The organism is Microbacterium sp. BK668 (assembly GCF_004362195.1).
GTDB lineage: Bacteria > Actinomycetota > Actinomycetes > Actinomycetales > Microbacteriaceae > Microbacterium.
This window is the reverse complement of the sequence record NZ_SNWG01000001.1, coordinates 913,351-1,027,787: the sequence shown is the minus strand read 5'-3', so window position 1 is coordinate 1,027,787 and position 114,437 is coordinate 913,351. Positions and strand designations below refer to the sequence as shown.

The 114,437-nt window shown below is 71.6% G+C and carries 102 protein-coding genes and 1 riboswitch (2 of these 103 only partly in view); of the genes, 44 read left to right on the top strand and 58 right to left on the bottom strand.

The annotated features are described in order from the left end of the window. The 7 genes from rocD to EV279_RS04490 all read right to left on the bottom strand — a co-directional run. A protein-coding gene (gene rocD, locus EV279_RS04525; RefSeq protein WP_133541708.1) for an ornithine--oxo-acid transaminase crosses the window boundary here: on the bottom strand, positions 1–985 show its 5' portion. The gene continues 245 nt to the left of window position 1, outside the view; only the first 985 of its 1,230 coding nucleotides appear in the window; its start codon is at positions 983–985; its stop codon lies beyond the left edge, outside the window. A gap of 11 nt (positions 986–996) precedes the next feature. Beyond that, entirely contained in the window at positions 997–1,869 is an 873-nt protein-coding gene (gene ddaH / locus EV279_RS04520; RefSeq protein ID WP_208109465.1) for a dimethylargininase, read from the bottom strand. A 138-nt stretch (positions 1,870–2,007) separates the two neighbouring features. Then, positions 2,008–3,030 carry an NAD(P)-dependent alcohol dehydrogenase gene (locus tag EV279_RS04515; protein WP_133541707.1) on the bottom strand — a complete coding sequence of 341 codons (1,023 nt, stop codon included), beginning with the start codon at positions 3,028–3,030 and terminating at the stop codon, positions 2,008–2,010. Further along, complete coding sequence (locus EV279_RS04510; RefSeq protein ID WP_133541706.1) at positions 3,027–3,248, bottom strand: helix-turn-helix transcriptional regulator; 222 nt, start codon at positions 3,246–3,248, stop codon at positions 3,027–3,029. Before EV279_RS04510 ends, EV279_RS04515 begins: the two co-directional genes overlap by 4 nt. After that, a complete protein-coding gene (locus tag EV279_RS04505; RefSeq protein WP_243728437.1) occupies positions 3,248–3,739 on the bottom strand; it encodes a hypothetical protein in 492 nt (163 codons plus the stop codon). Before EV279_RS04505 ends, EV279_RS04510 begins: the two co-directional genes overlap by 1 nt. A gap of 523 nt (positions 3,740–4,262) precedes the next feature. Beyond that, a complete protein-coding gene (locus EV279_RS04500) occupies positions 4,263–4,718 on the bottom strand; it encodes a DUF4262 domain-containing protein (RefSeq protein ID WP_133541705.1) in 456 nt (151 codons plus the stop codon). Positions 4,719–5,178: 460 nt separating this feature from the next. Continuing rightward, a complete protein-coding gene (locus tag EV279_RS04490; protein ID WP_166644439.1) occupies positions 5,179–5,682 on the bottom strand; it encodes a GNAT family N-acetyltransferase in 504 nt (167 codons plus the stop codon). A gap of 250 nt (positions 5,683–5,932) precedes the next feature. Here EV279_RS04490 and EV279_RS04485 point away from each other — a divergent pair, with 250 nt between their 5' ends. Continuing rightward, positions 5,933–6,253, top strand: a complete 321-nt coding sequence (locus EV279_RS04485; RefSeq protein ID WP_133541702.1) for a hypothetical protein — start codon at positions 5,933–5,935, stop codon at positions 6,251–6,253. A gap of 63 nt (positions 6,254–6,316) precedes the next feature. On the opposite strand, the gene EV279_RS04480 is transcribed toward EV279_RS04485, so the two are convergent. The 3 genes from EV279_RS04480 to EV279_RS04470 form a co-directional block, all read right to left on the bottom strand. Next, the gene (locus tag EV279_RS04480) at positions 6,317–6,646 is read right to left on the bottom strand and encodes a hypothetical protein (protein WP_133541701.1); all 330 of its coding nucleotides are present in this window, start codon (positions 6,644–6,646) and stop codon (positions 6,317–6,319) included. Continuing rightward, the gene (locus EV279_RS04475; protein WP_133541700.1) at positions 6,643–10,419 is read right to left on the bottom strand and encodes a bifunctional proline dehydrogenase/L-glutamate gamma-semialdehyde dehydrogenase; all 3,777 of its coding nucleotides are present in this window, start codon (positions 10,417–10,419) and stop codon (positions 6,643–6,645) included. Before EV279_RS04475 ends, EV279_RS04480 begins: the two co-directional genes overlap by 4 nt. 106 nt (positions 10,420–10,525) lie before the next feature. Continuing rightward, positions 10,526–11,149: a hypothetical protein gene (locus EV279_RS04470; RefSeq protein WP_208109464.1), complete on the bottom strand. Its 624-nt coding sequence runs from the start codon at positions 11,147–11,149 to the stop codon at positions 10,526–10,528. A 263-nt stretch (positions 11,150–11,412) separates the two neighbouring features. On the opposite strand from EV279_RS04470, the gene EV279_RS04465 reads away from it, so the two are divergent. Then, on the top strand, positions 11,413–13,362 hold the full coding sequence (locus EV279_RS04465; RefSeq protein WP_133541699.1) for a sensor domain-containing diguanylate cyclase: 1,950 nt from the start codon (positions 11,413–11,415) through the stop codon (positions 13,360–13,362). A 57-nt stretch (positions 13,363–13,419) separates the two neighbouring features. On the opposite strand, the gene EV279_RS04460 is transcribed toward EV279_RS04465, so the two are convergent. After that, a complete protein-coding gene (locus EV279_RS04460) occupies positions 13,420–13,716 on the bottom strand; it encodes a hypothetical protein (RefSeq protein WP_133541698.1) in 297 nt (98 codons plus the stop codon). Positions 13,717–13,764: 48 nt separating this feature from the next. Here EV279_RS04460 and EV279_RS04455 point away from each other — a divergent pair, with 48 nt between their 5' ends. Next, the gene (locus EV279_RS04455; RefSeq protein ID WP_243728436.1) at positions 13,765–14,037 is read left to right on the top strand and encodes a hypothetical protein; all 273 of its coding nucleotides are present in this window, start codon (positions 13,765–13,767) and stop codon (positions 14,035–14,037) included. A 7-nt stretch (positions 14,038–14,044) separates the two neighbouring features. Here the strand turns inward: EV279_RS04455 and EV279_RS04450 are convergent, their stop codons facing one another. Then, positions 14,045–14,818 carry an EAL domain-containing protein gene (locus EV279_RS04450; protein WP_133541697.1) on the bottom strand — a complete coding sequence of 258 codons (774 nt, stop codon included), beginning with the start codon at positions 14,816–14,818 and terminating at the stop codon, positions 14,045–14,047. A gap of 167 nt (positions 14,819–14,985) precedes the next feature. On the opposite strand from EV279_RS04450, the gene EV279_RS04445 reads away from it, so the two are divergent. Together EV279_RS04445 and EV279_RS04440 are read left to right on the top strand one after the other, a co-directional pair. Then, entirely contained in the window at positions 14,986–15,297 is a 312-nt protein-coding gene (locus EV279_RS04445; protein WP_133541696.1) for an ATP-dependent DNA ligase, read from the top strand. Between the two features lie 151 nt (positions 15,298–15,448). After that, positions 15,449–15,754, top strand: coding sequence for a hypothetical protein (locus tag EV279_RS04440; protein ID WP_133541695.1), 306 nt, complete (start codon positions 15,449–15,451; stop codon positions 15,752–15,754). A gap of 10 nt (positions 15,755–15,764) precedes the next feature. Here the strand turns inward: EV279_RS04440 and EV279_RS04435 are convergent, their stop codons facing one another. Beyond that, a complete protein-coding gene (locus EV279_RS04435; RefSeq protein ID WP_243728435.1) occupies positions 15,765–16,325 on the bottom strand; it encodes a thioesterase family protein in 561 nt (186 codons plus the stop codon). A gap of 177 nt (positions 16,326–16,502) precedes the next feature. Then, on the bottom strand, positions 16,503–17,927 hold the full coding sequence (locus EV279_RS04430; RefSeq protein ID WP_133541693.1) for an HNH endonuclease signature motif containing protein: 1,425 nt from the start codon (positions 17,925–17,927) through the stop codon (positions 16,503–16,505). Between the two features lie 279 nt (positions 17,928–18,206). Between EV279_RS04430 and EV279_RS04425 the strand changes: the two genes are divergently transcribed. Next, positions 18,207–18,713 carry a GNAT family N-acetyltransferase gene (locus tag EV279_RS04425; protein ID WP_133541692.1) on the top strand — a complete coding sequence of 169 codons (507 nt, stop codon included), beginning with the start codon at positions 18,207–18,209 and terminating at the stop codon, positions 18,711–18,713. Positions 18,714–18,800: 87 nt separating this feature from the next. On the opposite strand, the gene EV279_RS04420 is transcribed toward EV279_RS04425, so the two are convergent. The 6 genes from EV279_RS04420 to EV279_RS04395 all read right to left on the bottom strand — a co-directional run bounded on the left by EV279_RS04420 (position 18,801) and on the right by EV279_RS04395 (position 25,428). Beyond that, positions 18,801–19,670 carry a DUF4097 family beta strand repeat-containing protein gene (locus EV279_RS04420; protein ID WP_133541691.1) on the bottom strand — a complete coding sequence of 290 codons (870 nt, stop codon included), beginning with the start codon at positions 19,668–19,670 and terminating at the stop codon, positions 18,801–18,803. Continuing rightward, a complete protein-coding gene (locus EV279_RS04415; RefSeq protein WP_133541690.1) occupies positions 19,667–20,371 on the bottom strand; it encodes a response regulator transcription factor in 705 nt (234 codons plus the stop codon). The genes EV279_RS04420 and EV279_RS04415 overlap by 4 nt, the downstream gene beginning before the upstream one ends. Further along, complete coding sequence (locus EV279_RS04410; protein ID WP_133541689.1) at positions 20,359–21,624, bottom strand: histidine kinase; 1,266 nt, start codon at positions 21,622–21,624, stop codon at positions 20,359–20,361. Before EV279_RS04410 ends, EV279_RS04415 begins: the two co-directional genes overlap by 13 nt. Positions 21,625–21,734: 110 nt before the next feature. Then, complete coding sequence (locus EV279_RS04405; RefSeq protein WP_347876861.1) at positions 21,735–23,126, bottom strand: cytochrome b/b6 domain-containing protein; 1,392 nt, start codon at positions 23,124–23,126, stop codon at positions 21,735–21,737. A gap of 540 nt (positions 23,127–23,666) precedes the next feature. Further along, positions 23,667–24,641 carry an electron transfer flavoprotein subunit alpha/FixB family protein gene (locus tag EV279_RS04400; protein WP_133541687.1) on the bottom strand — a complete coding sequence of 325 codons (975 nt, stop codon included), beginning with the start codon at positions 24,639–24,641 and terminating at the stop codon, positions 23,667–23,669. Between the two features lie 10 nt (positions 24,642–24,651). Then, positions 24,652–25,428 (bottom strand): electron transfer flavoprotein subunit beta/FixA family protein, encoded by a 777-nt coding sequence (locus EV279_RS04395; RefSeq protein WP_133541686.1) that lies wholly within the window; start codon positions 25,426–25,428, stop codon positions 24,652–24,654. Between the two features lie 123 nt (positions 25,429–25,551). Between EV279_RS04395 and EV279_RS04390 the strand changes: the two genes are divergently transcribed. Then, positions 25,552–26,088 carry a MarR family transcriptional regulator gene (locus tag EV279_RS04390; RefSeq protein WP_133541685.1) on the top strand — a complete coding sequence of 179 codons (537 nt, stop codon included), beginning with the start codon at positions 25,552–25,554 and terminating at the stop codon, positions 26,086–26,088. A 94-nt stretch (positions 26,089–26,182) separates the two neighbouring features. On the opposite strand, the gene EV279_RS04385 is transcribed toward EV279_RS04390, so the two are convergent. Then, a complete protein-coding gene (locus EV279_RS04385; protein WP_133541684.1) occupies positions 26,183–26,959 on the bottom strand; it encodes an enoyl-CoA hydratase in 777 nt (258 codons plus the stop codon). Positions 26,960–27,078: 119 nt separating this feature from the next. Further along, entirely contained in the window at positions 27,079–28,248 is a 1,170-nt protein-coding gene (locus tag EV279_RS04380) for an acyl-CoA dehydrogenase family protein (RefSeq protein WP_243728434.1), read from the bottom strand. A 180-nt stretch (positions 28,249–28,428) separates the two neighbouring features. Here EV279_RS04380 and EV279_RS04375 point away from each other — a divergent pair, with 180 nt between their 5' ends. Further along, on the top strand, positions 28,429–30,039 hold the full coding sequence (locus EV279_RS04375; RefSeq protein WP_133541683.1) for a choice-of-anchor I family protein: 1,611 nt from the start codon (positions 28,429–28,431) through the stop codon (positions 30,037–30,039). A gap of 59 nt (positions 30,040–30,098) precedes the next feature. Here EV279_RS04375 and pulA read toward each other — a convergent pair whose 3' ends face one another. Both pulA and EV279_RS04365 read right to left on the bottom strand, forming a co-directional pair. Next, positions 30,099–36,203 (bottom strand): pullulanase-type alpha-1,6-glucosidase, encoded by a 6,105-nt coding sequence (pulA, locus tag EV279_RS04370; protein WP_133541682.1) that lies wholly within the window; start codon positions 36,201–36,203, stop codon positions 30,099–30,101. Between the two features lie 246 nt (positions 36,204–36,449). Next, on the bottom strand, positions 36,450–37,880 hold the full coding sequence (locus EV279_RS04365) for an HNH endonuclease signature motif containing protein (RefSeq protein WP_133541681.1): 1,431 nt from the start codon (positions 37,878–37,880) through the stop codon (positions 36,450–36,452). A gap of 618 nt (positions 37,881–38,498) precedes the next feature. Here EV279_RS04365 and EV279_RS04360 point away from each other — a divergent pair. Both EV279_RS04360 and EV279_RS04355 read left to right on the top strand, forming a co-directional pair. Further along, entirely contained in the window at positions 38,499–38,963 is a 465-nt protein-coding gene (locus EV279_RS04360) for a hypothetical protein (RefSeq protein ID WP_133541680.1), read from the top strand. Position 38,964: 1 nt separating this feature from the next. After that, positions 38,965–39,294: a TraR/DksA C4-type zinc finger protein gene (locus EV279_RS04355; RefSeq protein ID WP_133541679.1), complete on the top strand. Its 330-nt coding sequence runs from the start codon at positions 38,965–38,967 to the stop codon at positions 39,292–39,294. Positions 39,295–39,315: 21 nt separating this feature from the next. On the opposite strand, the gene EV279_RS04350 is transcribed toward EV279_RS04355, so the two are convergent. Next, on the bottom strand, positions 39,316–40,497 hold the full coding sequence (locus tag EV279_RS04350) for a thiolase family protein (protein ID WP_133541678.1): 1,182 nt from the start codon (positions 40,495–40,497) through the stop codon (positions 39,316–39,318). Positions 40,498–40,625: 128 nt separating this feature from the next. Between EV279_RS04350 and EV279_RS04345 the strand changes: the two genes are divergently transcribed. Beyond that, on the top strand, positions 40,626–41,108 hold the full coding sequence (locus EV279_RS04345) for a type VI secretion system tube protein Hcp (RefSeq protein ID WP_166644438.1): 483 nt from the start codon (positions 40,626–40,628) through the stop codon (positions 41,106–41,108). A gap of 13 nt (positions 41,109–41,121) precedes the next feature. Here the strand turns inward: EV279_RS04345 and EV279_RS04340 are convergent, their stop codons facing one another. The 5 genes from EV279_RS04340 to EV279_RS04320 all read right to left on the bottom strand — a co-directional run bounded on the left by EV279_RS04340 (position 41,122) and on the right by EV279_RS04320 (position 45,977). Then, the gene (locus EV279_RS04340) at positions 41,122–41,583 is read right to left on the bottom strand and encodes a hotdog fold thioesterase (RefSeq protein ID WP_133541676.1); all 462 of its coding nucleotides are present in this window, start codon (positions 41,581–41,583) and stop codon (positions 41,122–41,124) included. Beyond that, positions 41,580–42,755 carry a bifunctional 2-methylcitrate synthase/citrate synthase gene (locus EV279_RS04335; RefSeq protein ID WP_133541675.1) on the bottom strand — a complete coding sequence of 392 codons (1,176 nt, stop codon included), beginning with the start codon at positions 42,753–42,755 and terminating at the stop codon, positions 41,580–41,582. Before EV279_RS04335 ends, EV279_RS04340 begins: the two co-directional genes overlap by 4 nt. Before the next feature lie 21 nt (positions 42,756–42,776). Then, positions 42,777–43,676 (bottom strand): methylisocitrate lyase, encoded by a 900-nt coding sequence (prpB, locus tag EV279_RS04330; RefSeq protein ID WP_133541674.1) that lies wholly within the window; start codon positions 43,674–43,676, stop codon positions 42,777–42,779. 121 nt (positions 43,677–43,797) lie between these two features. Then, complete coding sequence (locus EV279_RS04325) at positions 43,798–45,324, bottom strand: MmgE/PrpD family protein (protein ID WP_133541673.1); 1,527 nt, start codon at positions 45,322–45,324, stop codon at positions 43,798–43,800. Then, positions 45,321–45,977 carry a GntR family transcriptional regulator gene (locus EV279_RS04320; RefSeq protein ID WP_133541672.1) on the bottom strand — a complete coding sequence of 219 codons (657 nt, stop codon included), beginning with the start codon at positions 45,975–45,977 and terminating at the stop codon, positions 45,321–45,323. Before EV279_RS04320 ends, EV279_RS04325 begins: the two co-directional genes overlap by 4 nt. Before the next feature lie 185 nt (positions 45,978–46,162). Here EV279_RS04320 and EV279_RS04315 point away from each other — a divergent pair, with 185 nt between their 5' ends. The 5 genes from EV279_RS04315 to EV279_RS04295 are packed head-to-tail and all read left to right on the top strand — an operon-like array spanning position 46,163 to position 50,686. Beyond that, positions 46,163–47,086, top strand: coding sequence for an ABC transporter ATP-binding protein (locus EV279_RS04315; RefSeq protein WP_133541671.1), 924 nt, complete (start codon positions 46,163–46,165; stop codon positions 47,084–47,086). Further along, positions 47,083–48,702 carry a polyketide antibiotic transporter gene (locus EV279_RS04310; protein WP_133541670.1) on the top strand — a complete coding sequence of 540 codons (1,620 nt, stop codon included), beginning with the start codon at positions 47,083–47,085 and terminating at the stop codon, positions 48,700–48,702. The genes EV279_RS04315 and EV279_RS04310 overlap by 4 nt, the downstream gene beginning before the upstream one ends. Before the next feature lie 5 nt (positions 48,703–48,707). Then, the gene (locus tag EV279_RS04305; protein WP_243728433.1) at positions 48,708–49,184 is read left to right on the top strand and encodes a helix-turn-helix domain-containing protein; all 477 of its coding nucleotides are present in this window, start codon (positions 48,708–48,710) and stop codon (positions 49,182–49,184) included. Positions 49,185–49,194: 10 nt separating this feature from the next. Next, positions 49,195–49,725, top strand: a complete 531-nt coding sequence (locus tag EV279_RS04300; protein WP_133541669.1) for a ribonuclease H — start codon at positions 49,195–49,197, stop codon at positions 49,723–49,725. 28 nt (positions 49,726–49,753) lie between these two features. Continuing rightward, positions 49,754–50,686 (top strand): hypothetical protein, encoded by a 933-nt coding sequence (locus EV279_RS04295; protein WP_133541668.1) that lies wholly within the window; start codon positions 49,754–49,756, stop codon positions 50,684–50,686. Between the two features lies 1 nt (position 50,687). Here EV279_RS04295 and EV279_RS04290 read toward each other — a convergent pair whose 3' ends face one another. The 4 genes from EV279_RS04290 to rlmN all read right to left on the bottom strand — a co-directional run bounded on the left by EV279_RS04290 (position 50,688) and on the right by rlmN (position 55,483). After that, positions 50,688–51,161: an NUDIX domain-containing protein gene (locus EV279_RS04290; RefSeq protein ID WP_133541667.1), complete on the bottom strand. Its 474-nt coding sequence runs from the start codon at positions 51,159–51,161 to the stop codon at positions 50,688–50,690. A 100-nt stretch (positions 51,162–51,261) separates the two neighbouring features. Then, the gene (locus tag EV279_RS04285) at positions 51,262–52,275 is read right to left on the bottom strand and encodes an aldo/keto reductase family protein (protein WP_133541666.1); all 1,014 of its coding nucleotides are present in this window, start codon (positions 52,273–52,275) and stop codon (positions 51,262–51,264) included. 181 nt (positions 52,276–52,456) lie between these two features. Beyond that, positions 52,457–54,088, bottom strand: a complete 1,632-nt coding sequence (locus EV279_RS04280) for a DUF4407 domain-containing protein (RefSeq protein WP_133541665.1) — start codon at positions 54,086–54,088, stop codon at positions 52,457–52,459. Between the two features lie 126 nt (positions 54,089–54,214). Beyond that, positions 54,215–55,483, bottom strand: coding sequence for a 23S rRNA (adenine(2503)-C(2))-methyltransferase RlmN (gene rlmN, locus EV279_RS04275; RefSeq protein WP_243728432.1), 1,269 nt, complete (start codon positions 55,481–55,483; stop codon positions 54,215–54,217). Between the two features lie 299 nt (positions 55,484–55,782). Between rlmN and EV279_RS04270 the strand changes: the two genes are divergently transcribed. From EV279_RS04270 to EV279_RS04255, 4 genes are read left to right on the top strand one after another with little or no spacing between them, the layout of a single operon-like run. Further along, entirely contained in the window at positions 55,783–62,907 is a 7,125-nt protein-coding gene (locus tag EV279_RS04270; protein ID WP_133541664.1) for a PD40 domain-containing protein, read from the top strand. 55 nt (positions 62,908–62,962) lie between these two features. After that, positions 62,963–63,442, top strand: a complete 480-nt coding sequence (locus tag EV279_RS04265; protein WP_166644394.1) for a GNAT family N-acetyltransferase — start codon at positions 62,963–62,965, stop codon at positions 63,440–63,442. A 13-nt stretch (positions 63,443–63,455) separates the two neighbouring features. Beyond that, complete coding sequence (locus EV279_RS04260; RefSeq protein WP_133541662.1) at positions 63,456–64,352, top strand: hypothetical protein; 897 nt, start codon at positions 63,456–63,458, stop codon at positions 64,350–64,352. A gap of 31 nt (positions 64,353–64,383) precedes the next feature. Beyond that, positions 64,384–65,022: a LysE family translocator gene (locus tag EV279_RS04255; RefSeq protein WP_133541661.1), complete on the top strand. Its 639-nt coding sequence runs from the start codon at positions 64,384–64,386 to the stop codon at positions 65,020–65,022. Positions 65,023–65,130: 108 nt separating this feature from the next. Here the strand turns inward: EV279_RS04255 and EV279_RS04250 are convergent, their stop codons facing one another. The 4 genes from EV279_RS04250 to EV279_RS04235 form a co-directional block, all read right to left on the bottom strand. Beyond that, the gene (locus EV279_RS04250; RefSeq protein WP_133541660.1) at positions 65,131–65,496 is read right to left on the bottom strand and encodes a VOC family protein; all 366 of its coding nucleotides are present in this window, start codon (positions 65,494–65,496) and stop codon (positions 65,131–65,133) included. A gap of 32 nt (positions 65,497–65,528) precedes the next feature. Beyond that, the gene (locus EV279_RS04245; protein ID WP_133541659.1) at positions 65,529–66,383 is read right to left on the bottom strand and encodes an NAD(P)-dependent oxidoreductase; all 855 of its coding nucleotides are present in this window, start codon (positions 66,381–66,383) and stop codon (positions 65,529–65,531) included. Between the two features lie 115 nt (positions 66,384–66,498). Continuing rightward, a complete protein-coding gene (locus EV279_RS04240) occupies positions 66,499–67,275 on the bottom strand; it encodes an enoyl-CoA hydratase-related protein (RefSeq protein WP_133541658.1) in 777 nt (258 codons plus the stop codon). A 43-nt stretch (positions 67,276–67,318) separates the two neighbouring features. Next, on the bottom strand, positions 67,319–68,080 hold the full coding sequence (locus EV279_RS04235; RefSeq protein WP_133541657.1) for an SDR family NAD(P)-dependent oxidoreductase: 762 nt from the start codon (positions 68,078–68,080) through the stop codon (positions 67,319–67,321). A gap of 249 nt (positions 68,081–68,329) precedes the next feature. Here EV279_RS04235 and EV279_RS04230 point away from each other — a divergent pair, with 249 nt between their 5' ends. Further along, positions 68,330–69,055 carry an aminoglycoside 3'-phosphotransferase gene (locus tag EV279_RS04230; RefSeq protein ID WP_133541656.1) on the top strand — a complete coding sequence of 242 codons (726 nt, stop codon included), beginning with the start codon at positions 68,330–68,332 and terminating at the stop codon, positions 69,053–69,055. Further along, on the top strand, positions 69,052–69,558 hold the full coding sequence (locus EV279_RS04225; RefSeq protein ID WP_133541655.1) for an SRPBCC domain-containing protein: 507 nt from the start codon (positions 69,052–69,054) through the stop codon (positions 69,556–69,558). The genes EV279_RS04230 and EV279_RS04225 overlap by 4 nt, the downstream gene beginning before the upstream one ends. A 29-nt stretch (positions 69,559–69,587) precedes the next feature. On the opposite strand, the gene EV279_RS04220 is transcribed toward EV279_RS04225, so the two are convergent. From EV279_RS04220 to EV279_RS04210, 3 genes are all read right to left on the bottom strand, one after another. Then, positions 69,588–70,388 (bottom strand): energy-coupling factor transporter transmembrane component T, encoded by an 801-nt coding sequence (locus tag EV279_RS04220; RefSeq protein ID WP_133541654.1) that lies wholly within the window; start codon positions 70,386–70,388, stop codon positions 69,588–69,590. Positions 70,389–70,524: 136 nt separating this feature from the next. Further along, a complete protein-coding gene (locus tag EV279_RS04215; RefSeq protein ID WP_243728431.1) occupies positions 70,525–71,997 on the bottom strand; it encodes an ATP-binding cassette domain-containing protein in 1,473 nt (490 codons plus the stop codon). A gap of 1 nt (position 71,998) precedes the next feature. Further along, positions 71,999–72,628 carry an ECF transporter S component gene (locus tag EV279_RS04210; RefSeq protein WP_133541653.1) on the bottom strand — a complete coding sequence of 210 codons (630 nt, stop codon included), beginning with the start codon at positions 72,626–72,628 and terminating at the stop codon, positions 71,999–72,001. Beyond that, a riboswitch (TPP riboswitch) is annotated at positions 72,619–72,728 on the bottom strand. Its footprint overlaps the gene before it by 10 nt. A gap of 39 nt (positions 72,729–72,767) precedes the next feature. On the opposite strand from EV279_RS04210, the gene EV279_RS04205 reads away from it, so the two are divergent. Next, a complete protein-coding gene (locus EV279_RS04205) occupies positions 72,768–74,249 on the top strand; it encodes a D-alanyl-D-alanine carboxypeptidase (protein ID WP_133541652.1) in 1,482 nt (493 codons plus the stop codon). Between the two features lie 134 nt (positions 74,250–74,383). Here EV279_RS04205 and EV279_RS04200 read toward each other — a convergent pair whose 3' ends face one another. Genes EV279_RS04200 through EV279_RS04185 form a run of 4 tightly spaced genes read right to left on the bottom strand, consistent with a single transcriptional unit; the run spans position 74,384 to position 77,769 of the window. Then, positions 74,384–75,313 carry a J domain-containing protein gene (locus EV279_RS04200; RefSeq protein ID WP_133541651.1) on the bottom strand — a complete coding sequence of 310 codons (930 nt, stop codon included), beginning with the start codon at positions 75,311–75,313 and terminating at the stop codon, positions 74,384–74,386. An 11-nt stretch (positions 75,314–75,324) separates the two neighbouring features. Beyond that, the gene (locus EV279_RS04195) at positions 75,325–75,834 is read right to left on the bottom strand and encodes a hypothetical protein (protein WP_133541650.1); all 510 of its coding nucleotides are present in this window, start codon (positions 75,832–75,834) and stop codon (positions 75,325–75,327) included. Next, positions 75,831–76,706, bottom strand: coding sequence for an LssY C-terminal domain-containing protein (locus EV279_RS04190; protein WP_133541649.1), 876 nt, complete (start codon positions 76,704–76,706; stop codon positions 75,831–75,833). The genes EV279_RS04195 and EV279_RS04190 overlap by 4 nt, the downstream gene beginning before the upstream one ends. Before the next feature lie 4 nt (positions 76,707–76,710). Further along, positions 76,711–77,769 (bottom strand): enoyl-CoA hydratase/isomerase family protein, encoded by a 1,059-nt coding sequence (locus EV279_RS04185; RefSeq protein WP_133544590.1) that lies wholly within the window; start codon positions 77,767–77,769, stop codon positions 76,711–76,713. Positions 77,770–77,922: 153 nt separating this feature from the next. Here EV279_RS04185 and EV279_RS04180 point away from each other — a divergent pair, with 153 nt between their 5' ends. Both EV279_RS04180 and EV279_RS04175 read left to right on the top strand, forming a co-directional pair. Further along, positions 77,923–79,860, top strand: coding sequence for an ABC transporter ATP-binding protein (locus tag EV279_RS04180; protein WP_133541648.1), 1,938 nt, complete (start codon positions 77,923–77,925; stop codon positions 79,858–79,860). Further along, positions 79,857–80,684 carry an ABC transporter permease gene (locus EV279_RS04175; RefSeq protein WP_133541647.1) on the top strand — a complete coding sequence of 276 codons (828 nt, stop codon included), beginning with the start codon at positions 79,857–79,859 and terminating at the stop codon, positions 80,682–80,684. The genes EV279_RS04180 and EV279_RS04175 overlap by 4 nt, the downstream gene beginning before the upstream one ends. On the opposite strand, the gene EV279_RS04170 is transcribed toward EV279_RS04175, so the two are convergent. From EV279_RS04170 to EV279_RS04160, 3 genes are read right to left on the bottom strand one after another with little or no spacing between them, the layout of a single operon-like run. Continuing rightward, the gene (locus tag EV279_RS04170) at positions 80,677–81,279 is read right to left on the bottom strand and encodes a response regulator transcription factor (protein ID WP_243728430.1); all 603 of its coding nucleotides are present in this window, start codon (positions 81,277–81,279) and stop codon (positions 80,677–80,679) included. The genes EV279_RS04175 and EV279_RS04170 overlap by 8 nt on opposite strands. A gap of 44 nt (positions 81,280–81,323) precedes the next feature. Next, entirely contained in the window at positions 81,324–83,048 is a 1,725-nt protein-coding gene (locus EV279_RS04165) for a histidine kinase (RefSeq protein ID WP_133541645.1), read from the bottom strand. Beyond that, positions 83,045–84,595: a hypothetical protein gene (locus EV279_RS04160; RefSeq protein ID WP_133541644.1), complete on the bottom strand. Its 1,551-nt coding sequence runs from the start codon at positions 84,593–84,595 to the stop codon at positions 83,045–83,047. Before EV279_RS04160 ends, EV279_RS04165 begins: the two co-directional genes overlap by 4 nt. A gap of 95 nt (positions 84,596–84,690) precedes the next feature. Here EV279_RS04160 and EV279_RS04155 point away from each other — a divergent pair, with 95 nt between their 5' ends. Further along, complete coding sequence (locus EV279_RS04155) at positions 84,691–86,190, top strand: hypothetical protein (protein ID WP_133541643.1); 1,500 nt, start codon at positions 84,691–84,693, stop codon at positions 86,188–86,190. Between the two features lie 154 nt (positions 86,191–86,344). Continuing rightward, positions 86,345–87,817 (top strand): hypothetical protein, encoded by a 1,473-nt coding sequence (locus EV279_RS04150; protein WP_133541642.1) that lies wholly within the window; start codon positions 86,345–86,347, stop codon positions 87,815–87,817. Between the two features lie 6 nt (positions 87,818–87,823). On the opposite strand, the gene EV279_RS04145 is transcribed toward EV279_RS04150, so the two are convergent. The 6 genes from EV279_RS04145 to EV279_RS04120 form a co-directional block, all read right to left on the bottom strand. Beyond that, on the bottom strand, positions 87,824–88,282 hold the full coding sequence (locus EV279_RS04145) for a hypothetical protein (RefSeq protein WP_133541641.1): 459 nt from the start codon (positions 88,280–88,282) through the stop codon (positions 87,824–87,826). A gap of 86 nt (positions 88,283–88,368) precedes the next feature. Next, positions 88,369–89,166 carry a uroporphyrinogen-III synthase gene (locus EV279_RS04140; RefSeq protein ID WP_133541640.1) on the bottom strand — a complete coding sequence of 266 codons (798 nt, stop codon included), beginning with the start codon at positions 89,164–89,166 and terminating at the stop codon, positions 88,369–88,371. Positions 89,167–89,374: 208 nt separating this feature from the next. After that, the gene (locus tag EV279_RS04135; RefSeq protein WP_133541639.1) at positions 89,375–89,647 is read right to left on the bottom strand and encodes a hypothetical protein; all 273 of its coding nucleotides are present in this window, start codon (positions 89,645–89,647) and stop codon (positions 89,375–89,377) included. Further along, complete coding sequence (locus EV279_RS04130; protein WP_133541638.1) at positions 89,637–90,038, bottom strand: phage holin family protein; 402 nt, start codon at positions 90,036–90,038, stop codon at positions 89,637–89,639. Before EV279_RS04130 ends, EV279_RS04135 begins: the two co-directional genes overlap by 11 nt. A 1-nt stretch (position 90,039) precedes the next feature. Continuing rightward, on the bottom strand, positions 90,040–90,429 hold the full coding sequence (locus tag EV279_RS04125) for a hypothetical protein (protein ID WP_133541637.1): 390 nt from the start codon (positions 90,427–90,429) through the stop codon (positions 90,040–90,042). A gap of 103 nt (positions 90,430–90,532) precedes the next feature. After that, positions 90,533–91,996 (bottom strand): FAD-dependent oxidoreductase, encoded by a 1,464-nt coding sequence (locus EV279_RS04120; RefSeq protein WP_133541636.1) that lies wholly within the window; start codon positions 91,994–91,996, stop codon positions 90,533–90,535. A 133-nt stretch (positions 91,997–92,129) separates the two neighbouring features. On the opposite strand from EV279_RS04120, the gene EV279_RS04115 reads away from it, so the two are divergent. The 16 genes from EV279_RS04115 to EV279_RS04050 all read left to right on the top strand — a co-directional run bounded on the left by EV279_RS04115 (position 92,130) and on the right by EV279_RS04050 (position 108,256). Next, a complete protein-coding gene (locus EV279_RS04115; protein ID WP_133541635.1) occupies positions 92,130–92,705 on the top strand; it encodes an HhH-GPD-type base excision DNA repair protein in 576 nt (191 codons plus the stop codon). After that, positions 92,702–93,127, top strand: a complete 426-nt coding sequence (locus EV279_RS04110; RefSeq protein WP_133541634.1) for a DUF1801 domain-containing protein — start codon at positions 92,702–92,704, stop codon at positions 93,125–93,127. Before EV279_RS04115 ends, EV279_RS04110 begins: the two co-directional genes overlap by 4 nt. 184 nt (positions 93,128–93,311) lie before the next feature. Next, a complete protein-coding gene (locus tag EV279_RS04105; RefSeq protein ID WP_133541633.1) occupies positions 93,312–94,079 on the top strand; it encodes an FHA domain-containing protein in 768 nt (255 codons plus the stop codon). After that, complete coding sequence (locus tag EV279_RS16800; RefSeq protein WP_166644437.1) at positions 94,076–95,179, top strand: DUF6177 family protein; 1,104 nt, start codon at positions 94,076–94,078, stop codon at positions 95,177–95,179. Before EV279_RS04105 ends, EV279_RS16800 begins: the two co-directional genes overlap by 4 nt. Next, positions 95,179–95,463: a hypothetical protein gene (locus EV279_RS16795; RefSeq protein WP_166644436.1), complete on the top strand. Its 285-nt coding sequence runs from the start codon at positions 95,179–95,181 to the stop codon at positions 95,461–95,463. Before EV279_RS16800 ends, EV279_RS16795 begins: the two co-directional genes overlap by 1 nt. Further along, positions 95,460–96,809 (top strand): EsaB/YukD family protein, encoded by a 1,350-nt coding sequence (locus EV279_RS04100; RefSeq protein ID WP_166644435.1) that lies wholly within the window; start codon positions 95,460–95,462, stop codon positions 96,807–96,809. Before EV279_RS16795 ends, EV279_RS04100 begins: the two co-directional genes overlap by 4 nt. After that, positions 96,806–97,597 carry a hypothetical protein gene (locus tag EV279_RS04095; protein WP_133541631.1) on the top strand — a complete coding sequence of 264 codons (792 nt, stop codon included), beginning with the start codon at positions 96,806–96,808 and terminating at the stop codon, positions 97,595–97,597. The genes EV279_RS04100 and EV279_RS04095 overlap by 4 nt, the downstream gene beginning before the upstream one ends. Further along, positions 97,594–101,622, top strand: coding sequence for a type VII secretion protein EccCa (gene eccCa / locus EV279_RS04090; RefSeq protein ID WP_133541630.1), 4,029 nt, complete (start codon positions 97,594–97,596; stop codon positions 101,620–101,622). The genes EV279_RS04095 and eccCa overlap by 4 nt, the downstream gene beginning before the upstream one ends. A 119-nt stretch (positions 101,623–101,741) precedes the next feature. Further along, positions 101,742–102,077 carry a hypothetical protein gene (locus EV279_RS04085; protein ID WP_133541629.1) on the top strand — a complete coding sequence of 112 codons (336 nt, stop codon included), beginning with the start codon at positions 101,742–101,744 and terminating at the stop codon, positions 102,075–102,077. Between the two features lie 19 nt (positions 102,078–102,096). Beyond that, complete coding sequence (locus EV279_RS04080; protein WP_133541628.1) at positions 102,097–102,408, top strand: pore-forming ESAT-6 family protein; 312 nt, start codon at positions 102,097–102,099, stop codon at positions 102,406–102,408. Between the two features lie 19 nt (positions 102,409–102,427). Further along, positions 102,428–102,772 carry a DUF6507 family protein gene (locus tag EV279_RS04075; protein WP_133541627.1) on the top strand — a complete coding sequence of 115 codons (345 nt, stop codon included), beginning with the start codon at positions 102,428–102,430 and terminating at the stop codon, positions 102,770–102,772. Further along, a complete protein-coding gene (locus EV279_RS04070) occupies positions 102,773–105,814 on the top strand; it encodes a hypothetical protein (RefSeq protein WP_133541626.1) in 3,042 nt (1,013 codons plus the stop codon). It begins immediately after the preceding gene. 16 nt (positions 105,815–105,830) lie between these two features. Then, positions 105,831–106,406, top strand: coding sequence for a hypothetical protein (locus EV279_RS04065; protein WP_133541625.1), 576 nt, complete (start codon positions 105,831–105,833; stop codon positions 106,404–106,406). Between the two features lie 252 nt (positions 106,407–106,658). Then, positions 106,659–106,928, top strand: coding sequence for a hypothetical protein (locus tag EV279_RS04060; RefSeq protein ID WP_133541624.1), 270 nt, complete (start codon positions 106,659–106,661; stop codon positions 106,926–106,928). Between the two features lie 131 nt (positions 106,929–107,059). Then, entirely contained in the window at positions 107,060–107,449 is a 390-nt protein-coding gene (locus EV279_RS04055) for a hypothetical protein (protein WP_133541623.1), read from the top strand. Between the two features lie 117 nt (positions 107,450–107,566). Continuing rightward, positions 107,567–108,256, top strand: a complete 690-nt coding sequence (locus tag EV279_RS04050; protein ID WP_133541622.1) for a GntR family transcriptional regulator — start codon at positions 107,567–107,569, stop codon at positions 108,254–108,256. Between the two features lie 118 nt (positions 108,257–108,374). Here the strand turns inward: EV279_RS04050 and EV279_RS04045 are convergent, their stop codons facing one another. Then, positions 108,375–109,763: a glycine--tRNA ligase gene (locus EV279_RS04045; protein WP_133541621.1), complete on the bottom strand. Its 1,389-nt coding sequence runs from the start codon at positions 109,761–109,763 to the stop codon at positions 108,375–108,377. Positions 109,764–109,965: 202 nt separating this feature from the next. Here EV279_RS04045 and EV279_RS04040 point away from each other — a divergent pair, with 202 nt between their 5' ends. Continuing rightward, the gene (locus EV279_RS04040; RefSeq protein ID WP_133541620.1) at positions 109,966–111,051 is read left to right on the top strand and encodes a methyltransferase domain-containing protein; all 1,086 of its coding nucleotides are present in this window, start codon (positions 109,966–109,968) and stop codon (positions 111,049–111,051) included. Positions 111,052–111,076: 25 nt separating this feature from the next. Here EV279_RS04040 and EV279_RS04035 read toward each other — a convergent pair whose 3' ends face one another. The 3 genes in view from EV279_RS04035 to EV279_RS04025 are tightly spaced (at most 14 nt apart) and all read right to left on the bottom strand, a layout consistent with a single transcriptional unit that may run on beyond the window. Next, a complete protein-coding gene (locus EV279_RS04035) occupies positions 111,077–111,805 on the bottom strand; it encodes a DUF2071 domain-containing protein (RefSeq protein WP_243728429.1) in 729 nt (242 codons plus the stop codon). Positions 111,806–111,819: 14 nt separating this feature from the next. Beyond that, on the bottom strand, positions 111,820–112,854 hold the full coding sequence (locus EV279_RS04030) for a hypothetical protein (protein WP_133541619.1): 1,035 nt from the start codon (positions 112,852–112,854) through the stop codon (positions 111,820–111,822). Positions 112,855–112,868: 14 nt separating this feature from the next. Continuing rightward, positions 112,869–114,437, bottom strand: the 3' portion of a protein-coding gene (locus EV279_RS04025) for a substrate-binding and VWA domain-containing protein (RefSeq protein ID WP_133541618.1). Its footprint extends 192 nt past the window's final position; the window shows 1,569 of its 1,761 coding nt (coding positions 193–1,761); its start codon lies beyond the right edge, outside the window — the gene reads right to left on this strand; its stop codon occupies positions 112,869–112,871.

Genomic DNA, 114,437 nt, shown 5'->3' with positions numbered 1-114,437 from the left:
CGAGGTGCTCGCCGAGCGCGGCCGCCCGCGTCTGGAACTCCCCGGTCGCGAGCATCTCGACCACCCGCTTGCCCACGGCCGACGCGAGCGGGTTCCCGCCGAAGGTCGACCCGTGCTCACCCGGCTGGATGACGCCGAGCACCTCGTGGTCGGCGACGACCGCCGAGAGGGGGAGGATGCCTCCGCCCAGGGCCTTGCCGAGGAGGTAGACGTCGGGCACGACACCCTCCCGGTCGCACGCGAAGGTCTCCCCCACGCGGCCGAGGCCGGACTGGATCTCGTCCGCGATGAAGAGCACGTCGTGCCGCGTGCAGATCTCGCGCACGGCACGCAGATAGCCCTTCGGCGGGATGACGACGCCCGCCTCGCCCTGGATCGGCTCCACCAGGACGGCAGCCGTCTCGGGGGTGATCGCCGCCTCGATGGCCTCGGCATCCCCGAACGGCACCGACACGAACCCGGGCGTGAACGGACCGAAGTCGGCGCGCGCCTGCGGATCGTCGCTGAAGCCGACGATCGTCGTCGTGCGCCCGTGGAAGTTGCCGTTGGCCACGACGATCGTCGCCGAGAACGGCGCGACGCCCTTCACGCGGTACGCCCACGCACGGGCGACCTTGATGCCCGTCTCCACGGCCTCGGCGCCCGTGTTCATGGGCAGCACGACGTCCTTCTTGCACAGGTCGGCCAGCGCCGTCGCGAACTCCCCGAGCCGGTCGTTGTGATACGCGCGGCTCGTGAGCGTGAGGCGTCCGAGCTGCTCCTCTGCGGCGGCGACGAGAGCCGGATGCCGGTGGCCGAAGTTGAGGGCGGAATACGCCGAGAGCAGGTCGAGGTAGCGCTTGCCCTCGACATCCGTCACCCAGGATCCCTCTCCGCGCGAGATGACCACGGGGAGCGGGTGGTAGTTGTGCGCGACGTGCTGCTCCTCCGACCCGATGATGCGGATCGTGGAGGTGTCGAGCGTCGGGCTCTGCGAGGGGGTCATGACGTGGTCCTTCAGCGCCGCAGCTCGAGGGTGCAGCACTTGATGCCGCCACCGCCGAGCAGGAGTTCGGAGAGGTCGACGAGCACGGGGTTGTAGCCCCGCTCGCGCAGCTGCGCCTCGAAGCCCTTGGCGCGCGGCGAGATGATGACGTTGAGCCCGTCGCTGGCGGAGTTGAGTCCGAAGACGGCGCCGTCCTCATCGGACACGCGGATCGCGTCGGGGTAGCGCTCGGCGAGGATGGCCTGTCCCTCGGCGTCGAACGCGTGCTCGAGGTAGGCGATGTTGGCGCGCTCGACCCCGCCGGGGCCCTCGACCGGGTCGAGCACCGCGATGGCGGTGTCGAGGTGGTAGAAGCGGGGGTCGACCAGGTTCAGCGAGACGACCTCCTTGCCGAACACCTCGCCGATCTCCCGGTGGCTGTCACCCGTCGAGCGGAAGCCCGTGCCCGCGAGGATCGTGTCGCCGACGAGCAGGAAGTCGCCCTCGCCCTCGTTGACCTCGCGCGGCTCGATCACCTCGAAGCCGTTGTCGCGGAACCAGTCCATGAAGGCGGGGCCCTCCGGCACGCGCTCCTGGAAGCGGAACTTCGCACCGTAGGCGACGTTGTCGATGATGAAGCCGCCGTTGGCGGTGTAGACCATGTCTGGCAGGCCCTGGAGCGGGTCGATGAGCTGCACCTCGTGGCCGAGCGCGAGGTAGGTGTCGTACAGGGCCTGCCACTGCCGCACGGCGAGCGCCGTGTCGGTGGGGTTCGCCGGCTCCATCCACGGGTTGATCGTGTAGCTCACCGTGAAGTGCTCCGGCCGGCACATGAGGTAGCGGCGGTGCTGCTGGATGCGGGGAACCGAAGTGGTGGGAAGAGGCGCAGTGTGCTGCATGGACATTCGTGCTCCTTCGACGGGGCGGCGGACGCTGTCCAGAGGCCCGGCGGGGCTGAAGAAGCCATCAACACGGGCACGCCGCATCCATTGTCTCACGGCGCGTGCGAAACACCTGTGAAGGGGACGGATGCGATGACGGGGTCAGTCGGCTGTCACGACGACCTTGCCGAGCGTATGGCCGCCGTCGACGTGGGCGAGCGCCTCTCGCGCCGACGCGAGCGGGTAGGTCTGCTCGATCACCGGCCGGACCCCACCGGACACGACGAGCGAGAGCAGTTCGCGGAGCGTATCGGGGTTCGCTCTCGCCGCGAGCGAGCGGATCCGACGGCTCGACCCGAGCGAGAGCAGGGCGGCGCGCAGCATCCGTCCGACGGGACCGAGCACCCGACCGCCCTCGCCACCGACCAGCACGACGCGTCCTCCCGGCCGGAGGAGTCGCTGGAGATCCCGCAGCGGCGCACGGCCCGCGATGTCGATGACGGCGTCGAACGCGTCGAGGGGGAGGTCGCCGCTGCCCGGCTGCACGAGCGCGTAGTCGAAGACGCGGCTCGCGCCGAGGCTCGTGACGAGCTCGATCGAGCGGGCTCCGGTCAGGGCCCACACCTCGGCACCGCGCTGCGCGGCGAGCTGCACCGCGTAGGTGCCGACGCCGCCCGACGCCCCGAGGACGAGCACTCGGCCGCCTTCCGCCGTGCCCGCCAGGTCGAGCGCCTGCCACGCGGTTCCCGCGGCCATCGGGAGAGCCGCGGCATCCTTCGCGCTGATCGCGGGCGGACGGCGCACGAGGCGCGTCGCGGGCGCGGTCGCGTAGGGCGCGAGACCGCCCCCGGGGAGCTCGCCGACCACATCGTCTCCGACGGCGAGTCCGTCGACATCGGGGCCGAGCGCGACGACGGTTCCGGCGACGTCCATGCCCCGTACGGGCCGCCGGGGCCGGCGGACGCCGAAGAACGGGCGGATCAGCAGCGGCTCGCCTCGCATGAGGTGCGCGTCGGCAGCATTGAGCGCCGTCGCGGCGACGCGCAGCAGAACCTCCCCGGCAGCCGGCACGGGAACCTCGACGGTCTCGGCCGCCACCGCCTCGGGACCGCCGTAACGCGACTGCCGCCAGGCCGTCATGCTGGCGGGAAGGGCGGGGGTCGCGGCATCCGTCGGTCGGTTCATGGGGTCTCCTCGGGGTAGTGGAAGAGGTCGTCCAGGCCCGCGCCGAAGACGCGCGAGATCTGGAAGGCTAGCTCGAGCGTCGGCGAGTAGCGGCCCAGCTCGATCGCGATGAGGGTCTGGCGGGTGACACCCACCCGGCGAGCGAGCTCGGCCTGAGTCATGCCCGCCTGCTCGCGCCTCGCACGGATCGTGTTCGTGACGCGAGTCGGCTTGACCATCAGACGAGCCCGCGGCGGTAGGCGGTGACGCTGGCGATGCCGCCGACGATCGATGAGAGCGCGAAGCCGAAGAACATCGTGTTGGCGATCCAGAACCAGTCGGCCTCCACGGCGCAGAGGACGAGGACTCCCAGGCCTGCGATCACGAGGAACGCCTGTCCGATCCGGGAGCCGAAGCGGGAGATGTCGCGATCGCGCTGGTCCGACGTGCCGACCCCCTCGGGATCGCGCATCCCCGCGAGGATCCCCCACACGACGCTCACGACGATCGCGACGACGATTCCACCCAGGGTGGTCCAGAACATGAGCGGCGCCCAGTCCACATCGGCGAGCGGACCGCCATCCGCGGCGCGCAGAACGAGCACGATGTAGACCACGATGCCGACGACGCTCACGAGAAGGCTCGCCCAGACGTTGCGTTCCTCGTACACCACGGCGCTCTCCCGATGTCTAGAATCTTTGACATCGAGAGCGTACGTCGGCTGCGGCATCCGAGTCAAGAATCCTTGACATTCGGATGCCGCAGCACACCGGTCAGATGATCTCGTCGCTCCAGTGGTCGGGGTTGCCGAAGCGCTTGGGCTGTGAGCCATCCCCGGCCTCATGTTTCCGGGGGGTAGCAACTCCTGAACCGGCGAAACTCGCCCCGACTCACACCGCGGAGTACGCGACGCGCCAGCGCCACCCCAGCATCGTCGTAGTCCACCTCCCAGTGTCGCGCACCCACCTGCACGTGAATCCACTGGTCCGTGTTCACGCTGACCGACTTAGGCCCTGCGTCGCGGCGGACATTGAAAACTCGCAAGGCCCGTGGTGTCAACCCACCCGTGAACGTCCCCCGGGAAGCGCTCACGGACGTAGCTGGCGAGATCGACGATGCGACGATGATCGCCCAATCCTCAGTCATGAAGCCGTCGGGGGCCTCGCCGCTCATATCACGCCATCAAAAGGTGGGGCCCCGGTTGCCGAAGCGGTGCACCCGCAGCTCACGGCAATCAACGCCGTGCGGCGACCTCATGACGCTGGCCAATCAGCTCCGAAGAGAGGCTGGACGTCAGGTGGGTTTCGATAGCCCATCTCCCACGGGAGATTGTCGCGAGAGTCCGGCCACACCAACTGAAGCGCTTGGAAGTCGCCCAGGAGGGCGCGAGCGGCAGTCATCCCACTGCGATCCTCGACTCTCAGGAGCGCGACGGCTCCGGATTCCGTGAGCGCGCTAGTCAGATCACCCGCACGGAATGGCCCGGTCGATGCCTGCTCGTCGACGGCATTTCGGATGAACGCGTCAGCGACATCCGTCGGCAGCCCGGTTATCAGGAGCTCATCCCAGCCCCTTGCCGTTAGCCCGACGGTGTAGGAGAAGGGCGCGATCGTTCCCGCCGGGTCGCCGAGCACGTGCCTGATGGCCCATCCGTAGGTCTCAACCAGTTTCCCCAGGTCGGCGAGCGCTTGCTCGCCCGGCGTGTCCATCTTCCGAGACTACTGGCCGGGGAGCCGCCCCGGACCTAGCAGGTCACACGCAGGATCGCCTGCCCCGGAGAAGAGACTTCCACCCCATCGCGCTACCGAGCCGCGAACGCTTGCCGATCAGCCATTCCTCGGGATGAGTCGCTTCCACGAACGCGGCGTACCAGCTCTGCCAACTGTGGGACGACAACCCCGTCGCTATCGAGAGCCGTCTCAAGCTGAAGCACAGCGTGTGGGGAGAGACGAAGAACGTGGTCTTCGAGAAGGATCGCACGTGCACGCTCCATCGCGGTCCCGAGAACAAAGGCACTGAGGTCCTGCTCCTGCTTCGCCGCCGCTGCCTTGAGCAGTTCCAGCGCTTCAGGCGAGATTCGCATATTCAGGCGCGCCGACCGTCCTGATTCCTGGATTTCCACGGTGACCTCACGGATGCTCGTACTTACGGTGTATGTACAAGCATCCGCTAGGTGCTCGCGAATGTCAACCGCAGTGATTTTGTTGTCAGGAAGAGATGAAGGTCGTCATCCTCGAAGGCAGTGAAGCCAAATCGTCGATAGAAGGCCGACGCGCCGCGGTCAATGGCGTCGACGACAACCACTTCGAATCCAATCGACTGCGAGACGTCCAGCAGCCGCTCAAGGGCATCGTAGAGAAGCAGACCGCCGACGCCCTTCCCCTGCGCCGACTCACTGACCGCGAGGCGTGCGAGCAGCATTGCCGGAACGGGGTACCTCCGCTTGCCGACACCGAACGCAGACGCTGCGTCATCGAGGTCAAGCTCGCACGCGGTGGTGGCGTAGTAGCCGACAAGCGTGTCGTCGTCCTCTAACGCGAGAAACGTCCGCGTCGTGTCATTGCGCTCGGACTGCCCCGCATACCTCTCGATCCACGTGTCGAGCTCCGGCTTTCCGCACCGGAAGTTCGACCGGTCGATCTCGCGACGGAACGGAGTGATCTCAATCGCCATAGGCCCTCCCCGAAAGAGACTCCCATGCGACGAGAACGATTCCATCTCGACGCGCGCACTCCGTACGCGACGACTAGCGTCCCTCGGCCAGAGTTAGGATGCCAGCTACGTCAAATCACGCCCTCAAAGGTGTGGTCGGGGTTGCCGAATCACTTGGGCTGTGAACCGTCCGGTTCCAGGCCAGGGATTGCGAAGGCGCGGCTGTCCACATCTGTTCAGCCTGCGCGTCGGAATCAATCATGCTGGCAGGGTGACCGGATTCAATGCCGATGCAGACATGCGGCTCGAGATGATGAGGCGTATGAACGACGGGTGGGAACTGGATGGCCCGCGCACCCCCACCCAGATGACGATGAAGCACGCCGTAATGCCCCCAGCCTGGCGGATCGCGGTCGACCTGATCAATCCAGTTGCCTGGTTCCTGGGATCGACCTGGCCGCTCGTCATGCGGACGCTAACGGTCTCCCTAGAACCCGATGGCCGCTTGCATCGGCGAACGACCGGCGACATCCCCCGCCGCTGGCGCCAGGTTCATAAGTGGGACATGCCAGACGGACCCATCGAGAGCTAGATCACGTCCTCAAAGGTGGGTCGGGATTGCCGAACCGCTTGGTCTGTGACCCATTCTCTGGGTTCATGTCGGGGCTGGACCAGGTATCCAGGTCCTGAAACGGCGAAACTCGCCACGACTCACTCCCAGGAGCACGCGACGCGCCATCGCCGTTCCTGGAGCGTCGTAATTCAACTCCCAGTGACGCCAGCCGACCTGCACATGGATCCACTGGTCAGTGTTCACGCTGACCGACTTCGGCCAGGTAGCGCGCCGAATCGTGAACCCGCCGAGTCCGGTTCGGTCGACCCACTCGTCAACGCCATCGGGGAAGAGCTCCCGCGCGTAGTCGGCAAGACCGGCGATGATCGCGCGTTCCTCCACCATGAAGTCGTCGGGAACTGAGCCGGTCATATCACCTCATCAAAGGTGTGGTCGGGGTTGCCGAATCGGTGGGCGGTGATCGTCACCGACTGCTCGTGGAGGAAGGGAAGCAGCTCGAGCCGGCCCGCCGTCGTCACCTCGTTGTCGTAGACCGCGAGGTCGGGGTCGCCCCCGACGGCGCGCGCGAGCGCGCGGTGCAGGGAGGCGACGGAATCGGCAGGGCCGACGAGGCGCACGCGAGCGGGACGCGTGGCGCCCTCGCCTCCTGCGGCCGAACCCGTGAGCCGCTCGAGCCATTCGTCGTCGGTCTCGACGAAGACCGGCACGTGCTGGTCGGAGAGCGCGCGCCGCACGGCCCCCGGAAGCCCGACCGGCGCGCTGATCGTCAGGCCCCCGCCCGCGCGCACGCCGGCGATCGCGACGCGGAGCAGCGCCTGCCACGAGGCATCCGCCGTCGCCCGGATCGAGACCTGCGCGATCGGGCGGTAGCGGAACAGGTTCCGCTCGACACCCAGGTGCGAGACATCCCGGACCTGCCCGAACTCGCGGTCCCACGCGATCGCATCCGACAGCGCGGCGCGGCGCAGCCACTCGAACGCCTCGAAGTCGAGGGAGGGCTGGGCGGACTCGATGATGTCGGTGATGCGGGAGTCGAGGCCGCGGAGATGGAGCGTGCGCGACGTCGGAGAACCGCTCGTCGCCCGCCAGGAGCCGAGCCCCACCAGATAGTTGGGACCGCCGGCCTTGGCGCCGGCACCGACCGAGGAGCGCTTCCACCCGCCGAACGGCTGGCGCTGCACGATGGCTCCGGTGATGCCGCGGTTGACGTAGAGGTTCCCCGCCTCGACGCGGTCGAGCCAGAGTGCGAGGTCCGCAGGGTTCTGGGTGTACAGGCCCGCGGTCAGCCCGTAGGCGACGGCGTTCTGCAGCTCGATCGCGTGGGCGAGCGACGACGCGTGCATGACGCCGAGCACCGGACCGAAGAACTCCTCCCGGTGGAAGCGCGAGCCGGGCTGCACGCCCGTGCGGATGCCGGGACTCCAGAACCGTCCGGCCGTCTCCGGACCGAGGTCGAGTCGGCGTGGCGGGACGAGCCACTCCTCCCCCTCATCGAGGGTCGTGAGCGCCCAGGCGAGCTTGCCCTGCGGGACCTCGATGACGGGCCCGACTTCGGCGAGCGGATCGGAGGGGGGTCCGACGCGGAGCGAGGTCGCGGCATCCACGAGCTGGCGCGCGAACCGCTTGGAGCGTCCGACCGGCCCGACGAGGATCGCGAGCGACGCCGCCGAGCACTTCTGCCCCGCATGCCCGAAGGCGCTCTTGACCAGATCGGATGCCGCGAGGTCGAGGTCGGCGGACGGCATGACGATCATGGCGTTCTTACCGCTCGTCTCGGCCAGGAGCGGGAGCTCCGGACGCCACGAGCGGAAGAGCGCCGCCGTCTCCCACGAGCCGGTGAGGATGACCCGGTCGACATCCGGATGGGAGAGCAGCTGCCTGCCGAGGTCGCCCTCGTCGATGTCGACGAGAGCCAGGACGTCGCGCGGGACGCCCGCGTCCCAGAGCGCCTCGGCGACGACGGCCGCGCACCGGCGAGCCTGCGGCGCGGGCTTGAACACGACCCCGGAGCCGGCGGCCAGTGCTGCCAGCACACCGCCGGCGGGGATCGCGACGGGGAAGTTCCAGGGCGGCGTGACGACCGTCAGCCGGGCGGGGACGAACACCGCTCCGCTCACGCGGTCGAGCTCGCGCGCGGTCGCGGCGTAGTAGTTCGCGAAGTCGACGGCCTCGCTCACCTCGACGTCGGCCTCGGCGAAGACCTTGCCCGTCTCGGAGGCGGCGACCTCGATCAGCTCGCCTCGTCGAGCCTCCAGCGCACGGGCGGCTTCGACGAGCACGGCGGAGCGGTCGACCGCAGGCAGGGCGCCCCACGCCGCCGCGGCCTCGCGAACGCGCGCGACGATCGTCTCGAGCTCTGCGGGATCGGTGACGCGGGCGGCGGAGATCGTCGCGTCGCCCGCTGCCGAGACGGCGATGCGGGAGAGGATGCCCCGTGCCCATGCCCGATTGGCCGGCAGCGCCGGATCGGTGTCGGCCGCGTTGCGGAAGCCGGGAGCCCCCACGGCGCGCGTCTGCGACTCGCGCGGGGCGAAGACCGCGGTCTCGACGAACGCCTCACCCCCGAAGAGCTGAGCCTCCACGTTCTGCTCGAGCGGCTGCGTCCCGGTCTCCGGCTCGGCATCCCGCGGCGGAGGATCGGCGGCCGCGGAGCGGGCGATGCCGAGCACCGCCTGGGTCAGGCCGGCCTCGTCCGCGGGCGGGGCGTCGCGCAGGAGGGTGCGGCTGCCCGCGCGCGAGTCCGGCGCGCCCGGCTGCCCGGACTGACCAGACTCGGCGCGCCGGTCCTGCGTGCGGTTCGGTCCGGTGGGGAGGGCGGGATCGGCGGCGCGCTCGAGTGATGCGAGGAACCGGTCGCGCTCCCGATCGAACAGCGCCGGGTCGTCGGCGAGGTCGAAGGCGGCCGAGAGGAAGTTCTCGCTCGAGGCGTTCTCCTCGAGGCGGCGCACGAGGTAGCTGATGGCGACGTCGAACTCGTCCGGCCGCACCACCGGCACGTACAGGAGCACGTGACCGACCTCACGCGTGACGGCCTCCACCTGGCCCTGGGCCATGCCGAGGAGCATCTCGAACTCGACCGCCTCGCGGACGCCGCGTGCCCCGGCGAGCAGCCACGCGTAGGCGATGTCGAAGAGGTTGTGCCCCGCAACGCCGATGCGGACGGCGGTCGTGTGGTCGGGGTCGAGGGCGGCGTCGAGGCAGCGGACGTAGTTCGCGTCGGAGTCGAGCTTCGAGTCGTAGGTCGCCAGCGACCAGCCGTGCATGACGGCATCCACTCGCTCCATCGCGAGGTTCGCGCCCTTCACGAGGCGCACCTTGATGCGCGCGCCCCCCGCCTCCACGCGGGCCTTCGACCAGGCGGTCAGCCGTTCGAGCGCACCCAGCGCGTCGGGCAGGTAGGCCTGCAGCACGATGCCGGCCTCGAGGTCGCGCAGGCGCGGATCGGCGAGGATGCGGGTGAAGACGGCGATGGTGAGGTCGAGGTCGCGGTACTCCTCCATGTCGAGGTTGATGAACGTCGCGGAGCCCGCCGCCGTGAGGTACAGGGGCAGGAGCCGGTCGACGACCTTGTCGACGACCTCGTCGAAGGCCCATATCGAGATGTGGCTCGCGATGGCCGAGACCTTGACCGACACGTAATCCACGTCGGGACGCCGGATGAGCTCGTGGATGCCTTCGAGCCGGCGCAGGGCCTCCCGCTCTCCGAGCACCGCCTCGCCGAGGAGGTTGAGGTTGAGCCGCGCCCCGCTCTCACGCAGCGTCGCGATCGCGGGTCCGAGCTTCTCCGGCCGGGCATCGACGACGAGGTGACCCACCATCTCGCGCAGCACGCGGCGCGCGATGGGCACGACGGGCGTCGGGAGGACCGGCGCGACCGTTCCTCCGACGCGCACCGCGCCGCGGAGGTACCAGGGGAGGAACTCCGGGACCAGTGGTGCGACGCGGCTGAGATTGGATGCCGCGGCCGACAGGCTCTCGGGTCGCATCACGCCGTCGACGAAGCCGATCGTGAAGGGCAGCCCGTTGGGGTCTTTCAGGACGCCGGCGAGTCGCTCGGCGGAGGGGTCCACGTCGACCTGTGCGCTCTCGGCGATCCACCGCTGCGCGAGTTCCACGGCACGCGCGGCGAGGTCGTCGCCGGGAGACGTGAGGCCGGTGTCCCCCTGGTAAGGGTCGGTCACCATGCGACCAGCCTACGTGCGACCGGGGCACGCAGAGCACGACCCCGCGCCCGGGCGATACAGGGAGGAGATGCCCGGGCGCGGGGTGATGTGCGGAGGCGGCGGCGCCTCAGGCGCGGTCCGCCGTGCCGCTGCGGCGAGCCGTGGGGGCCGGGTCGCCGGTGTCGTCGATACGGGGATCGCCGGGGCGGGCATCGACGTCGTGCGCGCCCGCATCGCGGGCGTCGGTCGTGGTGCGCACGTCTTGGCGTGCGTCGGTCGTGGCGCGCACATCGTCGCCGGGGTGCGGCGAGGTGCGGTGGGAGTCGGTCGCGGAGCGGTCTGGGGACGAGGCATCCGTCGTCCTGTCGTTCCCGACGTAGGGGTCGACGTCATCGGCCTTGCGCAGGATCTCCTGCTCCTTCGCGCGGTGCTCCGCGGCCTCGGCCGCGTGCCCGTCGATGTCACCCGAGCGTCGCTGCGCCTCGGCCTCTGCCTGCGCGGCCCTAGCCTTCGCCTGTTCAGCCTCGGCTGCGGCGGTCGCGGCGTCGGCGCGAGCCTGAGCCTGACGGGCCTCGACCTCCTGCGCGGCCAGTGCGGACTCCCGCGCCTTCGCGCGGAGGTCCTCGGCCTGCGCGTGACGCCGCTCGGCCTGCCGCGCGCTGTTCCTGCGCATGAAGAAGGCGATGGCGGCCACGACGGCCAGGACGACGACGACCGCCACGATGATCCAGATGATGGTCGTGGAATCCATTGCGATCTCCTTCAGGGCTGGTCCGAGGGGGTTGTGCGGACCATCAAGCTCGAAACAACCGGATCCTGAGCCCCCGAGCAAAGGTCTTGCGCGGCCGCTTGTCCTGCGCTACCCGCCTCCGCCGTGGCGCTCCGGCTGCGCCCGCATAGTTCCGGAGGCGAATAGTTCACCAAGTGAAACGAAATCGTTTAGGCTCGAACAACGCACGGGTGCTCAGGGCTTCGCCGGGTCTGCCGATCCATCCGGGCGAGAAGGAGCCCCCCGTGTCAGACATTTCCCCCGCCCGCGAGGACGAGCGCGAATGGGAGATCGACGAGCAGCGCCGCCTCGAGCTGTGCGCGGCCGAGCCGATCAGGACGCCCGGACGCATCCAGGGACATGGAACGCTGCTCGGAGTCGACGAGCCCACTCAGACCGTCGTGCTCGCGAGCGAGAACGCCGATCGCTGGCTCGGACAGCGCGTGCGCGACGTCGGCAACGACACCATGCTCTGGACCGTGCAGCACGGCGTCGCCGTGGACCCCGTCCGCGTCGAGTTCGACGGTCAGCTCCACGACATGATCGTGCACCGCGGCACCGATCCCCTCCTGGTGGAGCTAGAGCCCGTCGTGCCCGGCCTCGAATACGTCCGGACGGGCGTCGTGAGCGCCATCCAGGAGCTCGCCCCCCTGACCGATCCCGACGAGCTGCGCAGGCTCGCCGCCCGGCGGCTCAAGGAGATCACGGGCTTCGACCGGGTGATGTGCTACCACTTCCACCCCGACGGGCATGGCGAGATCGTCGCCGACGAGCGCGAGCCCGACATGGAGCCCTACCTCGGACTGCACTTCCCGGCATCCGACATCCCGTCCCAGGCTCGCGCCCTCTACGTCGAGAAGCGCTCGCGCGCGATCGTCGACACCGAGGACGCCGGCCTCGCCGTGCTGAGCCTCCTCCCCGAGGCGCCCATCGCCGACCTCGGCCTGACGGAGCTGCGCGCCGTGTCTCCCCATCACCTGCAGTTCATGCGGAACATGGGTCAGGCCTCGACCGTGTCGTTCGCCCTGGTCATCGACGGCGAGCTGGTCGGTCTCTTCACGTGCGCGCATCGAACCAACCGCCGCCTTCCCGTGCTGCTGCGCCGTTCCATCGAAGTGCTCGCGAGCCAGGTGTCGATGCAGCTCGCCTCGGCGAACGAGATCCAGCGGCTTCGCCGCCAGCTCGAGGCCCGCGAGCGCCGCGCGTCGATCGTGGCCCCGCTCTACGGGCGCGGAGTGCCCGCGGAGATCCTGGTCGGCGGCGACAAGACGGTGCTCGACCTCATCCCCGCGGACGGCGCCTATCTCCGCATCGGCGACGCCATGCACTCCGTCGGGACGGCGCCATCCGCCGACGCACTGTCGCGGATCCTCGACGAGCTGCCCGCGACACCCTTCGTGTCGGACGCGCTTCCGCTCGAGCATCCTCAACTCGCCGTCGAGCTCGCCGGCGTCGCCGGAATCGTCGCGGTGCCGCTCCTCGACGAGGGCGATTGGCTCGTCTTCGTCCGCGGCGAGGTCGCGCAGCACGTCGACTGGCTCGGAGACCAGACCGCCGGCAACCGTGAGCACGCCCTCTCGCCGCGCCGGTCGTTCTCGTCGTGGCAGCAGAGCGTGACCGGGCGCAGCGCGCCCTGGGGGCGGCACCTGCAGGACATCGTCGAACTGGGCGAGGACATCCGCGCGACGCTGGCTCAGCGCGTGCAGGCCGAACTGGCCGAACTCGCGTGGCGCGACCCGCTGACGGGCCTGCACAACCGCCGATTCCTCCAGGACCGCCTCGACGAGCTGCTCGAGGAAGAGGTTCTCGGCGTCGCCGTGGTGTTCCTCGACCTCGACGGCTTCAAGGAGGTCAACGACACCCACGGCCACGAGGCCGGCGACGCGGTGCTTCTCGCCGTCGGGCAGCGCCTCTCGGCGAGCGCCCGGTCGAGCGACATGGTGGTCCGCTGGGGTGGGGACGAGTTCGTGATCGTCTGCCTCGGCGTCGACGCGGCGCACGCGCACGAGATCGCCGCTCGGGCGGTCTCCTCGCTCGAGGACCCTATCGGGGTCGAGCACGAGCTCATCTGCATCACGGCGTCGGCAGGCGTCGTCTCGGTCGACTCCCGCGTCACGACCACGGAGCTGCTGGATGCCGCGGACTCCGCCATGTACCGCGCCAAGCGCGCGGGCAAGGGGCGCGTCTCGGCCTGAGAGCTCGCCGGTCCTCGGCACGGCGCACGCGGGGACCCGCGGGCGCCGTGACGTGTGTCAGGCGGGAACCGGCTCGGGCAGGATCCGCAGCCCGCCGGGCGAGTTGGATGCCTCGACGAGCTCTTGCAGCCACGCCCGGTTGATCTCGGGCATCGCGTCGTCGTACTCGAACCGGAGCGTCGACGACGTCGAGAGCCAGATGACCTGGCGCCGCTCCTTCGCTCCCTCGGTGAGGGCCAGGGAGACGCTTTCGCGCCGCCGGAATTTCGCCAGGATCACGAGTTCGAGGTGTGCGAGCGTGCGGTCGTCGATCGCGAACTCGACGGCCGGAGAGCCGTAGTGCAGGGTACCCATCGGCTCGATCCTACGTTGCCCCCGGCGAGTGGTGATTAGGCTGGAGGGGTGACGATCGTAAACCGCCTCACCGTCGACGGCCGCGACTACTTCCTTCCGGAGCCCGTCTCCGACCTGAAGCGAGACATCCTCGAGGCGATCAAGGCGGGTGGCGGCTACGTCACGATCCCGCCCTTGCGCGGAGGCCCGGGCATCGAGGTGCTTTTCTCCCCCGGCATGCCCGTCACCTGGACCCAGCTCGACATCGCCGGCGAGCAGCAGGGCGCTCCCGTCGAGGACGCCGCCGGCACGAGTGCCGACAGCGACCTGGACAACCTGTAACGCGGGATCAGCGCGCGGAAAGAATCCGATCCATCTCGTCGGCCGGTATGGGCCTCCCGAGCAGGAATCCCTGACCGAGGTCGCAGCCGCGGCTCCTGGCGCGTTCCAGGTCCTCCACCGTCTCGATGCCCTCGGCGACGACACGCCACCCGTGCCGCCGGGCGCGCCGCACGACAGCCGCGACGTCCGCGTCGGCCCCCGCGTCGGCCCGCTGCGACAGCGAGCGGTCGATCTTGACCTCTTGGATGGGCACGCGCTCCAGCGCGTCGAGCTCGACTTCTCCTGCACCGTAGTCGTCGATCGAGATGCCGATCCCGGAGCCCTGCAGGAGCGGAAGCACCTCGACGACCCTCGGCAGGAGCTGCGGAGCGGGGGCCTCGGTGATTTCGATCGTGAGGCTCCCGGGCAGCAGGCCGAGCTCGCCGGCGCGAGCAGCGACCCGCGCGACGAACTCCGGGGAGAACTGCGAAGGGGACGCGTTGATCGACAGGCCCAGGTGATGACCCTGGTGCTGCCACCTGCTGACCTGCGCCCCCGCCGTCTCCAGCACGCTGGCTCCGATGTCGCCGATGAGACCGGCCTGCTCCGCGAGCGGGATGAATTCGTCGGGAACGATGCGACCCAGCAGCGGATGCGTCCACCGGCAGAGGGCCTCCACGGCTACGGGATGGGCGGGGACGCCGGCCTCTGCCAGCGCGAACAACGGCTGGTACTCAACTGTCAGCCCGCCCGTCGTCACTGCTTCGCGCAGCTCGGCAGAGAGCGTTGCTGAGCTGGTCATGGATCCAGGCTTCCCGTCTGTCGCAGATTCGCGCAACACCCGACGTCGCGCCCGAAAGATCGTATAATGCCCGATCACATCCCGGTCGGCGTCGGCTGAGGGCTCATCCTCGCGGGATGATCGCCACGCGGACGCGAGACGGTGCTGCTGCGGATACGCTAGCCACGATGGGAACCCTGACTTACGACTCGAAGCTCACCGTGTCTCTCGACGACCGCGTGCTGGCCCATCTGCAGCCGGTCATCTGGTCGAAGCTCCGCCGGGGCGAGCCGTTCTCGTTCACGTGGACCGATCCGATGCGTCCCGGTCTCGGCCGCACCTCCGTCTGGCTGAGCCCGCACATCCCGCTCGCCTTCGAGTACTTCGGCAGCCGCGCGCCGCGGCTCAACCCGTTGTGGCTGGACGCGCTGAGCAAGGCGGCCAACTCACCGGGCGGCCTGTCGATCGTGCCCGAGCCCGAGGCGTCCGAGGCGCCGTAACGATGCGGCAGGGCGGTGACGCCACGCAGGCGTCTCCCGCGATGCCCGGCCCCCGGCATCCGTCCTCTCCCGCGCGTCCGGGCGGATAACCCGAGACGCTCGATCTGTCAACAGACGATTCGCCGGGTGACGGCGCCATACCGTCGAGACCATGACCAAGCTGGACGACCTGGACACCCGAGTCTCACCCCGACGTCCTTCGCACCCCTTCGCACTCCTCGACACTCCGCATGCCGCCGTAGCCGGCCCCATGCGCACCGCTTCGCTCGCCGGCGAGGCGCCCCGGGCCGTACGCCCCGGGCGCCTGCAGGCGATGGCCGCGATCTTCAGCACGATCGGCTCTACCGGTTTCACGAACCCAGGCGAGCAGATCCGCGCCTGGACGCTGTGGCTCAGCGTCATCAACGTCGCGATGGCGGTCGCCCTCGGACTCTCGCTCTACGCCGTGCTCCGCTGAGCCGACCGGCTCACCGCCATACGCTGGGCGCAGCGGCTCTCGTCGAGGGAAGAGCGGATGCCGCGGCCCACTCGTGCACCCACGACTCGACGTCGGGCAAATCATCCGGCCGGTCCACCGCGGCGAAAAGCTCCTCGTGGGACAGCGTCCCTCCTCGGCGCTTGAGCAGACGCGCACGGATGATCGCGCGGGCGTAGACCTCGCCGTCGACCACGGCGCGGTGCTCGAGATACAGCGCCTTGTCGTCGTGGCCGAGCAGCCGCGACTCCACGACGAACCGCTGCCAGAGCTGCAGCGACTTGCGGAAGGTGACGGTCTCGCTCGACACCACCGCGTACCAGCCATTGCGACGCATCGCGTCGGCGAGGCCCGTCCGCACGAGCAGATCCCAGCGCCCGAGGTCGAACAGCGACAGGTACCGGCCGTTGTTCATGTGACGGAGCACGTCGATGTCGGTCGGCAGTGTCGTCAGTCGGATTCGGCTGACGGCGGTCGGCGCGAGCTTCCGCCCGGTACGGGCGCGAAGCCGTGCGCCGAGGGTCACAAGGAGGGTTCGCCAGATCACGTTCACGTCGAGCGATCGTAGCCATCGGCCGGGGAACCGACGATTCGGTTGGCGCTCCTCGACAACGCCGCGACGACGCGGCCGCCTGGCCATGGCGGCCGGCACGTGGGCGGGTGAGCTTCCGCGTGCTCCCGTGGAGCCGCCGGGCCGGGCGGGTTGTCGAAGGGCGACGAGGACTCCGTCTCAATTCCGACGGGCGAACTGCTCGCGAATCCGCGTAGGCGATTTGGTCACCGGTCGCCATCTCATGCCGGCATCCCACCAATAGGGGCCGCGCACCTCCGGTACGCCGTGGTTCATGCGGATTCGCCAACCGCTGGAGTCGAGGGTGCGGTGATGGAACCAGCAGAGGAGCACGCCGTTGTCGGTATGTGTCGGGCCACCGTGAGCGTGCTCCTCGACATGATGAATCTCACACCACGCTGCACGGACCTGGCACCCCGGTATGACGCAATGCCCGTCGCGCAGTCCGATCGCCCGGCGCTGATGATGGGTGAAGACGCGCTCGAGGCTGCCGAGCGCGACGATCCGTCCGCCATCGTCCAGCGCCACCTTCTGTACCGCACCGGAGCATGCCACGTGGTGTGCGGAAGCCAGCGACACCGGCTCATCCGAGCCGTCGATATGCGCGAACCCGCTTCCCGATCGAAGGTCGGCCGCCCTGACCGATAAGACGAGGGTCGGCGCTGCTCCGCCGAGCTGCGGAAGGGAGCCCGAGGCAGCAGCGACCGTGAGCACGGTGGCGAGTGCGTCGTGCTGCTTCTGCACCCGTGTGCGGTGGTCGGCTTCAGCCGGCACCGGCTCGCCGCCTCCGCTCGCGGAGTCGTCGACGAAGCGAGGCGCGGCATCGGGGCCTTGAGCCTTGGGATTGAGGATGCTGTCGAACAGCCGCTCCAGCTGACCGGCGACCTCCGGCAGGAGGTTGCCGCGAACCGGCACCACACCTTCCCGACAGACACCGAGCGTCAGCCCACGCTTGCGAAGCGCGTGCGCCTCCCGGGGCTCGACGCCGTCGGGGTCGAGGTACATCGCCCAGGCGGTGGCCATGGCGCGGAGCTCGTCGGCGGGCGCGGCGGGTGCGGCATCCGCTCCCTCTCCCCGCGCCGCGGCCGCCAGCTCTTCGTCAGCTGCCAGGATCGCCGCGCGGCCGGCGCGGCTCGCGCGCAGTGGGACCGCAATGGCGACGACGCCGTCGATCCCGATGTCGCCCGCCATCAGCGCGGCTCTCACCCCCGGGAACTCCGCCGGGAGGAGCGCACCCGTCGTCGGCGCTACCGGCTGCCCCACGGCGCCGGCCGCCGTGATCATGTCGGCAGCCGCACGTCGCGATACCCGGGTCGAGCGCTGGACGAGCTCTGAGACGGATCGGCACCCGAGCCGCGTCGTCATGCGCTCCCAGGGTGCGGGCGAACTCGATCGCTCCGATGCCTCGACGGTGGCTTCGACGGCGAAGGCCTCGGCGGCCCGCGAGATCCGCGCTGCGGCGGCGAGCAGGTCGAGCACCTCGGCATCGGATGCGGCTCGCACGGATCCCCCCGCGAGCGACTCCCGCGCTAGCTGCACCATGGCGTCCCCCAGCTCTTGGAGGCTGGCGACGACGTTGCTCATACCGTCCATTCTTGTGAGGGCCACCGACATTCGCCGCCGCCGAATCCCAGATCAGCGGCAACAATCGGGAGACTCTGCGGGTCGTCCACCGCTTGGTGGGCGGGAGAGCGGCTGGCCTGGGACGCGCGGGGCGCCCGGCGTGCCGCGAGGGCTGCTCGGTTGCAGATCCTCTTCCTCTCCGGTGCGCCGGCGGTGAGCGGGCCGCACTCCGGAACGGCCCGAAAGTCAACGGCATCCGCTCGATTTCGCAGCCGGGGAACCCGCGCGTAGAGTCTGGCCATGGAAGCCGAACTGCAGACCGACATCGTCGTCCGTCCGGTGCGGGACGTCGACGCCGAGGCCCTCGGCCGCGTGCACGCGACGTGCTGGCACGAGACCTACGACCACCTCATCAGCAAGGCCGCGCTCGAGAAGATCTCGCCGCGGCGCATGGCCGAGCTCTGGACGCACTGGGCCGTTCAGGGCCCCGACTTCAAGATGTTCGCCGCGCTCGTCGACGGCGAGATCGTGGGCTTCGCCGGCTCCGGCCCTGCGCGCGACAAGGATGCGCCCCGGTTCCGCGAGCTCTACTTCATCTACCTGCTCGACGCGTGGCACGGCACCGGGATCGGCCAGCGCCTGTTCGACTCGGTCACCGAGGCGGGCGAGGGCCTGTACCTCTGGGTCGCCGAAGACAACCCGCGGGCACACCGGTTCTACACGCGCAACGGTTTCACCCTCGACGGCGCATCGCACACCGAACCGTTCCTCGGCGAGACGCTCACCGAGGTGCGCTTCGTGCGCTGACACGGCGTCGCCGGTCGCCTCCACGGCGGAAGGCCCCGCATCCTGCTCGGATGCGGGGCCTTCCGCGTCGTATCGCCGGGGTGACGGCTACCCGGCGTCGAGCGTCGCCCGGCCGGCCGAGACCTGCACCGTGACGGTGCTGTCGGCATCCGGATCCGATCCGATGCGGTTGTCGAAGTCGCCCGCCGAGACGTCGGACTGCACGTCATAGGCGCCTTCCGGCACGACCAGATCGAGCGAGCCCGCGCTCACACTCACCTGCACCGACCGGGGCTGCGCACCGGTCAGCTCCGCCTGCAGCGATCCGGCGCTCAGCGAGAAGCTCGCCTCGCGCGCGCCGTCGAAGGCGAGATCCGCGCTCCCCGCCGCGACACTGGCGTCCACCGCGTCGACGGATGCCTCGGCTCGCGCCCGTCCCGCACTCATGTCGAGCTGGAACCGGCCGTATTCGCCCTCGTCGACGACGAGCTCGCCGCCCGCGAGCGACAGGTCGGCATCCGCCCCGGCGAGCGAGTCCGGGAGGCGCAGTGTCGCCTCACCCGCACCGCGCTCGCCGAACGGCCAGCCGCCGAACGACCAGCCGTCACCGAACCAGGTGTCCGGAGACGAGACGACGAGCTCGTCGCCGTCCGTCCGGAGGGTCCAGCGGTCGGCGCCGTTCGCCCCCGTCACCTCGAGCTCGGCGTCCTGCACGTCGGCGTACTCGATCCGGAGCGAGCCGGCCGCGACGTCGACGTCGAGGGCGCCGACGTCGGCGACGTCGATCGTCCGAACGGTGGTCCGGACGGATGCCGCGGCCACTGTCGAGAAGACCGCCGACACCATCGCGCCGATCGCGATAAGCGCGCCGAGGACGATCACGAGGATCGCCACGACCCGGGACGACTGTCGGGTGGGTCCCCCGGCGGGGGGCGGGGTCTGCGCCTCCGCGGGAGGCGGGGTCATCGTGGTGCTCATCGGAGGGCTCCTGTCTGCGGCGTCGTGCCGCCGTGGTCGGTGTGGGGCCGGGGGCCGCCGTGCCCGAGGTGCGCGAGCGCCGCGAGCACCCGGCGGTTGCCGGACTCGTCGGGCTCGAGGTCGAGCTTCTGGAAGAGGGAGGTGACGTGCTTCTCGACGCTGCCCTCCGAGATGAAGAGGGCCTTGGCGATGGCCTGGTTCGAGCGTCCTTCGGCGATGAGCGCCAGGACCGCGGACTCGCGATCGGTGAGCCGCTGCATCCGCTCGTCCCGCGTGCGCCGGCTGAGAAGCTGCGCGACGACCTCCGGGTCGAGCACCGTGGCCCCTGACCCGATGCGCTGGATCGCGTCGAGGAAGTCGGCGACGTCGGCGACGCGGTCCTTCAGGAGGTAGCCGAGGGCCCCTCCCTTCGCGGCGATGAGGTCGGCGGCGTAACGCTCCTCGACGTACTGCGAGAGGACGAGGAGCGGAAGGTCGGGCCGGGTCGCGCGGAGGTCGAGCGCCGCGCGGATGCCTTCGTCGGTCCAGGTGGGCGGGAGCCGGACGTCGAGGATGCAGAGATCGGGACGGGTCTCGGAGACGACCTCCTCCAGCTTCAGGGCGTCGGGGACTGCGGCGACGACGGTGTGTCCGGCATCCTCCAGCACGCGCACGAGCCCTTCGCGCAGCAGTGCGGAGTCCTCGCAGATCAGGATGCGCACGGGATGCTCACCTCCACCGTGGTCGGGCCTCCGATGGGACTGTCGATCCGGGCCTGGCCGCCGGCTGCGAGCACCCGGTGCACGATGCCGTCGAGGCCGCCGCCGGGCAGCACCCGCGCTCCGCCGATGCCGTTGTCCTCGACGCGGGCCCACAGCGTGTTGCCGTCGCGGAGCCGCACGATCACGCGGACCTCGGTGCCGCGAGAATGCTTCGCCGCGTTGGTCAGGGCCTCCGCGATCGCGAAGTAGGCGGCGGCTTCGGACTCGCGGCTGCAGCGGCCGTCCATGCGGACGTCGAGCTGCACCGGCACGACCGAGCGGGCCGCGAGCGCCGAGAGCGCGGCATCCAGTCCCCGGTCGTCCAGGACGGAGGTGTGGATGCCCCGGGCCAGCTGCCGGAGCTCGGTGATGGCGGCCTTCGTCGAGGTGTGCGCCTCGGCGAGGAGCTGCTTGGCCGCCTCGGGATCGGAGTCGATCTTCTGCTGCGCGAGGCCCAGCGTCATGCCGACCGACACGAGCCGGGGCTGCACGCCGTCGTGGAGGTCGCGCTCGATGCGCGTGCGCTCGACGTCGGCGGCGTGGACGGCGCCGGCCCGCTGCACGTTCGACGTGCGCGCGGCCTCGGCGAGCTGAGCCTCCCGGGAGGGCACCATGATGGCGCGGCACAGGACGCCGTGCAGCAGCGCCAGGCCGACGATCGCGGCCGCCGAGAGGACGGCGGCGAGGATGCCGGCGGGGATCGTCCACGAGACCGGGATGTCGAGGCCGGTGCGCGCGAGGGCGACGCTGTCGCCCCGGGCGTAGAGCGGCGCGAACGCCAGCACGACACCGGACGCCATGACGCCCAGCAGCAGCACGACGATCCACCCCAGGATGACCGACACGGCCAGGTTCGCGATCGCGCGCCACGTCGACGGGTCGATCGTCTGCTGCCAGAGGGTGCGGAGGTATCCGCCGAAGCCGGGCCGGCCGCTCGAGCGCAGATGCCGGGCCGGAAGGCCGAAGCCGTAGAGGCCGTCGACCCGTGCGGCCTCCAGCCAGCCGACGCCGAAGAGGACGTACACGAGCGCGACGAGGAAGGGGACGCCGATGAGGAGGACGGGGAGGAGCCCGAGCCCGAGGCCCAGAAGTCCGAAGAGGATGCCGAACAGCGCCGGGCCGATGACGCCGAGCGCGACGAGCTGAGCGACGGCGCCGAGGACGCGCGGTGGCGAGGCGATGGACGGCGCGGGAGCGGGGTTGCCTGAGGTCATGCCTCAAAACTAGGACGGGGCGATCCGGCGCGCTCCCGAGGCATCCGGAGTCTTGGCTTCGGGTTATCCCCCATCCGCCGCTCGCGCCGTCCGGCCGGCGGACCGGCGGGTCAGCGGCCGCTGACCTTGCCGAACAGGCGCGCGATGGGTGCGAGCACGAGCGGCCGCGCGGCGATCCACGCCGCCGCGATGACGGCGAGACTCGCGAGGAAGATCCAGAAGCCCACCCAGTTGATCGCGTCCTGCGACCCGTACATGTGGTTGAGGTTGCGCAGAGCTCCCGTCGCGAGCACGAGCGTGACGTGCGCGACGATGAACAGGACGAAGTAGATCATGACGGGGAAGTGCACCGCGCGCGCCCACTCGATCGGGTAGGCCCGGCTGAGCGCCTGCGCGTTCTTGGGCCACACACCGCTCATCCGCACCCCGGTCAGGATGGCGAGAGGCGCCGCGAGGAACACGGTCGCGAAGTACGCGAGCTGCTGCAGGGAGTTGTAGTTGACCCACCCGTTCTCGGTCGGCCAGTCCAGCGAGACGTACTGGAGCAGCGCAGAGAGCGCATTGGGGAACACCGCCCAGCTGGTCGGCACGATCTTCATCCACTGACCTGTGACGAACAGCAGCAGCACGTAGATGACGCCGTTCACGATCCACAGGATGTCGAGCGACTGGTGGAACCACAGGGTGAGGCTGATCTTGCGCCGGCTGTTGTTCCGGGGCGACCAGAAGACGCTCGGCCGCTTCTCGGTGCGCACCTGCAGGCCCGACCGGATGATGAGCACGATCAGGAACGTGTTGAAGAAGTGCTGCCAGCCGAGCCACGGCGGGATGCCCACGGGCGCATCCTCGGGCAGCGGGTACTCGCCGGGGTAGACGGCGAGGAACTCCTGCATGGCCGGCAGGCTGAGCAACCACCGGGTCGCGACGACCGCCATGGCGGCCGCGAACAGCAGTCCGGCGCCGCCGACGATCACCGCGCCCGCCCACTGGGCCCGTGTGAAGGGCCCGTAGCGCTTCGGTTCGGGCTTCGGCACGGGTCGCGCCGCAGCCGCTGCTCCCGGCCACACGGTGCGCGCGAACGGCAGCGGAGCCCGCGCGGCGGGGTCGAGGCTCGCCGGCGTGGCGGCCGCCGGCGCTGCGGCGGATGCGGCCGCCGCCGATGCCGTGGCGGGCGGTGCGGTGGATGCCGCTGCGGGCGGTGCGGTGGATGCCGCTGCGGGCGCGGCTATTGCGGGCGGCGCTGACGCGGGCGGCGCTGTCGCGGCGGGGGCGGTGCGCGGCAGGCCGCGGCGGATGACCGGCGCCTTCGCGGCCTCCTCGACCGCGGCGACCGCAGCCGGTGCGTCTGTCGACGCGTCGGACGCCGGTGTCGCGGGTGCGGCCGCCGTCCCGCTCGGGCGCTCGATCCGAACGGCGGATTCCGCGGGCCACGGCTGTCCGCCGGCGGTTCGCGGAAGGCCGCGGCGCAACGCGCCTGCACCGACGACCGCGGCCTCGCTCATCGTCACGCTGCCGCTACCGACGGCTCCCTCGGTCGTCGAGCGAACGGAGGGAGACGAAACGCCTTCAGACGGCGAGGGGCCAGCGGCTGCGGCCGCGGTTGGCTCGGTGAAGCCGCGTTTCGTCTCGTCGCTGCGCTCCTCGCTCAACGACCGGGACGTGTGCGACGCCGCAGCCGGCCAGGGCTCTCCGCCGCGCACGCGCGGCAGCCCCCGCCGAAGGGATCGCCCGCCCTCAGCCGCGCCTGCCGCGCGCCCGCCGGTCGCTGAGGTCGTCGAACGGTCGATCGCCGCGCCTCCGGGCGGCGTGGGGTGCGGCGAATCGGCCGGCGCCGCGCTCCCGGCTCCGATCGGCGCATCGGCACGCTGAGCGACCGAGAGGTGCGGCTCGGTGCTCGCGGATGAAGCGACCGAAGCCGGAGCGCCGCTCGGCGCGCCGTCGCCGTTCGCCCCCGGCGCCTCTCCCGCGGCCGGCCACGCCTCGCCGCCCGCCGTGCGGGGAAGCCCTCGACGGATCGACCGTGCGTACGTCGCCACCGTCGATCAGGCCTTCTTCGCCTCGAGCGCGGCGATGAGCTGCGGCACGACGGTGAAGAGGTCGCCGACCACGCCGAAGTCCGCGATCTCGAAGATCGGGGCATCCGCGTCCTTGTTGATCGCAACGATCGTCTTCGCGGTCTGCATGCCGGCCTTGTGCTGGATGGCACCCGAGATCCCGAGGGCGACGTACAGCTGCGGAGACACCGAGACACCGGTCTGCCCGACCTGGTACGTCTGGGGCACGTAGCCCGCGTCGACCGCGGCGCGCGAGGCGCCGACGGCCGCCCCGAGGGTGTCGGCGAGCTGCTCGACCAGCGCGAACTTCTCGCCCGATCCGAGCCCGCGCCCGCCCGAGACAACCTTCGTCGCCCCGCGCAGCTCCGGCCGCGACGAGGCGACGACCGCCTCCTCGACCGAGTCGACGGATGCCGCGGCGCTCCCCGATGCGGTGACGTCGAGCGCCTCGATCTCGGGCGTGCGCGCTACGGCACGCGCCTCGATCGCGCCCTGGCGGATGGTGATGACCGGGGCGCCCCACGTCGCGGCGGAGTCGACGTTGTAGGCGCCGCCGAACACGGAGTGATGCGCGACGACGCCCTCGGCATCCCGCGACACGCCGACCGCGTCGGCGCACAGCGCCGACCGGTTCCGCGCGGCGAAGCGGGCCGCGACGTCGCGTCCTTCGACCGAGTTGGAGACCAGGATCGCGTCCGGCCGCACGAGGTCGGCCGCGGCATCCAGGGCGTCGACGCGAGGCACCGTGAGGAGCGACGAGTCCCCCTCGGCGGTCAGTACGACGGCCGCACCGAGGTCGCCGGCCTGCGACGCGAGAGAACCCGCGTCGGTCGACACGATCAGTGCGACGGGCGTGCCGACCTGGGCGGCAGCGCCGAGCAGGCCCGCCGACGACTTGCCCAGTTCGCCGGAGGGCATCACGTCCAGGAGCACGAGGATCGAGTCCGCAGCGAATTCCGTCATGGCGCCTTCCTCACGCGAGCCGGTTCTGGATGAGGAACTCGGCGAGCTTCTCGCCCGCGTCGCCCTCGTCGACGATCTTCGTGCCGGCCGCGCGCGGCGGCTTCTCGCTCAGCGCGATGACGATCGAGTGAGCGGCGCTGTGGTCCTCGGCCTCGATCGAGAGATCGGCGAGCGACAGCGTCTCGAAGGGCTTCTTCTTCGCCGCCATGATGCCCTTGAAGGTCGCCATCCGCGCGTCGGGCAGGGCCTCGGTGATCGAGATGACCGCCGGCAGCGGCGCCGAGATGCGCATCGTGCCGCCGTCGGACGCCCGCTCGCCCGACACTGCGCCGTCGCCGATCTCGACGGAGTTGAGCCACGTCGCACTCGGCACGCCGAGCAGCTCGGCGATCATCGCGGGGATGACGCCGCCCGCCCCGTCGGTGGACAGGTTGCCGCCGATCACGAGGTCGAAGCCGATGCGCTGGAGCGCCGCCGCGAGGACCTCAGCCGTGAGACCGTGATCCGCGCCGAGCAGCCCGTCGTCCACGACGTGCACGGCCGACGCTGCACCCATGGCGAGGCCTCTCCGCAGGCTGGTGGTGGCCGACTCGGGGGCCATCGAGAGCACGACGACCTCCGTGTCCGGATTCTTGTCGGCATGGCTCAGCGCGACCTCGAGGGCTCGCTCGCAGATCTCGTCCACGACCGCTTCGCTCGCCGCGCGGTCGGCGAGGCCCGTCTCGAGGTCGAGCTTGCGATCGCCCCAGGTGTCCGGGACTTCCTTGACCAGGACAACGATCTTCATACGCGTGGGCTCCTTCGTCTCGTCGAGTCTATTGGCGCGGGCCGGCGCCGACGCACCGCCGGCACCGCGGGAGCCGAGGCCTCGCGCGCGCTACCGTGGAAGCCGCGAAGAGGGAGGTGACGGATGCCGCGGAACTCGCCCCTGCCCGTCGATCCCATCGCCGAGGCCAAGCGCCAGTGGATCGCGCACGGCTGGACGGATGCCGCGGCGGGAATGTCCGCCGTCACGTCGATCATCCGCGCGCAGCAGCTCATGTTCGCGCGCATCGATACGATCCTGCGCCCGTTCGGCCTCTCCTTCGCGCGCTTCGAGATGCTGCGTCTGCTGGCCTTCACGAGGCAGGGGCGGATGCCGATGGCGAGCGCCATCGCGCGCCTGCAGGTGCATCCGACGAGCGTGACGAACACGGTCGACCGGCTCGTCAGGGACGGCCTCCTGCTCCGCGAGCCGCATCCCGTCGACGGCCGCGCCGCCGTGCTCGTCCTGACCGACGAGGGGCGCGACCTCGTCGAGCGCGCCACCGCCGTCCTCAACGCCGAGGTCTTCGAGAACCCCGGCCTGTCGGACGACGACACGGCCGAGCTGGTGCGGATCATCGCCCGCTTCCGGAAGGATGCCGGGGACTTCGCCGACCCCCGCCCCGTACCCGACCCGCTCTGACAAGCTCGCCCGCCCCCGATCCGGGTCGTCGAGCGAGCGAAGCGGGCCGACACGCGCTGAGCCCTTCCGAGACGCTGCCCGACGGGATACGTCATCACCGGTTGGTGAAGTCGGGCGTCCGCTTCTCGCGGAACGCGGCCATGCCCTCCTTCTGGTCGGCGGTGTCGAAGAGGGATGCGAAGACATGGCGCTCGAATCGCAGGCCCTCGGCGAGAGGGGTCTCCATCGCGGTGTCCAGAGCGGCCTTCGCCGCGTACACCGACGGCAGCGACTTCGAGGCGATCGTCTCGGCCACGGTGCCCGCCGCGGTGAGCAGCTCGTCGGCGGGGACGACGCGCGAGACGAGTCCGGAGCGCTCGGCCTCCGAGGCATCCATCATCCGGCCCGTGAGGATCAGGTCGGCCGCCTTGTAGTAGCCGACGGCGCGGAGGAGCCGCTGCGATCCGCCCATGCCCGGCATGACGCCGAGGTTGATCTCGGGCTGGCCGAACATCGCCGTATCGGCCGCCAGGATGAGGTCGCACATCATCGCCAGCTCGCATCCGCCGCCGAGCGCATAGCCTGAGACGGCGGCGATCACCGGCGTGCGCACGGCGGCGAACGTGCCCCAGCCGCCGAAGTGGTCGTCCATCAGCATGTCGAGCCCGGTCTTGGACTCCATCTCCTTGATGTCCGCGCCCGCGGCGAACGCGCGCTCCGACCCGGTCAGCACGATGGCGCCGATGCCCTCGTCGCGGTCGAACGCCGTGGCCGCGTCGACGATGTCGAGCATGACCTGGGTGTTGAGGGCGTTGAGCGCCTGCGGGCGGTTGATCGTGATCCACCCGACGCGGCCGCGCGTCTCGACGAGGATCGTTGCGTAGTCGGTCATGTGCTCATGCTTCCATGCGGTCGAAGGCGAAGTTCGGACGATCGCACGAACTTCGGAGCGTTCGCTGAGATTGGTCCGAACTTCGCACGCTCGTCCGAGGTTCGCGAGGGACGCGGCGGTCAGCCGAGGAGGTCACGGCCGATGATCACGCGCATGATCTCGTTCGTGCCCTCGAGGATCTGGTGCACGCGCAGGTCGCGCACGACCTTCTCGATCCCGTAGTCCGACAGGTACCCGTACCCGCCGTGCAGCTGCAGCGCCTCGTTGGCGACGCGGAAGCCGGCATCCGTCGCGAACCTCTTGGCCATCGCGCACTGGGTCGCGACGTCGGGAGCCTTCGTGTCGACGGCGCACGCGGCATCACGAACGAGGGCCCGCGCTGCGCGGAGCTCCGTGGCCATGTCGGCGAGCGCGAAGACGACGGACTGCTTCTCGGCGAGCGGCTCGCCGAACGTGAACCGCTCGTGGACGTACCGGACGGCGCGCTCGAGCGCCCACTGGGCACCGCCGAGCGAGCAGGCGGCGATGTTGATGCGGCCGCCATTCAGCGCCGACATCGCGATCTTGAAGCCCATGCCCTCGCCGCCGAGCACGTTCTCGGCGGGCACGCGCACCTCGTCGAGGATGACCTGGCGCGTCGGCTGCGCGCGCCAGCCCATCTTGTGCTCCTTGACGCCGAACGACAGTCCCGGCGCCCCGGCGGGCACGAGGAATGCCGTGATGCCGCGGGCTCCGGGATCCCCGGTCCGGGCCATGACGACGTAGACGGATGCCTCGCCCGCACCCGAGATGAACTGCTTCACGCCCGTCAGCACGTACTCGTCGCCGGAGCGGATCGCGGAGGTCGTGATGGCCGCGGCATCCGATCCCGCCCCGGGCTCGGTGAGGCAGTACGCGCCGAGGTCGCGCATCGTGACGAGCTTCGGCAGCCATTCGTGGCGCTGCGCCTCGGTGCCGTAGCTGTCGATCATCCACGCGACCATGTTGTGGATCGTGATGTAGGCAGCGATCGACGGGTCGCCCTTGGCGAGCTCTTCGACGATGGCGACGGAGTCGGAGCGCGACAGCCCCGTCCCACCCACATCCTCCCGGATGTACAGACCACCGAGCCCGAGCTCTCCGCCTCGCTCGAGCACGTCGCGGGGAAGGTGCTCCGCGGCGTCCCACTCCACCGCGTGCGGAGCGAGTTCGTGTTCGGCGAACTCGCGGACGGCGTCGAGGATGGCGGACAGCTCGTCGGCGGAGAGGGTCTCCATCTCTGTCGCGGCGGGGAACGCTTCGATCGTCATTGTGCAGCTTCCTTGTGGGACGGCGTCGTCAGTGTGATCACTTTACCTGGACTTCCTAATAACTGCGAGGGGTTCCAGCAGACACTCGGCTTCGCCCGCCGTTCACCCTTCCGACACGCGGTGCCGATAGCACGGAGGAGCGTGCGTCCGCACGCAGCACCCCCACCCGAGGATCCGCCCATGCCTTCTCACTTCCGCCGAGCGGCCGTCGTCGTCGCCGCCGCCGCAGCGACCTGCGCGCTCGCCGTCATCCCGGCGCTCGCAGCTTCCGCCGAGGTCGTTCCCGACCCGATCACCTTCTCGGCCGACGACGCCGCCATCTCGCTCACGCCCATCGGCAGCTACGACACGGGCGTCTTCGACGAGTCGGCCGCCGAGATCGTCGCCCACTACCAGGACCGCCTCTTCGTCGTGAGCGCGAAGGCCGGCACGGTGCAGGTGCTCGACTTCGCCGACCCCTCCGCCGTGAGCGAGACCTATGAGATCGCCTCCGAGGGCATCGCGAACTCCGTGGCGATCCGCAAGGACGGTCTGGGGATCGCGGCGTTCGAGGCTCCGACGAAGACGGATCCGGGTCACCTCGTCTTCTTCGACGCCCGCGCCGACGAGCCGACGATCCTCGGCACCGTGGTCGTCGGGGCGCAGCCCGACAACGTCGTCATCACCCCCGACGGGCGCTTCGCCCTGACGGCGAACGAGGGCGAGCCCGCCGACGACTTCTCGACCGACCCCGAGGGCTCGGTCTCGATCGTGCGCCTTTCGACGCCGAAGGTCGCCGCGTCGAAGCAGAAGGACGTCTCGACCGCCGACTTCCACGCGTTCGAGAACGGCGCCCTTCCCGCGGGCGTCCGGGTCTTCGGCCCCACCCCCAACGGCGCGGATCATCCCGTGTCGCGCAACCTCGAGCCCGAATACATCTCCGTCGTCGGCAACACCGCGTACGTCGCCCTTCAAGAGGCGAACGCGATCGCCGTCGTGCAGATCCCGTCGGCGCGGGTCACCGGCATCCTCCCCCTCGGCTTCAAGGACCACGGCGTCGTGCCGCTGGACCCGAGCGACCGCGACAACCGGTTCGAGCTGCGGACCTACCCCGGCCTTCACGGCGTCTACATGCCGGACGGCATCGCCGCCTACCAGGCGGGAGGCAGCTCCTATCTCGTCACCGCGAACGAGGGCGATGCCCGCGAGTGGGGCTCGTACGTCGAGGGTGCCCGCGCCGGGGCGCTTCCGATCTGCGCCGACAGCCCCCTCAAGGGCAGGACGGGCAACGCCGATCTCGGCCGCCTCAACGTCACGAAGGAACTGGGCTTCGATGCAGCGAAGGGCTGCTACTCCCACCTGTACGCCTTCGGCGCGCGGTCGTTCTCGATCTGGACGACCGGCGGCGTGCAGGTGTTCGACTCCGGCTCGGAGTTCGAGGAGATCACCTACGCCGCGAACCCCGACTTCGTGAACTCCAACCACACCGAGGCGAACCGCGACGGGCGCAGCGACGACAAGGGCCCCGAGCCCGAGAACCTGACGATCGGCGCTGTGGACGGCCGCACCTACGCCTTCGTCGGCCTCGAGCGCGTGGGGGGCGTGCTGGTCTACGACATCACCGTGCCGGCGGAGTCGTTCTTCGTGACCTACCTGAACAACCGCGACTTCTCGGACAACAGCGGGGATCTGGGTCCGGAGGGGCTGTCGTTCATCCCCGCCGGCGAGTCGCCGACGGGCACGCCTCTCGTCGCGGTTGCCAACGAGGTCTCGGGCTCGACGACTCTCTTCGAGGTCGCCGTCACCCGCTGATCCGATGGAGAAGGCCCCGGGCGACGAACGTCGTCCGGGGCCTTCCCTGTTCCAAGAGCTCAGTGGATGAGCACGGGGAGGGGAACCGCGAAGCGCGAGTCGGCCCATCCGGCGGCACCCGTGAACGACACCCGCAGCAGGTGGATGCCTCGGCCGAGGCTCGGCAGCGCGATGTCGAACTTGCCCTTCGCCGCCGCGGCGAGCGGGGCGGTCGCGATGACCTTGCCGCCGTCGGTCACCGTGACGGTTCCCTCGGGGGCTCCGTCGGAGACGACCTTGCCGACCACCTTGACCGGCGTGCCCGCCGAGGCGACCAGCTTGCTGGGCGCCGCGACGATCGACGTCTTCAGCGGCTGCTTCTCGACGAGCACGGCGACCGACCGGGCGGGGACCGTGACCGCGCCGGTAGTGGCGTTCCACGTCGTCGTCTTCACCACGGCGTCCGTCCCCTTCGCGAGAGCGGGCGTCAGCGCGAAGCCACGTCCGGCCAGAGCCGGGATCGTCTGCGTCGTCGCGTCGGGCGAGGCGTTGAAGACGACGAGCGCTCCCTTGAGAGCCGGGTCGACGTCCTTGCCCAGCAGGTCGTCGATGAGCATCACGATGACGCCGGGCGTGGCATCCGTCCCGCTGCTCGGGAAGCTCACCTTCTGCTCGATGAGCTCCGCCTTGCCGAGGCGCAGCAGTCCCACCTCGTTGCGCACGCGCAGCAGGTCGAGAGCGGATGCCTCGGCCGCGGCGATGTCGGACGCGCCGGGCTTGAGCGCCGGGTCGGCCAGCAGCGGGCGGTAGACGTCCCACTTGTCGGCGTTGTCCGCCGCGCGGGGAAGACCCGAGCCGAACGTCGACTCCTGGCCCGTCCAGTCGATCCGGTTGAACCAGTCGCCCGAGTTGTAGCTGTTGTCGTCGAGCGACTTCGAGCGCAGGAGTTCGGTTCCGGCGTGCCAGAACGAGGGCGACTGCGACAACGTCACCGTGGCGAGCGACAGGGTGTTCATCCGGATGCGGTCGGCCATCGACGTGTCGGTCGGGAGCTTCAGCACACCGAGGTCGTACAGCGTGTGGTTGTCGTGGGCGTCGACGTAGTTGATGACTTCGTCGGGCTGGTCGGCGTAGCCCGCGCCCGCCCCGCCGTAGTCGATCTCCTCCCCCGACTTCACCGTCCCGTCCGCGGCGGTGAACTCGAAGTCGCGCAGGTTGCCGGCGAGTCCGATCTTCACGAGGTCGGTCTGCTGGTCGAGGTTCCTCGCGTCGGGACGGACCGGCTTGCCGTTGGGGTCGGTCTCGAGCCCGGTGCCGAAGCCCTGCTCGAAGGTCGAGTCGACGACCGGGCTTCCGCCGTGCACGCCGTCGCGGAGCCGATCGTTGAAGGTGCCGATGCCGGTCCCGCCCAGGTTCCCCTGACGTGCCTGCTCGAAGAGCCGGTCGTTCTGCACTTCGCCGAAGTTCCAGCCCTCGCCGTACAGATAGATCGCCTCGCCGTCGACGCCGTCCTTCTTGAGCGTCAGCTCATCGAGGGCGTCGCGGATGGCGAGCATGTTGTCCTTCGAGTGGTGGCCCATCAGGTCGAACCGGAATCCGTCGACCTTGTAGTCCCGCGCCCACGTGACGACCGAGTCGACCATGAGCTTCTCGGCCACCTCGTGCTCCGTCGCGATGTTCTGGCAGCACGTCGAGGTCTCGACTCCGCCCGTCGCGTTGAGGCGGTGGTAGTAGCCGGGAACGACCTTGTCGAGCACCGACTTCTCGTCCTGGCCGGACTGCGCCGTGTGGTTGTAGACCTCGTCGAGGACGACCTGGAGGCCCAGTCCGTGGAGCGCGCCGACCATCGAGCGGAACTCGCCGACGCGTGCGCCGCCCTCGGGGTTCGTCGCGTACGACCCCTCCGGAACCGAGTAGTGGTACGGGTCGTAGCCCCAGTTGAAGGCATCCTGATCCGCGACCGCGTCGACGCACACCTGCTGCTGCTCCGAGTCGGCGGGCAGCGACGCGAGGTCGCACGCCGGCTCGAGCTGAGCGGCCGGGTCCTCCTCGATCGACGCGATGTCGAACGACGGCAGGAGGTGGACCGTGTTGATGCCCGCGTCCGCGAGCTGCTTCAGCTGAGTCGTTCCCGCGCTCTTCTGGGTGAATGCGAGGTACGTCCCGCGGAGGTCCTCGGGCACCGACTCGTCGGTCGCCGAGAAGTCGCGGATGTGCAGCTCGTAGATCGCGCGGTCGACGGGGCGGTCGACGACCGGCGCGGCCGTCTTCTCCCACTGCTTCGGCTTCCACTTCTTGTCGGAGAGGTCGATAGCGACCGACCGCTCCGAGTTCTCGGTGAGAGCGACCGAGTAGGGGTCGGTCACCTGGTTGGTGACGATCGACGTCTCGGTCGGGGCGTACACCACGACCTCCCAGAGGTACTCGTCTCCCTTGAGCCCGGCGTTGCCGCCGACGACGGTCCAGGTTCCGGATGCCGCGTCCCACGTCGCCTCGTGGCGGACGGGGTCGGTGGCATCCGGCGCCCACGTGAGGAGTGCGGCGCTCTGCGCCGTCGGCGCCCACAGGCGGAACGTCGGCTTGTTGTTCTTCGCGAACGTCACGCCGAGGTCGAGATCGGCGACGGCGTCGGCGTAGAGGTCGTCGAGGACGCCCGGGATCTGCACCCCCGTGAAGGCCGTGAGACCGCCGGCGGCGTTGCGCTGGGCGACCATCAGCTGACCCCGCAGGAGCTCGGCCACGTCCTCGCGATCCTGACCCTCGACGCGGAGTGCGAGGTAGGACGAGAGCGCCGGGAAGCGGGCCTTCTGCTCGGCGGTGAGGCCGCCGTCGACGCGCGTGAGCTCGATCGGCTCTCCGTCCCCGCCGGTCACCTCCCGCTCGGGTGTGAGCACGAGCGCAGCCGTCTGGGACGAGTAGAGCTCCCACGTCGAATCGGCGGTCGTACCGAAGCCCTCGTTCGGCACCGCGATCGTGTCGGCGTCGATCCAGTGCGCGGCGAGCTGCCCGGTGCCTGCGAGCGGCGGATCCTCGGAGGTCACCGTCAGGATGTGGGTCTCGATGTCGTAGCGGAACGTCGTGACCTTGCCGGCCGTGGCCGAGAACGCGATGTTCCCGCCGTTGCGTGCTCCGCCCACGCCGTAGTTCTCATCCCAGCTGCGGTTGTGCGCGACCTTGACCTCGTACGATCCCGTGGGCAGGTCATCGGTCGTGAACTGGTAGACGCCGTCGAAGTTCTTGTCGAACATCATGGTCGCGAGGCAGTCGGGCAGCCAGTCTCCGTTGTTCGCGCCACCGGTGCAGCCGAGCTCGCTCTGCAGACTGCCGGGCAGCGTGATGACCGGACCGTTCGCGGTCGTGTAGGCGTACTTCGTGCGCTCGTTGAAGAAGAACTCGATCTCGCCGCCCGTCTTCCACTCGAAGGTGATGTTGTTCGGACTGCCCGGAACCCCCTCGGGGCCGTAGTTCTCGTCCCAGCTCCTGTTGACCGCGATCTTGTACTCGTAGGGCGTCTCGCTCGCCGGGAGGTTCGCGATCTTGAGCGACCAGACATCACCGGCCTGCTTCGTCATCTGGATGCCGTCGCACCCCGGCTGCCAGTCGCCGGGGCACCCGACCTCGGAGTTGAAGCTGCCGGGAACGCTCACAGCCTCGTAGGGCTCGGTCGGCCCGTCCTGCGGCTCCGGCTCCACCGGCTGCTCGGGCTCCTCCGGCTCCTCCGGCGGCACCGTGAGGTCGACCTTGTTGCCCACCGAGGCGTACGTCGAGTCGGCGGAGCGGTTGCCCGCGGCATCCGTCGACACCGCGCGGTACTCCACCAGCGTGCCGGGCTCGAGTCCCCGGATGTCGTGGAAGACGCCCGGCGTGGTGTCCTCGGCCGTGCCGAGGGCGTTCCACTCGTCGGATCCGGCGACGCGCCACGCGAAGCTCGTCTCGCGCCACGACTCGTCGGCGTCGGCGGTGACGGCCACCGAGCCGGACAGGCCGGCCCCTTCGGCCGGGGCCTGGACCTCGATCGGGGCGGCCGCGGCGGGGGCCGAGACGGGCCGGTCGGCCTTGTACACGCGGGCGGACAGAGCCGGGACGGTGACGGATGCTGCAGCCGCGGCATCCGTCGTCACGGCGTCGCCGCCGCCGTACACCGGCGTGAGCGTCGCTCCCGCGGTGAGCGTCGTGAGCGACACAGTCTGCGCCGTCGTGGCGTTGTTGACCGCGACGAGGTACTCCACCTTGTCGTCCCGGTCGACGCGCGAGAAGGCGTAGACGCCCGCCCCCGCGGCGGCGTACCGCTCGATCTGGGCGCCGTCGACCAGCGTCGGGTGGTCTGCGCGCAGCTGCGCCAGCCCGGCGATGTGCTCGTAGACGGGCGCATCCGTCGCATAGCGGTCCTGCGAGCCCGCGGTCTCGCCCGTGATGAGCGTCTGGTCGACGTACTCGGGCACCTGCGAGGCGAAGAGGGTCTGGCGGGCGGCGCGATCGCCGCCGTTGCCGGCGAAGCCCTGCTCGTCGCCGTAGTAGACGACGGGCTGGCCGCGCCCGAGGAACATCAGGTCGTGCGCGAGGAGGCTGCGCTCGAGCTTCTGGTCCCGCCCGTCGAGCAGGAAGCCGATGCGGCCCATGTCGTGGTTGCCGACGAAGGTCGGAAGAGCCGTCGCAGACGACGTGGGGGTCGTGTAGCGGTCGTCCTCCGCGTACAGAGCGCCGAGGTCCTTGGCGGCACCGCCGCGCACGAAGGCCTGCGCGCGCGACTGGAAGGCGAAATCGAGCACCGAGTTCATGTCCGAGTCGCGCACGTAGGGGGCGAGCTTCGATGGGTCGGCGTCGAAGACCTCGCCGAACATGAAGAACTCCGTCTTGCCCTGGTCGTATGCGTAGTCGAGCACTTCGCTGGACCACTTCTCCCAGAACTCGAAGTTGACGTGCTTGGCGGTGTCGATGCGGAAGCCGTCGATGCCGAGGTCGATCCAGCTCTGGTAGACGTCGATGAAGCCGTCGACGACGGTCGGGTGCTCCGTCATCAGGTCGTCGAGTCCGATGAAGTCGCCGTAGGTGACGGACTCCCCCGACCACGTCGAGTCGCCGCGGTTGTGGTAGAGCGTCGGGTCGTTCAGCCACGCCGGGACCTTGACGTCCTTCTCGGCGTCGGCGATGACCGGCGTGTACGGGAAGGAGGTCGCGGGGTCGAGCGCGGGGAAGGTGTCGGTGCCGGCGTAGTCGTCGGGGTCGAACACGTTGCCGTTCTCGTCGCGGTAGGGCTCGGTACCCTTCGGGATGTAGCTGTACTGTCCCTCGGCGTAGTCGATGACGTCGGCGGTGTGGTTGGTGATGATGTCGAAGTAGACCTTGATCCCGCGCGCGTTGGCGTCGTCGATGAAGGCCTCGAGCTCCTCGTTGGTGCCGAGGTGCGGGTCGATCTGGGTGAAGTCGGTGATCCAGTAGCCGTGGTATCCGGCCGAGACGTTGTCGCCGGTGCCCTGCACGGGCTTGTTCTTGAAGCTCGGCGTCAGCCAGATGGCGGAGGTGCCGAGACCCTCGATGTAGTCGAGGTTCGCGCGGAGCCCGGCGATGTCGCCGCCGTTGTAGAAGCCCGTGCTCGTCGGGTCGAACCCTGTGGACAGACGGTCGCCGCTCAGGCCGCCCTGGTCGTTCGACGGGTCTCCGTTGGCGAAGCGGTCGGTCATGACGAAGTAGAACTGCTCGCCGTCGCCCGGCTGGCGCACGGGCGCCGCGACGAGGGCGTCGTCGTCGGCGGAGTAGCCCTGCCGGATCGACACGACCTCGATGCCGATGAGGTGGGAGGTGTCGTCGTAGGTGAACCGCAGCGTGGACGGGCCGCCGACGGTGAGGGGGATGTCGCCGCCGCCCTTGACTCCATCCGCGCCGTAGTTCTCGTCCCACTTGTCGTCGAGGGCGACCTTGTAGTTGTACGTGCCGGCGGGCACGTCGAACTCGGCGGAGTAGAGGTTGGGGTCCGCCTCCGTCTGCGCGAGCTCGGTGGCAGCGCAGTCCGGCAGCCAGTCGTCGGCACACCCCAGCTCATTCTGCAGCGAGCCGACGAGGGCGACGCTGCGTTCGGCCGCCGCCGCGGGAGCGGCGAGGAAGGTGACGCCGCCGGTCAGGACGAGCGCGGCAGCGGCGAGGGATGCGAGCACGCGGCGGCCGCGTGCAGTGGTCGTCTTCGACACGAGATGGAGCTCCCAGGATGCGGGGGCACGGCGACGTGCCCACAGGCGGTCCTGTTGAGGTTATAAGCGTTCTCCCAGGATTGCAAGCGCTTACATCATGAGAACCGACTCATCTTCGGCTGCAGCACGATCCGGCCGAAAACGCTTGCAGTGCGCGTCCATGTCGATGGCCAGTCGACCAGGACGCACCAGACCTCCGACATCGCGTCGACGGCGCGTTTCGCCTGCGCGGCTGCGCCGCTCCGCTCAACGACCGGAGGACGGCGCCCTCGCGCGCAGAGCGCGGCTGAGGCGCGTCGGCGACTTCGTGACGGGGCGCCATCGCCCCGTGGCATCCCACCAAGTCGGACCGCGCACCTCGGGGACGCCGCCCCTCATCCGCACCTTCCACCCGCTCGAGTCGATGGTGCGGTGGTGGTACCAGCACAGCAGGACGCCGTTATCGGTATGGGTCGGACCCCCGACCGAGTGTTCGAGGACATGGTGGATCTCGCACCACGCCGCCGGCACGTGGCATCCGGGGATGATGCATCCGCCATCGCGCAGCGTGATCGCCTTGCGCTGGTGGGCCGCGAAGACGCGGTCGCTGATGTCGATGGAAAGGATGCGGCCGCGAGCGTCGGTCGTGACCCGCTGCACGGCTCCCGTGCACGCGACCTGCCGAGCGACCGCGAGGGAGACCGGCTCGTCGCACCCGTCGATGTGCGCGTGTCCCCGACCCTCAGCGAGGTCACGACCGTCGACCGGGACGACGAGGGTCGGCGCCGCGCCGCCGATCGTCGGCAGCTGACCTGACCGCGCGGCCATGGCGAGGATCGCGGCGAGCGCGTCGTGCTGCTTCATGGCGCGCGTGCGGGAATCGACGGCCGCCGCGAGCGAGTCGTCGTCTTCGACGAAGTACGGCCCGGCCGGGACGTCTGGCCCATCGCCCTTGGGGTTGTTCACGCTGTCGAGCAGTCGCTGCAGCTGCGCGGCGACCTCGGGCAGCAGATCGCCGCGCGCGGGCACGACACCGTCGCGGCAGACGCCTATCGTGAAGCCACGCTTGCGGAGTGCGCGCGATTCGCGCGGCTCGGTGCCGTCCTGATCGAGATACATCGCCCAGACTCGTGCCTGGAGTCGGAGGTCGTCGGCGCACGGCGCGGGCGCGCGATCCTCGCCGGAGCCGACGGCGGATGCCGCGAGCTCGGCGTCCGCCGCGAGACGCGCGTCGGCCGCGCAGCGGGCGGAGTTCAGGGCCTCCGCCACGGTCACGACGGCGTCGACCCCGATCTCGCCGTCTGCCAAAGCCGATCGCATCGCGGGATAGGCCGCCCCCAGTACCTCTCCCGTCGCCGGCGACACCGGCTGCCGGACCGCGCGGGACGCGCACAGCAGCTCGCCCACCCGGCGACCGGAGACACGCGTCGCGCGCTGCACGAGCTCCTTCATCGAGCGGCACCCGTGCCGCCGGGTCGGCCGGTCGTCGTACGGCGCGGTGTCGTCGCGCTCCTGCACCTCGGCGACGGTGGCGACGAGAACGGCCTCGGCGCAACGCACGACGCCGGCAGCGGCGGCCAGGACTGCCATGATCTCGTCCGGGTTCATACGACGCAGGTCAGATGCGCCGAAGGCGGAATCGAGAGCTTCGCCGAGCGCGCGTTCCACGTCGCAGAGAGCGGCGGCGAGGCTTGTCATGACCCCATTCTGCCGATGGCCACCGACATTCCCGCTCGAAGAACATGCAGATCAGCCGCGGAAACTCAGTCCTGTGCACCGCCGATCCCGCAGGCGCTCGGGGAGGAGACGGGGGTCTTCGCCAGCAAGACCGGAGCGGGGCCGGAACTGCCACGAGGGAGCCATTCGTGGGGAACTTCGACTTCGTCCGGGACCGCTGGCCGAAAGTCTTCGACGTGTGCGGCAACATCGACTTCTTCAACGAGGAGGTGCCCCGAGGCATCCGTCTCTTCCTCGCCCTCGCTGTGGGAGCGGACGTTCCTGCTGCGGGGGCCCGACGTTCGGAAAAGTGCCCGTGACTTGCCTTTTTTCTTTCCGGGGCTATGGTGAGGGCATGTCCCACCTCAGCCTTGGCCTCGCCGCGGAGCGTCCTGCTGACGCCGCCGCGCGGCTGGCGGGACGTGCCGGCACGCGCCACGAAGGGCCGCAGCCGCTCGAGCGCGGGTCGGGGGCTGATGAGCTCTACCGACTCGTGACCCGCGCTTCGCCGCCGTGAATCCGTGACCTCACGGACCCGTCCGGCTACCCAGCGCGTCGCATCTGCGGCGCGCTTCTGCTTTTCACCCCGAGGAGGTTGCCATGCGCACCGATCTGTTCCGAACCCCGCGACGACGAGGAGATCTCGCGCCCGTCCCCGAGAAGCAGATCGCGAGGTGGCTCGACGATGGGGGCGCCCCGCGTGTCGAGTGGCGCGGCGAGCCTGCGCCCGTCACGTGGTCGCCGGTCGCGCTGAACGCTCGACTCGACGCACAGCGGGCGCTCGAGGCGCTCCCCCGGCGCTCGACAGGCGTTGCGGCACGAGCGCGCAGCACGCTCGGCCGGATCGTGTCGCAGGTCAACCGCCGCGAGATCGAGCAGCACTCGGCGATCGCAGAGCTGCGCGAACTGACGGCCCGGCTGAGCGAGCATCGGGCGGTGGAGCAATCGCAGCGGGGTCCCAGGGACTGGCAGCTGCTGCACGCTCGGGCGAGCGGACTCGGCGCGCCGGTGCGGCACCGCGTCCTGGTCACCGCGATCTCCGGCGCGACCGCGCCAGGAGTCTGACATGCGCACCGACAGACCCGCTGGAACCACGATGTCGGCCGGCGAGCTCGCGCAGGCCCGGCGACTGCTGGAAGCCGAGTTGGACCGCCGCCAAGACATCATCCGCGAACTCGAGCCGCGCGCGATTCCCACGATCGACCCCGTCGCATACCTGACCGCCGCCGCGACGCGGCGCGTCATGGACCAGATCGACGCGGCTCTGGATCGCATCGCCGAGGGCACCTACGGTCGCTGCGTCCGCTGCGGGGCGGCGATCGTCGCAGGTCGTCTGGAGGTGATCCCGCACGCGGAGACGTGCATCGAGTGCCAGAACGACGTCGAGGCGGCCTGACCCGGCCCACCGGCCTCGGCGTCAGAGGCGTTCGATGATCGTGGCGTTCGCCATGCCGCCGCCTTCGCACATCGTCTGCAGCCCGTACCGGCCGCCGGTCGCCTCGAGGTGCGCGACGAGGGTGCCGAGCAGGCGCGTGCCCGACGCGCCGACCGCGTGGCCGAGCGCGATGGCACCGCCCCACGGGTTGAGCTTGGCGGGATCGGCGCCGGTCTCGCGGAGCCACGCGAGCGGCACCGAGGCGAACGCCTCGTTCACCTCGTACGCGTCGAGGTCGTCGATCGTGAGCCCCGATCGCTCGAGTATGCGCTCGGTCGCCGGAATCGGCCCCGTCAGCATCAGGAGCGGGTCATCCCCCACCACCGCGAAGGAGTGGAAGCGCGCGCGCGGCGTCAGCCCGAGCGACGCCGCCTTGTCCTCGCTCATGATGAGGACGGCGGATGCCGCGTCCGTCAGCGGCGACGAATTGCCGGGGGTGATGCGCCAGTCGAGCTCCGGAAAGCGCGCGGCGAGGTCGTCGGTGCGGAAGGCGGGGCCGAGCCCGGCGAGGGTCTCGGCCGTCGTTCCGGGACGGACGGTCTCGTCTTCCGTGACGAGGGCGGCCTCCGAGATCGGGACGGGGAGCACCTGGCTGTCGAAGCGGCGCTCGGCCCAGGCATCCGCCGCCCGCTGGTGACTCCGCGCCGAGTAGGCGTCGAGCTCTTCGCGGCCGAGGTGCCACCGCTGCGCGATGAGCTCGGCCGAGACGCCCTGGTTGACCAGGCCGGCCGGGTACCGCCGACGGATCCCCGCCGACGTGGAGCCACCCTGACGCGACGAGCCGAGCGGCACGCGGCTCATCGATTCGACCCCGCCCGCGATGACGACGTCGTAGGCGCCCGCGAGAACGCCCTGCGCCGCGAAGTGCGCGGCCTGCTGGCTCGAGCCGCACTGCCGGTCGATCGTGGTCGCGGGCACGCGCTCGTCGAAGCCCGCAGCGAGCACCGCCTGGCGCGCGATGTTCATGGCCTGGTCGCCGATCTGGCTCACGCAGCCGAGGAGCACGTCGTCGATCTGCCGTGAGTCGAGGCCGCTGCGGTCGAGGAGTGACGAGATGACGAAGGCCGCCAGGTCGACGGGATGCTGGGACGACAGCGCGCCCCCCGGCTTGCCCTTGCCGGAAGGGGTGCGGACGGCGTCGACGATGACGGCGGTGCGGGTCATGCATCCATCATCGACCCGATGGCCGGGTGCGGGGGGGTCGGACCCTGGCGCGCGAGGGGGCGGGCGTGGGAGGCTGGCGCCGGGACCGGAAGCCGGCTCATGCGCGTCGATCGGAGGACAGTGTGGCCGTGGACATCTACCTGCAGCTGCCCGGCATCCCGGGAAGCTCCGTCGAGCGCGATCACCGGGACTGGATCGAGGTCGCGGGCGTGACGTGGGGTCTGGAGCAGGCCGGCGCGCCCGGCGCGGGGCCGGGTGGCGGGGCCGGACGATCGGGCAGGGCGACGCAGCATCCGCTCGTGGTCACCGCACCGACGTCGATCGCATCGCCCCTGATCTTCGAGGCGATCGCGAAGGGGACGAACGTCGCCACCGCGCGGCTGGATGTGGTGCGCCCGTCGGACGGCGGCAGCGCCGTCGTGATCCGGTGGGACTTCGCCGACGTCCGGCTGATGCGGCTCGACATCTCGGGCGCGCAGCCGGGCTTCACCGACCTGTTCGAGCTCGTGGCGAAACGAGCGCGCCTGTCCGTGACGCAGGCCGACGCGCACGGCGGCGCCGAGGAGCCGGTGACCCGCGGATGGGACTTCGCTGCACACCAGCCGTGGTGAGCGGCCCGCCGCGCTAACCGGCCCTGCGCCCGTCGGCCGTCGCGTAGGTGCTCCTCTGCTCGATGACGGCGAGGGTGCAGCGCGAGATGCAGACGAGCTTGCCGGCCTCGTCGACGATGCGGATCTCCCACACCTGACTGCGCCGGCCGAGCGCGGCCGGCGTCGCCGTGGCGGTGACCCACCCCGAGAAGACCGGCCGTATGTGGTTGGCGTTGATCTCCTGGCCGACGACGTGGAACTTCTCGCGGTCGACCGTCAGGAATCCCGCCCACGACGCGAGAGTCTCGGCCAGGGCGACGGAGGCACCGCCGTGCAGCACTCCCGCCGGCTGCACCGTGCGATGGTCGACCGGCATGCGCGCCACCAGCGCATCGTCGCGGACTTCGAGGATCTCGATGCCGAGGTTCTCGATGAGCGTGCGGCCCGCCATCGCGTCGAGCTCGGCGGCGGAAGGCTGAGCGTGCCAGATGCTCACACCGCCGCCTCTTCGGCGCGCTCGGCCGCCTCGACCTGGGCGGCGTCGGCGACATAGCCCTCGATGTGCCTCTCGTCCGGGCCGTTGTAGGCCGACAGCGGCCGGATGAGGGCGTTGGACGCCGCCTGCTCGATCGTGTGCGCCGTCCAGCCCACGACGCGCGCGGCCACGAACAGCGGCGTGAAGGTGAGGGTGTCGAACCCCATGAGGTGGTACGCGGGGCCCGAGGGGTAGTCGAGGTTCGGGTAGATCCCCTTGCGCCCGACGAACTCGCTCTCGAGCTCGTCGTACAGCGCCGCCAGCTCGGCGGCGTCGTAGTGCTCGACCAGTGTGTCGAGGGCCGCCTTCATCGTCGGGACGCGGGAGTCACCCTTCTTGTAGACGCGGTGGCCGAATCCCATGATCTTGCGCTTCTCGGCGAGCGCCTCGTCGAGCCAGGGCCCGACGTTCTCGGCCGATCCGATCTCGTCGAGGATGTGCATGACGGCCTCGTTCGCGCCGCCGTGCAGCGGGCCCTTCAGGGCTCCGATCGCACCGACGACGGCCGAGTACAGGTCGGCCATCGTGCTCGTGATGACGCGCGCCGTGAAGGTCGACGCGTTGAACGAGTGCTCGGCGTACAGGATCATCGACACGTTGAACGCCGCGGCCACGGTGGGGTCGGGCTCCTCGCCGAAGGTCATCCACAGGAAGTTGCGGGAGTAGTCCAGGTCGTCGCGCGGCTCGACGAGCGCCTGTCCGCGGCGGCGGCGCTGGTCGTAGGCGACGATCGCGGGGAGCTTGGCGAAGAGGCGCTCGGCCTTCTCGAGGTCGGAGAGCTGGGAGCTGTCGAACGCGGCGGGATCGGATGCCCCGTACACCGAGACCGCGCTGCGCACGACATCCATCGGGTGCGCCTCGAGGGGCAGCAGGTCGATCGTCTGCTTGACGTTCTCGTCGAGCGCACGGTTGGCGCGCTCCCGCGCACGGAACGATGCGAGCTGCTCGTCGGTCGGCAGCTCGCCGTACCAGAGCAGGTAGGCGACGGCCTCCACGGGCTGCGTCGCGGCGAGCTCCTGCACGGGATACCCGCGGTACAGGAGGGAGTTGGTCTCGGGATTGACCTTCGAGACGGCCGTGTAGTCGACGGTGACCCCGGCGAGGCCCTTCTTGATGTCGATCTCTTCGGTCATGTGTGGCTCCTTCGCCCGCTCTCAGCGGCTGATCTGGAACTTGAAGACGTCCTGGTCGAAGTGGTTGTAGGCCTCGTAGTCGATGAGGTCGTACAGGTCGGCGCGGTGCTGCATCTCGCCGAGCTTGGAGGTGAGATGCCCCTCGTCCGTGAGCGTATCGAGGGCACGGGATGCCGCGCCCATCGCGATCCGCAGGAGCGAGACGGGCCAGATCACGATGTTGACCCCGACATCGCGCAGCTGATCCACACTGAAGAGGTCGGACTTCCCGAACTCCGTCATGTTCGCGAGGATCGGCACGTCGATCGCCCGCCGCACCGCCTCGAACTCCTCGAGCGAGCGCATCGCCTCGGGGAAGATCGCATCGGCCCCGGCATCCACCAGCGCCTTCGCGCGGTCGATCGCGGCATCCATCCCCTCCACCGCGCGGATGTCGGTGCGCGCCATGAGGAGGAAGTTCGGGTCGCGACGCGCGTCGGCGGCCGCGCGGATGCGCTTGATCGCGGTGTCCTCGTCGACGACGGCCTTGCCGTCGAGGTGGCCGCACCGCTTGGGATTGATCTGGTCCTCGATGTGCGTGCCCGCGACGCCGGCGTCCTCGAGGGTCTGGATCGTGCGCGCGACGTTCATCGGCTCGCCGAAGCCGGTGTCGGCGTCGATGAGCGCCGGAAGGTCGGTCATCCGCGCGATCTGCTGGCCGCGGCCGGCGACCTCGGGAAGGGTCGTGAGCCCGATGTCGGGCAGGCCGAGGTCGGCCGAGAGGACCGCGCCGGAGATGTAGACCCCCTCGAACCCCTTCTGCTCGATGAGGCGAGCCGAGAGCGGGTTGAAGGCGCCGGGGAAGCGCAGGAGCTCTCCCGAGGAGAGCCGCTCGCGGAACAGCCGCCGCTTCTCGGCCGCGGGCACGGTGGAGTAGAGCATCAGTCCATCCCCCCGCCTCGAAGTCCGGAGAAGGTGACGAATTCCGGACGCATCGGGCCGATGGCTCCGAAGCCGACGCGATTCTCCGAGGTTCGTGCGGTCCGGTGGGCCGCGCCGCACATCAGAAGAGACCCTTCGGCGCCGGGGCCATCGCGAGGACGCCCAGCTTCGCGACGATCGTCAGCTGCTGCACCTCGGCCGGGGTGAGCTCGGGGAGGCGCTCGGCGAGATCGAGGAACCGCTCGATCTCGGCGGGCGCCAGCACGGGCTCGGCGAGGAGCCGGAACTTGCGGACGTAGTCCTCGCGGACGAACGGCCGGGCTCCGAGGGGGTGCGCGTCGGCGACGGCGATCTCCTCCACGATCTCCCCGCCGTCGGCGAAGGTGATGACCACGCGGCCGCCGAACGCCTTCTCGCCCGGGTCGTCGGAGTGGTACCGGCGCGTCCACTCCCCGTCCTCGGCCGTCGTGATCTTGTTCCACAGCGCCACCGTGTCGGGCCGGCCCGCGCGCTCCGGCGTGTACGAGTCGACGTGGTGCCAGCCGCCGTCCTGCAGGGCGACGGCGAAGATGTAGGGGATCGAGTGGTCGAGCGTCTCGCGCGACGCCGTCGGGTCGTACTTCTGCGGGTCGTTCGCCCCCGAGCCGATGACGTAGTGGGTGTGGTGGCTCGTGTGCAGCACGATCGAGGCGACGTTGTCGGGCGCGAACGCGTCGGGGTGCTCGCGGTGGAGCTTGCGTGCGAGGTCGATCCACGCCTGCGCCTGGTACTCGGCCGAGTGCTCCTTGGTGTAGGAGTCCAGGATGCCGCGCTTCGCCTCGCCGGGACCCGGGAGCGGGACGTAGTACGAGGCATCCGGTCCGTCGAGCATCCAGGCGATGACGCCGTCCTCCCCTTCGTAGATGGGGGACGGCGACGTCTCCCCGCGCATCGCTCGGTCGACGGCCTCGACCGCCATCTTCCCCGCGAAGGCGGGGGCGTGCGCCTTCCACGTCGAGATCTCGCCCTTGCGGCTCTGGCGCGTCGCCGTCGTCGTGTGGAGCGCCTGGCCCACCGCCTGATAGATCGTCTCGACGGGCAGGTCGAGCAGCGTGCCGATCCCGGCCGCGGCCGAGGGACCGAGGTGCGCCACGTGATCGATCTTGTGCTTGTGCAGGCAGATGGCGCGGACGAGGTCGATCTGGACCTCGTACCCCGTCGCGATTCCCCGGACGAGCGCGGCGCCATCGGCTCCGACGTGCTGGGCGACCGCGAGGATCGGCGGGATGTTGTCGCCCGGATGCGAGTAGTCGGCCGCGAGGAAGGTGTCGTGATAGTCGAGCTCGCGCACCGCGACGCCGTTGGCCCACGCCGCCCATTCCGGCGAGGTGCGGCGCTCGAGCGCGCAGCCGAACACCGTGGCGCCGTCGCCGCCGATCGAGACGGCGTGGTCGAGCGCCTGCTGGCGCGCTGCGCTGACGGGCGCACGGGTGAGGGATGCCGCGGCGACGGCGGCATTGTCGATCACCCGGTTGATGATCATGTCCACGACCTCGGAGTCGACCTCGACGGGGTCGGCGGCGACTTCCGCGATCTTCCACGCGAGCTGCTCCTCGCGCGGCAGCGGCTCTTCGCTCCGATAGACGCGGACGTGGTGCGTGAGGGTCATGCTGCTCCCTGTTCGTGATGGTCGTTCGCCCCGATCGAGTCGAGGATGCTTCGGAGGGCGTTGTGCAGGTGCACGTGCGTCGCGGCCGCCGCGAGGTCGCCGTCGCGCTCTGCGATGGCCGAGGCGATCAGCCGGTGCTCGGCGACCGACTCGGCGAGCCGGGGCGGGTTGTCGCGCGCGAGGCGCCGGACGCGCACCAGATGCGTGCGCACGGTGCGCAGCGCCGCGTGGAGATAGCCGTTGCCGACCGCGGCATCCAGCGCCTCGTCGAAGCGCTCGATGAGCGCGTAGTAGTCATCGGTCGCGGCGCTTCCGTCGACGGATGCCGCGGCGAACCGGTCGGCGAGGTCGCGGAAGGTCGAGGCATCCCCCCGCTCCGCCGCGCGACGGGCCGCCGTCTCCTCGAGCGCGCGCCGCACCTCGAACAGCTCGCGGATGTCGCCCGCATCGACGTCGCTGACGACCGTGACGCGCGGAGACTGCTGGACGACGAGCCCGTCCGCGGCGAGGCGTCCGAGGGCCTCGCGCAGCGGAGTGCGGCTCACGCCGAGGCGGGCGGCCTGCTCGACCTCGCCCAGGACGGAGCCGGGGGCGAGCCGCCCGGACTGGATCTCGTCCAGGAGGGTCCGGTAGGCGCGGTCACTGGCGCGCATGGCCGCTCCTCTCCCTCGAAAGCACACCTCAGTGTATACAAAAGACGGCGCTTTCGCTCCGATGGCGGATTCTATGGTTGCTTTCGTATACAGACTTGTCGATTCGCCGCGGATATCGAACGGCCGCCGTGAGGATAGCGTTAGCAATATTCACAAAGTTGTGAAAAGCGCATACCGTGCGCTGTATGGCACCAGTCATCCGCACGAGCGGCCTCATCAAGCGCTACGGCCGCCACAACGCTCTCGACGGACTCGACCTCGAGGTGTCGGCGGGCGAGATCCACGGGTTCCTCGGCCCGAATGGGGCGGGGAAGTCGACCACGATCCGCGTCCTGCTCGGGCTCGCGCGGCCTACGACGGGTGAGGCGACCGTCTTCGGCGAGGATCCCTGGCACGGCGCGGTCGCCCTGCACCGCAGGATCGGCTACGTCCCCGGGGACGTCAGCGTCTGGCCGAATCTCTCGGGCGGCGAAGCGATCGACCTGCTCGCTCGGCTGCGCGGCGCCGACCGGCGCGACGCCGCGTATCGCGAGAGCAAGGCGCGTCTGATGCAGGAGTTCCAGTTCGACCCGCGCAAGAAGGGACGCGCCTACTCGAAGGGCAATCGGCAGAAGGTGGCACTGATCGCGGCCCTCTCGGTGCCCGCCGAGCTCTACGTCCTCGACGAGCCGACGAGCGGACTGGACCCCCTCATGGAGGTGGTGTTCCGCCGTGAGCTGGCTCGCGTGCGGGATGCCGGGGCCACCGTGCTGCTCTCCAGCCACATCCTCAGCGAGGTCGAGCAGCTCTGCGACCGGGTCTCGATCATCCGGTCCGGACGCATCGTCGAGTCCGGCACGCTCGCGGAGCTCCGGCACCTGACCCGGACGGAGGTCTCGTTCGCCGCGAACGGCGGCGGAGTGCCTCAGGTGCCGGGCGCCCACGACGTCGTGATCGACGAGGGGCGGGTGCGCTTCACGCTCGACAGCGACGCCGTCGCGGCAGCCCTTCCGACGCTCGGCGCGCTCGGTGTCGAAGGACTGCGGATCGAGCCCCCCTCGCTCGAGGAGCTCTTCCTCCGCCACTACGGCGACGACCCCACCGTCCTCGAAGAGGCGGAGGCCCGATGAGCCGGTTCGCCGCGCTCCTGCGGCAGCGGCTGCGCCGCGACTGGGTGCAGCTGGTCCTGTGGATCGGCAGCACGGCCCTCCTCGCGTACGCGTCGTACGCGGGGGTCCAAGATACCTATGGCACCGAGCAGCAGCGCCGCTCGATCCTCGCCGCTGCGCTCGCCAACCCCGTCATCCTGCTGTTCCGCGGCCTGCCGTCGGGGGCCGGGGACGGCGCGTTCATCGCCTTCCTCATCGTTCCCTTCCTGTGCATCATGGCCGCGCTCATGTCGTCGTTCCTCGCCGTGCGTCACACGCGCGCGGACGAGGAGACGGGCAGGGCCGAAGCGGTGTCGGCGACGGCCGCGGGACGCGCTCTTCCGACGCTGGCGACCGTCGTCCACGGCGTGCTCGCGAACGCGGCGCTCGGGATTCTCATCGCGCTGGTCTTTTTGAGCGTCGGTCTGCCGGCGGACGGATCGGTCCTCGTGGGGCTCTCGGCCGCAGCGGTAGGCATCGTGTTCCTCGGCGTCGGCCTCGTCGCCTCGCAGCTCATGCGCACCTCCCGCGGCGCGAACTCGGCGGCCACCACGGTGCTCATCGCCACGTTCCTTCTCGGCGGTCTCGGAAACGCGCTCGGCACGCCGAGCGACGACCTGACACGCATGGAGAGCACGTGGCTCACGTGGCTCTCACCTTTCGGGTGGGCGGAGAACACCAGGGCTTACGACGAGAACCTGTGGTGGCCGACCGCACTGCTGCTGGGGACCGCGGTCGTGCTCATCGCCGTCGCGATCGCGCTGCAGTCGGTGCGCGATGTCGGGGCCGCCTTCGTGCCCGAACGCCGGGGTCGTCGCGACGCACGCCCGGCCCTCTCCTCGAACACCGCGCTGGTGTGGCGCCTCACCTATCCCGCGATCATCGGCTGGGCGATCGGCGCAGCCTTGACGGGACTGCTCGCGACGAGTCTCGGCTCGGTCGTCGACCAGCTCGGATCGGAGAACGAGGCGATCGCGGCCGTTCTGAAGCAGCTCTCGGGAGGCGGGTCCCTCGATGAGGCCGTCATCACGACCTTCTTCATCATGGTCGGCATCTTCGCGGCGTGCTGCGCGGTGCAGACCGTCGTGCGCGCCCGCCAGGAGGAGACCCACGGCACGGCGGAAGCGGTCCTGGCGACTCCGGTCTCGCGCGTGCGCTGGCTGGGCGGGTTCCTCCTCGTGGGACTTCTCGCCGTCATCGTCATCGCCGCGACGGCCGTCGTCTTCGCGTGGCTGGGCCTCGTGGGAGCGGACGGGAACACCGACCTGCTGACCGATGTGATCGTCGCGGGCGCGGGACAGGCCCTCGCGGGTGCCGTGTTCCTCGTCGTGACCGCGGTCGTCTTCGTGCTCGTGCCGCGCCTGACGATCGGTCTCGGCTGGACGCTGGTGGTGCTCGCGACGGTCCTCGGCCTCTTCGGTCCGCTGCTCGGCGCGCCCGAGTGGACGACGAACCTGTCTCCCTTCGCCGTCACGCCCTTCGTCTCAGGAGGCGAGGTCGACCCGCGAGGTGCGGTGTGGCTGGGGCTGGCGGCGCTCGGCGGGGCCGCGGCATCCCTCGCCCTCATGCGCCGTCGCGAACTGGCGCCCGGCGGATAGGAGACGTGTTGGGGGAAGAGCATCCGGGCGTCGAAGCCGCCGAGCAGGCCGCGGCGATGCTCACGGCGGCGGGGATGGCGCGCATGCCGGCGCGCGTCATGATGGCCCTCGTCGGCTCGCCGGACGAGGGGTACACGGCGGCGGAGCTCGGCCAGCGCCTCGGGGTGTCGGCAGCGGCCGTCTCGGGCGCCGTGCGCTACCTCACGTCGATGCGGTTCATCCACCGCATCTCGCGCCCGGGCGACCGCCGCGACCGCTACGACATCGCCGACGACGCCTGGCACGGCATGATGACCGCCAACGCGCCGCTGTACGCGCGTCTGGCGGCGTTCATGGACCAGATCGCTGCGGACAACGGCGACGCCCCGCTGTCGGCCGCTCGCGCGCGCGACGTGGCCGACTTCCTCCGCTTCCTCTCCACCCGGATGCCTCAGCTCGTCGACGAGTGGCGGGCGCAGCGACCCGATCCCGGCGCCGGGTAGCCTTGCGCGAGTGACCTCCGACGACAGCTACACCGTGGCCACCGACGGCGCCTGCAAGGGGAATCCGGGACCTGCGGGATGGGCGTGGGTGGGCGAGGACGGCAACTGGGCCGCCGGCTCGCTTCCGGTGGGGACGAACAACATCGGCGAGCTTCTCGGCCTGCTCAAGGCGATCGAGGACCACCGCGATGTCCGCAATCTCGTCGTCCAGGCGGACTCGAGATACGCCATCGACACCTACGAGCGGTGGATGGACGGGCACAAGCGGCGCGGCTGGAAGACGTCGGCGGGATCCCCGACGAAGAACCGCGACCTGCTCGAGCAGCTCATCGCGGCGCGCGACGAGCGGCGTGCCGCGGGCCTGCCCGACGTCGTGCTGGAGCACGTCCGCGGACACTCCGGGCACGTGCTCAACGCATGGGCCGACGAGCGGGCGGTGCGCGCGTCGGAGCACGCCGCCAAGGGCATCGAGTCCGCCTGGTCATCGCTCGGTTCGCACCCCAAGCTCGACGTGTCGGTCGCCCCGAAGAACGGGCGCTGACCCCTCGAAGCAGATCTAGCCTGGAAGGGTGGCAGAGCAGCCCGATCCGCTCCGCGCCGAGCTGCAGGCGCTGCAGGTCCGCGCCTATGGGCCGGATGCCGACATCCATGCCGATCCCGCCGCCGTGGCGAGACTGCAGGAGCTCGAGCAGGCCTTCGCGCATCGGCGGTTCCACGCCGAAGGTGTCGGAGAGGACGCGACCACGCCGGCGCACGGACGAAGCGGCGAGCGCGCGGCGGATGCCGAGGCTCGGCGCGACGCGCGGTCGAGGGCCGTCGCGACGGACCGCGACGCACGGTCGAGGGCCGTCGCGACGGACCCCGGCGGCACCGCATCCGGAGGCAGGGACACCGCTCCACGACGCCCCGCGGCGCGGCGTCGTCCCGCGGCGCGCCGGCGGGTCGCGTGGACGCTCGCGGGCATCGCCGCTGCGACCGCCGCTGCCACCGCCGTCGCGGCGGCGCTCGCGGTCAGCCCCCCGGCGACGAAGACTCCCGCGGACGCCGGGTCCGGCATCCCGCGCACCTCCGTCAACACCACCGAGGCCGCCTCGCGCACGAGCGCCTACCTGCAGTACATCGAGGGCAAGCGCGATGAGGTGCTCGGCCTCCCGGGCGCGGAGGCGGTGGCCGCCCGCATCCTCCGCAGCGACTTCCGGCCCCACGGCACGCTGTACGGCCGGCTCGTCGGCGTGGGGCGCACCCTCGACGACCGTCTCTGCATGATCATCGAGGACGCGCCGACCGCGCGGGTCGTGTGCCTCTCGACGCCGTGGGCCTCGCCCGTCACCGTCGTCTTCCCGCTCGCGGATTCCGCGGCCTTCTCGCGGGGTGAGCCCGCCTACATCGGATACACGCTGAGCGCCGACGGCGCTGTGGTCGCGACCCCCGGTATCGACCCCGCCGAGGCACACGCCGGCACGCCCGGGCGGACGGCCGCGCCGTGGCACGGACCTCGGTGAGTCAGACGTCCGCGAGCCGCGTGGCGAGGGCATCCACAGCGGGACGCTGACCCTTCACGAGCCGATCGCGAGCGCGGGCCAGCGGCATCCACTCCACGCGATCCACCTCCGGGAACGATTGCCTGCGACCGGATCGCGGCGGCCACTCCAGCTCGAACTCGCCGAAGGCGAGGCCGTCGAGCGCGAATCCCGCGCCGTCGGCGACGAACACCGAGATGCGCTTGCCCGACGAGTACGCCCACGTCCCGAGCTCCGCGTACGGCCCGGGCGGGGGCTTCAGTCCGAGCTCCTCCTCGAACTCCCGCAGCGCCGCGTCCAGGGGCGACTCGGACTCGGGCCGGTACTCGCCCTTCGGGATCGACCAGGCGCCGTCGTCCTTCGCCGCCCAGTAGGGCCCGCCCATGTGGGCGATGAGCACCTCGGCCGCGGCATCCTGCACTCGATAGAGCAGGAGCCCCGCGCTGTGGACGGGCATGCGAGCTCCTTCCGGCAGAACTGAGGAGATCCGCGCTTCTGCGGACCGATCGGCCCGATCGGATCCGAGGTTACGCAGATCTCCTCAGTTGTGCGCCGGGTCAGGCCGGGCGGCCCTTCGGCGAGACCTCGTAGGTCTTCTCGGGGTCGCGCTCCGCGACGCCTCCGAGAGCCGTCTCGATCGCGGACATCGTGTCCGCGTCGAGCGTCACGCCCGAGGCCTTGACGTTGTCGGCGATCTGGTCGGGGCGGGATGCTCCGACGAGCGCCGCAGAGACGTTGGGGTTCTGCAGCACCCACGCGATCGCCAGCTGCGGCATCGACAGACCTGCGTCGGCCGCGATCGGCTTGAGCTTCTGCACGGCCTCGAGGACCTCGTCGCGGAGGAAGCGCGAGATGAACTCCGCACCGCTCTTCTCATCCGTCGCCCGCGAGCCCTCGGGCACGGGCTGACCAGGCAGGTACTTGCCCGAGAGCACGCCCTGCGCCATCGGCGACCAGACGATCTGCGAGATCCCGAGCTCTTCCGAGGTCGGGATGACCTTCTCCTCGATGACGCGCCAGAGCGCCGAGTACTGCGGCTGGTTCGAGACGAGCTGGAATCTCAGCTCCTTCGCCAGCGCCGCGCCCTCGCGCAGCTGCTCCGCGGTCCACTCCGAGACGCCGATGTAAAGCGCTTTGCCCTGGCGCACGATGTCGGCGAATGCCTGCATCGTCTCCTCCAGCGGTGTCTCGTAGTCGTACCGGTGCGCCTGGTAGAGGTCGACGTAATCGACGCCGAGCCGCGTGAGCGAGCCGTGGATGCTGTCCATGATGTGCTTGCGCGAGAGCCCCTGGTCGTTGGGGCCCTTGGGTCCGGTCGGCCAGTAGACCTTCGTCAGGATCTCGAGCGACTCCCGCCGCTGCCCTTCGATGGCCTTGCCGAGCACGACCTCGGCCGCCGTGTTCGCGTACGCGTCGGCGGTGTCGAACGTCGTGATACCGGCATCCAGCGCGGCGTGCACCGTCGCGATGGCGGCGCTGTCGTCGACCTGCGAACCATGCGTCACCCAATTGCCGTAGGTGATCTCCGAGACCTTGAAGCCGCTGTTGCCGAGGTAGCGATACTGAACCATTCCTCGATTCTCGCCGCTTCGGTGATCCTCGGGCTCCGCTTGACAACTTCCATCTACAGCGTTGTAGAAGCCGCCGAGTCCGACCGGAACACCACACCGATCCCCGGTCGTCGAGCGAGGGCGCGCAGCGCCGCAGACGAAACGACCGGCACCGGGACCGCGTCGAGCGGAACCCCGGGGGTCAGGCCTCCGCGCCGCGGGCGATGTCGGCCCGCTCGCGCCAGCTGCGAGCCGTGACGCGATCGAGCGCCACCTGGCGGCGCAGGGCGTCGGCCTGCTCGTAGAGAGACGGCTGACCCCAGCTCGTCATCACCTTCACCAGCACCGGCAGGAGCTCGATCATGAAGAACAGCCCCGCGATGAGCCAGTGGGCCCACGCGAGGATCGGCTCGCGGGCCGACAGCCGCTCGAGCCCGCTGATCTGGCTGAGCAGGCCCACCGCAGCGGCATTGCCGGTGGCGACCTCCGAGGCGCGGGCGTCGTACGCGGCGAGCGCCGCCTCGTACTGCTGGCGCGCGGCCGGCAGCTCGTCGCGCGCCTGCTTCTTGTTCTGCTCCTCGGAGGCCGCCGCGTCGGCGGTGCCGGCGGCCTGCGCCGCAGCGAGATCGGCCTGAGCGGCCGCGAGCTGCGAGGCCAGGTCGTCGTACGACGCCTGCGCCTGGGTCAGCTGGTCGTTCGCGGCCGTCGAACTCGCCCCCTCACCCGCCACGCCGCTGCACCCGGCGACGTCGCCCGCGCCCTGCCCCGTCAGCTCGCACTGATAGATCGCGCGCGCCTGATCGATCACCTGCTGCTGCGCCGCGAGCTTCGCGGTGAGATCGTCGACCGTCGCCTGCGCCGAGGCCGCCGAGGCGGAGGTCGTCTCGGCCCCCGCCACGACGCCGCTCGCAGCCTGGCTCTCCAGGGCCGCGACGCGTTCGCCCGCGGCATCCAGCGCCTGCTTCTCGGGCCCGCTCGTCACGGCGTCCTGATCCGACTGCGCCTGCACGAGGTTCGTGGTGGTCACCTCGCGAGCGATGTCGTTGTGGAAGATCTGCAGGACGAGGGGCTCGGCCACGACGACGCCGATGACCGCCGCCATGATCACGCGCGGGATCGCGAGGCCGAGGAGCCTGCCGATGCTGTGCGTCGAGCGCATCGTCGAGGTGAGGAAGCGGTCGAGATTGAAGATGATCAGCGCCCACACGAGCGCAAGGGGCACGGCTCCCCACGCCACGATCCGGACACCGGTCGTGAGCGCAAAGTACATCGAGATCGCCGAGATGAGCGCCGTGCCCGCGATGACGAAGAACATCTGGACGAAGCGCGGCGTCTCGGTGGGCACCTGGTCGAGCACCGATCCGTCGGCGCCGCCGAGGATCGCGAGGCGCCGCCATCCCGAGCCACGCTCGCGGCGGCGCGCCGCGCGCGTCTGGCGGAGGGGAGGGACGGATGCCGCGGCAGCCGCTTCGGCGGCCGGCTCGGCGGTCTCAGGGCCGGCCGGGCCGGTGTCCTCTTCCCCGGTCCTGGCGGGCTCGTCGACCGCGCCCCATTCGCCGATCGCCGGGGGCGAGTCATCCGCCTCCTGGTCGGATGTCGTCGCGACCGGCCGGGTCGGATTCATCGCGAGGGCGTCCTCGAGGAGGTCGCGCGTCGCGGGGAAGGGATCCTCGGGACCCTCGTCGTCGGCGGCCGCGCGGTCGTGGCGCTGGTCGGCGGCCTGTGCTGCGCGCACGTCATCGAGGTAGAGATCGTCGGCCGTTGCGCCGTCGACCTCGAACTCGATGCGGCCATCGGAGCCGAACCGGCCCGGCCGGTGCACGGAGAAAGACATCCGCACAGCCTAGGAAACACAACCTGTGCGCCAGGTGAGTTCGCGGCATCGAGTTCCCGAGGCCGGACGCGTTTCGTCTCGCTGCGCTCGCTCAACGACCGGGCGGCCGGCCGGCGCGGCGGAGGGTCAGTCCTCGAGCGGGGTGACCGCGGCGACGCGCTGGTCGTCCTCGGTCGCGACGAGCTGCCCGCACGCGCCGTCGATCTCCTTGCCGCGCGTGTCGCGGAGGGTCGTGGGGATCCCCGCGTCGTTGAGGCGGCGCACGAACTCGTTCTGCGCGGCCTTCGTCGAGGACGTCCAGATCGACCCCGGCGTCGGGTTGAGCGGGATCGGGTTGACGTGCACCCAGCCCCGGCCGCGGGCGTTGAGCTTCTCGGCGAGGAGGTCGGCGCGCCACGGGTGGTCGTTCATGTCCTTGATGAGCGCGTACTCGATCGAGACCCGGCGGCCGGTGCGCTCGAAGTACCCGCGCGCGGCGTCGAGCGCCTCGTCCACCTTCCACCGGGAATTGACCGGGATCAGCTCGTCGCGCAGCTCGTCGTCGGGAGCGTGCAGCGACAGCGCGAAGGTGACCGGGATGTCCTCGTTCGCGAGCTTGTGGATCGCCGGCACGAGGCCGACGGTGGAGACCGTCACCCCTCGGGCGCTCATTCCGAGACCGTGCTTCTTGTCGGTCATGACGCGCACGGCCTGAATGAGCCGCGCGTAGTTCGCGAGCGGCTCGCCCATGCCCATGAAGACGATGTTGGTGACGCGCTCGCCGGGGTGCTCCGCCGGCCCGAGCCCGCCCTCGCGGATCAGGCGGTTCGCGCGGACGACCTGCTCGATGATCTCGGCCGCCGACATGTTGCGCGTGAGGCCGGCCTGGCCCGTTGCGCAGAACGGGCAGTTCATGCCGCAGCCGGCCTGCGACGAGACGCACAGGGTGATGCGGCCGGGGTAGCGCATGAGCACGGACTCGACGAGTGCGCCGTCGTGCAGCTTCCACAGGAACTTGATCGTGTCGCCCTTGTCGGTCTCGAGCCGGCGCACCTCGGTCAGCAGCGGCGGAAGCATGCCGTGGACGAGCTCCGCGCGTCCCGCCGCGGGGAGGTCGCTCATCTCGCCCGGGTCATGCGTCCAGTGCGTGAAGTAGTGCTTCTCGAGCTGCCTGGCGCGGAAGCCCGGCATCCCGAGCTCCTTGACCTTCTCGACGCGCTGCTCGGGCGTGAGGTCGGCGAGATGCACAGGCGGCTTGCCGCGCTTGGGCGACGCGAACTGCAGGAGCGGCCGGCCCTCGGCATCCTTCTTCTGCGTCCAGCCCTCCGTCTTGGGGCGGACCTGCAGCACGGGCCCCGGAGTGGAGACGGGCGTCTCGGGACGCGCCGGACGGGCGGGGGGACGCGTCGAAGTCATCCCCCCAGGTTAGGCGACGCACCTGCGCAAAGGCTGGCCGCACGGTGGCGCGGAGTATATGACCCAGGCGGCCGAAACATCGGTGATGACTGGGCGTGGCGCGTGATCCCGATCCGTGAGAGGGTTCTCGACATCGGGCCCCGCGTCGCGGCATCTCGTCGGTCGGTCTGGGTGCTGGGGTCGGTCCGGGTACTGGGGTCGGACCGAGCGCGGGCGTCTCGCGAAGGAGGGTTCCGCTGAACGCGCACGTCGCACCTTCGACGTCGGGTCCGCGCCTTCGCCGCGGACTCCACGGCGACGTGGGTCGATTCGTCCGTGTCGCGGCTCTCGGCGCGCTGATCGCGTCGGGGTTCACCGCCGCCGCGCCTTCCGCGGGTCCCGCCGCGGCCGTCCAGACCGGCGACGAGCCGCAGCCGTACCGGGTCTCGCCGAGCGACCGCGGCGCGGCGACGGAGCCGTTCCTCACGTCCGACGGCCAGCGCGTCTTCTTCACGTCCACGGCCGGCCTCGTCGAGGGAGACGACAACGGCGTCGCGGACGTCTTCGTCTCTGTGGCCGCGCAGGGAAGCCCTGACCCGTTCGCGGGCGCCCCCAGTCGCGTGAGCGTTCCGGACGGCGCCCTCGCCGCGCCGTCCGGGAACGGCCCGAGCACGCAGCCGGCCGCCAGCGCCGACGGGAGGTACGTCGCCTTCACGAGCGCCGCGACGAACCTCGTCGCCGAGGGCGGCACGGCGGGGCGCACGAGCATCTACGTGCGCGACACTCTGCGCGGGACCACCTTCCGCGTGCAGGGCGGGGCGGAGCCCGACGGATCGTCCTACGACCCCGACCTCAGCGACGACGGACGCCACCTCGTCTTCACCTCCGAGGCCACCGATCTGGCCCCGGACGACGTCAACGGCGCCCCCGACGCGTTCGCGGCGGAGCTCGATGCGAACGGCGACGGCAGCCTGGGCGACATCGCCATCACGCGGTTCATCCCCGAGGCGAGCCTCACGGGAGGGACCGGCCAGGCGCGCATCAGCGGCAACGGCGCGGCCGTCGTCTTCGTCGCCCACACCGACACCCTCGACCCGCGATCCCCGGGGAGCGAGAGCGGGGACTACGTCTATCACGCCTCCCGCCCCGGAGCCGGCGGCACGCAAGCCGGCGCGGGTCCCGGCGGCACGGAGGCCGGTGGGGACGGCGCCGACGGCACGGGCCCCGAGACGATCGGCGGCGCCCCGGTCCTCGTCGGCCGCAACGCGCACCACCCGACGATCGATGCGACCGGAGACGCGTTCGCCTACATCGACGAGGACGACTGCGGCGGCATCCCGACCGTCATCGCCGCCACTCGCGACGCCGCCTCCTACTCGTTCGCCGTCTCCGGGATCACCGGCACGGACCGGCGCGCGGGCACGGTCGCCGACCCCGTCATCTCGCCCGACGGCGCGCGGGTCACGTGGACGACGACGGTCCCCCGCTCCGGCGCCGACGCGTCCCCGGCCGCGCTGGCCGTTCCCGTCGTGCGCACCCAGGAGATCGGGTGGGCGCAGTCGCAGAACGCTGTGACGTGCGACGGCCCCACGCCTGCCTCGATCGATCTCGCGCAGGGCGGTGAGCCGGCCGTCTCGGCGTCCGCGCGGACCGTCGCGTTCAGCGCACCGTCGACGGCGGGATCGACGGTGTTCGCTCTCGACACGCGCCGCCATGGCGGGCTCTCCGTGTCGAGCACGCAGGGACGGCTGGGATCCCCGGGGTTCCTGAGGACGGTCGACATCGCGACCGTCCCGCTGTCGAGCCTGCACGGCTACGCGTCCGCGATCGCGCAGGCGCCGCTCGAGGGTCTTCCGGTCGATCGCCTGCCCCTCCGCCGCGTGCCGCTCGATCGGCTGCCGCTCGACCCCGTCACCCCGGCCGATCCGCCGGGCGACGGGACGAGCGCCCACCGCCTCCCCCTCCACCGAGTGATCCTCCAGCGGCCCGACCTTCCGGGCGGCTGGCCGCAGGTCCTCGCCGGCTCGCCCTTCGCTGCCGAGCTCATCCAGAACGTCGACCTCGAGAGGGTGCTCGGCTGGGCCGCCGACGCGCTCGCCCCCGGCTCGACGGCGAGCGAGGCTGAGAGGGCGGCCGCCCAGACCATCCGGAGCCTCACGCTGGGCGACGTCGACTTCGACGGGAGCGGACCCGACGCGCTCAGCGTCGCGTCAGCCGTGCTCGGCTCCGCGCCGCTGGCGCGCGTGCCGGTGCCCGGAGACGGCCCTGCGCTCGAGCGCTGGCGCACCACGGTCGACGCGCAGGGCCTGGACGCGCGGGTGGATGGCGAGACCGCGCTCGCCGACCTCGACGCCGCGGGACTGGACATCGAGCGCTCCGGCGTCGCGGACGTCCCCCTCCGCCTCCTCCCGGCGGACTCGACGCTGCTGAGCTACCTGATGCCCAGCGAGCTCTTCCTCTCCGGTACGCCCCTCGGCGACGTCGACCTCTCGACGTTCGACGAATCCGCGCGCCTCGCCCTCGTCGGCGACGGCGCGGCGACCGGCCCCCTCTGGTCGTTCTCCGGCGCCTTCCTGCCAGGCGCCACGGTGGCCGAGCTGGCGTCGGGGGCGCCGGAGTCGGTGACGTTGGGGATGCTGCTGATGTCCCTGCTCGACCGGGACAGCTATCCGTGGGAGCAGATCGCGGCGATGTCGCTCGACCCGCGGCTCGCCGAGGCATCCACCGCTCCGACCGGCTGCGGCGAGCAGCCGACCTGCGGCAGGGTGGCGGCGTTCCGGTACGCGTTCGATCCCGGGCCGGGCGAGCCGGCGCGCTTCGCCGCACCCACGGCGACCCTCACGACGCCCGCGGGGACCGCGCCCGTCTCGATCGTCGTGGCGGGGTCGGGACCGCAGGCGACGCTCGTGCCGGGTTCGCCGTACGCGGGTCCGCTGCAGATCGACGGCGCGCGCACGCGGGTGCCGCTCCCCGACACGGCGGGCGGCACGGTCCTCGAGATCCGCGCGTCGTTCACCGCGACGACGCGGCCCGGTGAGACCCGCGCCGTCGGCGAGCTGTCGAGCGGCAGCCTCGCCGCGGCCGCCGACCTGCGAGGCGCTGCCCCTCTCGACGCCTTCGACGACGCGGAGGGAGGAAGCGCCGGCGTCGCCGGCGAGCCTCCCGCCGCCACGCTCGCGGAGGGCCGTGTCACCTACGGGTGGCTCTCGCCGCGGTGGCGCGATCTCGACGCAGAGGGCCGCCCGATGGAGGGGCCCGCGCAGGACGAGGACTACTACCTCGTCGACCCGCCGCCACCCGGGAAGAGGCTGGTCGTCTCGACCGATGCGTCGGGCGGCCGGCTGTCGCTCGCGCTGTACGGCCGCGCGACCGCGGAGACGCCCCTCGGGATCCCCGTCGCAGGTCCCGCCCCGGGCATGGCGGTGACCGAGCAGCACGGTCCCGCCGGTGAGCCGTCCCCGTCCGGCGCGGACGCGGGCACACCGCTGGCGGGACTGACTCTCGTCGAGCAGACGGTCGCGGGAGGCGACGGCGTCGCGCAGGTCGAGACCGCGTCGACGGATGCCTCGGCCGGTCAGCCGATGGTGGTTCGCGTCACGAGCGGCGACCGCCGGCCGAGCAGCGCGCTCTACGCCCTCCGCGTGCGATACCTCGACGAGGAGCCGGCGGTGTCGTGCACGCCGTGGGCGGCCGCAGAGACGGACGATCCGGGGGTCGAGGGGGTGAGCGACCCGATCACCCCGACCACGAACACCGTCTACCTGTTCGACCAGAAGCGATTCGGCGACACGTACGGGGCCGCCGAGGCGACGCGCGTGCGCGAGGCTCTCGTGTCGCTGACGGGCGACGGCCATGTCGGCGGCGGGTCCGTCGACGGCGCGGTCCTCTCGATCGACTCGGACGACGACGTGCGGGAGGCGCGGGCGGCCCTCGACGCCGACCCGTGCTCGATGCAGCAACGGGCCGGCCTGACCGCCGCGATCAACCGCTTCGTCCTGCGCGAACTCGGCGACGACGGGACCCATGTCGAGTCCGTGGTCATCGTCGGCGCTGACGACATCATCCCGCTCGCGCCCGTCGCGGAGCGGACGCCCCTGTTCTCGGAGAGGGGCCGCGCGGACGTGCTGCGCCGAACCGCGCTGCCCGACGGACAGCCCTGCCCGCAGGGTGCGGCCGTCGACCCCTGCGAGACACCGCTGTCGGCCGCGGCGCGCACGGCCCACATCCTGACGGACGACCCGTACGGGCTCGCGACGGCGTACCGGTCGCTCGGCGGACATCTCTATCTGCCCGGCGCCGCGGTCGGGCGCCTGGTCGAGAGCCCCGATCAGATCATCGCGGCGATCGACCGGTTCCTCGCCGCCGACGGCACGCTCGCCGCGGACACGGCGCTCGTGAGCGGACAGGGAGCGTGGAGCGAGCTGCCCGACGCCGTGACCGGGGCGCTCGCCTGGCGCTCCGCGGTCAACCAGCGGATGCCCGAACGGTGGAGCGCCGCCGACCTCGAGCGCCGCCTCCTGCCCGCCGACGGCGACCCGCCGAAGGTCGTCTCGATCAACGCGCTCGGCGATGAGACGCGGATGCTGCCGGGAGCCGCCGGGTCCCCGGCCCTCGGCGACGGCGCTCCGTTCCTCGCCGGGGGCCACGAGGAGGTCGCGGCGCTCGCCGGGTCCCTGGTCTTCGGCCTCGGCTCGCACGCCGGCAACAACCTTCCGAGCGCCTACTACGGCGGCGTCACCGACTGGGTCGACGTGTTCTCGCAGGCGGGAGGCTATATCGGCAACACGGGGTACGGGCTTGCCGACGAGGCGACGACGGCGCTCGGCGAGCGGCTGCTGAGCCTGTATGCGGGCTGGCTGGGAGTGCGGGTCGGTGAGACGCAGGTCTCGGTGGGCGGCGCGCTGAGCTACGCGAAGCAGTCCTATCTCGGGACCCTCGGGCTGTCGTCGGGATACGACGAGAAGGCGCTTCAGGGAGCGGTCTACTACGGCATCCCCATGTACACCCTCACGACTCCGCTGAAGAGCGAGCTGCCCCTCCCGCCGGTCGCCGACGTCTCGCCCGTGTCGACGAACGGCCTGACCGCCGCGTCGCTGTCGTTGAAGCCGCGGTTCGAGCGGCAGCAGGATGACGGGGGCCGGACGTACTACTCGGCCGACGGCGGCGCGATCGCGGTGCCGTCGGGGCAGGCGATCCTGCCCGCCGTCTCGCGGGTGCTGGCGCCGCAACCCGGTCTCGTGCCGCGGGGCGTCGTCCTGGCCGGGATGACGACGCAGCAGCACGCGGATCCTCCCGCTGTCGCGCGGACGACGGTCGGCGTACGCGAAGCGCAGACCGTTCCGCCCGATTCGGCCTTCCCCTCCGCGTTCGCGACGATCACGCGGCAGCAGACGCCGGCCGGCCCCGTGGACCTCCTCACCATGACTCCGGCGCGCGTCGAGGTGACGGAGGCGGGCGGTGGGTCGACGGAGCTCTTCACCGACGTCACTGCCGAGGTGACCTACGGTCCGGACACCTCCACCGACATCACGCCGCCCCTCATCGAATCGATCGAGCTGCCGTCCGGCCGGCTCGACGGCATCGACGTCCGCGCGTCCGACGGCGAGGGCGACATCGCCGCGGTGATCGTGCTCGTGCAGCGGCAGGGTTCGAGCACGTGGGAGCGAGTGGATGCCGCACCCGAGGCGACGCCCGACGGGGGCACCCCGCCCGACGGGCACTGGCGCGCGCCGGCTCCCGACGGCGCGTTCCGCTGGATGGTGCAGGTGGTGGATGCCTCGGGCAACGTCGCCGTCGACACCTCGCGCGGTCACCTCGACGTCGCGAACGCGCCGGCCCCGACGCTCGCGGACCCCGGGCCCGAGGCGGCCATCGGGGCCGGGGACCGGATCCTTCGCGCGGTCGCGGTCACGGACGCGCGCCCGGGCGAACGGCTCACGGCCTCCACGACGGTGACCGATGCCGCGGGCACCATCGTCTCCCTGGCGCCGGCTGCGGTCGAGACGGGCCCGGACGGCACGACGCAGGCCCTCGTCGACCAACCCGCTCCGTTCTCGGGGTCGGGATCGGGCTCGAACTCGGGCTCCGTCACGGTGACGCTCGAGGTCTGCCGCGGCGGCGCCTGCGCATCGTCGTCCTTCAAGGCGACGACACCGGCCCTCAACGCGGCGCCGACGGCGACGGTATCCCTCGATGCCGACAGCAGTCCCGTGGAGCCGACGGGCCTGCTCACGGCCTCGGGGACGGCGGCCGATCCCGACGGCGACCCCGTGTCCGTCTCGTACGCGTGGTCCCGCAACGGCGTCCCGATCGCGGGACAGGCGGGATCGACGCTCGCCCTCACCGGGATCGCCGCGACGGGCGACGTCATCCGGGTGACGGCGACACCCCACGACGGCACGACGGGCGGCCACGCCTCGTCGGCCGAGGTCCTCGTGGGCGAGAGCGTCGTGCCCCCTCCCGGACCGCAGATCACCGCCGCGGCGATCACGGCCGACGGGGTGTACGCCGAGGGCGGGTGGAGCCGCACCGCGGTGACGGTCTCGTTCGCCTGCACCTCCGGCGCACCCGTCGTGGCCTGCCCCGACGACGACGTCGTCGCCGACACGGCCGCGGCGGGCCGAACGGTCTCGGGCACCGTCACCGACCTCCTCGGGCGTACGGCGTCGGCGTCGGTGCTGATCCGAGTCGACGGCACGCCCCCGACCCTCGCGCCGAGCGTCGAGCCGCGGAAGGTCCTGCTGGGCGAGCCGGCGACGGCCGAGGCCGGGGCGACGGATGCCTCGTCCGGCGTGGCCACGCAGTCGTGCGACGTCGCGAGCACGGCGACGGCGGGCCCGGCATCCGTCATCTGCCGAGCGACCGACGTCGCCGGCAACGCCGCCGAGGTGCAGGTGTACTACACGGTCGTCGCGGCGCCAGGCGGGGACGGGGCCGGAGCCGCGGACCCGGGTGCCGCCCCGGACGCGGGCGTCGCCCCGGACCCGGGTGCCGTCCCGGACTCGGGCGCCGCTCCCGACCCTGGTCGGACACCGACCCGGGGCCCCGCCTCCGGCGCGGACCCCCGGCCGGCCCCGGGCCCGCGCGTGCCCGTCGGGGTGCTCCTCCCCGACCGGCAGCCGCTGGGTCCCCTGGCCGACGGGTCGGCCGTCTTCGCGCGCGGTTCGGGCGTGCCCATCGTGTTCCGCGCGTACGGCGCCGACGGACTCGCGATCGGTGCGAGCGGCTTCGTGACGGACGTCGTGCCCGTGCTCTCGCAGGCGCTCGCCGAGGGCTCGACGGTGACGGAGCCCTACGTGCTTCCCTTCCCGTTCGTCTACTCCGATGCCGCGGACCTCTGGCTCGGGTCGATCCCGACCGCCGGCCTGGAGGCCGGGCGGACCTACACCTACCGCATCGAGCTCGCCGACGGCACGGCCTTCCCCGTCGCATTCGGGGTGCGGTGATCCGGGCCGGCGCAAGAGCCGCCCGGCGGGACCGCCACGGCGTTACCGTGGAGGCGTGAGCGAACTCGACGTCTCCGTACGCGACATCCGGGTCGAGGATGCCGGCGAAGTCCTGACGCTGCAGCGCGCCGCCTTCGTGCAGGAGGCGCTCATCTACGGCAGCGCCGAGATGCCGCCGCTCACGCAGACCCTCGAGGAGCTCGAGCACGAGCTGCACGAGAATCTCGGATGCGTCGCTCTCGAAGGCACGCGGATGATCGGCGCCGTGCGGGCGCGGATGGACGGCGCTCTTCTGCTCGTCGGCCGCATCTCGATCGCTCCGGACGCGCAGGGCAAGGGGATCGGGACCCTCCTGCTCGCGGAGGTCGAGCGACGCGGGCGCGAGGCGGGCGCGACGCAGTCCGAGCTGTTCACCGGATCGCTCAGCGAGGCGAATCTCCGCCTCTACGAGCGGGAGGGGTACGCCGAGTCGCAGCGCGTGCCGGGAGACGACGGGACGGCGCAGGTGTTCATGCGCAAGGCGCTGGTGCCGTGATGAGGCGGGAGCGATGGATGACGCGACTCGGGCCGAACTCGCGGAGCTGAGGCGCCGGGCCTTCGGCCCCGACCCCGACATCGCCGACGATCCGGCGGCGGTGGATCGCCTCGTCGCCCTCGAAGCCCTCGTGGTGCAGGAGCACGCCGCCGCCTTCGCGGGCGTCCAGCCGCTGACCCTCGCGACGACGGGCTCCGTCGATCCGTCGGCCTCTCGGATGGCGGCCGAGGAGGAGGACGGGTTCGCAGACGCCGTGTTCTCCCATCACATCGCCGCTCTGCCGCCTGAGGGAGGGGGGATGCCTCCGCCCCCGTCTCCCTCGGACGAGCAGGCCGGCACTCGTCCCGCACGGGCGTCGCGGTGGAGCCGGCACGACGGGTCGGGCATCGCGCTCGCCGCGGCGCTCGTCGCCGCGGCCGTGGCCGCCTTCAGCGCAGTCGGACCGCCGTCGGTGAGCAGCGTCCCCGTGACGCAGGAGACGACGCGGGAGGCGTACACGCTGGCCCGGGATCGCGAAGCGACGACGCTGCTGCAGATCCCGCTCGACAACGCCCTGGCCGCGGCACCTCCGCTCGCGGCCGACGAGATCCCTGCCTTCCCGTCGAGCGGACCCGTCGAGTGGGCGACGCCCCTCGGCGAGTACTACGGCTGGGACCTCTGGATCGCCGGCGCGAAGGGCGCCTTCCGAGACGAGCAGTGCATCCTCGTCGTGCGGGGCGGCGACGCCAAGGGCCGCTGCGTCGTCGCGTCGCTGCGACCGCAGAGCGCCCTGGTCGTCTCGCTGCCGTACACCGTCATCGAGCCGGCGAAGCGGCCCCCGGGGCTCGTGCCCGGCACGCGGATCGGGTTCTGGTGGACCGACGAGCCCGTGGTCCGGGTCCTCCTCGGCGCGGTCCCCTCCGATCGCTGACGCGCGGCGCCGGACGGACTAGGGTTTCTGCGTGGTGCCGCTCGAGAATCTCCTCGCCTTCGCGCTCGCGGCCCTGGTCCTCATCGTGATCCCGGGCCCGAGCGTCCTGTTCACGATCGGACGCGCGCTCGCGCTCGGCCGCGTCGGCGGGCTGCTCAGCGTGCTGGGAAACGCCCTCGGGCTGCTGCCGGTCATCATCGCCGTGGCCCTCGGCGTCGGCGGCATCGTCGCCGGCTCGGTCGTGCTGTTCACGATCGTCAAGGTGGCCGGCGCGCTGTATCTCGCCTACCTCGGCGTACAGGCCATCCGCCACCGCAACCGCGCGGCGGAGGCGGCGGCGGGCGGCGCGCTCCCGCGGTCGCACTGGCGTCAGCTCGCCGAGGGGTTCGTGGTCGGCGTCACGAACCCCAAGACGATCGCCTTCTTCGTCGCGGTCCTGCCCCAGTTCGTCGACCTCGACGCGGGGATGGTGCCGCTGCAGATGATCGAGCTCGGGCTGGTGTTCTTCGTCATCGCGCTGCTGTCCGACGCCGTCTGGGCCCTTGTCGCGGCGGGGGCGCGCGACTGGTTCGGCCGCTCTCCGCGCCGCATCGCGCGCCTGACTGCGACGGGCGGCGGGCTCATGATCGGGCTCGGCGGCATCCTGCTGTTCACGGGCGACCGGCACTGAGCGGGTGGCTCGCTCTCGCGACGAGCGAGGGGAGATGAAACCCGCCGAGGCATCCCGGTCGCTGAACGAGCGAAGCGACACGGAACGCGCCGGGATCGGCCCGGACGATCACGCGGGCGCGGCGCCGAGGTTGACGAGATTGCCGTCGGGGTCGCGCACCTGCGCGACTCGCTCACCCCAGGGCATGTCGTCGGGGGGCTGTCGCGCGGATCCGCCGCTCGCGATCCACCGGGAGAAGGTCGCGTCGACATCGTCGACGTAGAACCAGAGTGCGATGCGATCGCCCGAGGCGGGCGCGTCAGGGTCGCGCCCCACGCCGAGCGCCGCAGCGCCGATCCGCAGCGAGACGTAGTCGTCTTCATCGGCGGAGCCGAAGCGGTAGTCGACGACGGCGTGGAGCGCGCGCTCGTAGAAGGCCACCAGCCGCGGAAGGTCACGTGTCAGCAGGATGGGGAACAGACTCCGCACCGCCATGCCGCCACGCTACGCCGCGCGGCGGCGTCCCGTCAGTCCAGGAAGATGTCGGGGAAGAGCCGGTCGTCGGGCGTTCCGGGAACGGCGGCGTATCCCGAGAAGTCCGTCACGCCCGCCTCTTGGAGCACGTCCTCGACGAGGAGCGTCTGGCCGGTGTGCTCGCGCGCCGGCCGGGTCAGCACCTCGTACGCGGCGTCGGCGTAGATCTCGGGCGTACGGCTCGCCTTCATCATCATGTCGCCGCCGAGCGCGAACTGCACGGCGGCCGTCGCGATCGTCGTGCGCGGCCAGAGCGTGTTCGCCGCGATCCCGTCCTTCCCGAACTCGGCCGCGAGACCGAGCGTCGCCATCGTCATGCCGTACTTGGCGAGCGTGTACCCGGTGTGCGCGCCGAGCCACTTCGGGGAGAGGTTGAGCGGCGGCGACAGCGACAGGATGTGCGGATTCGCACTCTCGCGCAGGATCGGCACCGCCGTGCGCGAGAGCAGGAAGGTCCCGCGGACGTTGACGTCCTGCATGAGGTCGTACTTCTTGGCCGCGAGATCGAGGGATCCCGAGAGGTCGATGACGCTCGCGTTGTTGACGACGATGTCGATGCCCCCGAACTCGCCCTGGGTCTCCAGCACGGCGCGAGTGATGTCGTCGTCGCTGCGGACGTCGCCGACGATCGGGAGAGCGCGGCCACCGGCATCCCGGATCTGATCCGCCGCCGAGTGCACCGTGCCCTCCAGCTTGGGGTGGGGCGTGTCGGTCTTGGCCAGCAGGGCGATGTTCGCGCCGTCGCGCGCCGCGCGCAGGGCGATCGCGAGGCCTATGCCGCGGCTCCCGCCCGACATGAGGATCGTCTTGCCGGCGAGGGGCGCCGAGCCGGTCGAGGGGTCGGTCATCTCGTCTCCTTGGGTTTCGGTGTCATGCTCTCCCGATCCCGCCCGTTCCGGAGGCCCGGAGCGACGGAGATCGGGGCATGCTGAGCCGCCGCGGCGGGGCAGGCGGGAGGGGTGGTCAGGAAGAGCGCTTGGCGGATGCCGCGGCGAACGCGGCGACCCGCGTGCGCGACTCGGGGGTCTCGAAGCGGGCTCCGATCGTCGCGGCCTCGTCGTCGAGGTTCTCCTCGAAGCTGCGGGCGGCGCCGACCCGGACGAGGCGCTTGGCGTGGCCGAACGCCGCTGTGGCGCCGGCCAGCCAGAAGTCGGCGATCGCCTGGGCGCGAGCGGCCACGTCTGCGGCGGGGACGACCTCGGCCACCAGACCCCAGTCGAGGGCGGTGGCCGCGTCGATGGTGCGGTCCTGGAGCAGCAGCTGGAGAGCCCGGCGCTGGCCGATCGCGGCCGGGAGCAGGGTCGAGACGCCGAGGTCGGGCGTCAGGCCGATGTTGGCGTACTTGCTGACGAACTTCGCCGACTGCGACGCGACGATGTAGTCGGCGGTGAGCATGAGGCCCAGCCCGCCGCCGGCGACGGCGCCCTGGACCGCCGCGACGATCGGCGTGTGGGAGAGGGCGAACGTGCGGATCCCGTCGTGGATGATGTGCGCGGTCTCGGTCACCTCCGCGCCCGTCGCCTGCGAGGTCGCCATCGCGAGGACGTCGCCTCCGGCGCAGAAGGCGGGGCCCGCGGCATCCAGGATCACGGCTCCGACGGAGTCGTCGGAGGTGAGGTCGTGCGCGATGTCGCGCCAGAGCCGCCCCATCTCGAAGTCCATCGCGTTGAGGTAGGCCGGACGGTTGAAGGTGACGCGCGCGAGAGCCCCCTCGCGCGCGACGAGGATCGAGTCGCTCATCGGGACATCCTTTCCGAAGTAGCTGCTGCGATAGGCCGCACGATCACTTCGGCGCCATGCGGATCGCGCCGTCGAGACGGATGGTCTCGCCGTTGAGGTAGCCGTTGTCGACGATCGCCAGCACGAGCTTCGCGTACTCGTCGGGGCGGCCGAGTCGCTGCGGATACGGGACCTGCTGCCCGAGCGACTCCTGGGCCGCCTCGGGCAGGCCCTTGAGCATCGGGGTCTCCATGATGCCGGGCGCGATCGTCAGGACGCGGATGCCGTAGCGCGCGAGCTCGCGCGCGATCGGCAGCGTCATGGCGTGGACGCCGCCCTTGCTCGCCGAGTAGGCCGGCTGCCCGATCTGCCCGTCGAAGGCCGCCACGCTCGCCGTGTTGACGATCACCCCGCGATCTCCGTCGGCGGTCGCCTCGGTCTTGGACATGACGGCGGAGGCCTGGGCGATGACGTTGTACGTGCCGACGAGGTTGATGCGCACGATGCGCTCGAAGTCGGCGAGCGGCGAGGGGTTGCCCTCGCGGTCGAGCACCTTCGCGGGCGGCGCGATGCCGGCGCAGTTCACCACGACGCGGAGGGGACCGGATGCTGCGGCCTGCGCGACGGCCTCGGCCACCTGCGCCGGGTCGGTGACGTCGGCCGGTGAGAACGACCCGCCGAACTCCGAGGCGACGGAGGCCCCGGCCGACGAGGGCAGGTCCACGATGGTGACGGACGCGCCCGCGCCGGCGAGCCGGCGCGCCGTGGCCAGGCCCAGGCCGCTCGCGCCGCCGGTCACGAGAGCCGCTGCACCCGAGATGTCCATGCGTTCTCCTTCGAACTCGTGTGGTGGCATCCAGTCCCAGCATAGGCGGGACTGCGTCTCAGCCGTATCGGCGGCCGTGTCGGCGACGGAGGACGCCACCAGGCTAGCGGGGAGGGCACCGTCACGGGAGCGCGGCCGCGCGCGACACTTCCCTGCGACGGCTGCCTCGATCGGTGTCGCGCTCGCAGGGAAGTGCGGCGCTCGTCGTCGGCGCGAGCGGATGTCGCGGCATCCGCCGAGAATGAGGTCATGTCCATCCCGCTGGCAGCCATCGAGGTGCCTGAGCGCGTGCGAGCGCTCGCGCGGGGCGCGAGGCTGCGGCCGGTGTGGGTCAACGAGCTCGGCGGACTGACCTTCCGCACGTCGGACGGTCGCCACATCAAGCACTCCCCACGGAACCTCGAGACGTCGTTCGCCGCCGAGGCCGAACGGCTGGACTGGGCGGGTCGCTACACCGACGTGCCGCGCGTGGTCGAGTTCGGAGGTGACGAGACGCACGAGTGGATGGTGACCGAGACGGTGCCGGGAGAGTCCGCCGTGGCGCCGCGCTGGATCGCCGAGCCCGCGACGGCGGTGCGGGCGATCGGGGAAGGTCTGCGGGCCCTGCACGATGCCCTCCCGGTGGCCGACTGCCCCTTCGAGCGGAGCGCGGCCTCGCGCATCGCGAAGGCGGCGGTCCGAGGCATCCGTCTTCCCGATCGCCTGCGCGAGCCGCCCGCCGTCGACGCGCTCGTCGTGTGCCACGGCGACGCGTGCTCGCCGAACACCCTCCTCGACGCCCGCGGGCGGTGGACGGCGCACGTGGACCTCGGGGCGCTGGGGGTCGGCGACCGCTGGGCGGATCTGGCCGTGGCATCGATGAGCACCGAGTGGAACTATGGACCCGGATGGGACGGCGCTCTCCTCGCGGCGTACGGGATCCAACCCGACGCCGAGCGCACCGACTACTACCGGGAGCTCTGGAACGCGACATGACCGCCACCCGCACCGGCACCGTCACCATGATCGACGACGTGCCGAACCTCGTCCTGACCCGCACGTTCGGCTCGCCCGCCGAGGCCGTGTGGCAGACGTTCACGGAGTCCGATCGGCTCCGCGACTGGATCGGCTACTGGGAGGGCGACCCGACCATGGGCCGGGTCTCGTTCTTCATGACCGCCGAGGCAGACGACCCGGAGCCGTCGCAGTACACCATCCTGGAGTGCGATCGTCCCCGCCGTTTCGCGGGCAACACGGATGCCGAGGGCACGGGCGCCGGCTGGCATCTGTGGTTCGAGCTCGACGAGACGGCGGGGGTCACGACGCTGACCTTCGGACAGCGCCTGTCGCCGGGCGCGGATGTCGGGTCGATCGGGCCGGGCTGGGAGTACTACCTCGACCGCGCCATGGCCGCCCACGAGGGTCAGGATGTTTCGGCCATCGTGTGGGACGACTACTACCCCGGTCTGCGCGACGAGTACGCCGCCCTCGCGCCCTGATCCCCCTCGCGGTCCGCGGGCCCCGCGAGTCAGGCACCGATCGAGCCCGGGCCGAGGATGAAGTTCCATGTGCCGGCGAGCACGGCGGCCGCCACGGCGACCGCCGAGACGGCCGCCCCGATCGCCAGGAGCGCCCACTCCCGTCCGCCGAAGCGCGACTCGCGCGCCCACGTGCGCTGCACGGGCGCGCCGAACCCGCGAGCCTCCATCGAGGTGGCGAGCTTCGACCCGCGGCGGATCGAGAGCACGAGGAGTGCGAACGCCATCCCGACGAAGCGCCGCGTGCGCCCGCGGTCCGCGACGCCCCGCGCCCTGCGGGCGAGCTCGAGCGCGCGCCAGTCGTCGATGAAGAGGCCGACCATGCGCAGCCCGGCGAGCGCCCCGAGAACGAACCGCGCCGGCAGGCGCAGCACCTGGGCGAGGCCGTCGGCGAGGTCGGTGGGGTCGACCGTCACGAACAGCACAACCGACGGCAGGGCGATCGCGAGCACGCGGAAGAAGGTCGCGACGGCGAGCTCCAGCGACCCCTCGCTGATCCGCACGAGGAACCAGTCGACGTACACCTCCCCGGACGTCTCGCCGTAGAGCGCGATCGTCAGGGCGGTGAGGGGCGCGGCGAGCCAGACGGGCCACGTGCGCGCCCAGAACTCGCGCCAGCCGATCCCCGCGAACGGGAAGAGCAGGCACTCCAGCAGCAGTGCGACGGACGCCGACACCCAGTCGAGCGTGAGCACGAGCGGCAGGGCGATGAGGGCGCTCGCGCCGAGCTTGGCCACGGGGTTGATGCGCGCCACGACGCCGGTCCGCGCGTGCGTCTCGAGGAGCGTCATGCCATCTCCTCCCCTCCGCGAGGGGAGCGGAGGGGATCGAGCCGGAGGAGGACCCCGAGCGGGGGTCGCGCCCTCCCCCCGCGGAATCCCCTCCGCTGATCGGCACAACGCGACGGGAGCCCCGCCCGACGCCCCGTCACGGCGCCGCCCCGAGCTCGAGGACGTCGGCGTGAAGCGCCCGCACGACGTCGAGGTCGTGCGTGATGGCGACGATGGCCGAGCGTTCGTCGCCGGCCCGCCCGTCGCGGAGCCGGGCGAGGAGGTCGACCAGCTCGGCCCAGGTCCTCGCGTCCTGCCCGAACGTCGGCTCGTCGAGCACCAGCACGCGGGGCGCGGTGGCGAGCGCCGCGGCGACGGTCAACCGGCGCTTCTCACCGCCGGAGAGCGTGAAGGGATTCGCCGCGGCGAGCCGGTCGAGTCGCAGCCGGGCGAGGAGCTCGTCGACGCGAGGCGACATCCGGCGCTCGTCGAGCCCGAGCGCGCGCGGACCGACCTCGAGCTCGTCGCGCACCGTCCGGGCGAGCAGCTGGTGCTCGGGGTCCTGGAACACCGTGCCGATGCGGGTCAGCAGCTGACGAGAGGTCCAGCGGATCGGCGCAGGACCGGCGCCGCCGGCCAGCGCGTCCGTCGCCGCCAGGTCGCCGCGGTCAGGGGGCAGGAGACCCGCAAGGGTGAGCCCCAGCGTGGACTTGCCCGCACCGTTGGGCCCCGTGACCGCGAGCACCGCCCCCTCCCGGACCTCTACCTCGATCCCGCTCGCGACGGGACGGCCCTTCACCCTCTCGACCGCGAGGTCGCGGGCAGTGAGCAGATCCGCCCCCGGCGGGGCGACGGGCGGCCCGGGCACCGCGGGCGGGATGCCGGGGACCCACACCCCTTCGGAGGCCAAGCGCCTCCCCTCCCTGCCCAGCACGTCGTCGGGCGCGCCGTCGGCGACGACTCCCCCGCCTCCGAGCACGACGACCCTCGTGACGACCGGCAGCCACACCTCGACGCGGTGCTCGACGACCACGAGCGTGGCCGGGTGCCGCTCCAGCAGGCGCTCGACCGCGGAGCGCACCTCGACGACGCCGGCCGGGTCGAGGTTCGCGGTCGGCTCGTCGAGCAGCAGGAGGCCCGGCTGCATCGCGAGCGCGCCGGCCAGCGCGAGGCGCTGCTTCTGCCCGCCGGAGAGCGCCTTGGTAGGCCGGTCCAGCGGCACGTCGAGCCCGACGGCGTCGAGCGCATCGCGGACGCGCGGCCAGATCCGCTGGCGCGGGACGCCGAGGTTCTCGCAGCCGAAGGCGACGTCGTCGCCCACGCGGGCGAGGACGACCTGCGCGTCGGGATCCTGCAGCACGAGCCCCGCTGCGCCCCGCATGGATGCCGCGGGCCGGCCGCCGACGCGCAGCTCGCCCTCCGCTTCGCCCTCGTCGTCACCGCCGAGCACCCCGGCGAGCCCGTGCAGGAGCGTCGACTTGCCCGACCCCGAGGCGCCGAGGAGCAGCACCCGCTCACCGGGCTCGATCCGGAACGAGGCATCCCGGATCGCCCACGCCTGCCGGCTGGCATGTCGCCAGCCCCAGCCTCGGGCCTCGACCGCGGCGGGACCCGGCGTCCGGCCAGGCACGCTAGACGCGCACGCGCGCTTCGCGGCCCGAGGCGAAGCGGTCGAGGGCGCCGGTGCGGGCGAGACCTCGCGTGAGCGCCCAGGGCAGCGCCCCCGCGAGGAGCGCGCCCGAGACGACGGTCGATATGAGGTAGACGACCGTGAAGGTCGCGCCCGACCCGGTGTACCAGAGGAGGAGGTTGTTGACGCCCCCCGCGAGCGCGGCGCCGGCGCCGGCGAGCATCGCCACCGGAAGGCTCCACACGCGGTAGAAGAACGCGAGGAACACCAGCTCCGCGCCGAGGCCCTGCACGAGCCCGGCCTCGAGCGTCAGGAAGCCGCCCCACTGGTTGCCGACGAGGGCCGAGACAACGGCCGCGAGCGTCTCGGTGTAGACGGCCGCACCGGGTTTGCGGATGATCAACGCGCCCAGCACGCCGGCGAAGAGCCACGGCCCGTCGAGCAGTCCCTGGAGGCCGGGAAGCAGCGGCTCCAGCAGCGCCTTGGGGCCGAGGTAGCCGATGTTCCAGAACAGGAAGATCAAGCCCGACGCGACGCCGATGACGCTCGCGACGACGATGTCGACGACCCGCCACCGAAGCCGGTGCCGAGCACCCGAGGTGGTGGTGGGGGAAGACGTGGAAACGTGCATCTCTCTCCTCCCTGCGCTGGCATGATCCAGATCAGGTTCGACGGTCGGAGCGTGTTCGCTCCCTCTCAGCCCGGCACACCGGACTCCCGTGGTTGTGGCGTTGATTATATCGCGCGGACGGCCGAGGTACCTTTAGCGGGTGACTCTCGCCGACACCGGACCGCCGTCGCGGCGCGCCGTGCGCGCCGACACCGGCGGTGTCGTGCTCGGCGAGCCGGCACCTTCTCCGGAACAGCCGGTCGACCCGTCGGACGCCCGGCTCAGCCCGACGCCGGCGGCCGCGAAGGTCGCGTTCTCGTGGGTGGACGAGGAATCCGTCGCACAGACCGCCCTCTCACCGCGGGAGACCTCTGCGGCCGGCGGAACGGCCGCCGTCCTGGGCCCGGATCTCCTCGCCAAGGCGCTGCGACGCTCGCCCTGGAGGGCCGGCGTCCTCGTGCCGTTCGCGATCATCGTCTTCCTCTTCGCCGGCTACGCCGCGACGACGCTGCTCTGGCCCCTCACTGCCGTCACCCCGACCATCGAAGCCGTCGCCGTGCAGGCGGTCCCCTCCGCCGTCACGACGCCGGCCTGGCCCGTCGAGGGATCCGGCGCCGTCGCCGTGCAGGGCTTCGACGGGACCGTCGCCTCGACCCAGGATGCCGCCCCGATCGCGAGCATCACGAAGGTCGTGACGGCTCTGCTCGTGCTGGAGGAGATGCCGCTCGCCCTCGGCGAGCAGGGCCCGGAGTACCGCTTCACCTCCAACGACCGGTCGGCGTACTGGGGCTATCGCAGCCGCGGGGAGTCCGCGCTCGACGTGCCGGCCGGCGGGACGCTCACGGAGTACCAGCTGCTCGAGGGCATGCTCATCGGCTCGGCGAACAACTACGCCGACCGCCTGGCGAGCAACCTCTGGCCGAACGACGCCGTCTTCGCCCGCGCCGCCGACGACTGGCTCGAGGCGCACGGGGTGCCGGGCATCACGATCGCCGAGCCGACGGGCTTCGACAGGCGCAACACCGCGAGCGCCGCTGCGCTCATCCCGCTGGCGCAGAAGGCCCTCGCGAACCCGGTGATCGCCGAGATCGTCGCCAAGCGCGAAGTCGACCTCCCCGGCGCCGGCCGCGTGACCAACACCAACGGACTGCTGGCCGACCCGGGCGTCATCGGCGTCAAGACCGGGTCGCTGGACGACTTCAACCTCCTCGCCGCGAAGAACATCACCGTCGGCGACACCCCGGTGCGCCTGTACGCGTCGGTGCTCGGCCAGCCCGACGACCCGCGTCGCGTCGAGGCCACGCGCGCGCTGTTCGCGCAGCTGGAGAGCGAGCTGCAGGTCGAGCCGTCGGTGCCGGTCGGCACCACGGTCGGAACCGTGGACACAGCATGGGGAGACCGCGCGGATGTCGTGACGGATGCCGATGCCTCCGTGGTGCTGTGGAACGGCGCGGCGGGAACCACGACGACGGATCTCGAGCTCGGCGATCTCCGCGACGCGGGCGACGTCGTGGGCTCGCTGAGCGTGACGGGACCGCTCAACACCGCGACGGTCGAGGTCTCGCTGGACGGCGACATCGAGCCGCCGTCGGCGTGGTGGCGGCTCACCCACCCGCTCGAGCTGTTCGGTCTCGCCGGCTGAGGCTCGCGGTCCATCGCCGGCTCGGCGCGTTCCGTCTCGGTCGCAGCGCTCCCTCGCGCCACGACCGGGATGTGCCGCTCCCGGTCGACGAGCGAGCGAAGCGCGACGAGACGCCCCGGACCCGCGAGAAGCGCCTAGACGTGGCGGACGGCGTGCTGCAGCCGGGTGCGCACGTCGAACACTTCGTTCCCGCCGATCTCGCGGGCGCCCGTCACCCCCCGGCGGAGGATGGTCGACAGCGCGCTGCGCGACACCACCGCGACCGGCACGCCGCGCACCCTGCCGATCTCCTCGATCGGCTGCTCGAGGTCTTCGTCGGGCAGCACGACGATCGCTCCGCTGAACTTCACGCGCGCCGCGCGCGCGACGGCGCGCACGTGCGCCACGAGCGTGGCGACCGGCGCACCCTCGATGCCGTCGCCCGCGAGCTCGCCGCGACGCACCCGCACGGGTCCTCCGAAGTCCTCCGAGAGGATGCCGTAGAGCCCGCTCGGTCCGAGCACGACGTGGTCGAGCTTCTCATCCGACGCCCGGCCCGCCGCGACGTCGTGCCAGACGGTGTACCCCATGCCGAGGTCGGCGACGACCCGCGCGGTCGCCTCCTCGGCGAGCGCGTCGGCGAGGAGGCGGCGCAGCAGGCGCGGCGCCGACCGCACGAGCGCCGGGTCGTACGGATCGGGCAGCTCGACTCCGCGACCGACCCACTCCCGCATGAGGTCGAGATACCGCTCGCGGCGCCAGCCGCCGGGCTGGCCGTAGGACCGTGCGCGGGGCCGGGTGTCGGCGGGCCGAGAGGGAGGGCGCCACGCCGGGGCATCCGGACTGAACGAGGGCCCCTTCTGCGCGCCGAATCCGTGTCCGCGGTCGTAGGCCGCCCGGGCGTCGGGCGTGCCGACGAGCTCCCACGCGCGCTGCACCTGGATGAAGACGGATGCCTCGCCCCCCGTGTCGGGGTGGGTCTGACGCAGCCGCAGCCGGTAGGCCCTGCGCAGCTGTTCCTCGTCGACCGTCGGCTCGACGCCCAGCACCTGATACGCCGAAGCGGACAGGGGGGAATCGAACATGCGGGATCCTCTCAGCGCCGCTCGTTGCGCCGAGCGTAGGCGGCCGCGCTCCGGCTGGACAGCGCGAGGAGGATCAGCGTATCGAGCGCCGTCGAGAGCAGGCTCGTCTTGAGGGTGATTTCCAGGTCTTCCAGCCACCACGAGATGAATGCGACGGAGATCGACAGGACGGCCACGAACATGACGACGACACGGGCCCAGTTGTGCCCGCGAAGGATGAGGATCGCGAAGGCCACGTCGGCGAGGATGACCACCGCCGCCGCGACGAGGATGACCGTGAGCCCGAACCCGATCGCCTCGGCATCGGTCAGCCCGTCGATCGCGATCGCGCTCTGGGTGGCGACGAGGTTCCAGTTGAGTCCGAGCTCGGCGAGGAAGAGCAGCCCCACCACCGCGCGCAGGAACACCAGCACGGCACCCGCGACCGTCGTCACGGGGCGCTTCATGTCGGGGTCGTAGCCCGTCGGCTTCAGCAGCCGCCGGGCGGGCTCGTAGGACGGGCGCTTCGCGGGGCTCGTCACAGGGCCGCCGCCTCGTCGCCGTCCCCGGCGGGCACCGTGACGTCGCGCACGTCGACGATCGGCAGGTCGCCGTCGGTGGAGATCGAGTCGCCGCCCCCGTTCCGCGCGTGGTAGCCGGTCGAGAAGTCCTCGATGATCCGCACGTCGATGCGCGGGTCGGCGAGCGTCAAGGTCGCGATGATGTGGTCGCGCTCGATGTCGGTCTCGGCGTCGATCTTGTGGGTGACCTGCAGCGTGAAGAGCGACAGGCCTACGCGCCGGTCGAACGTGCCGGCGGCCAGCCAGTCCACGCGTCGTCCGCCGGGGAGGAGCCAGCCGTCCGGGCACTGCCAGAACCGCACGTGGTGCCGCTGCGCCGGGCTGTCGTCGACGTCCTGCTGGTAGGCGAAGTCCTGCTGCCGTCCGAACAGGAAGAGCGGGCTCACCGGCGCCTCGGGGTAGCTGCGGCCCGCGAGCGTCGACGCGATGATCCGCCAGGTCGAGGTCAGCGTGATGGGGTCGGCCTTGGTCCAGCCTGCCGCCGACATCGCCGCCTCGATCTGCTCGCCCGTGCCCATCAGCGCCAGGTTGACCGGGTCGCCGAGCAGACCGTCGCTCGTCCGCGTGCGGCCGATGAAGTAGTCCGGCACGTAGATCGTCGTGAGGATGCGGTGGAGGCGGGGAAGCACCAGGTACGCCAGCAGCCCCCAGAAGACGACGGCGAGAAGGATGCCCCACCAGCCCGTGCTGAAGGTTTCGGTGAGGCTGAGGTAGGCGAGCCAGATGGCGGCGAGTCCGGCGAAGACGAAGAAGAACCAGTCCAGCGCGATCCCGAGCGACCAGCTGCGCGCACGGCGGTCCGATCCGTCCCGGGGTCCCGACTCGCGTGCCATCGCGTCAGTCCCAGAGCGGAACCGCGGGGGTGAACGAGAGGGCGGATGCCGCGGCATCCGCCGGAAGATCCGCCAGGGTCGCGGGCTGCCATCGGGGCGAGCGGTCCTTGTCGACGACCTGCGCGCGGATGCCCTCCGCGAGGTCGGGCTGCGTCGTCGCGAACCACATGACCAGGCCGTACTCCTGCGCGAGGGCGGCCCGCAGGCCCGGCAGCTCCCGGGCCCGGCGGATGGCCGCGAGGGTAACCGCCAGACCCGTCGGCGAGAGCTGCTCGAGGAGCCCCGCCGTCGCGCTCGGCTCCTCCTCCGGCCGGGCGCGCAGGCGGTCGATGATCTCCGGCACGGAGTCCGCGGCGAAGGCGTCGTCGATCCAGCCCCGGGCGGCGCGCAGGCTCGGCGGGTCCGGGGTCTCATCGAAGAGGAGGACGAGTTCGGCGGGTCCGGACGGGTCGGCCCGCGTCTGCAGTGCGTCCCGCAGGCCGTCGAGACTCTCGGACGGCACGAAGTGGTCGGCGAACCCCGCGTAGATGGCGTCCGAGGCATCCATCGTCCGTCCGGTCAGCCCCAGGTACTCGCCGAGCCGCCCCGGCGCCCGGGCGAGCAGCCACGAGCCGCCGACGTCGGGGGTGAAGCCGATCCGCGTCTCGGGCATGGCCAGCTGAGACCGCTCGGTGACCACCCGGAACGCGGCGTGGCCGGCGAGGCCGATCCCGCCGCCCATCGTGATGCCGTCGGCGAACGCGACGAAGGGCTTGGGGTACTCCGCGATGCGGGCGTTGAGCGCGTACTCCTCGCGGAAGAAGACGGCGGATGACGCGGCATCCCCCGCGACCGTGCGCTCGTACAGTCCGCGGACGTCTCCGCCCGCACAGAGGCCGCGCTCCCCCGCTCCGTCGAGCAGCACGATGTCGACGTCGCGGTCGTGCTCCCACGCGTCCAGCGCGGCGGAGGCGGCCCGGATCATGTCGAGGTCGAGCGCATTGATCGCGCGCGGCCGGTTGAGCGTCAGCCGGGCGAGCGATCCGTTCGTGTGCACGAGCACGTTGTCTTCGGGGCCGCCCACCGGTTCGCTCACTCCGGACACGTTACCGTTCCCCGGAATCCTCGGAAGGAAGCGGTCGCACCGCCCCGCCGGGGGTCCCGCCGTACCTTCGCGCCACGGGGGACTTTCCGCAAAGATAGGGAGAACGGCTTCCGACGACGAGAGGGTTCTCGCATGCCCGAGGGACAGGTGCTGGAATTCTCCGCGGTCACGAAGCGCTTCGGCGCCGTCACCGCCGTCGACGGATTCACGGCACGTGTCGAGCCCGGGCGGGTCACCGGGTTCCTCGGCCCGAACGGAGCCGGCAAGACGACGACGCTGCGCATCCTCCTCGGCCTCGTACGCGCGACCGAGGGGTCGGCGACGATCGGGGGCGTGCCCTACGCGAAGCTGAGGAATCCGCTGCAGTCGGTGGGCGCCGTGCTCGAGGCATCCAGCTTCCACCCCGGTCGCACCGCGGCGAACCACCTCAAGGTGTACGCGCAGGCGGCGGGCCTTCCGCAGGCGCGCATCGACGAGGCCCTCGGGCTCGTCGGTCTGGGCGACGTCGCCGGGCGCAAGGTGGGGGGCTACTCGCTGGGCATGCGCCAGCGGCTCGGCCTCGCGTACGCCCTGGTCGGCGATCCGGGTGTGCTCGTGCTCGACGAGCCGGCCAACGGCCTCGATCCCGAGGGGATCAGGTGGATGCGCGGCCTGCTGCGCGAACTCGCACGCCAGGGCCGGACGGTGCTCGTCTCGTCGCACCTCCTCGCCGAGGTCCAGCAGACCGTCGATGCGCTCCTCATCATCGCGGGCGGTCGGCTGGTGTTCGAGGGCGGCCTGGACGAGCTGTCGGACCCGTCCGAGTCGGCGACCGTCGTCGACTCCCGCGACCGTGCGGCGCTGACGGCCGCGCTGCGCGACGCGCACGTCGAGGTCGAGGTGCTGCGCTCGGGCCTCACGGTACGCGGCCTCGACCCCGCCGACGTCGGACAGCTGGCCGCCGATGCCGGCATCGCGCTGACATCTCTGCACCGTCGCGGACCCGCCCTCGAGGAGGTGTTCCTCGACCTGGTCAACGGGACGCGCGTCCACTCCAGCGCGGGCGGGTGGTCGCACACGCCCGCCGACGGTCCACGCGCCGCGGCAGCCGTCGCCGGCGTGCCGGTCACGTCCCCGGCGCCGGCGACGGACCACCCCGCCGACATCGCCGAGACGCACGCCGGGGACGACCTCCCCCTGGTCGCCGAGACGCACGCCGCGGACGACCTCTCCCCTGTCGTGGAGGCGGAGGCCGCCGGCCGAGGGCCCGCGGCCGTCACGGAGGATGGTGGGACCGCAGCGGATGCCGATGCCGCCGCGCCCGCCGGGTTCGCCGTGGCGAGCACCGGCGTGATCGACATCATCCCGGCCACGGCTTCCGGCGACGCCGTGCGTGCGGGCGAGCCCGCGCGCGAAGAGGTCCGCGACGAGGCAGTCGAGCAGCCGGACGCGGCTGCCGACCGCGGAGTCACCGAGGAGATCTTCACCGTCGACGACGACGAGGCCGCCGCCGATGCCGGGCCGGACGAGACTCTGCGCGCAGAGCCGGCCACCGCGACCGAGGAGTGGGACTCGGTCGCACCGGCCGACGAGCGGGAGGCCGAGCCCGCGGAGCCCGCCGAGGCGGAGCCGGATGAGCACGAAGCCGAGCTTGGAGACACGGCCTCCGCCGAGTGGGCGTCGGTCGCACCGGTCGAGGCGGATGGCGAGGACTCGGCGCGGGAGACCGGGACGGAGGCCGAGGAGCCCGCGCCGGAGTCCTCCGACCGGCCGTGGGAGCGGTATGTGAAGACCGACGCGGACCGCGAGGCCGACCGCTTCTTCGCCGCGTTCGACGAGCACACCGCGAGCGCGGCATCTGCCGAAGCTGCACAGGACGGACCGTTCGTCACTGAGCTGGAGACGCCCGAGCCCGACGAGCTCGGCGCCCCGCCACCCGACTGGCACGCCCAGCCGGAGCCGCTGACGGCTGAGGAGGCGGTCGAGGCAGACTCGGAGCCGGAGGAGCCGGCTGACCGGCCGGCCCAAGACGAGGACGAGCGGCGCGACGAGTGGCACCACGAGCAGAGTGAAGGAGACGAGCCCCGATGACCCTCGCCACGACGACGCGCTCCGAGACCACCAAGCAGTTCACCACGGCGATGTGGTGGATCCTCGCGATCGTGCTGCTCGCCTATGTCGGATTCACGGCGGCCGTGCTCGGGTTCGTGTTCTCGGCGTCGGCGACCGGCGCCATCGGAGGGGCCGGCGCTCCGCAGATCCCGGAGGAGAGCCTGCCGCCGGTCCTCTACAGCACCGCGACCTCGGTCGGCTACGTCTTCCCGCTCCTGATCGGCACGCTCATGGTCACGAGCGAGTTCCGGCACAAGACCCTCACTCCGACCTTCCTGGCGACCCCGCGGCGCGGAACGGTCCTGTGGGCGAAGCTCGTCGTCGGCGTCCTCCTCGGACTGCTGTACGGCGTCGTGGGGGTCGTGGCGGCGGTCGTCCCGTCGGCGGCGTTCCTCGCGGGGTACGGAGTCGAGACCGGCTTCGCGTCGTCCGAGACCTGGGCGATGCTGGGGCGGATGCTGCTGGCCTACGTCCTTTGGGTGTTCATCGGCATCGGGATCGGCGCGCTCGTGCGCAATCAGGTCGGCGCCATCGTGGGCGTGCTCGTCTTCACCCAGTTCCTGGAGCCGGTCGCGCGAGCGGCGGCCTCCTTCGTCGACGGGCTGGACGACGTGACGCAGTATCTGCCCGGCGCGGCGAGCGATGCCCTCGTCGGCGCGAGCGTCTTCTCCGTCAGCATGCCTCAGACCGGCGCCGCGACCGAGGGACTCGAGTGGTGGGCCGGAGGGCTCGTGCTGCTCGGGTACGCGGCCGTGCTCGTCGCGGTCGGGTATCTGACGAGCTGGCGCCGCGACGTCAGCTGACCCCGGGCGCCCGAAGGAAGGTGAGCACCGCCAGCACCCGCCGGTGCGAGGTCGGCTCGTCGACGAGGCCGAGCTTCAGGAAGATGCTTGTGACGTGGGTCTCGACGGTGCGGTCGGCGATGTGCAGACGCGCGGCGATCGCACTATTCGACAGCCCTTCCGCGACCAGGGCGAGAACGTCCCGCTCGCGCGCCGAGAGGGCGTCCAGCGGATCGGCGGCGCGGCGCCGGCCGAGCAGGCGCGTCACGATCGTGGGGTCGATGACGGTCTCGCCCTCGTCGATGCGGCGCAGGGCGTCGACAAGCATGCCGATGTCGGCGAGCCGGTCCTTCAGCAGGTAGCCGGTCCGCTCGGGGACGTCCTCGATGAGCCGCATGGCGTACGACGACTCGAGATACTGCGAGAGCACGAGGATGCCGAGCGCCGGGTTCCGCTCGCGCAGGTCGGCGGCCGCACGCAATCCCTCATCGGTGAAGCTCGGCGGCATCCGGATGTCGATGACGGCGACCTCCGGCTTCACGTCTTCCACGAGAGGCGTCAACGCGACGGCGTCAGCGGCCTGTCCGACGACATCGACCCCGGCCTCGCGCAGCATCCTGACGATTCCCTCCCGAGTGAGCAGGGAGTCATCCGCGACCACTACGCGCACGGCAGCACCACCTGCCAGGCGTCTTCCCACTCCTCCACAGAACCTCCCAGAGCACTGACGCGATCCTCCAGCGGGGCCACGACGGCGGCCCGAGACGGTCTGGCGTGGACCGTGACGGACTCCGGGCCGGCCCGCACCGTGAACGAGAGCGGCCGGAACGGATCCGCCGCCCCGACGGCGTGGCGTGCCAAGAGGTAGATGGTGCGCTCGATGGCCGGCGGCGGCCGGGCCGGCACGTCGACGTCCGTCTCGAGCACGATCGGCGAGTCCTCCGCGAGCCGATCGAGTGAGGCCTCGACGCCGAGGTCGTCGACGACGGCCGGGAAGACGCCGTGCGCGATCGCGCGCGTGCGCTCGAGGAGGTCGGCCGCCTCCGCGCCGAACGTGCTCGCCTCTCGGCTGCCGGCGCCCGCGGCCAGCGCGAGGTCGTAGCGCAGGACGAGGAGGTCCTGCTGCAGTCCGTCGTGCAGATCCCTCTCGAGCAGGCGGCGCGCCTCGTCGGCCGCCTCGACCACCCGCAGGCGTGACCGGAGCCGCTCGTCGAGCACCGCGCGGATCCGCGCCCGGAGGCCGGCATTCGCGATCGCCGCGAGCGCTGCCGGTCCCATCGCCGAGGCGAGCTCCTCCGCGCGGACGTCGGGAGCGTGGAGCAGGATGGCCACGACTTCCGCGCCGCGGCGCAGCGCGGTTGCCGCAGCACCGTGGTCGCCCGGCGTGGGGGTCCCGTCCATGGCGACGAGACCGCCCGTCGGCGTGGGGAAGGCGACTCGGGCGGCCGGATCGCGCAGCGCGCTGCGAAGGCGCGCCTCGAGCGCATCGTCGCCGAGCTCGGCCGTGAGCTCATCGGCGAGTCGCTCCATCGCCTGGCGGCGCCGGAGGACGCCCGTCGCCTGCGTGAGATGGGCGATCGCGAGGATGGCGAGCGCCATCGCCGCCAGCGCGGCGTCAGCCGCGTCCAGCCCGCTCCACAGTTCGGGCGCTGCGGCGTCGACCATCGACCACGTCAGCAGGGCGAGGGCCGGCACCGCTGCCCACCCGATCAGCACGGCGTACGACGCTGCCCGGCTCCGGACCAGTCTTCCCACCGCAAGGACAGTGCATCCGACGGCGACGGCTCCCACCGCCACCCGCGCCGCTGCGACCAGCTCCGGAACGGGCACGACGAGCGTGGATCCCGTCGCGCACGGTCCCCGGCACTCCGGGTCGAGGAACGGATCGCGAAAGGCGACGGTGACGACCACGGCGATCGCGCACACGAGCCACGCCGCGGCGACGGCGCGAGAGAAGCCATCGCGCCGACCCTGCCCACCGGCGTTCCCGTCCGCCGATACCGCGGCCAGCCGGGTGAGGGCGGGGACGGCGAGGGCGGGGATGGCTGCGGCGATCACGGCCACAGTCGGGGGAACCGCCGACCAGACGACGTAGACCGGCGCCACGGCGCAGAGGCCGACGACCGCGAGCGCCACCGTGCGCGCGAGTGCGTCAGGACCACCGACGAACGCCACGAGGGCCGCGGCCGCGACGACGGCGGCGGCGGCGATGCAGCCCACGGCCGCATCCGCCCCCGTCCACCCGGTGATGGGCCCCGGGCCCGCGCGTGTCTCACCGGCCGTCACGATGGACCCCGCACCAAGCACGCCTGCGGCGGCCAGGGCGATCAGCGCCCAGCCCGCCCAGCGGCCCATCGGCCCGCGGCTCGTCGGCAGAGAGCTCATGCGGGTACTCCCGCTGCAGATACCGGAAGCTCGGCGATGACCCGCGTGCCGTCCCCCGACGTTTCCAGCCGAAGCGCACCGGACCGTGCCTCCACTCGCTCGCGCAGCCCGTGAAGCCCTCCGCCGGCAACGACCTCCGCACGTCCGGTGCCGTCGTCCTCGATCGTCGCCCGACAGACACCCGCGTCGATCTCGACCAGGATCCGCACCACGGTCGCACGTGCGTGCTTGATCGCATTCGCGAACGCCTCCGCGCAGACGAAGAACACCGTCGTCGCGATGCCGGCGTCGATCCGCTCAGGGCTCGTGACCTCGACCCGGACAGGCGAGCCTTCCGCAAGACCGCGCAGGGCGGGCGCCAGTCCCTCCGCCAGTGTCGCGGGCGGGAGCCCTCCCTTCAGCGCGATCAGGTCGTCGAGCGCCCTGCCGGCGCTTGCCCGGGCGCGCTCGAGGTGTTCCGCCTGAGCCGGCTGGCTGTCGCGCACGGCGTCCTCGATCGCCCCCACCAGATGCCTCAGCGGTTCACCGACCTCACAGTCGAGCCGGTGACGCAGCTGCTCACGTTCCTCTTCGGCGGCGTCGATGAGACGCGCTTTCGACAGCGCGACCTCAGTGAGTCGCAGCGCGAGCTCTCGGTCCAGGCGATCTCGCTCGAGGGCGAGGGCGGTCACCCGCCGGATCCCTTCGCGTACAGCGGGATCGGACAGGCGGCCGGCGTCCGCGACGACCGCGATCCGCTCCGCCCCGTCGAAGAGGACCACAGTGCGCCCCGGGCGCGGGTTGTCGAGCGGCCGACCCTCGGCATCCTCGAACACCGCGCGATCGCCGTCCCAGCGGCCCACACGCAGCCCGGGGTCCCCGACGGCTGCCGCCAGACGCTCCGAAAGCCCCTCGGCTCCGGCGGGGAGGCTGATCAACTCGTCGGCCGTACGAACCGCCGAGGTACGGCGCTCCCCGACGAGGAACAGGGCGGCGACGGCCGCCACACCCAGCGCATAGACGACCGCCCGAACGCCGAGGAGCGCAGGGTCGGGAGCGACGACGTGCCACACGGCAGAGCCGGCGATCACCGCCGCGAACAGCAGTCCCGCCGGCAGGGCGCCTTCCGCCAGGACTCTGCGACAGATGGTCAGCACGACGACGAGGGCGACAGCCAGGACGAGGGCCGCGGCATCCCGTCCCCACACGGTCGGCGGCACCGAGACGACGATCGCTGTGATCACAGCGGTCCGAGCGAGCGGCGAAGCCGGCCACGCACGCGGCGCGGCGAGGAGGAGCAGGACGATGGCACCCCGGTGCCAGAAGACCGCGGCGGGGAGTACCGACCCGAGCGACCACGCGAGGGCGGAGGCACCGGCCGTGATCGCGAGACCGGGATGGCGAGGAAGCGCGGCGGCGCTCACGAGTGCGAAGGCGATGACGACGACGGCATCCGTCGCCCACAGCCATAGCGCATCGACGTCGTAGGCCACAGAGGCGGTGCAGCCTCCCCACATCGCCCCCGCCGCGACGATGCCGGCGCGAGCGGCCGCGACGGCGGTCGTCACGGATCCATGTTCCCACCGGGCGGCGCCGTCCGCCTCCGTGCGAGCCACGATGCGGCACGCGTGACTCGCGAGCATACTGACGGTGGAGGTGTCGGATGCTGGCACGGCGCTGCCTCGGGATCATCGCCGCGACCGGAGCAGTCGCGGCGCTCGCCGGGTGCGGCAGCGTCTCCGCGTCGAAATCCGGCGGCGGCGTGACGGCGGAGACCGTCACCCTTCTCTTGGCAGACGGAGAGGGCCGGCCCGCATCCGACGCGGCACGCATCTTCGCGGACGCGCTCGAGGACATTTCCTCGGGCGCTCTGATGGTCGAGGTCGAGCACCGGGCGCATCTGGGCGACCGGGCCGATGAGCCGGGCGCCGAGAACGAGTACGAAGGCGTACCGTACGAGGACGTGACGCGGATGCTGCTGGACGGGGCCGGGGAGGTGGCCGTCGTCCCCGACTTCACGCTGGCCGAAGCCGGCGCGGCCAGTCTTCTGGCGCTGAAGGCCCCCTTCGCCGTCGACAGCGATGCCCTGATGACGAGGGTCGCCGAGCAGCTGTCCGACCGCCTGTTGGAGGGCATCGACGAGCTCGGCGCCCGGGGACTCGCGCTGCTGCCGGAGTCCCTCCGTCACCCGGTCGGGTTCTCGGCGCCCTTCGAGTCCGTTCCCGACTTCGCAGGAGCCTCGCTCCGCGTCGTGGATCCGTATGTCGGCCGCACGTTGGAGGCACTCGGCGCAACCGCCGTCCAGCTGGAGGGCGACTTCGGCGAGGCGGTCTTCTCCGGCAGGGTGCAGGGCGCCGAGAGCGCCTTCGCGCAGCGCGCGAGCCTGCCGGTGACCGGCATCTTCACCTCGGATGTGACCCTCGGCGCCAAGTTCAACGTGGTCGTCGCCTCGGGACCGTGGTTCGCGACACTCGCGCCGCAGGAGCGCGAGTGGGTCGAGAGAGCCGCCGAGCGGACGCGGGAGGAAGTCCTCGCCGCCCACCGGACGGATCCGGCGGAAGGCGCCGTCTACTGCGACGAAGGCGGGTGGGTCGTGCACGCGGGGAGCGCGGCGCAGCGCGATCTGCTCGACCGCGTGCGGCCGATCGTGGACCAGGTCACCGCCGATCCCGTGGCAGGACCGCTCTTCGAGGACGTCCTCGCGCTGCGCGACGAGCTCGCCGACGCCCCGCGCGTTGCGACGCCGTGCGAGCCCGAGCTGACGACGACGGCGGCGGCGCCTCCGGACACCGCCGGCGTCTTCCCAGAGGGCACCTACCGCGCCGAACTGACGGTGGAGGACTTCACCTCGGCCGGCGTCGACGCGTCGTTCGCGCACGATCATGACGGGATCTGGACGCTCACGTTCCGGGACGGACGGGTCTGGGACATCGGATGTCCCGGCTCGACGTACGCCGTCGTCGGGGATCGGGTCGTCGTCACTCTCGGTCGCGGAGAGGCGGCGTGCGGCTCGGTCGCCGGGCAGGAGCTGTTCAGCGCGCGATGGGATTTGGAGGACGGTGTGCTCCGGTTCCTCGACGTCGGTCCCGGCGCGAACGGACCCAGTGGGAAGGCGTCCTCCGAAGTGCTGTGGGGCAGCCAGGACTGGGTCCGGATCCGCTGATCTCTCCTCGTGGACAGCCACGACCCGGCATCCCGGTCCGTCGCGGCTGGCGACGGGCGAACGTCTGCGAGATCCCGCGGCCGCCACGATGAGGCGGACACCCCGGCGGTCATAGCGTTCCGGAAGCGGAACGCATCGGCCCGAGGAGGACCCCATGAACAGGACGCCGCAGCTCGCACTCGCCATGACCGTCGTCGCGGTCGCCGGGCTCGGCCTCACGGCCTGCGCGGGACCCGCGGCCGAGCCGCTGCAGCCGACGACGCTCAGAATGCTGCACATCGACGGCGGGGCAGAGCTCGACCCGGGAGTTGATTGGTTCGCGGAAGCGGTCTCCGAGGAGAGCGACGGCGTCGTGACGATCGAGGTCGTCCGAAGCTGCTGCGAGGATCGGCCCACGATCGAGGAGGAGCTCGTGGCCAAGGTCGCGGCAGGCGAGGCGGAGCTCGGGTGGGTGGGGACGCGCGTCTTCGAGGGACTGGGCGTCGATGCCCTGCTTCCTCTCACGGCTCCCTTCCTTCTCGACGGCTACGCGCAGCAGCAGGCGATTCTCGGCTCCGAGGAGGCTGAGGCGGCCCTCGCCGCCGTCGATGCCGCCGGCGTGACCGGTATCGCCCTGATGCCCGGAGCCGTGCGCCGACCGCTCGCGGCGCAGTCGGCGATCGTCGGCCCCGACGACTGGTCCGGACAGGTCGTCGCGTCGTTCCACTCCGGGCAGAACGCGCGGAGCTTCGAGCTTCTCGACGCGTCACCCGTCGACGTGAGCTTCGAAGAGCGAGACACCGGCATCTTCGAGGGTTCTATCGCGGTGCTGGAGAACTCGCTCGTGATGCAGGACAGCGACCGCGAGGAGACCCTCCCGTACGCCACCGCCAACGTCGGTCTGTGGCCACGGGTGTCCGCGCTCGTGGCGAGCCCCGACGGCGTCGCAGCGGGCGATGAACGGGTGAGGCGCATCCTGCGGACGGCGGCGACGGCTGTGCTCGCACGAGCGGGCGAGCTCGCCGCCCTCGATCAGTCCGCTGCGGAATCGTCGTGCGCCAGCGGGGCGCGTCTCGCCGAGGCCTCGGCCGCGGATCTTGAGGCGCTCCGGGCGCGCGTGGCCCCGATCTGGGAGGAGCTCGCGGCGTCGGCGTCCACCCGCGACCTGTTCGAAACGGCCCGGTCGGTGCATGAGGCGACTCCCGCCGAGACGGTCGCGGTGCCGGCCGGATGCTCCGGCACGGCCTCGACCGATGCCGGAGGATCCGCGGATCCGGGCGACCTATCCGTGCTCAACGGCCGCTATCGCACGCCCGAGTACACGGTGGAGGGACTGCTGGCAGCCGGCCTCACGCCCACCGACGCGCGGAACGCGGCCGGATTCTTCACACTGGTGTTCGACGACGGCGCGTTCGAGCTGATCGCCGACCACGCCAGCGGCGAGGTCTTCGGGTGCGTCGGGTCCTACGCGGTGGAGGGCACGCGGGTGGTCGTCGATTACCTGCCGGGCGGCGACTGCGGGCCAGGCGGCGAGTTCTTCTCCGCCACCTACGCGGTTGACGCCGACGCGCTGACGCTCACCGCCATGGAGGGCCTGGAGAGCGACGTCTACCTGTTCTCGAGCAGCCCGCTCACGCGGGTGGGCTGACGGGGATCAGCTGACCCCGGGCGCGGGGACCGGGACGGCCGGCCGGCGCTTGCGCGGCCGGCGCGCCGCCTTCGCCGCGATGTCGGCCACGTCGGCGGCCGCGTCGTCGGCGGCGACGTCGAGTCGCAGAGCCTGGACGAGCGCGAGTCCGTGCCGGGTCGTCAGCACGACGCGCTGGAACTCGGGGTGACCCTCGAGGTCGATGACGACGCCGGCGCGGTGACGGCGGATGATCGCGAAGTCCTCGCTCCCCGCCGACTTCCACGTGCCCATGGCCACGACGCCGCGCACGTGCGTGCCGGGGCTGGGAACCCCGCGAAGCCACGTCCAGGCATCGTCTGTGAGCTGCACCTTGGAGATGGCGGATCGCTCGATCGCGACATTCCCCTTGTGGAATGCGAGGAGGCGCTCGGTGCCCGACAACACGACCTCGAGACGGGTCGAGTCCAGCAGAAGCGTCACCATGCGACTAGTCTGCCAGCGCCCTGGCGACGGAACGGAGCTGTTTGCTCACAGGACGGCAACGATCGGGCGACGCGGGCACCGGCGCGTCAGGGGGCGAACTCGTCCGCCGCGTGCGGGAGCGGGAACTGCGCCACCGCATCGATCAGCGCGTCGACCGTCTGCCGGTCGGCGACGACGTCGACCGAGAGACCGGCGCGGCGCGCGTCTTTCGCGGTGCGCGGTCCGATCGCGGCGATGAGGGTGGCTGGCGGGATGTCGGGGAACTGCGACTGCACCTGCTCCGCGACCGATCCACTCGTGACGAGGATCGCGTTGATGCGGCCGCTGCGCACGTCGTGCGCGATCTTCTCGGTGACCGGCACACCGACCGTGCGGTACGCCACGACGCTGCGCACGCGATGCCCGGCCTCCGACAGCATCCGTGTCAGAACGGGCTTGGCGATCTCACTGCGCAGGGTGAGCACATCCCGCGGCTCGGGCTCGAGGGCGATGAGCTGCTCGGCCATGCCCGCGGCGGAGTTGTCGCGCTCCGGGACGAGATCCACGCGATACCCGACGGCGAGGAGGGCCGCCGCTGTCGTCTCGCCGACCGCGGCGACCTTGGTCGAGGCGGGGATGACGGCGCGATAGGCGTAGAGCACGTCGACCGTCGTCGCGCTCGTGAGGGTCAGCCAGTCGAACGCCCCGTCGGCCAGGTCGCGCAGGGCCTCCTCGAGCGTCGCCTGATCGTTCGACGGGGCGAAGTTGATCAGCGGAGCGATCACGGGAACGGCGCCCTGCTTGCGCAGGGAGGCGGCCACGCCATCGCCCCAGGGTCCGCCGCGGGGGACGAGGACGCGCCACCCCGCGAGGGGTTTCGCAGGCTGCTGTGGTGAAGCGTTCATGGGGTCGACTCTCGTGGGTACAACTCGGTCAGCCGCCCCACGTTCGGACAGCCGACGTGCGACCGGGAACCCGCTCCCGAGGAGGGGTTCGCGACGTCGGCAGCATCCGCGCCATCGCACTGCCTGCCTCCGAGCATACCCCGGCGCCCGACGGGTGTCGGGGCAGCAGTCCTGCGCGGGACCGGGGCACGACCGGAGCGGAAGCGGATCAGCGCGTGTATGAGCGCACGATCGCCCACACGATCGCCCCCACGACGCCGGCGGCCGTCGCGACGATCGCCGTCGCGGCGACGGGATTGTCGCGGCTGAACTCGCGAGCGGTGCGACGGGCCCGCGTGCTCGCACGGGTGAGCCGGCGGGGGACGTTGGCCTTGACCTCGATCGCGGCGAGGGTCGCCTTGAGCTCGGCGCGGGCCTTCTCGACCGGGTCGGTGATGCCGAGCGGGACGGCGGTGCGGGGCACCGGGACCTCAGAGCTCATCGCGCACTGCCTCCACATCCATGACGATCGACTGAGCGGGGTTCTGGCTCTTGACCACCTTGCGCCAGCGCAGGTAGCCGAGCAGGCCGCAGAGCGCTGCGCCGAGGATCAGCACGACGAGCACGATGAGCGACGCGACCCAGACCGGCATCCACGACGAGAGGCCGATGATGATGAAGGCCAAGAGGAGCGGGATCGACCAGAAGAGCAGGAAGAGCGCTCCGATGATCCAGCCCGACCCGATGCCGGCGTCCTTCGACGTGCGCCGGATCCAGGCCTTGGCCGCCTCGACCTCGGCCATCACCAGGTTGCGGATGAGGTCGGGCACATCGCCGACGAGAGTCAGCAGACTCTCGTCGGCGCGGTCGCGGAATCCGCGCGGAGTCGTCATGTCACGCTCCGCCGCGGCCGGCGCCGGCGCTGTCGTCGATCACGTCGTCGACGGCGTCCTGCGCAGCTGCGGCGGAGGTGCCGGCGGCCCTGCCGATGTCGTCGGCGGACTCCTTGCCGACCTTGATCGAGGCATCCAGTCTCTGGCCGGGGGTGCCCTTGGACGTCGCCGCCTTCGTCACCTTGACGGCGCTGTCCCACAGCGTCGACGGAAGCGCCATGGCGCTCGACTTGGCGAAGTCCTTGACCTTGTCGACCTGATCCTGCACCGGGTCCATGTTCCAGACCTTGAGCGCCTGCGACTTGATCTGCTCGTACCGTTCGCGGCCTGCGCGCGAACCGAGCACGTAGCCTGCTGCGAGACCGATGACGAGTCCTACTTTGCCTTTCATGGCGCGTCTCCTCACGCTCGGGGGGTGCTGCGTCATCCCAGGTTAGTGCGGCATGCCGCTCACGGCATCCGCCCTTGACAGATCGGCGCCGGGTGGGGAGCGGTCAGACCGCCGAACCGCCGAAGAGGGCGCGGCGGCGCACCCGCTCCGCCTCCGCGATCGAGTCGGGCACGATCTGCGCGAGTCCCGATCCTGCGAGCCATCCGCCCGCCGCCGCGAGTCCGGGGACGGCTCGGATGGCGGCTCGCGCGGCCGCCGCGGCGTCGGCATGACCGAGCGCCGAGGCCGGGGTCGGCGGAGCGAAACGCTCGCGCGCAGCGCCGCTGACCTCTCCGACAGACACGCCGAGAAGAGCGGATGCCTCGTCCGCCGCGAGCCGGAAGGCGTCGCCGTCGTCGAGTCCGCCGGTGACGGGCGGGGCTCCCGCGGTGCCGAACGACACCCGGAGGATGCGGATCCCCTCCCCCGCGAGCATCGGAAGCCACGGCCATCGCGCGGTCGAGTCGACGACACCGACAGCGCGCGCGGTGCCGGGCAGGGGGTGGACGGCGCCGCGGCTGCCGTCGATCCGCGTCGTTCTCACCACGAGGGTGACGACCTCGACGGCGGGACTCGGCTCCGCCGGCGCATCGAGTGCCGGGACGAGGGGGGCGAGCAGGCGGCGGGCGCCGTGCTCGGGGAGCGCGACGATGACGTCGTCCGCGGGGTCGAGCGCCGGGAGGTCGCCGGATGCCGGCGCGTGTGCCACCGTCCACCGCCCGTCCGCGCGTCGCTCGATCCGCGTGGCCGCGCGACCGAGGACGATCTCGGCTCCGAGCCCTTCGAGCCGCCGGCGCAGCGCGTCGACGAGGCCGGCCGTCCCGCCGACGAGCCCCTCCAGCCCGCCGCCGCCCTTGCGCCTGTCGACGAGAAGGTCGGCGACGGCTCCGCTCAGCGAGCCGGTGCGCGTGAGCGCTGTGCTGAGGCCCGGTGCAACCCCTTCCACGTCGATGTCGTCGGGGTGGATGCCGTAGACGCCGAGGCTCAGGGGAGCGACGAGCCGGTCGAGCACCGCGGCCCCCATGCGCGAGCGCACCAGTGCGCCGAGGCTGCGCTCCTTGCCGATCGTGAGCGGGGGACGGAGGCGGTCGACGTACGCGCGCCACGTGCCGCTCCAGCCGATGATGCGCCGGACGTCCTCGTCCCAGGGGTTCTCCGGGATCCCCGCGATCGTCCCGTCCGGAAGCGGGGCGGCCCCCGAAGGCAGCCCGGCGATCCACGTGCGCGCGTCGCGCGCAGGGACGATCCGGTCTTCGAGCCCGAGTTCCCGCACGAGCGCGCGCACCGCGGCGCCGCGCGACGACCAGCCCTCGACGGCCGCATCGAGCTCGAGGCCGGCGACCTGGATGGTGCGGAGGTTGCCTCCGAGGCGATCGGATGCCTCGACGAGCGTCACGCGGAGCCCGACCTTGGCGCACTCCAGCGCTGCCACGAGGCCCGCGATGCCCCCGCCCACGACGACGACGTGCCGCTCGTGGGCAGCCTCCGCGAGTTCTTCGAGCTCGCGGTCCGCGGCACTGTCGCTCATCCCGGCCTCCCCCACCATCCTCGCACCGGTGCCGTCCGGCCCTTCGACGAGGCGAGCGACCGGAGGATCAGTCTCCGACCCCGGTGGCCGGAGCATCCTGGCCGCCGAGCCGCGCCGGTGCGAGACTGGCGGCATGACGCTCCACATCACGGGTGACCCCGACGCGGACCGCCTGCTCACCGACGATCCGCTCGCCCTCCTCCTGGGCATGCTGCTGGATCAGCAGATCCCCATGGAGACGGCGTTCGGCGGCCCGCTCAAGCTCCAGCAGCGCCTCGGCTCGCTCGACGCCGCGACGATCGCGGGCTACGACCCCGAGGCGTTCGTCGAGGTCTTCAAGCGGCCGCCGTCGGTGCACCGCTTCCCGGGGTCCATGGCGGCGCGCGTGCAGTCGCTGTGCGCGGCGATCGAGCGGGACTGGGGAGGGGATGCCGCGGCGCTCTGGAGGCGAGACGAGCCCGACGGGCGGGAAGTGCTGCGGCGCCTGACAGCCCTGCCGGGATTCGGCGAGCAGAAGGCGAAGATCTTCCTCGCGCTGCTCGGGAAGCAGTACGGATTCGCCGGCGATGGGTGGCGCGAGGCATCCACCCCCTACGGCGAGGAGGGCTCGTTCCGCAGCGTCGCCGACATCACGAGCGCCGAGTCGCTCGCCGCGGTGCGCGAGCACAAGCGCGCGATGAAGGCAGCCGCCAAGGAGGCGGCGCGATGAAGCCCACCGGCGGCGACGTGAACGAGTTCCTCGCCGCGGTGACGCCGGCCGTCCGCCGGCGCGACGCCGAGACGATGGTCCGGCTCCTGTCGGAGGTCTCGGGCCGCGAGCCCGTCCTATGGGGGACGATCGTCGGCTTCGGCTCGTACCACTACCGGTATCCCACCGGGACCGAGGGCGACGCGCCCCTCCTCGGCTTCGCTCCGCGTCGTCAGGCCACCACGGTCTATCTGCTCGATCCGCGCGACGACGGTGGCCCCGACCTGACCGGGCTCGGCCCGCACACCACCGGCGCATCGTGCCTCTACCTGAAGGACCTCGCAGACATCGATCTCGACGTCCTGCGCCGCGCCGTGAAGCGCTCGCTCGAGCGGCTGACGTCGGGCGAGATCGAGTACGCAGAGATCACCGTCACGGGCTGACCCCCCGCCCCGGCCCGAGGAGTGCGGGCGAGCGCCACAGTTTCCTGCGAGCGCTACGTCGATCGGTGCAGCGCTCGCAGGAAAGTGGCGCGCTCGCTCGGCAGGGGACCGATGATCCGACCCGCAGGCCCGGGAAGGCGTCCGTCTAGACTCGGAAGGTTCCCTCGGGGGGAAGCACTTCGTGATGACGACACTGGACCACACGACACCGGCCGCCGTCGATCCGCTCATCCTCACGGCGCCCGCGCGCGCCGGGCAGCGGGTCGCCGCGCTCGCCGTCGACGTCCTCGTTCCCGTCGCCGTGGCCGCCGTCGCCGCGCTCCTCTTCCGCACGGGGGTCCCGGCGGCGGGATGGATCCTCGCGCTGCTGACCCTCGCTCTCGTGTTCGGCACGACCGCCGCGCTCGGCCGGTCGGGCCGCACGCCCGGGCGCCTGGCGGCGGGAACGCGCACGGTCGAGCGCTCCACCGGCGCGGCGGCCGGGGCATCCGTCCTCGCGAAGCTCGTGTCCGGGCGCCTGGGCACCTACGACATCCACCGCGGCCGCGATCCGTTCGCTCCCGCGCTCGCCCCGTTCGCCTTCCCCGCCCGGCAGCCCGCCGCCGTCACGCCGGCGCGCACCTCGCTGTCGCCGGTCGTCGAGCTCGACTCGGGGCAGCGGTTCCCCCTCCATGGGCCGCTCGTACTCGGCCGCAATCCCTCGACGCCGGCCGACGCCCCCGCGGAGGTGTATCGCTGGGCGGACCTGTCGCGGACCCTCTCGAAGTCCCACGCGCGCTTCGAGTGGGACGGACGGGTCGTCTGGGTGACGGACCTCGGTTCGACGAACGGGACGTTCGTGCGGACCGCTAGCGGGGCGCAGCCGCTTCTCGCCCACCAGCGCACGCCGCTGCCCGCCGACGCCGCGCTCGAACTGGGCGATCGGGTCGTCACTGTGAGGGTGCCGGCATGAGCGCCGGGACGATCGACCATCCGCTCCTGGACGGAGCGGGACCGGGCTGGGCCGCCACCGAGACTCGGGCGGACGTCGTCGCGCTGACGGTCGGAATGAGCGACTTCTTGCACCGCGTCGCGTCGGGCGGCGACCGGCCGATCGTCGTCTCGGGCGAGCACTCGCGGATGACCCGGCCCCTGGCCGAGGCCCTGTCGGCGGTGCGGGGGCACTGGGTCGTCCGCACACCGGAGGACGGCTGCTACGACACCCGCACCGGAGCGCCTCTGGCGGCCCCGCAGGCCGTCCTCGAGCTCCCGCCGCATCCGTCGCGGGACGCCGTCCACCCGGCCTTCCTCCGCGCGGCGGTCTCGAACCGGCTGCAGCTCGTCGCAACCGTATCGACGCGGCACCGGGCGAGCCGGCCCATCCGGCTCGGCGGCGTGCTGGAGGCCGCATCCGAGCGGTTCGCGCGGCGGGCGCCGGAGGCCTGGGGCCCCACCGAGCCGCTCGTGGGCCCGTGGGACCGCGACGACCTTACCGAGCGCACGCGCCGGCGACTCCCCCTGGACAGCCGCTGGGCCGCCGTGACGCCGGGCGAGCACCCCGTGATCGCGACGATCGCCCTCGCTCGCACGTCGGAGGGGGTCGAGGAGACGACCCGGGTGTGGGCCGATGTCGCCGGTCCGGGCGACGACGGCGCCGACGGGCTGGCCCTCGCAGCGCGCGAGTTCCTGTCGCGGGCTGCCGGGATCGGGATGCCGCTGCTCGGCGTCGCCTTCGCCGCCCTCGGCTCGCCCGACCTCGCGCGTCGATCGACCGCCGGGATGCAGCCCGAGCCGCTCGCGATGCTCGTCGGCCCGCCCGGCGTGCGAGCCTCCGGCATCGACGCGAGGCGCTGGGCCGCCGACTTCGGCGCGGCCGTCGTGGGCAGCCCGCGACTGCCCGGAGTGCTGGTCAGCCTGGGATCGCCCGCGGGTGGCGGGTGGAATCGCCTCGCCGAGGTGCTCGGCACGCTCGATCCGGATCGGGTCGCGGGTCTGCTCTCGGCAGCGCCTCAGGTCGCCGCGCGCCTGCGTGCGCGTGTCGGCGACGTCACACAGACGGAAGGGGACCGCTGATGCCGGACCAGCGCGACACCGTGCTCATCGAGCAGGCGAGGATCCAGCGCATGCGCCTCGGATCCGCCCTGCTGTACGGCCGGATCGACGAGCGGCGCACCGTCAACGACCACTTCAAGCGGCTGATCGGGTCACTCATCCTCGCGGCCGTCGTGTGCGCCGTCTGCGTCGGCATCTCGTTCGTCGTGCAGCTGCTCGCGGGGCAGCGCGCCGCCGGCCCTGCGCCGGCGAGCACCTCCGTCTCGGCACCTCCCTTCGACTCGATCCCCTCAGGAGCATCGTGAGCCTCCACACCCGGCTGACGGTCGCCGGCACCACCCGCCGGGCCGAGGTCGTCGTCTCGAGCGACGAGCCCCTCGGCGCCGTCCTCCCTCGTCTCCTCGACCTCCTGGGCGAGACCGGCGGCACGGTCGCACGGCCGCTGACCCTGGTGGCCGCCGACGGCGAGCAGCTCGACATCGGCCGCTCACCGCAGCAGCTCGATCTGGGCGACGGGGCGCTGCTGCGCCTCGTCCCGCTCGACGCCGCGCCGCCGCCTCCCGTCGTCATCGACGTGACGGATGCCGCGGCCGATGCGCTCGAGGCGCGCCCGGACCGCTGGGACGACCGCGCCCGCATGATCGCCGGGGCGACGGGGATCGCGCTCGCCGCCGCTGCCGCGGGGCTCATCGCCCCCTATGGCAGCGCCCTCGCCGCCGCGTGGACCCTCCTTCTTGCCGTCGTCGTGCTCCTGGGCATCGCCACCCTGCTGGGCTTGCTGCGCCTTGCGGGAGTCTCGGGATGCGTCGGCGCGGCCGCCGCGGGGCTCCTCCTCCCTCTCGGGCTCGCCGGCGCGACGGCCGCCGGCGCCGGAGGGTACGACTCGGCGAGCGCAGCCCTGCTCGGCGCCGCCGTCGTGATCGCGACGGGCTCGACCGTCGTCCTGCTCGCGCTCGGAGTGGCCCTGCGGCGACCGGGCGCCGCCGCCGGCGGAGCCGTCGGCGCGGTCCTCGCGTCGATCCTGCTCGCCCTCCTCCTTCTCGGTGTCGGGCCGGCCGCCGCCGCGGCCGTGGCGGGAACTCTCGCGGCCTTCGCGACCGGCCCGCTCCCCTGGATCGCCCTCTCCGCATCGGGCGTCACGCGGCTCGACCAGGGGGTCGCAGCGGGCGAGCGTGTCGAGCGGCCGCGCGCCTTCGCGTCGATCGCCGACGCCTATTCGGCGCTCGCCTGGAGCGTCGTGACCGTGTCGGCGGTGCTGGCCGTGACCGGCGTCGCCCTCGTGCTCGCCTCGGAGCTGTGGAGCGGGCTGCTCGCCGTGGCGTTCGCGCTCATCGCCGCGCTGCGTGTGCGCGCCTTCCCGCTGCGTACGCAGGTGTGGTCGCTCCTCGCCGCCGCGGCGGCGATCGCTTCCACCGCCCTCCTCACTCAGCTCGCCGGGCCGCTCGCGTGGGTCGGCGTCGCGATCGCCGCCCTCGCCGCCATCGTTCTCGGCGCCGCGGTGCTCGCACGCCCCGCTCCGCATCAGCGCGCGCGCCTGCGCGGCGCGGGCAACGTGATCGAGACGCTCGCCGTGGTGGCGCTGCTTCCCCTGCTCCTCGGCGCGCTCGGCATCTACGCCGAGCTCCTCGGGATGTTCGGCGGCGGCTCATGACCGGAATCGACCCTCGCGACCTGCCGGCCGCACTCTTGGGCAGCGCAGCGGGCCGGGGCAGCCGGCTGACGGAATGGGATGCCTCGATCCGAGGCGCCGGCACCGGAGCCCGCCGCCTGGGCTTCGTGTCGCTCGCGCCCGGGGCGGGCGCCACGACCCTCGCCGCGCAGGTTCTGCGGGTGCTCGCCGCGCGGCGCTCCGAGCCGGTCCTCGCGATCGACGTCGCGGGCGGCGAGGCCGACCTGGGTGCGCGCCTCGGCGCGGCCGCGACGCCGCCGAGCGACGCGCGCGCGAGAGCGCGGACGAGCGCAGACGCCGTCACCGGCCTGAGCGAGGGCCAGGGCTGGTTCTGCCTCCGGCCCGACGTCTCCGACGGCCCCGTCGCCGCATGGCTGGCCGAGGCGGCCCCCATCACCCGGTTCTTCGAGGTGTCGATCACCGACTTCGGGGCGCGGCATCCGCTCGTCGATCTCGCCGCCTGCGCGGCGCTGTGCGATGTCGTGTGCCTCGTGAGCGACGCGCGTCGTGCGCCGGCGGAGCTCGCGCGGGCCGTCGCGCCGGCCATCGCGGCGCTTCCGGAGGGACCGGCGCCGGTGCTCGCCCTCGTCGACCACGCGCGCGCCGGCGAGGCGGTCGCGCGTGCGATGGCATCGGACCCCTGGCCCGTCGTCGGCGTCCCTTTCGACCGCGGCCTCCGCGGCGGCCGTACTCCGACGGGGCGCGCGCGCCATGCGGTCCTGGAGGTCGCCGCGACGGTGCTGTCGGGCCGGAAGGCGGTGCCCGCGTGACGGTGCACATCGTCCACCGGCCGGCCCGGGCGACGCAGCCGCTGGAGGGTCCGGCCGAGATCGTCCTCGCGCCGCCCCCGCCCGTCGGCGACAGCTCGTCACCCTTCCCGATCCAGTCGATGCTCCCGATCCTCGGCAGCCTCTCCTCGATCACGATGATCGTGCTGCTGCGGAACAACCCGGTCATGGTCGTCGTCGGCGCCGTCATCCTCGTCGTCGCGCTCGTCGGCGGCGTCGGCATGGCGTTCACGGCCCGCGGGAACGCCGCCCGACAGCGCCGCATCCAGCGCGAACGCTACCTCGACTACCTCGAACAGCAGCGCGCCACCGTGCGCGAGATCGCCGACGCCCGCCGCGATGCCTCCCTCGCGCTGGATCCCGCTCCCGCGACGCTCGTCCAGATCGGCGCGAACCCCGCCCGCCGATGGGAGCGCCGCCCCGGAGATCCCGACTTCCTGCGGGTGCGGATCGGAACCGGCGACCTCCGCGCGGTCGACGTGCGCCTGCCTCCCGAGCAGAATCCGGTGCAGCCCTTCGACCCGGTCATGAAGAGCGCCGCGGCCCGGCTGGTTCAGCTCGCCGGCGTCGCGCAGGGCCTTCCCGCTCTGCTAGATCTCGAGCGCGGCGGCCACGTCTCAATCGTCGGTCCCCGCGAGGACACCATCGACCTCTGCCGGGCGATCGCCGCGCAGATCGGCGCGCTGCATTCGCCCGACGACGTGCATCTCGCCGCGGTCGTGCCAGAGCACGCCCTCGACCTCTGGCACGGCCTCGACCTCCTTCCCCACGCCTCGTCCGCGACTCCGCCCGCCGGGCAGGTCGCGGCCAGGCGCATCGCTCCGACGCTTCCCGAGCTGATGACACTCCTCTCCGACGAGCTGCGCGATCGCGTGACGTCCGCCGCGGCGACGCGACGGAGCGGGCGGCGCACGAAGCCCGCCCGGCTCGTGATCTTCCTCGACGAGGGGACGGATGCCGCGTCCCCCCTTCCCCGTCTGGACGCCGCGCTCGATCCCGCCGATCTCGGCATCACCGTCGTCCACGTCGTCGACGACCGTCTCAAGGAGCCGCCCGCCGTCTCGGCGCGCGTGACGCTCGCAGACGGCACGGCGACGATCGAGACGCCCGGCTCGGGCGAGGACGCCCTGCGCGGCATCCGTCCCGACCGCGTCCCGACCGCGCTCCTCGAGGTCGTCGCCCGGCCCCTCGCGGCTCTGCGCCTCACTCGCACGAGCGCCGTCGACGCCCAGTCGACCTTCGCCCCCGACGTCACCGAGCTCCTGGGGATCGCCGATGTCGACGCATTCGACCTGGGCGACGCCTGGAGGTCGCGTTCCGCGGGCGACTTCCTGCGCGTGCCGATCGGCGTCGACGACCGCGGCGCGCCGGTGCTCCTCGATCTCAAGGAGTCCGCCCGGCTCGGCATGGGGCCGCACGGCATCTGCATCGGGGCGACGGGCTCGGGGAAGAGCGAGCTGCTGCGCACGCTCATCCTCGGACTCGCGCTGACGCACTCCCCCGACGACCTGAGCATGATCCTCGTCGACTACAAGGGCGGCGCGGCGTTCGCCCCCTTCGCCGGGCTTCCGCACGTCGCCGGCATCATCGACAACCTCGCCGACGATCCGCAGCTCACCGAGCGCGCCCGGGCGAGCATCCAGGGCGAGGTCGTCAGGCGCCAGCGCCTGTTGAAGGATGCCGGGAACGCGGCATCCATCGGTCATTACCGCCAGCTGCGCAGGGAGCGACCCGACCTCCCCGCCCTCCCCCACCTCTTCCTCGTGATCGACGAGTTCGGCGAGCTGCTCACGGCCGAGCCCGACTTCGTCGAGCTGCTGCTGACGATCGGGCGCATCGGCCGGTCGATCGGCGTGCACCTTCTGCTGTCCAGCCAGCGCATCGAGGGCGGGCGTCTCCGCGGCCTCGACACCTACCTCTCGTACCGGATCGGGCTGCGCACCTTCTCGGAGTCCGAGTCCGCGGTCGTGCTCGACACCCCCGACGCGTTCCACCTGCCCGCGATCCCCGGCTTCGGCTACCTCAAGGTCGACACCTCGGTCTACACGCGCTTCCGGGCCGGCTACGTCTCGGGGCCGGTGCCCTCGCCGGCCGAGGCGGGGCCGGCGCGCTCCGACATGCCCCCGCTCGTCGAGCTGCCGCCCTACGACCGTGCGGCCGCGGAGGACTCCGAGGCCCCGATCGGAGCCCTCGCCGAGCCCGAGGCGCCGGCCACGGGCCGCACGCTCGTCCAGGCCGCCGCATCGCGCCTCACCCGTGGCGTCGCGCGCACCCGTCCGGTCTGGCTTCCTCCTCTGCCACCCGTCCTCACGCTCGGCGGCGTCCTGTCCGCCGTCGAGAACCGGGGCGGGCTTCAGGCGCCGCTCGGACTGCTCGACGATCCGGCCCGCCAGCAGCAGGCTCCGTGGCTGCTCGATCTCACCCGCTCCGGTGGGCACGTCGCGATCACGGGCGCGCCGCAGTCCGGCAGGTCGACCTTCCTGCGCACACTCGCGGCATCCCTCGCCTTCACGCACTCGCCCCGCGAGGTGAGCGTCTACGGCATGGACCTCACGGGCGGCGGACTCGCCCGCATCGAGCCGTTCCCGCACGTCGGCGGCGTAGCCACCCGGGGGCACCGCGAGCGGCTCTCGCGCCTGCTCGAGGAACTCACCGGCATGCTCGCCGTGCGGGAGCGCGTGTTCCGCGAACACGGCCTCGACTCGCTCGCCGACATGCGCCGCCAGCACGCCGCGGGTCGTCTGCCCGAGCTCCCCAGCGCCGACGTCATCCTGCTCGTCGACGGGCTCGGCGCCCTCCGTGCCGAGTTCGAAGACCTCGAGGCGCCGTTCGGGCAGCTGCTCGAACGCGGCGGCAGCTTCGGCATCCACGTCGTCGTGACGCTCGCCCGGTGGAACGAGCTGCGCCTCAATCTGCAGGGCCTCGTCGGCACCCGGCTCGAACTCAAGCTCAACGACCCCGCCGACTCCCAGATCGCCCGCAAGCTCGCGTCGACCCTTCGCGCCGACGAGCCGGGCCGCGCGCTGACCGACGACAGGCTCTTCGCGCAGATCGCACTCCCGCTCCTCGAGGAGGTCGACGACGCCGACATCGGCGACGCGCTCGAGCGCATCGCCCGCGAGAGCGCGGCGCAGTGGAGCGGACCCGGCGCCGCGCCCATCCGCCTCCTGCCCGAGGACTTCTCTCCCGACGACCTCCCCGACGCCCTGGATGAGCCCGAGCTGATCCCGGTGGGTCTGCGGCAGGACACGATGACCCCTGCCGTCCTCGACCTCGCCGCCCGCGACCCGCACCTTCTGGTGCTGGGCGACTCGCGCTGCGGCAAGACGACCGTGCTGCGGGGCGTCACGCAGGGGGCGATCGACCGGCACTCCCCCGAGGAGCTCGTCATCGCGCTCATGGACGCCCGTGGCGAGCTCGTCGGCGACATCCCCGACGACTACCTCGGCGGGCATGCGACGTCGGGGCGCCAGGCGCGCCTGCTGGCGGAGTCGATCGCGACGGAGCTCGAGAAGCGCGCGGTGGACCGCACCGCCGGAGGGCCCCGCATCCTCGTGATCGCCGACGATTTCGACATCCTCGCGGCGGGCGGCGCGGAGCCCCTCCGCCCGCTCTTGCCGTACTTGGCGTCCGCTCGGGATCTGCGCCTGAACGTCGTCGTCAGCCGGCCCGTCGCCGGGGCTTCGCGCGCGATGTTCGATGTCGCCCTGCAGGGCGTACGGGACACCGGAGGAACGGCGCTGATCATGTCGGGCGACCGCGCCGAGGGGCAGCTCCTGCCCAAGCTCTACGCCGAGCCGATGGTCGCCGGCCGCGGGCGCCTCGCGCGCCGCGGCGAGCGTCCCACGCTCGTGCAGATCGCCCGATTCGAGCAGGCGCCGACGGATGCCGCGGCATCCCCCCTGGCGGACGTGGATGCCTCGTCTCTGCCGGGCCGCCACCGCGATGTGCTGCAGACCGATGAGATACCCCCGCGCCGGCGTCGCCGGCGGGCGGAAACGCCATAGCGACGTCCCCGAAAAGGGGGACACGGGGGTGTCCCGACCATCGGTTAGCCTGGAGGACGTCCACCGGCAGTGGAATCCGATCGGCGAGTTCCAGCGCCGCGACGAAGGGATCACGACGGATGAAGTTCGCAATGGGTGCGGATACCCTCACCGTGCTTACCAAGGCCACCTCGGGCTCGAGCGATGACCTCTCGGTGCTCGTCCGACAGCTCTTCGAGGCCGCCGAGCCGCTCGAGGGCAGGTTCCAGGGCGCGGGGCGCGCGGCGTTCGACCGCTTCAAGGGCCGCACCGACGCGATCTCGGCCGAGCTCAAGGCCGCGCTCGACGGCGTCCTCGCCGGCATCGGCGGCATGAACCGCTCGTTCCTCGAGGGCGAATCCGCGATGGTCGACCAGACGCAGAGCCTCGAGGCGGGGTCATCGTTCGACGCCGCCCGCTTCGGCTCGGGCCGCTGAACGGAAAGGACACCCGGACATGGCGAATCAGAGCGACCGCCGCGACTACGACATCGCGGCCTCCCAGAACGCACAGGACAACTTCAACCGCGTCGCCGCCCAGCTCGAGGCGCTGATCGACCAGCGCGATCGCGACGTGCAGGCCGCGATGGCCGACTACGCAGCCGAGGGGGTGTCGGAGGACTACCGCGCCAAGGAGACGCGGTGGAAGAACGCCGCCGCCGAGGTGCGCGGGATCATCCAGACGCTGCGGTCTTCGCTCGAGCGCAACGACGAGTCGGCGCAGGATGCGCTGCGCAAGGCGCGTGCGGCCGTGGAGTCGATCGGCTGAGCCCGGTCCGCACTGATCCATGACGTCCTGGAGCATCCAGCCGTCGGGGGTCGTCTCCGTGCTGACGGACGTCAACACCTACGCGACCGCCCTCGGCGAGGCACTGAACGACCTGAGCCCTGCGCTCGAGGGGGCTGTCGTGGCGACCCAGTCGGGCGCGATCTCGGAGGCCATCCAGTCGTACTTCACGCTCGAGGAGGGCCCGCGCATCCAGGGCATGAACGCCCGGATCGGGGCGGCGGCATCCGGTGTCGTGAAGGCGACCGAGGCGTACGTCGCCGGCGACCTCGAGATGGCCGCGAACGCGCAGTCCGCGTCGGTCGCCGCCGTCTACCCGCCGCATCTTCCGCCGGGGGTGAGGTGAGTGCCCTCCGCCATCGATCCCGACAAGATCCCGGGCAAGGACATCGATCCCGACGCGATCGAGTCGAACGCGTCGACGATCAAGACGATCGCCGGTTCGATCCGCGACAACGGCTCGAACGTCCACCTCAAGTGGCAGGGCATGGCCGGCGTCTACGAGGCCCCCGAATCCGGCACACTGCTCGGGCTCATGCAGCCCGTGTCGTCGCAGGCGACGGCGGCCGGCGACAACCTCGACGTCGTCGCGGGCGCCCTGACTCAGTTCGCCGCCGACGTTCGCCCGATCAAGGCAGAGCTCGACGCGCTGCGCCTCGAGGCGCAGGCCTTCCGCGACGAGATCGCCGGCGGCGTGCAGGTGCGGGAGCTCAACCCCGCCTGGGTGAGCACGCAGGGCTACTACGGCACGACCGCGACCTCCTCGGGCTACTCCCCGTACTCGTCGTCCTCGACCGGCGGGTCGACCACCGCGACGAGCGACATCCCGCAGTACCAGAACGTCACGAAGGAGTGGCACGAGGTCCAGGAGTACGTCGACCGCAACAACGACCTCATCTCGCAGGTCAACGCGCAGCAGGTGGCCCTCTGGGAGGCCGAGCGCACCTGCGCGAACACCATCCGGGCGCTGTTCGGCGGTGCGCCGCTGCACGCGTTCGAGTCGGAGGACGATCCGCTCGGCTACGGCCTCGAGGAGATTCCCGAGGGCACCGAGATGCCGTGGGGCGCATCGGTGGAGCGCAGCGAGGGCTGCGGCGAAGCGACGGCGAAGTTCGTCTTCAAAGACTTCCTGTGGGAGGGCCTCCTCGTCGGCGGCGTGTGGGGCACGATCGAGGGCCTCGGCACGCTCGTGCTCGGCTACAACCCCGCGACGGGCGACTGGTTCTCGGGCGACGCGTACGGCGCCGCGTGGGGCAACCTCGGCCTGCTCGTCGCCTCGGGAGTTCTCAACTCCCCGCTGCTCGGACCCCTCCTGTGGGCCGACCAGGGCATGGAGGCCTTCGGCGGCGACGGGTTCCTCCCGCAGGAGGTGCGCGACTTCAAGGCGAAGGCCGACGAGGCGGCGCTGAACACGGGCAAGGCGCTCATCGCGTGGGACAAGTGGGACGACGACCCCGGCACCGCGCTCGGCGAGTCGGTCTTCAACGTCGGAACGATCCTCATCCCGGGCGGGGCGGCGGTGGCCGGCGTCAAGACGGCCGGAACCGCGGCATCCGTCCTCTCCAAGATGGCCCGCGTCGTGGACCTCGTCGATCCGGCCGCCCTCGCCGTCAACGGTGCGACGCGCCTGGGCGGGCTGGGCATCGGATCGCTCGACAACGTCATCGGCAACCTCGGCGCCGGTTCGAAGCTCGACGCTCCCCACGTCGAGGTGTACACCGCGACCGACACGGCCTCGGCGATCAAGACGCTCGATGACTGGGGCGTCGACATGAGCTCCGTCACGGCGCACGTCGACGGCCTCGGCAGCAACGTGCTGGAGTTCCCGGGCGGCCGCATCGAACTGCCGGCGGGGTCGTTCGACAACGCCGTCGCTGGCGGCCGCGCGGGCGACGGAGGGGTGGATGCCTCGGCCCCCGCGCCCGTCCGCGAGCCCGAGCTCGTGAGCGCCGGCGGCGTCCGCGGCGAGACCGGCCCCGGTCCCGTGAACATGATCGTGGACGAGGCGCCCGTGCGCACCGAGACGGGCGGCTCGGGCGAGCCGGCCGTCGTGCGCGACCCCGAGACGACGACCGGCGGGGGCGGCATCGGCCACGGCGGCGACTCGGCGGGCAACGGATCGGGAAGCGGGTCGAGTGACGGTCACCCCCATGGTGACGGTCCCGGCGACGTCGACGGCGAGCCCGATGGCGGTCATGACGTCGGCGACACCGGCTCCTCGTCGGATGCCACCGGTGGTGACACGACCGGGACGACGGGTCCCGACCAGAGTGGCGCCGCACCGGAGGCGACCACTCCGGATGTCGCGTGGCGCAGCTCCGAGAACCCGGACCTCACGCTCACGGCCGGCGACAGGGCGGCCGTCGACGACTTCCTGGAGGCGTCCCGTCAGGCGGAACCGCACATCTCCGCGACCCTGCAGGACGTCGTGGGCGGGCATCCCCGCACGCGGCTGGAGGGCTTCGACTTCCGGCTCAAGGGCGACGAGTCGCTGTATCGCAAGATCGCGACAGCGCTCGACGACGCCGCACCGGGGACGGACGCGGCCCGCAGGGCATTGGGCGACACCCACGACGCGATCCGCTACACCGTCGTGAGCGATGCGGCGACATACGCCGACAACGCCCGCGCAGTGATTGAGGACCTCTCCGACCGCGGCTTCGTGCCGGTGGGAGACCTCAAGAACTCCTGGGGCGCAGCGGGCTACCAGGGCATCAACTCGACGTGGTTCGATCCGTCGACCGGTCGGATGTTCGAAGTCCAGTTCCACACGGACGCGAGCTTCGACGCCAAGAGCCTCACCCACCACGACTACGAAGAGGCGCGCCTTCCCGGCGTCACGCCGGACCGGCTCGCGGAGCTCGACGCCGCGATGAACGAGGTGTTCGCGGGTGTCGAGGTTCCGCCGGGCGCGACGGCCATCGACTGGACGGACCTCGAGATCCCGACAGGCGTGCAGCCTCATGCTCTCGACAGCGGTCTCGTCGACGAGACGGTCGTGGGCCGATTCGACAATCGCACCGCGGACGACTCGCTCACCTTCTGGTCGGGTCCGACCAAGGCCGGCGGAAGCTCGATGCAGATCGCGGAGTCGTGGGCGTCGGCCAACGGCCGCGCAACCCTCGAGCAGAGTCTCGCGGCTCAGGGCCTGCTCGACGACATGCCCTCGGACTGGTCGCGACCCGAGACGCTGGAGACGTGGCGAGCGGTCTCGTCGAGTCTGGCCGAGGGCGCGCGCGGCGAAGTGACGGCCGTTGTCGGCAACGTGGGTGGCCATTCGGTATGGCTCAACTACGAACTGCCCCGACTCTTCCAGAATGAACACGTGACCCGCATCACGGTCATCAGCGCGGAGACGGGGGAGGTGCTGAGCTCCTATGTCCGGTGAGATCGACCCCGAGCTGATGACCGAGGCGATCGTGGCCTTCACCGGCTACGGAACGAGCAAGCGCCCGAGCGACGATCGCGAGGCTGTGGCGCTGCTCGAACAGGTGCGCGGAGTGCCGCTGCTTGCGGCTCTCGACTCGGTTCTCGCCGACGCCGAGTCTGTCGACCTGAGCGACGTCGTCATTCCCTCGGATACCGCCGGAGAGGTTTATCGCTCGAGGCTGCACGAGGCGCGCCCGGATCTCAGCGACACCGCACTGGCCGCGCTCAGCAACCGGTGGTTCTACCGGCGGCTGTGGCTGGGGCTTCCGGCGCCGGTGGAGCGGCCACGGGTGCAGTACTTCGCCCGGTTCTCCACCGAGAACGGCGCGCGAGTGCCCTGGGCTCTCTACCGTCGCGAAGACGACGGCAAGGCCGTGGTGGATTCGGTGCTGAAGGATGTGGGCACCTGGCGCGAGGACCGTAATCGTGTCGTATGGTCGTCATTAACGAACGCCCTCGAAACCGACATCGAGCCGATCAGTGCACGGCAGGCGGCGGAGTTCGAGCAGATGGTGGCGAAGCGCTCCTACCATCCCTTCACTGCTCCGTGACCGACGATGCATCTGCTGCTGGCGGACGCTCGATGAGCCGAGACGCCGTCCCGACGTGCTCCGGTGGTGGGGAGCCCCAGAGGGCCCCCGCGCCCGCCCCGCCGCGAACACGGGCCGCTGAACGGAGGATGCGATCGATACTCCGGGCTCGTTTTTGAGCTACAACGGTCGACTGCTCGGATACCACTCGGGCGGTGGCACGTGGAAGCGGGTGCAGGCTGAGGGCGAGCTGAACCTCACGAGCCCTGGGTCATGCTCCCCAACAGTGCTTTCGACGCGCTGTACGAGCGAAGGGTCACCGGCTGGTGGCACGGGGTCCCCGTCGAGGTTCGGTTCGTGGTCAAGAGCGGGCTGAGCCGCGGCCGGTTTCAGATCGCCTACGCCGGTTCGAAGCCGGACGAGGCGGTCGCCGCCGGACTACGCGGCAATCAGAACGACGGCTGGGAGGCGACTGTCGACCCCGCCGAGATCGAGGACGTCACCGTCGACGAGACGGTGTATCCGCTGACGGAAGCCCGTTGAGGCGCATCACCGCAGACTGAATCGCCCGCCATGACCGCCCTCGGCGCGGGCGGTGCTGCGACGACTGGCTAGACTCGGCAGGTCTTCGGCGGATCGACCGGGCGCCGACGGGAAAAGCAACGGAGGAACGGATGCCGCGCAGCAGCGTCGCGCTGACCGCTGAGCCCTTGAGCGGCGATGCCGTCGTCGCGGCGGCCGGGCGGGTGTGGACCGCTAAGGCCGGACCTGGCGCGGAGCCGCTCGAGGCGCGCGTTCTCGACGAGGGCGCGGTGCTGCAGATCGTCGCGGGCGGCGAGGTCGTCCTGTCGGTCCTGCGGCCCCGGCTCCTGCCGCGTCTCGACGAGGTCGAACGGCTGCTTCCCGGCACCAAGGCACCCGAGGGCACGCAGTGGTGGACAGACGCCTACACGCCGTGGCGGCCCGAAGGCGCCGTCGGCGTCGCGGTCCTCGACGCGGCGGCCGAGGCATCCCGTGGCATCGCCGTCCACCAGGGACTCGCACCGACTCGCAACGCGCGCTGACCGACGCCGAGATCGCACGAATCGCGGCCCGCGGGCCGGTCTGACGGTGATCCGTGCGATCTCGAGCGGGCGCACGGGCGATTTGCGGCCGAGCACGCGGCGTGCGCAATATATTGCATGCCCATCCCCCGTCATACCGGCGGCCTCGACCGGTCGCTCCTCCGTGACGACGTGTACCTGCGCCTGCGCGACGCGATCGTCGACGGCACGTTCACCCCTGGCGAGCAGCTGAAGGACGCCGAGCTCGCGGAGTGGCTCGGAGTCAGCCGCACCCCGGTGCGCGAAGCGCTGCTGCGGCTCGGCGCGAGCGGACTGGTCGTCGCGGTCCGCGGCCGGTCGACCACGGTGAGTGACATCGACCCCCGCCAGGTCCGCAACGCGCGGGACGTCGTCGCGGCGATGCACGAGCTCGCCGTCCGAGAGGCTGCCGGCCGCCTCGGGGACGACGACATCGCACTCATGCGCGACGCGAACCGCCGCTTCGCCGAGGCCTTCGAGGCAGGAGACGCCTTCGCCGCTCTGAGCGCCGACGAGGACCTGCACCGCATCCCGGTGGGGGCGGCAGGCAACCGTGCGCTCGAGACCGTGCTCGAGCAGTTCGAGCCGCTTGTGCGCCGTGCCGAGCTGGTGAGGTTCCGCGGGGACGGCGGCGCGTCGGTGTCACACCACGACGAGCTGATCGAGCTGCTCGCCGCGGGCGACGCCGCGGGCGCGGCATCCGTCGCCTACGACCTCTGGCACAGCCTGCCGGCCGACCCAGCCGAGGGCGCGACCGCCGGCTCAACCCCTTCCGCGACCCCGGCGTAGCGGGAGCGCACTACCGAGGCGAGGGCTTCTCGCAGAGCGAGGATGGATGCCGCGCATCAGCCCTCGTTCGGCGGGAAACCCTCGGCTCGCGAGACGCCGAGCCCTTGCCCGGGAGGAGTCAGGCCCCGCGGAGGCGCTGCGCCAGATGGTCGACGAGCCCCTCGAGCGGCACGCGCTCCTGGCCCATCGTGTCGCGATCGCGCACCGTCGCGGCCCGGTCGTCGAGCGAGTCGAAGTCGATCGTCACGCAGAACGGCGTGCCGATCTCGTCCTGACGGCGATAGCGACGGCCGATGGCGCCGGCGTCGTCGAAGTCGGTGTTCCATCCGTGCGCGCGGAGGTCGTCGGCGAGGCCCCGCGCGACGGGCGAGAGGTTCTCGTTGCGCGACAGCGGCAGCACGGCGACCTTGACCGGCGCGAGGCGGGGGTCGAGCTTGAGCACCGTGCGGGTGTCGGTGCCGCCCTTGGCGTTGGGGGCCTGCTCCTCGTGATACGCGTCGACGAGGAAGGCCATCATGGCGCGCGTGAGGCCGAAGGAGGGTTCGATGACGTACGGGATGTACTTCTCGTTCGTCGCCTGGTCGAAGTAGCTGAGCGACTGGCCGGACGCCTCGGAGTGCGAGCGCAGGTCGTAGTCCGTGCGGTTGGCGATGCCCATGAGCTCGCCCCACTCTTTGCCCGGGAAGCCGAAGCGGTACTCGACGTCGATCGTGCCGTCGGAGTAGTGCGCGCGGTCCTCCTCCGGCACGTCGTAGCGGCGGATGTTCGCGGGATCGATGCCGAGGTCGGTGAACCAGTTCCAGGATGCCTCGACCCAGTGCTCGAACCACTCGCCGGCCTCGGCCGGCGGCACGAAGAACTCGATCTCCATCTGCTCGAACTCGCGCGTGCGGAAGATGAAGTTCCCGGGCGTGATCTCGTTGCGGAAGGCCTTGCCGACCTGGCCCACGCCGAAGGGCGGCTTCTTGCGCGAGACGGTGACGATGTTCGCGAAGTCGATGAAGATGCCCTGGGCCGTCTCGGGGCGGAGGAAGTGCACGCCCGACTCGTCGTCGACGACGCCGAGGTAGGTCTTCATGAGGCCCGAGAATGCCTTGGGCTCGGTGTACCGCCCCTTGACGCCGCAGTTGGGGCACGGCACGTCGGCCAGGCCGTTCTCGGCTTTGCGTCCCTTGCGCGCCTCGAAATCCTCGATGAGGGTATCGGCACGGAAGCGCTTGTGGCAGTTGAGGCACTCGACGAGGGGGTCGGTGAACGTCGCGACGTGACCGGATGCCTCCCACACGCGCTTGGGCAGGATCACCGACGAGTCGAGGCCTACCATGTCGCCGCGGCCGCGCACGAAGGTCTGCCACCACTGGCGGCGGATGTTCTCCTTGAGCTCGGTGCCGAGGGGGCCGTAGTCCCACGCCGAGCGGGATCCGCCGTAGATCTCCCCCGCCTGGAAGACGAACCCGCGGTGACGGGCGAGGGCGATGACTTTGTCGAGGCGGGACTGCTCGGCCACGGTGGCTCCAATGGTCGGGATCGTGCGGGAAGAGGTCGCGGAGTCGCGGGATGCTACGGGGTGCTGCGGGATGCCGTGGCATCGCGCGGCATCCGACAATCCTAGCCGGGCGCCGCCTCCCGGACCGGGGGCCTCTGGCGCCCTCACCCCGCCCGGCCTAGCATGTGCGGCAACCGCGGCGCGTCGACGGAGAGGAATCGCCATGGATGAGACGTCGACCGCCGAGACCTCGGAGCAGCAGGTGGAGAAGTCGGCCGGCGGCGTCTTCGACCGGCTGCTCGCGGCCATGGAGCTCCTGTCGGTCTACTTCGGCGACCGCCTCGGGCTCTACGACGCGCTCCGGCAGGGACCCGCTACGGCACCCGAGCTCGCCGCGCGCGCCGGCATCCACCCGCGGTACGCGAGGGAGTGGCTCGAGCAGCAGGCGGTCGCGGGCCTCCTCGAAGCCGACGGCGAGGGAGAGACGGCCCGCTTCCGGCTGACGGCGGCGCAGGCCGAGGTGCTCACGGATCCGACGTCGCTCAGCTATTCCGCGCCGTTGGCGCGTCTGTTCGTCTCGGCCGCCGGCCAGATTCCCGCGCTTCTGGACGCGTATCGATCCGGCGGCGGCGTGCCCTGGGCGCAGTTCGGGCCCGGCATGCGCGATGCCCAGGGCGACGTCAACCGACCGTGGTTCGAGAACGCCCTCGCCGGCGCCCTCGCCTCCGTGCCCGCCGTGCACGACGTGCTGTCGAGACCGGATGCCGGGATCGCCGATGTCGCGTGCGGTCACGGCTGGTCGACCATCGCCCTCGCGCGGGCCTACCCCGATGCGACGGTCGACGGCTTCGACCTCGACGGGCCGGCCATCGAGGCCGCCCGGCAGCACGCGGCGGGCATGGACAACGTGACGTTCGCGGACCTGCGGGGCGAGCAGCTCGCCGAGGAGGGGGATGACCGCTACGACGCGGCGTTCGTCTTCGAGGCCCTCCATGACCTGCCCGACCCGGTCGGCGTGCTGGCTGCCATGCGTCGCGCCGTGCGCGACGACGGGATCGTCGTCGTCATGGACGAGGCGGTGGCCGAGACCTTCGCACCGCCCGGCGACGAGATCGAACGCGTCATGTACGGGTACAGCCTGTTCATCTGCCTGCCCGATTCGATGTCGACGCCCGGATCGGCGGCGACGGGCACGGTCATGCGACCCGCCGTCCTGGAGCGCTACGCCCGCGAGGCCGGCTTCTCCCGCGTCTCGGTGCTGCCGATCGAGGGCTTCAGCGCGTTCCGGTTCTACCTCCTCGAACCCTGACGCGGCGCGCGGCCGCGCGCCCCGGTCAGGGGAGCGCGGGCGTGCCGAACGCCACGCGCACGCCCGGGGAGAACAGGATGCTCGACGGCAGACCCTCCGGTGGCGGGAGCCCGGCGGCCGTCACGAGGCGCTCGTCGAGCTGGAGCACCGTCGCTGACCGCAGCGGCCAGCGCGGGTGCTCGTTGGCGACGTAGCGGGTCCGGCCCCACGCGCGCGTGTGCAGCGCCCACCGCGCGGTGACGAACTGGTCGGCGGCGCTCGGCTCCGCGATGTCCTCCCCCACCCGCACCGAGAGCCGGAGGGGTGCGGCACCCGTCACGTGCCGCGCGCTCCGGTAGGAGATCACGTCGCCGTGGCGATCGATGCGCATGCGCGACCACACGTACGGCAGGCCGAGCGCAGCCCTCGCGGCCACGACCGACGCGAGGCGCGCGGCATCCAGAGATCGGAACACGACTGCCCGCCGCCCGCGCTCATCGACGCTGTAGAGCCGTACGTTCGTCTCGCAGAAGGTGCCGAAATACGGGATGCCGGGACCCCGCCCGAGGCCGAGGCCCACCATGCGGAAGGCGATGATGCCGACGTACGTGTCTCCGTCGAGCACATCGGGGCGCGTGCCCGGCGGAAGGAGAGGAGCCACGACCGCCGGGTCGTACGGCCAGTGGAGGAAGGTCGCGTCGCGCCAGCGCTGCGTGGACCAGGGCCGCGGGATCCGGTGGGGCGGATCGGGAGACACCTCCTCGACGGCGGTCACGTCGAGTCTCCGGCTCAGCGGCGCGGCGCGGACGGCGGGGGCGTGCCGTCCTCCGAGGCCTGATCGAAGGCGCGGTCCCAGTCCTGCAGCTCCTTGCGACGACCGATGAGTCCGTCGAGCGACACCTGGAAGTGCAGGCCGCGGCGAGCGTTGACCTGCTTGATGTTCTCGACGAGCTCCGTCGAGACTCCGTCGAGCGCCCCCTGGACCTCGCGGACGCGGTCGTCGGGGTCGTCCCACAGATTCGGATGGCGAAGGACGTCGAGCAGGTAGTCGCGGTTCAGGGCCGCCGTGAGCTTGCGCAGCTTGTCGTCGTACTCGACGGCCGCGATGTCGACCTGGTCGGCGGCGCTGCGGCGATCCAGGCGGTTGAACAGCTCGGTGACGTTGTCGGCGAGGATCGCGATCTCCTGTGCCGCCCGAGCTGCGACGGCATCGCCCGAGGCGCCGACCGCGGCGTACTCGGGGACGAGGCCGCGCAGGGTTGCGACCTGCGCGCGGACCGCGTCGGGAAGTCCGCGGTCCGCCGCGGCGCGCCGCCTCCGGGCCCGCACGGCGCCGACGACGGCGATGCCCGCTCCCACGAGCAGCGCGACGGCGACCGCGATCCCGACCACGGGCCCGGCATCCACTCCGCCCTGCTCGGCCTGCGGGGTGACAGCGATGATCTGCTGCACCGTCTGGGTCAGTGCCGCGTCGACGGAGTCGCTCGCCTGCTCGGACTCGTTCGCAATCCGCAGCGCCTCGCCGGCCTGAAGCGTGCGCGAGCCCGCCGCGACATCGTCTCCGACCGCGACGATGATGGTGTCGTAGCCCGGGTTGGCCGCCGCCAGCTCGCTGACGATGTCGGAGGCGGACCCCTCGAGCCCCGCGTTCTCAGAGAACACCGCGACGCCGATCGAGGCATCCCCCACCTGCTGGTCGAGCTGCTGCGCGAGCGTCGACGCATTGCCCACCTCGTTCGAGACATACACGTTCGAGCCCTGCAGTGCGGCAGCGGCATCGTCGACGTACCCGTTCGCGGAGAGCGGGATCGGCGGAACCGGCATGATCCTCCCGCCGACTAGAAGTTGTTGATGACCGAGGCGAAGACGAGGTCGATCTTGGCCGCGTCCGACGCGTCGAACCACTGCCCGCCGGTCGCTTCGGCGATGCGCCGGAGGGCGGACGTGTCGGCTCCTTCACCGTACGCGATCGGGAAGATGCGAACCGGAGCGGAGTCGCTGCCCTCGCGCGCCGACGGGCCGATCTTCGCCAGCAGCGAGTCGAGCGAGGTGGTCGAATCGGTGTCCTGACCGTCGGAGAGCACGACGATCGCGTTGATGCGCCCGGGCTCGGCGCGGTCCTTCATCTCGTCGTAGGCGCTGGCTATCGCGTCGTAGAGGGGGGTGCCCTGCCGGTTGGAGAACCGCAGATCCTCGATCGACGACTGCAGCGACTCCAGGTCGGAGGCGAGCGGCGAGATGTCGCGCACGACGGCGATGTTGTCCCCCTTCTCGCCGTCGATGCCCGTCGTGAAGGCCCACACACCGACCTCGTCGCTGCGCCGGAAGTGTCCTAGCGTCTTCTGCGCGCCCTCGATCGCGCCGTCGAGCTTGGAGCGGCCGTCGCCGATGGGGTCGTCCATCGATCCCGAGATGTCGATGACCTCGAGCACCGACGAGGGCTTGCGGATCTGCGTCCACTGGTCGATGGCGCTCGAGACGACGTCGACCGCCGGCCGGGGCAGCGTGACGGTCGGCTGCGCGGGGTCGACTCCGTACTTCTCCGTGAAGAGCTCGCCGAGGGGCACGGACTCGTCGAGCGGCCGGAAGCCGAACTCGGGCAGGATGCGCTGTGCCGCCTCGGTCTGGAGGAAGGCCGCGAACGCGAGCCCCGCTTCGCGCTGCTCATCGGTCACCCACGGCGCGCCGAGCACGGTCACGGGGTTGTCCGACCACATCGAGCCGCCCTTCGGATAGACGGCGACGAGCTTCTCCTTCGGGGGTGTGAGCTTCTCGCCGGGCTGCACGGTGTGCGAGTCGGCGTTGCCCTGGTTGTAGTTCAGGAGCGAGGTCTCCTCGACCGCGATCGCCGAGACGTAGCCCGAGCCGCCCGTGCCGTTCTGGGTCTGGTCGTACAGGCGCGAGAGCACCTTGCCGGTCGTGTCGCCGTAGTGGATGACGCATTCCTCGAACACCCGCGAGAAGTCGGCGGCCGCGGCCACGTCCTCGGCCGTCAGATCCGACGTCTTCCCGGATGCCTCGTACGACTGCATGAGGATCGTCGAAAGACCCGTCGTCGAGGTGTTCGGGTTCGTCTTGGAGATCTTGAACGAGCCCCACAGCGGCTTGCCGACGCTCCCCCAGCCGTCCGGGTCGGAGCAGAGCCTCGCGAAGTCCGCGATGCCGATCTCGGCGGAAGGCCATCCGAGTGCCTTCGCCATCGTCTCGGGCACACCGAAGACGACCGGGGTGTGCGTGAACGACTCCGGCTCTCCCACGAGGGCAGGGGATGCCGCGGCTGCGACCCGCTCGGTCCACACGGTCGAGGCCGGCGACCACATCGCCGGCCACCGGCGCGCGTCCTCGTCGGGCCAGTGCCCGCCGGCCGTCAGGTAGCGCGTCGCATCGCCCGACGAGACGTTGATCGG

Coding starts and splice junctions, on each gene's coding strand:
- EV279_RS04040 (WP_133541620.1), top strand. CDS start 109,966: ATGGATGAGACGTCGACCGCCGAGACCTCGGAGCAGCAGGTGGAGAAG.
- EV279_RS04355 (WP_133541679.1), top strand. CDS start 38,965: ATGCGCACCGACAGACCCGCTGGAACCACGATGTCGGCCGGCGAGCTC.
- EV279_RS04480 (WP_133541701.1), bottom strand. CDS start 6,646: ATGACCGGCTCAGTTCCCGACGACTTCATGGTGGAGGAACGCGCGATC.
- EV279_RS04210 (WP_133541653.1), bottom strand. CDS start 72,628: ATGCACGTTTCCACGTCTTCCCCCACCACCACCTCGGGTGCTCGGCAC.
- EV279_RS04490 (WP_166644439.1), bottom strand. CDS start 5,682: ATGGCGATTGAGATCACTCCGTTCCGTCGCGAGATCGACCGGTCGAAC.
- EV279_RS04080 (WP_133541628.1), top strand. CDS start 102,097: ATGGCGAATCAGAGCGACCGCCGCGACTACGACATCGCGGCCTCCCAG.
- EV279_RS04240 (WP_133541658.1), bottom strand. CDS start 67,275: ATGAGCGACTCGATCCTCGTCGCGCGCGAGGGGGCTCTCGCGCGCGTC.
- EV279_RS04420 (WP_133541691.1), bottom strand. CDS start 19,670: ATGAGCACCACGATGACCCCGCCTCCCGCGGAGGCGCAGACCCCGCCC.
- EV279_RS04280 (WP_133541665.1), bottom strand. CDS start 54,088: ATGTCTTTCTCCGTGCACCGGCCGGGCCGGTTCGGCTCCGATGGCCGC.
- EV279_RS04055 (WP_133541623.1), top strand. CDS start 107,060: ATGCCGCGCAGCAGCGTCGCGCTGACCGCTGAGCCCTTGAGCGGCGAT.
- EV279_RS04105 (WP_133541633.1), top strand. CDS start 93,312: ATGACGACACTGGACCACACGACACCGGCCGCCGTCGATCCGCTCATC.
- prpB (WP_133541674.1), bottom strand. CDS start 43,676: ATGCTCTACTCCACCGTGCCCGCGGCCGAGAAGCGGCGGCTGTTCCGC.
- EV279_RS04510 (WP_133541706.1), bottom strand. CDS start 3,248: ATGGTCAAGCCGACTCGCGTCACGAACACGATCCGTGCGAGGCGCGAG.
- EV279_RS04200 (WP_133541651.1), bottom strand. CDS start 75,313: ATGTTCGATTCCCCCCTGTCCGCTTCGGCGTATCAGGTGCTGGGCGTC.
- EV279_RS04190 (WP_133541649.1), bottom strand. CDS start 76,706: ATGGCACGCGAGTCGGGACCCCGGGACGGATCGGACCGCCGTGCGCGC.
- EV279_RS04445 (WP_133541696.1), top strand. CDS start 14,986: ATGGGAACCCTGACTTACGACTCGAAGCTCACCGTGTCTCTCGACGAC.
- EV279_RS04175 (WP_133541647.1), top strand. CDS start 79,857: ATGACCCTCGCCACGACGACGCGCTCCGAGACCACCAAGCAGTTCACC.
- EV279_RS04085 (WP_133541629.1), top strand. CDS start 101,742: ATGAAGTTCGCAATGGGTGCGGATACCCTCACCGTGCTTACCAAGGCC.
- EV279_RS04230 (WP_133541656.1), top strand. CDS start 68,330: ATGTCCATCCCGCTGGCAGCCATCGAGGTGCCTGAGCGCGTGCGAGCG.
- EV279_RS16800 (WP_166644437.1), top strand. CDS start 94,076: ATGAGCGCCGGGACGATCGACCATCCGCTCCTGGACGGAGCGGGACCG.
- EV279_RS04335 (WP_133541675.1), bottom strand. CDS start 42,755: ATGACCGAAGAGATCGACATCAAGAAGGGCCTCGCCGGGGTCACCGTC.
- EV279_RS04395 (WP_133541686.1), bottom strand. CDS start 25,428: ATGAAGATCGTTGTCCTGGTCAAGGAAGTCCCGGACACCTGGGGCGAT.
- EV279_RS04075 (WP_133541627.1), top strand. CDS start 102,428: ATGACGTCCTGGAGCATCCAGCCGTCGGGGGTCGTCTCCGTGCTGACG.
- EV279_RS04125 (WP_133541637.1), bottom strand. CDS start 90,429: ATGAAAGGCAAAGTAGGACTCGTCATCGGTCTCGCAGCAGGCTACGTG.
- EV279_RS04515 (WP_133541707.1), bottom strand. CDS start 3,030: ATGAACCGACCGACGGATGCCGCGACCCCCGCCCTTCCCGCCAGCATG.
- EV279_RS04310 (WP_133541670.1), top strand. CDS start 47,083: ATGAGCCGGTTCGCCGCGCTCCTGCGGCAGCGGCTGCGCCGCGACTGG.
- rlmN (WP_243728432.1), bottom strand. CDS start 55,483: ATGACTTCGACGCGTCCCCCCGCCCGTCCGGCGCGTCCCGAGACGCCC.
- EV279_RS04180 (WP_133541648.1), top strand. CDS start 77,923: ATGCCCGAGGGACAGGTGCTGGAATTCTCCGCGGTCACGAAGCGCTTC.
- EV279_RS04170 (WP_243728430.1), bottom strand. CDS start 81,279: ATGCTGCGCGAGGCCGGGGTCGATGTCGTCGGACAGGCCGCTGACGCC.
- EV279_RS04110 (WP_133541634.1), top strand. CDS start 92,702: ATGAAGCCCACCGGCGGCGACGTGAACGAGTTCCTCGCCGCGGTGACG.
- EV279_RS04320 (WP_133541672.1), bottom strand. CDS start 45,977: ATGCGCGCCAGTGACCGCGCCTACCGGACCCTCCTGGACGAGATCCAG.
- EV279_RS04220 (WP_133541654.1), bottom strand. CDS start 70,388: ATGACGCTCCTCGAGACGCACGCGCGGACCGGCGTCGTGGCGCGCATC.
- EV279_RS04095 (WP_133541631.1), top strand. CDS start 96,806: ATGACCGGAATCGACCCTCGCGACCTGCCGGCCGCACTCTTGGGCAGC.
- EV279_RS04065 (WP_133541625.1), top strand. CDS start 105,831: ATGACCGAGGCGATCGTGGCCTTCACCGGCTACGGAACGAGCAAGCGC.
- EV279_RS04385 (WP_133541684.1), bottom strand. CDS start 26,959: ATGACCGACTACGCAACGATCCTCGTCGAGACGCGCGGCCGCGTCGGG.
- EV279_RS04235 (WP_133541657.1), bottom strand. CDS start 68,080: ATGGACATCTCGGGTGCAGCGGCTCTCGTGACCGGCGGCGCGAGCGGC.
- EV279_RS04290 (WP_133541667.1), bottom strand. CDS start 51,161: ATGCCCGTCCACAGCGCGGGGCTCCTGCTCTATCGAGTGCAGGATGCC.
- EV279_RS04425 (WP_133541692.1), top strand. CDS start 18,207: ATGGAAGCCGAACTGCAGACCGACATCGTCGTCCGTCCGGTGCGGGAC.
- EV279_RS04430 (WP_133541693.1), bottom strand. CDS start 17,927: ATGAGCAACGTCGTCGCCAGCCTCCAAGAGCTGGGGGACGCCATGGTG.
- EV279_RS04380 (WP_243728434.1), bottom strand. CDS start 28,248: ATGACGATCGAAGCGTTCCCCGCCGCGACAGAGATGGAGACCCTCTCC.
- EV279_RS04115 (WP_133541635.1), top strand. CDS start 92,130: ATGACGCTCCACATCACGGGTGACCCCGACGCGGACCGCCTGCTCACC.
- EV279_RS04150 (WP_133541642.1), top strand. CDS start 86,345: ATGAACAGGACGCCGCAGCTCGCACTCGCCATGACCGTCGTCGCGGTC.
- EV279_RS04145 (WP_133541641.1), bottom strand. CDS start 88,282: ATGGTGACGCTTCTGCTGGACTCGACCCGTCTCGAGGTCGTGTTGTCG.
- EV279_RS04405 (WP_347876861.1), bottom strand. CDS start 23,126: ATGAGCGAGGCCGCGGTCGTCGGTGCAGGCGCGTTGCGCCGCGGCCTT.
- EV279_RS04250 (WP_133541660.1), bottom strand. CDS start 65,496: ATGGCGGTGCGGAGTCTGTTCCCCATCCTGCTGACACGTGACCTTCCG.
- EV279_RS04030 (WP_133541619.1), bottom strand. CDS start 112,854: ATGCCGGTTCCGCCGATCCCGCTCTCCGCGAACGGGTACGTCGACGAT.
- EV279_RS04390 (WP_133541685.1), top strand. CDS start 25,552: ATGCCGCGGAACTCGCCCCTGCCCGTCGATCCCATCGCCGAGGCCAAG.
- EV279_RS04375 (WP_133541683.1), top strand. CDS start 28,429: ATGCCTTCTCACTTCCGCCGAGCGGCCGTCGTCGTCGCCGCCGCCGCA.
- EV279_RS04460 (WP_133541698.1), bottom strand. CDS start 13,716: ATGGGTACCCTGCACTACGGCTCTCCGGCCGTCGAGTTCGCGATCGAC.
- EV279_RS04225 (WP_133541655.1), top strand. CDS start 69,052: ATGACCGCCACCCGCACCGGCACCGTCACCATGATCGACGACGTGCCG.
- EV279_RS04500 (WP_133541705.1), bottom strand. CDS start 4,718: ATGGACACGCCGGGCGAGCAAGCGCTCGCCGACCTGGGGAAACTGGTT.
- EV279_RS04470 (WP_208109464.1), bottom strand. CDS start 11,149: ATGGATTCCACGACCATCATCTGGATCATCGTGGCGGTCGTCGTCGTC.
- EV279_RS04360 (WP_133541680.1), top strand. CDS start 38,499: ATGCGCACCGATCTGTTCCGAACCCCGCGACGACGAGGAGATCTCGCG.
- EV279_RS04475 (WP_133541700.1), bottom strand. CDS start 10,419: ATGGTGACCGACCCTTACCAGGGGGACACCGGCCTCACGTCTCCCGGC.
- EV279_RS04315 (WP_133541671.1), top strand. CDS start 46,163: ATGGCACCAGTCATCCGCACGAGCGGCCTCATCAAGCGCTACGGCCGC.
- EV279_RS04120 (WP_133541636.1), bottom strand. CDS start 91,996: ATGAGCGACAGTGCCGCGGACCGCGAGCTCGAAGAACTCGCGGAGGCT.
- EV279_RS04325 (WP_133541673.1), bottom strand. CDS start 45,324: ATGACCCTCACGCACCACGTCCGCGTCTATCGGAGCGAAGAGCCGCTG.
- EV279_RS04130 (WP_133541638.1), bottom strand. CDS start 90,038: ATGACGACTCCGCGCGGATTCCGCGACCGCGCCGACGAGAGTCTGCTG.
- EV279_RS04365 (WP_133541681.1), bottom strand. CDS start 37,880: ATGACAAGCCTCGCCGCCGCTCTCTGCGACGTGGAACGCGCGCTCGGC.
- EV279_RS04350 (WP_133541678.1), bottom strand. CDS start 40,497: ATGACCCGCACCGCCGTCATCGTCGACGCCGTCCGCACCCCTTCCGGC.
- EV279_RS04410 (WP_133541689.1), bottom strand. CDS start 21,624: ATGACCTCAGGCAACCCCGCTCCCGCGCCGTCCATCGCCTCGCCACCG.
- EV279_RS04135 (WP_133541639.1), bottom strand. CDS start 89,647: ATGAGCTCTGAGGTCCCGGTGCCCCGCACCGCCGTCCCGCTCGGCATC.
- EV279_RS04245 (WP_133541659.1), bottom strand. CDS start 66,383: ATGACCGACCCCTCGACCGGCTCGGCGCCCCTCGCCGGCAAGACGATC.
- EV279_RS16795 (WP_166644436.1), top strand. CDS start 95,179: ATGCCGGACCAGCGCGACACCGTGCTCATCGAGCAGGCGAGGATCCAG.
- EV279_RS04450 (WP_133541697.1), bottom strand. CDS start 14,818: ATGACCAGCTCAGCAACGCTCTCTGCCGAGCTGCGCGAAGCAGTGACG.
- EV279_RS04260 (WP_133541662.1), top strand. CDS start 63,456: ATGGATGACGCGACTCGGGCCGAACTCGCGGAGCTGAGGCGCCGGGCC.
- EV279_RS04060 (WP_133541624.1), top strand. CDS start 106,659: ATGCTCCCCAACAGTGCTTTCGACGCGCTGTACGAGCGAAGGGTCACC.
- EV279_RS04050 (WP_133541622.1), top strand. CDS start 107,567: ATGCCCATCCCCCGTCATACCGGCGGCCTCGACCGGTCGCTCCTCCGT.
- EV279_RS04400 (WP_133541687.1), bottom strand. CDS start 24,641: ATGACGGAATTCGCTGCGGACTCGATCCTCGTGCTCCTGGACGTGATG.
- EV279_RS04505 (WP_243728437.1), bottom strand. CDS start 3,739: ATGCCGCAGCCGACGTACGCTCTCGATGTCAAAGATTCTAGACATCGG.
- EV279_RS04165 (WP_133541645.1), bottom strand. CDS start 83,048: ATGAGCTCTCTGCCGACGAGCCGCGGGCCGATGGGCCGCTGGGCGGGC.
- EV279_RS04140 (WP_133541640.1), bottom strand. CDS start 89,166: ATGAACGCTTCACCACAGCAGCCTGCGAAACCCCTCGCGGGGTGGCGC.
- EV279_RS04285 (WP_133541666.1), bottom strand. CDS start 52,275: ATGGTTCAGTATCGCTACCTCGGCAACAGCGGCTTCAAGGTCTCGGAG.
- EV279_RS04155 (WP_133541643.1), top strand. CDS start 84,691: ATGCTGGCACGGCGCTGCCTCGGGATCATCGCCGCGACCGGAGCAGTC.
- ddaH (WP_208109465.1), bottom strand. CDS start 1,869: ATGTCCATGCAGCACACTGCGCCTCTTCCCACCACTTCGGTTCCCCGC.
- EV279_RS04440 (WP_133541695.1), top strand. CDS start 15,449: ATGACCAAGCTGGACGACCTGGACACCCGAGTCTCACCCCGACGTCCT.